At 63.2% G+C, this 94,743-nt stretch carries 83 protein-coding genes, 1 tRNA gene and 3 pseudogenes; 41 read left to right on the forward strand and 46 right to left on the reverse strand.

Going from position 1 to position 94,743, the window contains the following annotated elements; translation table 11 throughout:
* The 3 genes and pseudogenes from NKI22_RS25925 to NKI22_RS25935 all read left to right on the forward strand — a co-directional run.
* Positions 1 to 186: pseudogene (locus NKI22_RS25925) on the forward strand (NADP oxidoreductase coenzyme); the annotation flags it as partial.
* A 3-nt stretch (positions 187 to 189) separates the two neighbouring features.
* Entirely contained in the window at positions 190 to 693 is a 504-nt protein-coding gene (locus NKI22_RS25930) for an SRPBCC domain-containing protein (RefSeq protein ID WP_023716503.1), read from the forward strand.
* A gap of 164 nt (positions 694 to 857) precedes the next feature.
* Positions 858 to 1,670 carry an SDR family NAD(P)-dependent oxidoreductase gene (locus NKI22_RS25935; RefSeq protein ID WP_023716502.1) on the forward strand — a complete coding sequence of 271 codons (813 nt, stop codon included), beginning with the start codon at positions 858 to 860 and terminating at the stop codon, positions 1,668 to 1,670.
* Between the two features lie 106 nt (positions 1,671 to 1,776).
* On the opposite strand, the pseudogene NKI22_RS25940 reads toward NKI22_RS25935, so the two are convergent.
* From NKI22_RS25940 to NKI22_RS25950, 3 genes and pseudogenes are all read right to left on the reverse strand, one after another.
* Positions 1,777 to 1,902: pseudogene (locus tag NKI22_RS25940) on the reverse strand (LysR family transcriptional regulator); the annotation flags it as partial.
* 1,141 nt (positions 1,903 to 3,043) lie between these two features.
* Positions 3,044 to 3,556: an OmpA family protein gene (locus NKI22_RS25945; RefSeq protein ID WP_023716499.1), complete on the reverse strand. Its 513-nt coding sequence runs from the start codon at positions 3,554 to 3,556 to the stop codon at positions 3,044 to 3,046.
* A 10-nt stretch (positions 3,557 to 3,566) separates the two neighbouring features.
* Positions 3,567 to 4,226: a L,D-transpeptidase gene (locus NKI22_RS25950; RefSeq protein ID WP_352482339.1), complete on the reverse strand. Its 660-nt coding sequence runs from the start codon at positions 4,224 to 4,226 to the stop codon at positions 3,567 to 3,569.
* A gap of 272 nt (positions 4,227 to 4,498) precedes the next feature.
* Between NKI22_RS25950 and NKI22_RS25955 the strand changes: the two genes are divergently transcribed.
* Positions 4,499 to 5,629: an aminopeptidase gene (locus tag NKI22_RS25955; RefSeq protein ID WP_352817660.1), complete on the forward strand. Its 1,131-nt coding sequence runs from the start codon at positions 4,499 to 4,501 to the stop codon at positions 5,627 to 5,629.
* Between the two features lie 159 nt (positions 5,630 to 5,788).
* On the opposite strand, the gene NKI22_RS25960 is transcribed toward NKI22_RS25955, so the two are convergent.
* A complete protein-coding gene (locus NKI22_RS25960) occupies positions 5,789 to 6,022 on the reverse strand; it encodes a hypothetical protein (RefSeq protein WP_023716496.1) in 234 nt (77 codons plus the stop codon).
* 407 nt (positions 6,023 to 6,429) lie between these two features.
* Between NKI22_RS25960 and NKI22_RS25965 the strand changes: the two are divergent.
* Positions 6,430 to 7,002: pseudogene (locus NKI22_RS25965) on the forward strand (NADPH-dependent F420 reductase).
* 262 nt (positions 7,003 to 7,264) lie between these two features.
* Here the strand turns inward: NKI22_RS25965 and guaA are convergent.
* The 4 genes from guaA to NKI22_RS25985 all read right to left on the reverse strand — a co-directional run bounded on the left by guaA (position 7,265) and on the right by NKI22_RS25985 (position 11,485).
* Positions 7,265 to 8,827 (reverse strand): glutamine-hydrolyzing GMP synthase, encoded by a 1,563-nt coding sequence (guaA, locus tag NKI22_RS25970; RefSeq protein WP_352482341.1) that lies wholly within the window; start codon positions 8,825 to 8,827, stop codon positions 7,265 to 7,267.
* Positions 8,828 to 8,913: 86 nt separating this feature from the next.
* Positions 8,914 to 9,564, reverse strand: a complete 651-nt coding sequence (locus NKI22_RS25975) for a 5'-methylthioadenosine/S-adenosylhomocysteine nucleosidase (protein ID WP_352817659.1) — start codon at positions 9,562 to 9,564, stop codon at positions 8,914 to 8,916.
* Between the two features lie 27 nt (positions 9,565 to 9,591).
* On the reverse strand, positions 9,592 to 10,050 hold the full coding sequence (locus tag NKI22_RS25980; protein ID WP_292654248.1) for a PaaI family thioesterase: 459 nt from the start codon (positions 10,048 to 10,050) through the stop codon (positions 9,592 to 9,594).
* Between the two features lie 145 nt (positions 10,051 to 10,195).
* The gene (locus tag NKI22_RS25985) at positions 10,196 to 11,485 is read right to left on the reverse strand and encodes an RsmB/NOP family class I SAM-dependent RNA methyltransferase (protein WP_352817657.1); all 1,290 of its coding nucleotides are present in this window, start codon (positions 11,483 to 11,485) and stop codon (positions 10,196 to 10,198) included.
* Between the two features lie 347 nt (positions 11,486 to 11,832).
* On the opposite strand from NKI22_RS25985, the gene NKI22_RS25990 reads away from it, so the two are divergent.
* The gene (locus NKI22_RS25990; protein ID WP_352641539.1) at positions 11,833 to 12,510 is read left to right on the forward strand and encodes an MIP family channel protein; all 678 of its coding nucleotides are present in this window, start codon (positions 11,833 to 11,835) and stop codon (positions 12,508 to 12,510) included.
* Positions 12,511 to 12,587: 77 nt separating this feature from the next.
* Here NKI22_RS25990 and katG read toward each other — a convergent pair whose 3' ends face one another.
* On the reverse strand, positions 12,588 to 14,786 hold the full coding sequence (gene katG, locus NKI22_RS25995) for a catalase/peroxidase HPI (RefSeq protein WP_352817656.1): 2,199 nt from the start codon (positions 14,784 to 14,786) through the stop codon (positions 12,588 to 12,590).
* Between the two features lie 148 nt (positions 14,787 to 14,934).
* Between katG and NKI22_RS26000 the strand changes: the two genes are divergently transcribed.
* The 3 genes from NKI22_RS26000 to NKI22_RS26010 all read left to right on the forward strand — a co-directional run bounded on the left by NKI22_RS26000 (position 14,935) and on the right by NKI22_RS26010 (position 18,203).
* Positions 14,935 to 15,843, forward strand: a complete 909-nt coding sequence (locus NKI22_RS26000; RefSeq protein WP_352817653.1) for a hydrogen peroxide-inducible genes activator — start codon at positions 14,935 to 14,937, stop codon at positions 15,841 to 15,843.
* Positions 15,844 to 16,276: 433 nt separating this feature from the next.
* Positions 16,277 to 17,464 (forward strand): coiled-coil domain-containing protein, encoded by a 1,188-nt coding sequence (locus NKI22_RS26005; RefSeq protein ID WP_352817652.1) that lies wholly within the window; start codon positions 16,277 to 16,279, stop codon positions 17,462 to 17,464.
* A 34-nt stretch (positions 17,465 to 17,498) separates the two neighbouring features.
* Positions 17,499 to 18,203 (forward strand): hypothetical protein, encoded by a 705-nt coding sequence (locus NKI22_RS26010; RefSeq protein WP_352817649.1) that lies wholly within the window; start codon positions 17,499 to 17,501, stop codon positions 18,201 to 18,203.
* 159 nt (positions 18,204 to 18,362) lie between these two features.
* Here NKI22_RS26010 and NKI22_RS26015 read toward each other — a convergent pair whose 3' ends face one another.
* Together NKI22_RS26015 and NKI22_RS26020 are read right to left on the reverse strand one after the other, a co-directional pair.
* A complete protein-coding gene (locus NKI22_RS26015) occupies positions 18,363 to 18,965 on the reverse strand; it encodes a cupin domain-containing protein (RefSeq protein WP_352939274.1) in 603 nt (200 codons plus the stop codon).
* A gap of 321 nt (positions 18,966 to 19,286) precedes the next feature.
* Positions 19,287 to 19,934: a TetR/AcrR family transcriptional regulator gene (locus NKI22_RS26020; protein ID WP_352817646.1), complete on the reverse strand. Its 648-nt coding sequence runs from the start codon at positions 19,932 to 19,934 to the stop codon at positions 19,287 to 19,289.
* A 114-nt stretch (positions 19,935 to 20,048) separates the two neighbouring features.
* On the opposite strand from NKI22_RS26020, the gene NKI22_RS26025 reads away from it, so the two are divergent.
* Together NKI22_RS26025 and NKI22_RS26030 are read left to right on the forward strand one after the other, a co-directional pair.
* Positions 20,049 to 20,942, forward strand: a complete 894-nt coding sequence (locus NKI22_RS26025) for an NAD(P)/FAD-dependent oxidoreductase (RefSeq protein ID WP_352959162.1) — start codon at positions 20,049 to 20,051, stop codon at positions 20,940 to 20,942.
* A gap of 21 nt (positions 20,943 to 20,963) precedes the next feature.
* Positions 20,964 to 21,437: a methyltransferase family protein gene (locus tag NKI22_RS26030; RefSeq protein ID WP_352817643.1), complete on the forward strand. Its 474-nt coding sequence runs from the start codon at positions 20,964 to 20,966 to the stop codon at positions 21,435 to 21,437.
* A 475-nt stretch (positions 21,438 to 21,912) separates the two neighbouring features.
* On the opposite strand, the gene NKI22_RS26035 is transcribed toward NKI22_RS26030, so the two are convergent.
* The 5 genes from NKI22_RS26035 to hisS all read right to left on the reverse strand — a co-directional run bounded on the left by NKI22_RS26035 (position 21,913) and on the right by hisS (position 28,910).
* Entirely contained in the window at positions 21,913 to 23,016 is a 1,104-nt protein-coding gene (locus NKI22_RS26035) for a calcium:cation antiporter (protein ID WP_352817640.1), read from the reverse strand.
* A gap of 84 nt (positions 23,017 to 23,100) precedes the next feature.
* Positions 23,101 to 24,867 (reverse strand): AMP-binding protein, encoded by a 1,767-nt coding sequence (locus tag NKI22_RS26040; protein ID WP_352817637.1) that lies wholly within the window; start codon positions 24,865 to 24,867, stop codon positions 23,101 to 23,103.
* Between the two features lie 498 nt (positions 24,868 to 25,365).
* Complete coding sequence (gene hisG / locus NKI22_RS26045; RefSeq protein WP_352592594.1) at positions 25,366 to 26,067, reverse strand: ATP phosphoribosyltransferase; 702 nt, start codon at positions 26,065 to 26,067, stop codon at positions 25,366 to 25,368.
* On the reverse strand, positions 26,064 to 27,179 hold the full coding sequence (locus tag NKI22_RS26050) for an ATP phosphoribosyltransferase regulatory subunit (RefSeq protein ID WP_352817634.1): 1,116 nt from the start codon (positions 27,177 to 27,179) through the stop codon (positions 26,064 to 26,066). Before NKI22_RS26050 ends, hisG begins: the two co-directional genes overlap by 4 nt.
* Before the next feature lie 171 nt (positions 27,180 to 27,350).
* The gene (gene hisS / locus NKI22_RS26055; protein WP_352817632.1) at positions 27,351 to 28,910 is read right to left on the reverse strand and encodes a histidine--tRNA ligase; all 1,560 of its coding nucleotides are present in this window, start codon (positions 28,908 to 28,910) and stop codon (positions 27,351 to 27,353) included.
* Between the two features lie 210 nt (positions 28,911 to 29,120).
* Here hisS and NKI22_RS26060 point away from each other — a divergent pair, with 210 nt between their 5' ends.
* Positions 29,121 to 29,375, forward strand: a complete 255-nt coding sequence (locus NKI22_RS26060) for a hypothetical protein (protein WP_023716478.1) — start codon at positions 29,121 to 29,123, stop codon at positions 29,373 to 29,375.
* Between the two features lie 169 nt (positions 29,376 to 29,544).
* Here NKI22_RS26060 and NKI22_RS26065 read toward each other — a convergent pair whose 3' ends face one another.
* A complete protein-coding gene (locus NKI22_RS26065; protein WP_352959166.1) occupies positions 29,545 to 30,180 on the reverse strand; it encodes a DNA-3-methyladenine glycosylase I in 636 nt (211 codons plus the stop codon).
* A gap of 222 nt (positions 30,181 to 30,402) precedes the next feature.
* Here NKI22_RS26065 and NKI22_RS26070 point away from each other — a divergent pair, with 222 nt between their 5' ends.
* Both NKI22_RS26070 and NKI22_RS26075 read left to right on the forward strand, forming a co-directional pair.
* Positions 30,403 to 31,137 carry a L,D-transpeptidase gene (locus tag NKI22_RS26070; RefSeq protein ID WP_023716476.1) on the forward strand — a complete coding sequence of 245 codons (735 nt, stop codon included), beginning with the start codon at positions 30,403 to 30,405 and terminating at the stop codon, positions 31,135 to 31,137.
* Positions 31,138 to 31,411: 274 nt separating this feature from the next.
* Positions 31,412 to 32,332: a bifunctional 5,10-methylenetetrahydrofolate dehydrogenase/5,10-methenyltetrahydrofolate cyclohydrolase gene (locus tag NKI22_RS26075; RefSeq protein WP_023716475.1), complete on the forward strand. Its 921-nt coding sequence runs from the start codon at positions 31,412 to 31,414 to the stop codon at positions 32,330 to 32,332.
* Between the two features lie 12 nt (positions 32,333 to 32,344).
* On the opposite strand, the gene glcF is transcribed toward NKI22_RS26075, so the two are convergent.
* The 5 genes from glcF to NKI22_RS26100 all read right to left on the reverse strand — a co-directional run bounded on the left by glcF (position 32,345) and on the right by NKI22_RS26100 (position 38,522).
* Positions 32,345 to 33,676 (reverse strand): glycolate oxidase subunit GlcF, encoded by a 1,332-nt coding sequence (gene glcF, locus NKI22_RS26080; protein WP_023716474.1) that lies wholly within the window; start codon positions 33,674 to 33,676, stop codon positions 32,345 to 32,347.
* A gap of 68 nt (positions 33,677 to 33,744) precedes the next feature.
* Positions 33,745 to 34,128 carry a DUF4870 family protein gene (locus NKI22_RS26085; protein ID WP_023716473.1) on the reverse strand — a complete coding sequence of 128 codons (384 nt, stop codon included), beginning with the start codon at positions 34,126 to 34,128 and terminating at the stop codon, positions 33,745 to 33,747.
* A complete protein-coding gene (locus NKI22_RS26090) occupies positions 34,125 to 35,381 on the reverse strand; it encodes an FAD-binding protein (protein ID WP_023716472.1) in 1,257 nt (418 codons plus the stop codon). Before NKI22_RS26090 ends, NKI22_RS26085 begins: the two co-directional genes overlap by 4 nt.
* Positions 35,382 to 35,603: 222 nt before the next feature.
* On the reverse strand, positions 35,604 to 37,100 hold the full coding sequence (locus NKI22_RS26095; RefSeq protein WP_352493848.1) for an FAD-linked oxidase C-terminal domain-containing protein: 1,497 nt from the start codon (positions 37,098 to 37,100) through the stop codon (positions 35,604 to 35,606).
* A 138-nt stretch (positions 37,101 to 37,238) separates the two neighbouring features.
* The gene (locus NKI22_RS26100; protein WP_023716470.1) at positions 37,239 to 38,522 is read right to left on the reverse strand and encodes a DUF3422 family protein; all 1,284 of its coding nucleotides are present in this window, start codon (positions 38,520 to 38,522) and stop codon (positions 37,239 to 37,241) included.
* Positions 38,523 to 38,886: 364 nt separating this feature from the next.
* Between NKI22_RS26100 and NKI22_RS26105 the strand changes: the two genes are divergently transcribed.
* From NKI22_RS26105 to NKI22_RS26115, 3 genes are read left to right on the forward strand one after another with little or no spacing between them, the layout of a single operon-like run.
* Complete coding sequence (locus NKI22_RS26105; RefSeq protein ID WP_023716469.1) at positions 38,887 to 39,690, forward strand: FadR/GntR family transcriptional regulator; 804 nt, start codon at positions 38,887 to 38,889, stop codon at positions 39,688 to 39,690.
* Between the two features lie 55 nt (positions 39,691 to 39,745).
* Entirely contained in the window at positions 39,746 to 40,882 is a 1,137-nt protein-coding gene (locus NKI22_RS26110; RefSeq protein ID WP_023716468.1) for an alpha-hydroxy acid oxidase, read from the forward strand.
* A gap of 38 nt (positions 40,883 to 40,920) precedes the next feature.
* Positions 40,921 to 41,691: a metallophosphoesterase family protein gene (locus NKI22_RS26115; protein WP_023716467.1), complete on the forward strand. Its 771-nt coding sequence runs from the start codon at positions 40,921 to 40,923 to the stop codon at positions 41,689 to 41,691.
* A gap of 28 nt (positions 41,692 to 41,719) precedes the next feature.
* On the opposite strand, the gene NKI22_RS26120 is transcribed toward NKI22_RS26115, so the two are convergent.
* Both NKI22_RS26120 and NKI22_RS26125 read right to left on the reverse strand, forming a co-directional pair.
* On the reverse strand, positions 41,720 to 41,860 hold the full coding sequence (locus tag NKI22_RS26120) for a hypothetical protein (RefSeq protein ID WP_023716466.1): 141 nt from the start codon (positions 41,858 to 41,860) through the stop codon (positions 41,720 to 41,722).
* 291 nt (positions 41,861 to 42,151) lie between these two features.
* Complete coding sequence (locus tag NKI22_RS26125; protein WP_352959168.1) at positions 42,152 to 42,850, reverse strand: type 1 glutamine amidotransferase; 699 nt, start codon at positions 42,848 to 42,850, stop codon at positions 42,152 to 42,154.
* Positions 42,851 to 42,924: 74 nt separating this feature from the next.
* Between NKI22_RS26125 and NKI22_RS26130 the strand changes: the two genes are divergently transcribed.
* The 4 genes from NKI22_RS26130 to NKI22_RS26145 all read left to right on the forward strand — a co-directional run bounded on the left by NKI22_RS26130 (position 42,925) and on the right by NKI22_RS26145 (position 47,111).
* On the forward strand, positions 42,925 to 43,587 hold the full coding sequence (locus NKI22_RS26130; protein ID WP_023716463.1) for a hypothetical protein: 663 nt from the start codon (positions 42,925 to 42,927) through the stop codon (positions 43,585 to 43,587).
* Positions 43,588 to 43,618: 31 nt separating this feature from the next.
* A complete protein-coding gene (locus NKI22_RS26135; protein ID WP_023716462.1) occupies positions 43,619 to 44,353 on the forward strand; it encodes a 16S rRNA (uracil(1498)-N(3))-methyltransferase in 735 nt (244 codons plus the stop codon).
* A 204-nt stretch (positions 44,354 to 44,557) separates the two neighbouring features.
* Positions 44,558 to 45,931 (forward strand): glutamate--cysteine ligase, encoded by a 1,374-nt coding sequence (locus NKI22_RS26140; RefSeq protein WP_023716461.1) that lies wholly within the window; start codon positions 44,558 to 44,560, stop codon positions 45,929 to 45,931.
* Positions 45,932 to 46,034: 103 nt separating this feature from the next.
* Entirely contained in the window at positions 46,035 to 47,111 is a 1,077-nt protein-coding gene (locus NKI22_RS26145) for a DUF937 domain-containing protein (RefSeq protein WP_352493846.1), read from the forward strand.
* Positions 47,112 to 47,287: 176 nt separating this feature from the next.
* Here NKI22_RS26145 and NKI22_RS26150 read toward each other — a convergent pair whose 3' ends face one another.
* Positions 47,288 to 47,578, reverse strand: a complete 291-nt coding sequence (locus NKI22_RS26150; RefSeq protein ID WP_023716459.1) for a DUF1127 domain-containing protein — start codon at positions 47,576 to 47,578, stop codon at positions 47,288 to 47,290.
* A gap of 178 nt (positions 47,579 to 47,756) precedes the next feature.
* Between NKI22_RS26150 and NKI22_RS26155 the strand changes: the two genes are divergently transcribed.
* Entirely contained in the window at positions 47,757 to 48,713 is a 957-nt protein-coding gene (locus NKI22_RS26155) for a LysR substrate-binding domain-containing protein (RefSeq protein ID WP_023716458.1), read from the forward strand.
* Positions 48,714 to 48,772: 59 nt separating this feature from the next.
* Here the strand turns inward: NKI22_RS26155 and NKI22_RS26160 are convergent, their stop codons facing one another.
* Complete coding sequence (locus NKI22_RS26160) at positions 48,773 to 50,200, reverse strand: MFS transporter (protein ID WP_352939283.1); 1,428 nt, start codon at positions 50,198 to 50,200, stop codon at positions 48,773 to 48,775.
* A gap of 133 nt (positions 50,201 to 50,333) precedes the next feature.
* Between NKI22_RS26160 and NKI22_RS26165 the strand changes: the two genes are divergently transcribed.
* From NKI22_RS26165 to NKI22_RS26175, 3 genes are all read left to right on the forward strand, one after another.
* Positions 50,334 to 51,236 (forward strand): LysR substrate-binding domain-containing protein, encoded by a 903-nt coding sequence (locus NKI22_RS26165; protein WP_352939286.1) that lies wholly within the window; start codon positions 50,334 to 50,336, stop codon positions 51,234 to 51,236.
* A 73-nt stretch (positions 51,237 to 51,309) separates the two neighbouring features.
* Positions 51,310 to 52,875, forward strand: coding sequence for an exodeoxyribonuclease VII large subunit (xseA, locus tag NKI22_RS26170; protein ID WP_352939289.1), 1,566 nt, complete (start codon positions 51,310 to 51,312; stop codon positions 52,873 to 52,875).
* A gap of 7 nt (positions 52,876 to 52,882) precedes the next feature.
* Positions 52,883 to 54,010: a DmpA family aminopeptidase gene (locus NKI22_RS26175; protein WP_352939292.1), complete on the forward strand. Its 1,128-nt coding sequence runs from the start codon at positions 52,883 to 52,885 to the stop codon at positions 54,008 to 54,010.
* A gap of 61 nt (positions 54,011 to 54,071) precedes the next feature.
* On the opposite strand, the gene NKI22_RS26180 is transcribed toward NKI22_RS26175, so the two are convergent.
* The 4 genes from NKI22_RS26180 to NKI22_RS26195 form a co-directional block, all read right to left on the reverse strand.
* Positions 54,072 to 54,326, reverse strand: a complete 255-nt coding sequence (locus NKI22_RS26180; RefSeq protein WP_023719384.1) for a DUF768 domain-containing protein — start codon at positions 54,324 to 54,326, stop codon at positions 54,072 to 54,074.
* Between the two features lie 510 nt (positions 54,327 to 54,836).
* Positions 54,837 to 55,181, reverse strand: coding sequence for an Atu4866 domain-containing protein (locus NKI22_RS26185; protein ID WP_352939295.1), 345 nt, complete (start codon positions 55,179 to 55,181; stop codon positions 54,837 to 54,839).
* Entirely contained in the window at positions 55,181 to 55,909 is a 729-nt protein-coding gene (locus NKI22_RS26190) for an SDR family oxidoreductase (RefSeq protein WP_352939298.1), read from the reverse strand. Before NKI22_RS26190 ends, NKI22_RS26185 begins: the two co-directional genes overlap by 1 nt.
* Positions 55,910 to 55,991: 82 nt before the next feature.
* The gene (locus NKI22_RS26195; RefSeq protein ID WP_023719387.1) at positions 55,992 to 56,744 is read right to left on the reverse strand and encodes an SDR family NAD(P)-dependent oxidoreductase; all 753 of its coding nucleotides are present in this window, start codon (positions 56,742 to 56,744) and stop codon (positions 55,992 to 55,994) included.
* A 137-nt stretch (positions 56,745 to 56,881) separates the two neighbouring features.
* Here NKI22_RS26195 and NKI22_RS26200 point away from each other — a divergent pair, with 137 nt between their 5' ends.
* Positions 56,882 to 57,805 carry a LysR family transcriptional regulator gene (locus NKI22_RS26200; RefSeq protein ID WP_352547841.1) on the forward strand — a complete coding sequence of 308 codons (924 nt, stop codon included), beginning with the start codon at positions 56,882 to 56,884 and terminating at the stop codon, positions 57,803 to 57,805.
* Positions 57,806 to 57,849: 44 nt separating this feature from the next.
* Here the strand turns inward: NKI22_RS26200 and NKI22_RS26205 are convergent.
* A tRNA-His gene (locus NKI22_RS26205) sits at positions 57,850 to 57,926 on the reverse strand.
* A 345-nt stretch (positions 57,927 to 58,271) separates the two neighbouring features.
* A complete protein-coding gene (locus tag NKI22_RS26210) occupies positions 58,272 to 58,730 on the reverse strand; it encodes a phasin (RefSeq protein WP_352482378.1) in 459 nt (152 codons plus the stop codon).
* Between the two features lie 253 nt (positions 58,731 to 58,983).
* On the opposite strand from NKI22_RS26210, the gene NKI22_RS26215 reads away from it, so the two are divergent.
* A complete protein-coding gene (locus NKI22_RS26215; protein ID WP_352939301.1) occupies positions 58,984 to 62,787 on the forward strand; it encodes a PAS domain S-box protein in 3,804 nt (1,267 codons plus the stop codon).
* 272 nt (positions 62,788 to 63,059) lie between these two features.
* On the opposite strand, the gene NKI22_RS26220 is transcribed toward NKI22_RS26215, so the two are convergent.
* Positions 63,060 to 65,018 (reverse strand): acetoacetate--CoA ligase, encoded by a 1,959-nt coding sequence (locus NKI22_RS26220; RefSeq protein ID WP_023719391.1) that lies wholly within the window; start codon positions 65,016 to 65,018, stop codon positions 63,060 to 63,062.
* A gap of 182 nt (positions 65,019 to 65,200) precedes the next feature.
* On the opposite strand from NKI22_RS26220, the gene NKI22_RS26225 reads away from it, so the two are divergent.
* Positions 65,201 to 67,051: an AsmA family protein gene (locus tag NKI22_RS26225; protein WP_023719392.1), complete on the forward strand. Its 1,851-nt coding sequence runs from the start codon at positions 65,201 to 65,203 to the stop codon at positions 67,049 to 67,051.
* An 11-nt stretch (positions 67,052 to 67,062) separates the two neighbouring features.
* Here NKI22_RS26225 and NKI22_RS26230 read toward each other — a convergent pair whose 3' ends face one another.
* The 5 genes from NKI22_RS26230 to NKI22_RS26250 form a co-directional block, all read right to left on the reverse strand.
* Positions 67,063 to 67,881 (reverse strand): ABC transporter permease, encoded by an 819-nt coding sequence (locus tag NKI22_RS26230; RefSeq protein WP_352959173.1) that lies wholly within the window; start codon positions 67,879 to 67,881, stop codon positions 67,063 to 67,065.
* Complete coding sequence (locus NKI22_RS26235; protein WP_031194151.1) at positions 67,878 to 68,846, reverse strand: ABC transporter permease subunit; 969 nt, start codon at positions 68,844 to 68,846, stop codon at positions 67,878 to 67,880. The genes NKI22_RS26230 and NKI22_RS26235 overlap by 4 nt, the downstream gene beginning before the upstream one ends.
* A 9-nt stretch (positions 68,847 to 68,855) precedes the next feature.
* Positions 68,856 to 69,995, reverse strand: a complete 1,140-nt coding sequence (locus NKI22_RS26240) for an ABC transporter ATP-binding protein (protein WP_023719395.1) — start codon at positions 69,993 to 69,995, stop codon at positions 68,856 to 68,858.
* Between the two features lie 72 nt (positions 69,996 to 70,067).
* Positions 70,068 to 71,168: a polyamine ABC transporter substrate-binding protein gene (locus NKI22_RS26245; protein ID WP_023719396.1), complete on the reverse strand. Its 1,101-nt coding sequence runs from the start codon at positions 71,166 to 71,168 to the stop codon at positions 70,068 to 70,070.
* Positions 71,169 to 71,520: 352 nt separating this feature from the next.
* Entirely contained in the window at positions 71,521 to 72,468 is a 948-nt protein-coding gene (locus NKI22_RS26250; RefSeq protein ID WP_023719397.1) for a DMT family transporter, read from the reverse strand.
* 201 nt (positions 72,469 to 72,669) lie between these two features.
* On the opposite strand from NKI22_RS26250, the gene NKI22_RS26255 reads away from it, so the two are divergent.
* Entirely contained in the window at positions 72,670 to 72,996 is a 327-nt protein-coding gene (locus NKI22_RS26255) for a methyltransferase domain-containing protein (protein WP_023719398.1), read from the forward strand.
* Between the two features lie 9 nt (positions 72,997 to 73,005).
* A complete protein-coding gene (locus NKI22_RS26260; RefSeq protein ID WP_352817611.1) occupies positions 73,006 to 73,461 on the forward strand; it encodes a class I SAM-dependent methyltransferase in 456 nt (151 codons plus the stop codon).
* A 43-nt stretch (positions 73,462 to 73,504) separates the two neighbouring features.
* Here the strand turns inward: NKI22_RS26260 and NKI22_RS26265 are convergent, their stop codons facing one another.
* Complete coding sequence (locus NKI22_RS26265) at positions 73,505 to 74,956, reverse strand: helix-turn-helix domain-containing protein (protein WP_352959176.1); 1,452 nt, start codon at positions 74,954 to 74,956, stop codon at positions 73,505 to 73,507.
* A 238-nt stretch (positions 74,957 to 75,194) separates the two neighbouring features.
* Between NKI22_RS26265 and aceA the strand changes: the two genes are divergently transcribed.
* Both aceA and NKI22_RS26275 read left to right on the forward strand, forming a co-directional pair.
* On the forward strand, positions 75,195 to 76,484 hold the full coding sequence (gene aceA / locus NKI22_RS26270) for an isocitrate lyase (protein WP_023719401.1): 1,290 nt from the start codon (positions 75,195 to 75,197) through the stop codon (positions 76,482 to 76,484).
* A 61-nt stretch (positions 76,485 to 76,545) separates the two neighbouring features.
* Complete coding sequence (locus NKI22_RS26275; protein WP_023719402.1) at positions 76,546 to 76,788, forward strand: SMc00767 family acetate metabolism repressor; 243 nt, start codon at positions 76,546 to 76,548, stop codon at positions 76,786 to 76,788.
* Between the two features lie 64 nt (positions 76,789 to 76,852).
* On the opposite strand, the gene NKI22_RS26280 is transcribed toward NKI22_RS26275, so the two are convergent.
* Positions 76,853 to 77,314, reverse strand: a complete 462-nt coding sequence (locus tag NKI22_RS26280; protein WP_023719403.1) for a RidA family protein — start codon at positions 77,312 to 77,314, stop codon at positions 76,853 to 76,855.
* A gap of 431 nt (positions 77,315 to 77,745) precedes the next feature.
* Between NKI22_RS26280 and NKI22_RS26285 the strand changes: the two genes are divergently transcribed.
* The gene (locus NKI22_RS26285) at positions 77,746 to 78,135 is read left to right on the forward strand and encodes an ANTAR domain-containing protein (RefSeq protein WP_156948085.1); all 390 of its coding nucleotides are present in this window, start codon (positions 77,746 to 77,748) and stop codon (positions 78,133 to 78,135) included.
* A 32-nt stretch (positions 78,136 to 78,167) separates the two neighbouring features.
* On the opposite strand, the gene NKI22_RS26290 is transcribed toward NKI22_RS26285, so the two are convergent.
* Positions 78,168 to 78,884, reverse strand: a complete 717-nt coding sequence (locus tag NKI22_RS26290; RefSeq protein ID WP_023719405.1) for an HAD family hydrolase — start codon at positions 78,882 to 78,884, stop codon at positions 78,168 to 78,170.
* A gap of 168 nt (positions 78,885 to 79,052) precedes the next feature.
* On the opposite strand from NKI22_RS26290, the gene NKI22_RS26295 reads away from it, so the two are divergent.
* From NKI22_RS26295 to NKI22_RS26310, 4 genes are all read left to right on the forward strand, one after another.
* Positions 79,053 to 80,486: a glutamine synthetase family protein gene (locus tag NKI22_RS26295; protein WP_023719406.1), complete on the forward strand. Its 1,434-nt coding sequence runs from the start codon at positions 79,053 to 79,055 to the stop codon at positions 80,484 to 80,486.
* Between the two features lie 59 nt (positions 80,487 to 80,545).
* A complete protein-coding gene (locus NKI22_RS26300; protein ID WP_023719407.1) occupies positions 80,546 to 80,914 on the forward strand; it encodes a four helix bundle protein in 369 nt (122 codons plus the stop codon).
* Positions 80,915 to 80,979: 65 nt separating this feature from the next.
* Positions 80,980 to 82,266 carry an NAD(P)/FAD-dependent oxidoreductase gene (locus NKI22_RS26305; RefSeq protein ID WP_352493830.1) on the forward strand — a complete coding sequence of 429 codons (1,287 nt, stop codon included), beginning with the start codon at positions 80,980 to 80,982 and terminating at the stop codon, positions 82,264 to 82,266.
* A 259-nt stretch (positions 82,267 to 82,525) separates the two neighbouring features.
* Positions 82,526 to 83,326: an SH3 domain-containing protein gene (locus NKI22_RS26310; protein WP_245278604.1), complete on the forward strand. Its 801-nt coding sequence runs from the start codon at positions 82,526 to 82,528 to the stop codon at positions 83,324 to 83,326.
* Positions 83,327 to 83,393: 67 nt separating this feature from the next.
* On the opposite strand, the gene NKI22_RS26315 is transcribed toward NKI22_RS26310, so the two are convergent.
* Positions 83,394 to 84,140 (reverse strand): SDR family oxidoreductase, encoded by a 747-nt coding sequence (locus NKI22_RS26315; protein WP_023719410.1) that lies wholly within the window; start codon positions 84,138 to 84,140, stop codon positions 83,394 to 83,396.
* Between the two features lie 274 nt (positions 84,141 to 84,414).
* On the opposite strand from NKI22_RS26315, the gene zwf reads away from it, so the two are divergent.
* The 3 genes from zwf to edd all read left to right on the forward strand — a co-directional run bounded on the left by zwf (position 84,415) and on the right by edd (position 88,476).
* A complete protein-coding gene (gene zwf, locus NKI22_RS26320; RefSeq protein WP_352482393.1) occupies positions 84,415 to 85,884 on the forward strand; it encodes a glucose-6-phosphate dehydrogenase in 1,470 nt (489 codons plus the stop codon).
* Positions 85,866 to 86,579, forward strand: coding sequence for a 6-phosphogluconolactonase (gene pgl, locus NKI22_RS26325; RefSeq protein WP_352817607.1), 714 nt, complete (start codon positions 85,866 to 85,868; stop codon positions 86,577 to 86,579). Before zwf ends, pgl begins: the two co-directional genes overlap by 19 nt.
* A gap of 73 nt (positions 86,580 to 86,652) precedes the next feature.
* Positions 86,653 to 88,476, forward strand: a complete 1,824-nt coding sequence (edd, locus tag NKI22_RS26330) for a phosphogluconate dehydratase (RefSeq protein WP_352482395.1) — start codon at positions 86,653 to 86,655, stop codon at positions 88,474 to 88,476.
* A gap of 48 nt (positions 88,477 to 88,524) precedes the next feature.
* Here edd and NKI22_RS26335 read toward each other — a convergent pair whose 3' ends face one another.
* The 4 genes from NKI22_RS26335 to NKI22_RS26350 all read right to left on the reverse strand — a co-directional run bounded on the left by NKI22_RS26335 (position 88,525) and on the right by NKI22_RS26350 (position 93,078).
* Positions 88,525 to 90,192 (reverse strand): vWA domain-containing protein, encoded by a 1,668-nt coding sequence (locus NKI22_RS26335; protein WP_352791927.1) that lies wholly within the window; start codon positions 90,190 to 90,192, stop codon positions 88,525 to 88,527.
* Between the two features lie 112 nt (positions 90,193 to 90,304).
* Entirely contained in the window at positions 90,305 to 91,303 is a 999-nt protein-coding gene (locus tag NKI22_RS26340; protein WP_023719415.1) for a GlxA family transcriptional regulator, read from the reverse strand.
* Between the two features lie 16 nt (positions 91,304 to 91,319).
* Positions 91,320 to 92,219, reverse strand: a complete 900-nt coding sequence (gene folD / locus NKI22_RS26345) for a bifunctional methylenetetrahydrofolate dehydrogenase/methenyltetrahydrofolate cyclohydrolase FolD (protein WP_352817603.1) — start codon at positions 92,217 to 92,219, stop codon at positions 91,320 to 91,322.
* A 208-nt stretch (positions 92,220 to 92,427) separates the two neighbouring features.
* Positions 92,428 to 93,078 (reverse strand): hypothetical protein, encoded by a 651-nt coding sequence (locus NKI22_RS26350; protein WP_352592534.1) that lies wholly within the window; start codon positions 93,076 to 93,078, stop codon positions 92,428 to 92,430.
* A 761-nt stretch (positions 93,079 to 93,839) separates the two neighbouring features.
* Here NKI22_RS26350 and proC point away from each other — a divergent pair.
* Positions 93,840 to 94,655: a pyrroline-5-carboxylate reductase gene (proC, locus tag NKI22_RS26355; protein WP_352959179.1), complete on the forward strand. Its 816-nt coding sequence runs from the start codon at positions 93,840 to 93,842 to the stop codon at positions 94,653 to 94,655.
* Positions 94,656 to 94,743: the final 88 nt, after the last annotated feature.

A 94,743-nucleotide genomic window follows, 5' to 3' on the forward strand; every position in this document is an offset into this window, starting at 1 on the left:
CACCGGGTCGTCTTTCTGTCGAGCGACGACGAGGACGCGACCGCTCCGGTGGCGGCCTTGGCCAAACAACTCGGGTTCGCACCCGTCAAGCTGGGAAAGCTCAACGAGGGTGGCGCGCTGGTGCACGCACGCGGCCGCACTTGGGGCCAGCTCATCTTCCAGGATTTGTTCAAGAAGGAGCAGTAATCGATGTATGATCATGTGATTTGGCCCGAGCGATATGATCCGAAAACGTCGGCCATCTACGCACTCAACGACATTGACGTGAAGGCGCCGGCTGAAGTGGTCTGGAAGCTGCTCGTCGATGCCGAGAATTGGTCGAGCTACTTTCCCGCCGAAGATCAGGTCAAGATCTTGACCGGCAAGCCGGAACTGGCGCTTCAAACCAGATACAGCCGGGTGACGGTTGGCTTTCCGATGAGTCTGGTCGTGACGGAGTGTGAACCCTTCCGCAGGCTCGCGTGGGCGACGACGGTCGATGGCGACGAGACCGGCTCGAGCGCGTACCACGGCTGGGTCATCACTCCTACGGTCGATGGCTGCCATATGCTGACCGAAGAAACGCAGCAGGGCCCTTGGTTCCTTGAGGAACTCGGGCGCAAGCATCCCGGTGCACTCTACCGCTATCACCAGGAATGGGTCGAAAGCCTCGCCCGCGCTGCGGAGGCGGAAGTGGCAAGCAGGGCAAGTTGAATGGGCTTGTCTTGAGGCCTGGCCGGTTGCTTGGGCCGCAACGCTTTCGACCGAACAGTACTGGGCCTGCCTTCGTCCCGAATATTGTCGGTACTCAACAGACGACGGGCGCTTCCAGCCTGGATCGGCGGATGATCACCCACCTACCATTGGAGATAAATGACATGAATATTGAACTCAGGGGCCGCAAGGCGATTGTCACCGGATCCACCGCCGGAATCGGCCGCGCGACGGCGGAGGGGTTTGCCCGTGCCGGTGCATCGGTCGTCGTCAACGGCCGTGGGAATACCCGGGTCGACGAGGCGGTGAGGCAGATGCGGCAGGCCTTTCCCGGAAGCGACATCTCGGGCATCGCCGCCGATCTTGCGACAGCGGAGGGTGCCCAGGCCTTGATCGCGCAGGCGCCGGACGCCGATATCCTTGTGAACAATGTTGGTACGGCTCACATCCGGAGCTACAGTGGCGTCGAGGACATCGCGAAGATCCCCGACGAGGACTGGCTTGGCCTCTTCCAGTTGAACGTAATGAGTGGCGTGCGCGTGACCCGTCATTATCTGCCGCGGATGGTGGCGAAAGGCTGGGGCCGCGTCGTGTTTGTAAGTAGCGAGTCCGCAGTCAACATCCCTAAGGAAATGCTCGACTACGGCATGACCAAGACCGCTCAACTCGCGGTGTCGCGCGGGCTCGCCGAGGCGGTCGCGGGCACGGGTGTCACAATCAACGCCGTCCTGCCGGGACCTACCCGCTCTGAGATCCTGGGCGACTTCATGGCGAAGCAGGCTGACGCAAACGGAATCACGCAGCAGGAGGCCGAACAGGGCTTCTTGAAGGCGATGCGTCCGACCACCCTCATCCAACGCTTCGCGACCACCGATGAGGTGGCCAACATGATCATCTACGCATGCTCGGAGCAGGCTTCGGCGACAACCGGCGCGGCTTTGCGGGTGGATGGCGGCGTGGTCCGCTTCGTCGCGTAGCTGCCGAGACGGTTATGGCGCTAATGGCGCCGACCAGCGGACGGTCGACACCTGCGGCTGAGTTTCCCCTGCCCGGTGTCTTCAGGCCAAATGCTGGCCGTGACCTTCACCTGTTTCTCGACACACCCTGCAACAGGTCGAGGAAGGCGCGCACAGCGGGATTGGCGCGCCGGCTTTCCGGCCAGACCGCCGTGATATTGTGCCGCTCGACCGCATGGTTGGAAAGCACCGGCTCCGAAGCATCGACCAGGATCAGCGGCAGATTATAGTGCTGGCGAAACATCTCCACGAACTGATCGCGCGCTAACTTCTTCGAGCAGCGCGCGACCGAAGATTTGAAGGCCACAAAGTCGCGAAGGTTGAGGTAGGCCCGACGGGGTATGGGCGCCGTTCGAAGAGCGGGGAGACGCCCGACAGAGCGGCAGATCTGTCGGTCGCCTAGAATCTATCGACTGCTATCGATGGCCTAGGATTCGCTCGAGTGTCCTCTGCTATCCGATATTACTCCACAGCACTCCCCTCCGTTCGCGCAGCCAGAGTGGGCGTTTGTGTTCACTCCATCGCTTTCGTTCGCCGACATAGAGCTGCCCGCTTCCGCAGCGTCAGAGCCGATTCTCTACATGTAAAAGCTGTACCTTGGAGCGATCTCCTGCCCGTCTCCGAGGTACTTCAGCACCTGCCCCACCTGTCTTGCCGTCGCAATAGTAATCGGCATTCCGTTGTCGAACTGAGTGTTGTTCCAATTCATCTTGGTCAAAGCCAGGGTCTCGTACGCGATATGCTGCAGTGGTTGACCGAGGACCTGACATCGCAGTATCAGCGGCCGGCACATACATTCCGGGATATGTGCGGAAGAAGTCGACGCTGCCGCGCGTGTAAAGGTGTGGAAATCGACGCCTCAGTTCGACTTTCTTCTGACCGCTTACAATCTTGGTAGCGTACTCTGGCTTGACGCTCAGAACGAAGTCGTGGCGGAAAGGTCAAGGTTGTTCATTCAGTGACGATCGCAAAATTTCCCACGATCGGGCATTATCCTACGCGAAACAAATTGTGAACCGCTGATTGATCCAAATCGGCGACGGAGGTCACCGAGCGATCTGCTTCCGATATTGCGGTTCGCAAGCACGCAGGAAACGCCGAAGCAACAGGCGTCACACTCGCCTGTCTGTAACCCAAAGGCCGTAGTGTGGCAGAGCAATGGCTCTTGGGATCATCACAAAAGAAAGGACGCTTGGCTGCCGCTGTTGCAGTTGTGGGAACAACCGCTTTCAAGTCGAGGCAGAGTTTGGGTTAACGACTGAGATGAGGCGCAAAGCAGCCATGCCGCCGTCGCGTGTGAGACTCTGCTTCGGGTCACAAGCAAAACAGCAGCCCTATGGCTCGTCCCTCACATCGCGCAAATTAGACACAACCCGGCGGTTCTGCGACCTGCAGGCGTTGTCGGGGCACTCGCGGACGAGCCTGTCCTTGCCGTAGCCCTTGGCCCACATGCGGTTGCGGTCTATGCCGCCGGCGGCGAGGTAGTCCATCACCGCATCGGCGCGCTGCTGCGACAGCGCCGTTTCACTTGCGCCGGGATCGTCGGCGAAACCCTGCAGCTTGAGCAGCCAGCGCGGATGCTTTGCTAACCAGGCGATCTGGGTGTCGAGGGTGGCCTTGGCGACAGAATCGAGCGCGGCCGAACCTTGCGTGAAATAGGTGCGGCGGCCGACATTGAGGATAAAATCCTCGTCGCTGCCCGGCTGCACGTTCTGGAAGCCGGCAACCTCGGTGTTGGTGACGTCGGGCGTGGAAGGGGCCAGCGTGTTGCTGGTCGAGCAGGATGCGACCAGCACCAGCAGGCCGGCGGCGAGCAGCCGGCGCGTGTTTTCAATCGTGCGGTTCATGAGGCGCCAATCATTCGACAGTGGTGGAAGCGGGCGCCTGGTCGGCGATGTGCGGCAGGACCTGCACCGCGGTGCCGATCGGGCAGCGCTGGTAGAGGTCGATGATGTCTTCCGGGAACATACGGATGCAGCCGCTGGAAGCGTCGGTGCCGATGCTCCATGGCTCCAGCGTGCCATGCAGGCGGTAGCCGGTGTCGGCGCCGTCGCGGTGCAAATAGAGCGCGCGCGGCCCGAGCGGATTGTTGGACGCGCCGCCTGCGACCATGGGTGGTAGGTCCGGCTTGCGCTTACGCATTTCGGGGGGCGGGACCCATTGCGGCCACAGCGCGCGGCGGTCGATCGTCGCGCGGCCGTACCATTTGAAGCCGTCCTTGCCGACGCCGACGCCGTAGCGGATGGCGGTCTTGTTTTCCATGATGACGTAGAGGAAGTGGTGGCGGGTATCGACCACGACGGTGCCGACCGGCTCGCTGCTGAAATACTTGACGATCTGGCGATGCCATCTCTTGTCGATCTTGGCGAAGTTGGTCTTGCGATAGACAAAATTGTTGTCGCTGGCGGTACCGGCGAAAAAGGATTTTGCCGCCGCGGCTTGAGCAATATTGCTGGTTGCACCCACCGCGACCAGCGCCAGGCCACCGAGCACGACACCCCTGCGTGATAAAACCATCGGCAATATTCCCCCATGCCTAAAGCCTGGCGGACCATAGTTGAGAATTATTTCGCCTCAAAGTGGAAAATGCTGCGTTGCTTAAGTCGGCCGTGTCCGGACATTCGGCAATTTGGCGGCGAGTGACCGAATTGTGACTATCTTGCCGAGGACGAACGTCTAACCTAAACCCCCTCCAGGACCTTACCAAATTGGCGCGACTGTTTGGGACCGGGCGTAGTTGCGACATTTGCCCTATCCGGAAGTGTGAGCGATGCCGTGGGCAAACCGTGATGCATGTATTTTTTCGTTCGGTTGCTGCGATGATCGTGATGTCCGGCGTGGCAGGTTGCACCAGCATTTCCTACTACGCACAATCCTTGAAGGGTCACGCGGAGATCATGGCGGCGCGCCAGGATGTCGGAGAGCTGATCGACGATCCTTCGATCCCTCGGGCATTGCGCGCTCGAATGGCATCGGCGAGCGCCATCCGACAGTTTGCTACAGATGAAATGGCGCTACCCGACAACAACAGCTACCGCAGCTATGTTGACGTTGGTCGAGACGCGGTGACATGGGCCATCTTTGCCGCGCCGGAATTCTCGCTGACGCCACGAACATGGTGCTTTCCGGTTTTCGGATGCGTACCGTACCGAGGGTACTTCTCCAAAAGGTCTGCGATTGAAACCGCTGTCGAACTTCAGAGACAGGGCCTGGACATCTATGTGACGGGCATCACTGCATATTCCACGCTCGGCTGGTCAAGTGACCCGCTGCTAAGCACCATGCTCAGCCAAGATGAAACGTATCTTGCAGGGCTGGTATTCCACGAACTCGCTCACCAGCGCGTCTACGTGCATGACGATTCCTCGTTCAACGAGGCGTTCGCTGTCGCTGTCGAAACAACCGGTGTGAGAAAATGGCTGCGCGCGACCGGCGATACTGCCGGATTGCGCCGTTACGAAGCCGACCGGAGGCGCAGAGCTGAGTTTCTTGTGCTGGTGTCGCAGACCCGGGACGAGCTAAGGCATGTCTATGACGACGATGTTACTTCTGAGCAGAAGCGGGCCGCGAAGAAGGCCGCGATCGAACGGCTGAGGACGCGATACCGACAGATGCGCGACAGGCGCTGGGGTGGATACCGTGGATATGACGCCTGGTTCGATGCTCCGATCAACAACGCAAAGCTCGCCGCGACTTCCGTCTACAGCGATCGGGTGACTGCGTTTCTCCGCTTATTCGATTTGTGTTCGGGCGACTATCCACGGTTCTTCGCGTCGGTTCGACGGATAGGAGCGTTAGACAAATCTGACCGCGCCGAAGCGCTCGAGGCGGCAGATACATGCGATTGGGCCGGTCAAATCCGAAGGCCAGAAGCGGCGAATCGGTCGCTGATGTACTCGGCAGCCAGCGCAGGTGATTGAATTGACCATTTGTCGGCCGATTTCCTAGGTACTTTGACGTCGGCGGGGCCAGAAGACGCATGTCGGCCTACAGAAGCCAAAAGCGGACTTGCCTGAACTCCCCGAGGGGTCCTGGACCACAATGATTGCCGGCGGGCTGTGGCGCCTCAGTGTGCGCCCCTACGAGGCCGAAAACCTCACGCTCACGCCGCGCTGCCGAAAATAAGCCTGCATCAGCTTGCGGCCCGAACGGTTGTTCTGTGCCAGCCTTGCCGGATCAAACACCGCCTGTTCTATCCCCTCTCGCGTCAGCGCTGCTTTGAGCGCCGCGATATGTGCGTCGATGTCGGCATTGTTCGCCCGGAGCGATGCATAGATGCTGTCGGTCGCCTCGGCCACGGTCGGCTCGCTCACGGGTGTACTCCTTTGGCTATTCGGGCGGCGGCTTAGCACAGATCAGCGGCTTCGCCGATACCGATAAGACGGCTAGATGGGCGGCAACAGTGTTCCTTGGGGTCGGTTGTGAGTCATAGGTTCCGCCTGAGTCGGAGATCGCAAGCCATGTCGACATGAACGAGTGAGGAGGATTGGACGCACACGTTCGAGTATCCGGGCTTGCCTGCCGCGCGGCTGACCGTCCGGCCGCGCGGAAGTCGTTCACGGCAGGACGTCTACGCGTCAATTCAGGAATTCGAACCGATGACGCGCATCGCTTGGGGTGGCAGTCCGAAGATCTCGCGAAGGTCGCCATGCAGCGAAACGGATAACCCAGCGCCGTTGAGGGCCGGGGAATCAAGACCAACACGGATCGGAGAAGTATTATGAGCTATGCGATTGTAGGATTCGGTGCGGTAGGCCAGGCCCTCGCCCACGCCTTCGCCCGTAAAAACATCGACGTGACCGTCGCGAGCCGCCGGCCACCCGAGGCGCTGGCGCCATAGGCTCGGGCGATTGGACCCACGGTCGTCGCCAAGTCGCTGCGGGATGCACTCGAGGCCGACACAATCATCTTGGCGGTCCCGTTCGGGGAGCATCGCGAGGTTGCGAAGGTCCTGCCGAGTTGGAAAGGCAAGACGGTCATCGACGCGATGAACGCGTTTCCAGTCCCTGAAGAGCTGGACGGTCTCCCGTCCTCCGCCTTCGTCGCGAAGGCGTTCACCGGCGCCAAGCTCGTGAAAGGGTTCAATCACCTGGTCGTCGAGGGCGGCCACCGGGTCGTCTTTCTGTCGAGCGACGACGAGGACGCGACCGCTCCGGTGGCGGCCTTGGCCAAACAACTCGGGTTCGCACCCGTCAAGCTGGGAAAGCTCAGCGAGGGTGGCGCGCTGGTTCACGCACGCGGCCGCACGTGGGGCCAGCTCATCTTCCAGGACCTGTTCAAGAAGGAGCAGTAATCGATCTACGACCGTGTGGTCGACGCCGAGAACTGGTCGCGCGCTAACTTCTTCGAGCAGCGCGCGACCGAATATTTGAAGGCCACAAAGTCGCGAAGGTTGGGGTGGGCCCGACGGGGTATGGGCGCCGTTCGAAGAGCGGGGAGACGCCCGACACAGCGGCAGATCTGCCGGTCGCCTAGAACCTATCGGCTGCTATCGATGGCCTAGGATTCGCTCGAGTGTCCTCTGCTATCCGATACTACTCCACCGCACTCCCTCCTCACTCCCACTCGATCGTGCCTGGCGGTTTGCTCGTCACGTCGTAGACGACGCGGTTAATGCCGCGCACCTCGTTGATGATGCGGGTGGCGGCGGCGCCCAGGAATGCCATGTCGTAGTGGTAGAAATCCGCAGTCATGCCATCTACCGAGGTGACGGCGCGCAGCGCGCAGACGAATTCGTAGGTGCGGCCGTCACCCATCACGCCGACGGTCTGCACCGGCAGCAGCACGGCGAAGGCCTGCCAGATGGCGTCGTAGAGGCCGGCCTTGCGGATCTCATCCAGATAGATGGCATCGGCCTCACGCAGGATCTCCAGCTTTTCGCGGGTGATGCCGCCCGGGCAGCGGATGGCGAGACCGGGGCCGGGGAACGGATGCCGGCCGATGAAGCTGTCGGGCAGGCCGAGCTCCTTGCCGAGCGCCCTCACCTCGTCCTTGAACAATTCGCGCAGCGGCTCGACCAGCTGCATGTTCATGCGCGCGGGTAGGCCTCCGACATTGTGGTGCGACTTGATCGTCACCGACGGTCCGCCGGTGAAAGAGACGCTTTCGATGACGTCGGGATAGAGCGTGCCTTGCGCCAGGAAATCGGCGCCGCCGAGCTTCTCGGCCTCCTCCTCGAACACTTCAATGAACAGCCGGCCGATGGTCTTGCGCTTCTTCTCCGGATCCGACTCGCCCTCGAGCGCGCCGATAAAACGGTCCGAAGCATCGACCAGGATCAGCGGCAGATTGTAGTGCTGGCGAAACATCTCCACCACGCCGGCCGCCTCGTCCTTGCGCATCAGCCCGTGGTCGACGAGGATGCAGGTCAGCTGATCGCCGACCGCCTCGTGGATCAGCAGGGCCGCGACCGAGGAATCGACGCCGCCCGAAAGCGCGCAGATCACCTTGCCCTTGCCGACCTGCTTGCGGATCGTCTCGACCGCGTGCTCACGGTAGGCCCGCATCGTCCAGTCGCCTTCGATGCCGGCGATGTTGTGGACGAAGTTTTGGAGCAGCCTGGCGCCGTCCGGCGTGTGCACCACTTCGGGGTGGAACATGAGGCCGTACATCTTGCGCTCAACATTGCCGAAGATGGCGAAGGGCGAGCCCTCCGATTTTCCGAGCACCTCGAATCCCTTCGGCAGGGAGATGACACGGTCGCCATGGCTCATCCACACCTGGTGGCGCTGGCCGGGCGCCCACAGGCCCTCGAACAACGGGCTGTCCTTGGCGATCTCGACGAAGGCGCGGCCGAACTCGCGATGGTCGGAGCTTTCGGCGACGCCGCCCATCTGCACGCACATCGCCATCTGGCCATAGCAGATGCCGAGCACCGGCACGCCGGCGTCGAAGACGATCTGTGGCGCGCGCGGACTGCCGATGTCGCTGGTCGAGGCCGGACCGCCGGACAGGATCACCGCCTTTGGATTGATGCGCTTGAACGCCGCCTCAGCCGACTGGAAGGGCACGATCTCGGAAAAGACGCCGGCCTCGCGAATGCGGCGGGCAATCAGCTGAGTGAACTGGCTGCCGAAATCGACAATCAGGACGGTGTCGGGATGATTGGCTGTTTTCATGGCGAGCGTTTAAAGAAAGAAACGAGTCGGCGCAATGGGTTGCGGGGCGTCTCTCTCACTCCGAATCCGCATCTTCATGGGACAGGTCAAAACTGCAGCGTGTCAGACGCGATCGCCTGTTCCAGCAGTTGCACCGCCGCGGCCAGCTTCTCGTCGATGACATGCAGGTATTCCGTCCAGTCGCCGACGTGTCTTAGATCGGCCGCCCCGTCGGAAATGCCGCGCAGGCCGATAAGCGGCACGTCGAACAGCTGACAGGCGCGCAGGCAGGCGAAGGTCTCCATGTCGACCATATCGGCCGCGATCGCCTCGTAGGTGGCGCCGGAGACGATTGCCGCGCCGGTGGACAGCGTCGCCGGCCTGATGCCTGGTATCCTGAACGGCAGGGGCACGCTCACCGGCAGGTCGAGAAACGGCGTGGCGCCCTTCTCGAATCCCAAGGGCGAGGCGTCCATGTCGCGGTAGCCAACCGAAACGGTCTGGTAGATTTCCGTTTGCTCAAGCGTCCGGCTGCCCGCCGACCCGAGCGACACGACGAGATCCGGCAGCGCCTTCCCGGCGTGCAGCCGGGACAGTTCGGCGCTGAGCCCGACACCGGCCTCGACCGGCCCGACGCCGGTCAGCAGCGGCGTGAACAGCCGCTGCAAGTGTGGGCCGTATTCGGCCTCGGCCGCCATGACGAAGAGAACGGACTTGCCGGAGATCAGGGTGAGCTCACCAGGTGTCTTGCCGGCCATGATCGTCCATCCTCCCCTGCCCGTTCCTCAGCCCTCGATACCGTCGCGGCCGAGCACCGTCATCATCGTTCCGGTCATTGTGGCGATCAGCTTGGCCTCGCCGTCGGTGGCGAAGGCATAGGCCTGGCCATCGGCGACGATGATGGTGCGGCCGGGCTTGGTCACCGAGCCGCGGAACAGAAAACGCTCGCCCCGGCCGGGCGCCAGCAGATTGACCTTGAACTCGATGGTCAGCACGCCGGAATTTTCCGGCATCAGCGAGAATGCCGCATAGCCGCAGGCCGAATCGAGAGCCGTCGAAATGACGCCGGCATGAAGAAAGCCGTGTTGCTGGGTCAGTGCCGCCGAATAGGGCATTTCGATCTCGATGATGCCGGGCGTCACCAGCGTCAGCTCGGCGCCAATGGTCATCATCGCGTTCTGGCGCGCGAAGGACGTCCTGACGCGGTCCTCATAATCGGGAGCAGGAACGATCTTTGCTGCCATGGCCGTCGCCCTTCGTTTCTCGACAAATCTTATTGCAGAAGCATTTATCGCAGAGGGGTGGGCGGCAGGCAATCGCAAATGCTGCACTGCAGCAATTGGCTAAACCTGCTGATAAGAGGCGAGATCGGCGACATCCGGCAACCGTTCAGCCGGCCCGCCGCAGCGCGCAGAAATAAAAGCCGTCGGTGCCGCTCAGCAACGGCGACAGCGAAATGCCGCCCGCAGCGCCAATACGCACTGCCGCCTCGTGGCCCTCAAAACGGCTGTCCCAAAGCTGGCGGTGATCGACCGGGACAAAGCCGGGATGGCGGTCCCGGAAGGCCGAAACCTGGTCGCCGTTTTCCTCGTCGAACACCGAACAGGTGATGTAGACCAGCAGACCGCCGGGTTTGACGAAGTCCCTGGCGGCATCGAGTATCATCTCCTGCTCGCCCTTGCGGGCGTCGAGCTGCCTCTGCGTCAGCCGCCATTTGGCATCCGGCCGGCGCCGCCAGGTGCCGCTACCGGTGCAAGGCGCATCGATCAGCACGATATCCATATGCTTGCCGAGCGGCGCGAGCTCGGCCGGCTTGGTGACGATCTGCACATTACGGTTTTCCGAGCGGCGGATGCGGTCGAAGATCGGTGCCAACCTTGCCTTTTCGGCGTCGTGGGCGAAGATCTGGCCGCGATTGTCCATCGCCGCAGACAGCGCCAGCGTCTTGCCGCCGGCGCCGGCGCAAAAGTCGAGCACCTGCATGCCAGGCTCGGCGCCGGCCAGTTCGGCTGCAATCTGCGAACCTTCGTCCTGAACCTCGAACCAGCCTTTCTGGAAGGCCGGTTCGGCCTGCACGTTCGGGTGCCTGCCGTCGCCGTCGATCGGCGGGATGCGGATGCCGTGCGGCGCGATCCGCGCAGGCTTGGCGCCGGTCTCCGCCAATTCCGCCAGCACCTTGCCACGATCGGCCTTGAGCGTGTTGACCCTGAGGTCGAGCGGCGGGCGAGTGCCAAGCGCGGCACCCTCTTCCACCCAGGCCGTGCCGAACGCCCGCTCGAACAGCGGCATGCACCAGTCGGGGATGTCTGCCCTGACAGCCGGCGGCGCATCGGCAAGCCGGCGAGCTGCAAGCGTTGTCAGTTCGTCGGCGTTCAGCAGCGGCGGCGCGAACTTGTCGCCCTCGAGCGCCTCGTTCAGCGACTGCGCCGTCTGGCCCCATTCGAGCAGCAGCGCGCCGAAGCCGATGGCGCGCGGCGTGTCTTCGCCCAACAGCCAGCCGGCCGAGCGCTTGCGGCGCAGCGCGTCATAGACGATGTTGCCGATCGCGGCGCGGTCGCCGCCACCGGCGAAGCGGTGCGACAGGCCCCAGTCCTTCAGCGCATCGGCCACCGGCCGGTGGCGCCGGCCAATGTCGTCAAGCACTTCGATGGCTGCCGCCAGCCGCCCGCCCAGTCTCATTGTCGTCTTCCATTACTCAGCAAAATAAAATCCGGCCCTGCTCTTAGAGCTTTTCGTGTCCTGATTGAAACAGTCTGTTTCCCCGACGGCGAGACAATCCATGCAAGGCGGGTGACGAATGTGGGTTGGTGCATCGCGAGCCGCCGCCACCAAGCGGGCGTCGGCATGCGGGACCAAATAATTCGATCAATATATTATAAGCCTCTAATGTTCTTGTCTGGCGAGCACAAGCACGCCGGCAGGTGCAACTGCGCTGCTTTGCAACTTTTGCGGTTGCGAATACGCTTTGCGCGGTGATTCGCGTCGCAGAAAAAAGCGGAGCCGCGGGTCGATACGAGGAGAGGGCAATGAAAACTTATCTGGCGGAAGTTCTAGGCACGTTTCTATTGGTGTTCATCGGCACGGCTTCGGTGGTGACGGGCGGCTTCGGCGGCGCGCTGCCGCTTGGCCAGGAAGGTATCGGTCTGGCATTCGGCATCGGCCTGATCGCGGCGGCCTATGCGATCGGCCCGATCTCGGGCGCGCATCTCAATCCGGCGGTGACGCTCGGCGTGTTCCTTGCCGGGCGGATGCCGGCCAGGGACGTCATTCCCTACTGGATCGCGCAGATCATCGGTGCCATCATCGCATCGCTGGCACTGTGGATCATCGTCTCCGGACAGGTCGGCGGCCACACCGGCGGCTTCGGCGCCAATGGCTGGGACGTGACGAAATGGGGCGTCAGCTCGGCCTTCCTGTGGGAGCTGATCGGCACCTTCACCTTCGTCACGGTGATCCTCGGCGTCACCAACGCCAAGCACACCACGGCGTTCGCCGGCCTCGTAATCGGCCTGACGCTGGCCGGCCTGCATTTCGCCATCATCCCGGTGACCGGCACATCGCTCAACCCGGCCCGTTCGATCGGACCGGCGCTGTTTTCGGGAACTGCGGCGATCGGCCAGCTGTGGCTGTTCATCGTCGCGCCGCTGATCGGCGGCGCCATTGCCGGCGTGGTTGCCAAGGCCGGTATCTTCGAGAAGGACTGACTTTTCGGAGGCCCAACGAAAAGGCGCGGGTCGAGGCCCGCGCCTTTTTTGTTGCGTCGAGAACTTCGTGTGCTGGATCAGGCCGCGAGGTCAAAACGGTCGGCGTTCATCACCTTGGTCCAGGCCGCGGCGAAATCCCTGACGAACTTCTGCCCGGCGTCGGCCGAGCCGTAAACCTCGGCAAGTGCACGCAACTGCGCGTGCGAGCCGAAGATCAGGTCGGCGCGGGTGCCGGTCCACTTGACCGCCTTGGTCTTGCGGTCGCGCGCTTGGTAGACTTCATCGGAGCCGGCGGCCGGATCCCAGACCGTATTCATGCTGAGCAGGTTGACGAAGAAATCATTGGTCAACGTGCCCGGCCTGTCGGTGAACACCCCGTGCTTCGACTGGCCGGTGTTGGCGCCGAGCACCCGCAGCCCGCCGACGAGCACAGTCATCTCCGGCGCCGTCAAGGTCAGCAGCTGCGCCCGGTCGACCAGCATCGCTTCGACCGACATCGGCGGCTTGCCCCTGACGTAGTTGCGGAAGCCATCGACTTTCGGCTCGAGCGCGGCGAAGGACTGGACGTCGGTCTGTTCCTGCGAGGCGTCCATGCGGCCTGGCGTGAACGGCACCTTGACGTCATGGCCGCCGTCCTTGGCCGCCTTCTCGACCGCGGCGACGCCGCCGAGAACGATGAGGTCGGCAAGCGAGACTTTCTTGTCGCCGGACTGCCCGGCGTTAAACTCGCTCTGGATGCCTTCGAGCTTTTCGAGCACGTTGGCCAGCTGCGCCGGCTGGTTGACCTCCCAGTCCTTCTGCGGCGCCAGGCGGATGCGGGCGCCGTTGGCGCCGCCGCGCTTGTCGGAGCCGCGGAAAGTCGAGGCCGAGGCCCAGGCGGTCGAGACCAACTCGGACACGGACAGGCCGGAGGCCAGGATCTTCGCCTTCAGCGAGGCGATATCCTGTTCGCCGACCAGTTCGTGGTCGACTGCCGGTATCGGATCCTGCCAGATCAGCTCTTCCTTCGGCACGAGCGGGCCGAGATAGCGGACGACGGGACCCATGTCGCGATGGGTCAGCTTGAACCAGGCGCGCGCGAAGGCATCGGCGAACTGATCCGGATTCTGGTGGAACCGCCGCGAGATCTTCTCGTAGGCCGGGTCGACGCGTAGCGCGAGGTCGGTGGTCAGCATCGCCGGGGCGCGGCGCTTCGAGGCATCGTGCGCATCCGGCACGGTGCCTGCACCGGCGCCGCCCTTCGGTGTCCACTGATGGGCGCCGGCCGGGCTCTTGGTCAGTTCCCATTCATAGTTGAACAGATTGTCGAAGAAGTTGTTGCTCCATTTGGTCGGCGTCGTGGTCCACGTCACCTCGAGGCCCGAGGTGATGGCATCGCCGGCAATGCCGGTGGCATGCTTGCTCGACCACCCGAGGCCCTGCGCTTCGATGCCTGCGCCTTCCGGCTCCGCCCCGACCAGCGACGCATCGCCGGCGCCGTGGGTCTTGCCGAAGGTGTGACCGCCGGCGATGAGCGCCACGGTTTCCTCATCGTTCATGGCCATGCGGGCGAAGGTTTCGCGGATGTCGCGTGCCGAGGCCAATGGATCGGGCGTGCCGTTCGGCCCTTCCGGGTTGACGTAGATCAGGCCCATCTGCACGGCGCCGAGATGGCCGTGAAGTTCGCGGTCGCCGGAATAGCGCTCGTCGTCGAGCCACTTGGTTTCCGACCCCCAGTCCACGTCCTGCTCGGGCTCCCAGACATCGGCGCGCCCGCCGGCAAAGCCGAAGGTCTTGAAGCCCATCGATTCCAGCGCGACGTTGCCGGTGAGGATCAACAGGTCGGCCCAGGAGATCTTCCTGCCGTATTTCTGCTTTATCGGCCACAGCAGCCGGCGCGCCTTGTCGAGATTGGCGTTGTCCGGCCAACTGTTGAGCGGCGCGAAACGCTGCTGGCCGGCGCCGGCGCCGCCACGTCCGTCGCCGATGCGATAGGTGCCGGCGCTGTGCCAGGCCATGCGGATGAAGAGCGGGCCGTAATGGCCGAAATCGGCCGGCCACCAATCCTGCGAATCGATCATCACCTGATGCAGATCCCTGATCACTGCATCGAGATCGAGGCTCTTGAATTCCGTGGCGTAGTCGAAGTCCTCGTCCATCGGGTCCGAGAGGCTGGACTGCTGGTGGAGGACGGCAAGGTCAAGCTGGTTCGGCCACCAGTCACGATTGCTCCTCCTGGCCGACCCATGTGGGACCGGGCATTTGCCGGCGCTGTTGTCGTCGGTTTTCGCGTCCATCTTTGCCTCCGATTTTGTTGATTTTCCGGGATTTTGTTGATTTTCCGGGCAGGGCCAGCGGCCACGCCATTCTGGAATGGTTCCAGATTAGCCTGCCCAGCCGATAAAGACAAATTGCCTTTGCTGTTTATTCTGATAGGTTTTCCTTATGATTGGCTTGACCGTCCGGCAGATGCATTATTTCGAAGCGCTGGCGCAAACGCTGCATTTCGGCCGCGCCGCCAAACTCGCCGGCGTCAGCCAGCCGGCGCTTTCTTCGCAGATCGCCGAGATGGAGCTGCGGCTCAATTGCCGGTTGTTCGAGCGCGGCGGCAAATCGGTGCGGATGACCGACGAGGCGCAGGCCCTGCTGCCGCGCATCGAGCGCATTCTTGCCGACGTCCGCGACGTCGAGGCGACGGCCCGGCGCGGCCGCCCGGCGCTAGAGGGCCGCTTCCGGCTCGGCATCATCCCGACGGTGGCGCCCTATCTCTTGCCGCATGTGCTGCCGAAGCTGAAACGGCATTTCCCGGCATTGCAGCTCGAATTGCGCGAGGCGGTGACCGCCTCTCTGGTCGAGGACACGGCTTCGGGAAAGCTCGACGCCTTCGTCGCGGCGCTGCCTCTCGATTACCCAGGCCTGGTCACCGAGGCGCTGTTCTCCGACCGGTTCTTCCTGGCCGTGCCGGCCGGCGATCCCGCCTTCGCCTCACCGCCGGTGGCGCCGGAAAGCCCGGCGCTGGAGCGGCTGATGCTGCTGGAGGAAGGCCACTGCCTGCGCGAACAGGCGCTCGCCGTCTGCGGCAGCGTGCGGCCGGTGGCAATGGCAAGCTACGGCGCGACCAGCCTGACGACGCTGCTGCAAATGGTGGCGCACGGGCTCGGCGTCACGCTCATCCCGGAAATGGCGGCAGGACCGGCCAGCACTATCCCCGATCTGAAGATCGTGCCGTTCCAGGAACCGATGCCGCAACGCACGATCTGCCTCGCCTGGCGGCGCAACAAGGTCCGCCACGACGAATGCGTCGAACTGGCCAAGATCATCCGCGGGCTGGATGCGGCGGTGCTGGCGGCTTGAGCGGCGGGGGGTGTCGGTCAATGGTCTGGTTTAGGCCGAAGCGGACCGCAAGCCCCTTCTAAAGGAACGACTTCAACCTTTTTAGTCTGGTGTTGACCCGAAGTCGACCTTCGCACCTGAATGGCTGCTTTGCGCCGCATCACACAGCCGTTGGGTAGGGAAGATGGTCATCCCGAAAGCCGAAAGTCCCGTTTGTTCGAATGATGACAACTAAGGAAATAGGAAACAGCCTTTGCGCGCAATTCCGTGCTTTGGCGGTGCCGAGGGTGCTTGACTAGCACTGATCTTTTTGGTGCGGCATCCGCGGCGTGCAGTAAGTGGAGAATACAATAGCGGTGAGGGCCGCGATCGGTGAGGTTCAGTGATGAATCATGCGCAGAGTACCAGGTCAAAATGTCTCCGCTGTGACTTCACCTTTATTAAACGACGGTCCTTGATTTTACTTCACGAGATACGCGGCAGGGGGTGCAACGCCATACCATCCCTCATTCCGTTATGCCTCGTTCTGCTGTTGGCATCTCCGGCAAATGGTCAGTTGGCGCCCGAAGCGTCAGCGGTTGCCACAGCTAACGACAGCTCGTCGGTCGTGGTTTCCGAACACACCGAGGTCGGCAAAGAACCCGGCAAGCCACAACCGAGCGCGCTCGGATCCCCTATATCTAGAGAGCTGGTGGTCAGCGGAACACAGGCACTCAAAACACGGGCACTCAAGGAGGGCGCGCAAACGCCGCTCGGCGAGCATGAGGAGGCTTTACGCCGCGAATTGGCCGCGGCACGAGTGGAGCTAGAGGTTATGCAGCGCGGCGCACGTGAGCTAAGCGCCCAGGCACACGTGCTGGCAGACACGGTGGCTCAGCAAGCACAAGCCCTAAATGAGCAGCAGCGAACAGACGAAGCGCTCGCGCTCGATCTGGAGGCCGCGCAGCGCGTTATCGAAAGCTACAGGGCCGAAGCCAGTCTCTGGAACAGCGAGAAGGCTGCCGCGCTTGGAGCGCACCCCTCTATGGAAGCCTCCCAGCTTGCTGCGAAGCGAACGCTTGATGACGAGCGGCACAAGGTTGAGCTCTTGGAACAAGAACTTACCACGGCTCGCCAAACTATCGATGCTCTTAAGAAAGGCGCAAATCTGGCAACCGTCGAGCAGGCCAACGCCATAAGGGACCGACAGGTGGCCGAGGCCGCGCTAAAGCAGGCTCGAGAAACACTCGAACGGGGACGCGAACGAGCAGATTCAGCTGTACGTGACCTCGATATTGTTCGCCGGGAACGCGATGTTTTAAAGCAGAACTCGGTAGATTTGAGTGCCGCGCTGGACCAGGAGCGTGAAAAGGCTATCGGTCTAGCCCGCAGCCTCAGTACCGCGCGCGAGGCAATTGATATTGTCAAGGGTAAGCGTCGCACTGCGGCTGTGGAGCGCGCGCCGAAAGCACGTACCCCCGCGAGTGCACTTGCAAGTAGGTTATCGCGTTCGGGCGCCCAACCAGCCCGTAAACCGGACTTGCCGAAAAAACAGAAAGTGAAGGTCCAAAAGTCGCCGCAAACTGCTCTGCTGGCAACCATACCTCTTCCCGCAGCATTGCTTCCAACACGGCCATCCAAAAACGGCGAGCCGCGCCAGTGAAGACTAGGGAGCGAAAGCCGCAGGGGAGATGACAATGAAGAAGTATGTCGCAGCCGCGTTGACGATCGGGATCACAATTGGGCCTGCCTCCGCTCTTGAAGCAGGTGTGGGCGGTAGGGCCGGCGGTGTCGGGGTCAGTGCTGGAGTGAGCGCCGGTTCGCAAGGCGTATCTGTGGGGGCGGGCACGAGCGTCGACGGCGTAGGCGGAGCAAATGTTGGAGCTTCGGTCGGTGCAGATGACGGATCAGTCGACGCAGGCGTTAGTGCCAGCGGCAACGTTGGTGATACAAGCACAAGTGCCAGTGTGGGCGACGATCCGTCCGCCGAAAACGAAGCGGCTACCGCACCCGACAGTTCGACTGCAGCGACAGCCCCTGCCTCTGCCAAAACCGCCAGGCAATCCATCGTCCTGCCACCCGTCCTCAGGCCTTCCAAAGCCGGTGGGGGTGATTCCACCAAGGGGTATCCCTTTGGATCTCTGGGACCACTGACAGCGAAACCCGGTACGCCGGTTGCGGTGGTGCGAGCCTGCCGCGCGGCGATCATAACCGCTGCGACGCCGCTTGGCGCCGTCCGTGTCCACACGGTAAGCGCAGGCGCCTTGCGTCAACTTCGGGGTGCACTCACGGCGCCGATCGAGGTGCGAATAGACTACGCAAGAAAGGGTGGCATCGAAGTCCGGCAGGCGCAAGTCGATTGTCGCCTCGATGCGTCGGGAAGGGTCACTGCAATAACATAGCACCAAGCCTGATTGCCAGCCCTGCCGCACGCCGACAGCGGCACGATCCGCTTCGCCATCTACAAGGCGGCCTTCTTCGTCGGTGGCGCCGTAGGTGTTGGTCAAAGGTTCGGTTTGTGCCACGAAGCCAACCCGCAAGCCCCTTCGAAAAGAACGGCTTCAGTCCCTTTCCCAGGCGGCGAGCAACGGGCCTTTGTTTCCATAGACAGGGTCCTTGCGCGGCCGGCCAACCTTGGGGATCGTTACGACCGCCTTGGCATGGTAGGCGGCAGTCGTGCACAGGTCATAGGTGCCGGATTGAGGATAGGCGCCGACGACTAGAAAATCGTCGGATGCGGAAAGACGCTGGTGCCCGGTGCCGGCCGGAAGCACCGCGACGTCGCCGGCCTTCAGCGACAGCGTTCGTCCCTTGCTGCCGCCAAACCGGACTTTCGCCGTGCCGCGCGCGACGCCCAGCACCTCGTGTATCCGCGAATGGTAATGAACATAGTCATAGATGCCGTTGCGCCAGCTATCGCCCCAGCCATTAGCTTCGAAAAGCGCCTCCATGACGGCCGCCGGATCGAATTCCTCGGGCAGCTTCACCGCGCCGCGATAGACGACAAGCGGCCAGGACGGATGGTTGGGCACCAGGCCATCGCCCGTGAAGCGAAACTCGTTCGGTTTGCGCGGCCTCAGGAGATCGGCGACCTCTCGCCTACCCGGCCTGGCGATGCCGGTGACCTGCTCGACGGCTTTCTTCGTGGTTTGCAGGATGCTCATGGTGTGGCCCTTGGGTGGTTTGGAGCTCCATGCCGGTTAATCGGCTGCGTGGCGGTTGGTTCCGCTAGGGTTAGAGTTCCGCGATCTGCACCATGGCGGCTCCGCAACAAGGTCCGGCAAATCCTGAATGGCTGCTTTGCGCCGCATTTTTGCCGTTCAGACCACCATTGCAGCTTCCCGAAAGCTGACGGTCTGCTAAGCCGGCACTAAGGCCTCGAATGGGGTGGTAGCGGTTACTCCGCCGGTCAGCCCGCTGCCCAACGATAATAGTCGCGTTGATGTCAATGCGAGCATCCCAAATATCATGCAAGTACTCCTAGGCTATCCGCCCGGGTGGTCGTTGCCACCGTGCGCGGCGATGAACATGGCGACGGCCGACCGGCAATAGGATTCGATTTCGTTGTCGTCCTCTGCTCTCGCCTCATCGAAGCGTGCGATAATCAGGAGATCGGATCCTTTGATAAGCGCGGCAAACAAGCGGGCGGACCGGAGAGGATCGGGCACGTTCAGAACCGCCTTCGCGTGCAACTGACGCAACAGGGCCTCGATTTGGGCGATGACATGGGCAGGGCCGGCTTCGTAATGGAGCTTGCTTAACGACTTTTGATTCGTCTTGTCGGCCATGATCATGGCTTCGACACTGCGGACGTCCGGGTTCAACAGCGTGCGAAGCAGGGATGATCCCACCGCCATGAGCTGATCTTCGGCCGAACCGTCGACGCCTTCAAAAAGGGCCTGTGGTGCAAACTGATGGCAGCGGGCCGCGATGGCCGCGCTGAACAGCGCCTCCTTGTTCTCGAAGTGGCGATAGATGCTGAGCTTGGATATCTTCGCTCGCTGGGCGACCTTGTCCAATGTCGTCGCATGAAAACCCAATTCCTCAAAGAGTTCGCACGCGGCGTCGACTATCGTTTGGCCAAGCGCCTCATTGGCGGGCCGGCCGCGCCGGCCCTGGCTGTTTTCGGTCACGACAATTCCAGTCCTTGACAGTATCATAATTCTTGAATTACGATACCACGCAGTGTCAAAAATGTGCAAGCCAGGCCCAAGCCAACCCCCCATCCACATACGGAGCCCATCACCATGGATGACGCCATCATCATCGGCGGCAGCTTTGCCGGTCTCGCCGCCGCCCTGCAGCTCGGCCGTGCCCGCCGCAAGGTCACCGTTCTCGATACCGGCCTGCCGCGCAACCGCTTCGCCGGCCACTCGCATGGTCTGCTCGGCCACGATCACAAGCCACCGCTGGACATCCTGGCCGAAGCGCGGCAGCAGCTGGCGCGCTATCCCACGATCAGGCTGGTCAATGCCCGGGCCGACAGGGTCTCCGGCGCCATCGACGATTTCTCTGTCCTCACTGGCGCTGGCGAAAGCCTTGGGGCGCTGCGACTGATCCTGAGCTATGGCGTTGCCGACCAGATGCCTGATGTTCCGGGCTTTGCCGAAGGCTGGGGCACGTCCATCGTACCCTGCCCCTATTGCGATGGCTTTGAAGTCGCCGGCCAGCATTGGGGCCTCGTCTGGTCCGGCCCGCCGTCGCACAATTATGTCAGGCTGTACCACGACTGGACCGACACGTTGACGGTCTTCGCCGATGGTCACGACATTGCACCCGATATCCGGGCCGATCTGGCGCGCCGCAACATACCTGTCGTTGATGGCCGGATCACCGAAATCGCCCGCCACAGGGGCCACAATGCCACCGTCAAGCTCGATACCGCCCCCGATGTCGCAGTCGGTATCTTGTTCGCGCATCCGCGCAACAAGCCGTCCGCAAGCCTGCATGAATCACTGGGACTCGCCACGGTCAATACGCCCCTCGGCATCGCCCTGAAGGCCGACGAGCGCCGCGAAACCAGCATACCCGGCATGTACGCCGCCGGCGATCTTGCAAACCCAGCCATGGCTTCGGTCACCACAGCAATATCGCAGGGCGCGACGGCGGGTATCTCAGCCCAGCAGTCGATGCTTGTTTGAGAGCACAGATTGGAGATGAGCATGGCCGTCGAACCGGACAGCGCGGGTGTGCGCTTCCCTCCGCCCTTCGTCTATCTAGGAGCGCTGCTGGTGGGGCTGGCGGCGGAGCGGTTCGTCACCCTGCGCTCTTTCGGCATCGACTGGCGGTTGCTGGTCGCGACGGGCGCGCTGCTGTTCGTTGCCGGCGCGGCGATGATGCTTGCGGCGGCGGGGCTGTTCCGGCGGCTGGGCACCAACGTTCCGCCGTCGCAGCCAACGACCCTCATCGCAACGACCGGTCCTTATCGGTGGACCCGCAATCCCATGTATCTCGGCATGGCGCTTATCTATTCCGGCCTTGCGATCGGCTTCGACGGGCCGATCGCCTTCGCCTTGCTCCCGTTGGTGCTGATCGCGACCCAGACGCAGGTGATCGCCCGCGAGGAGCGCTATCTCGAAGCGAAGTTCGGCGACGACTACCGCCGCTACAAGGCCGAGGTTCGCCGCTGGCTCTGACTATTCCGCCGCTGCCGCCTGCGGGGCCTTCTGATAAACCAGCACCGGCTTCCTTGCCGCGAGCTATCATATTCTGAAGGTTGCGGGCCGGTGTCACGGAAACCGACTGCCGGCTGACGCAGTACACCCGGCGCCTGAGGAGACGCACATGTCCAAAACCAGAGACACCGAGGCCAGCATCAGGATCGCTCGTCCGACCGCTCTTGGAGAAGCCTGACACACATGGAGTTCGAACACGTCACCTTCGACCTGCCACACTGCACCTTTCACGCGCTGCAGGGTGGTGATCCCGATGGTCAACCGACGCTCGTCTTGCACGGCTTGCCGCCACAAATGAGCCGTCGACGCACCGCACACCGATGTCTGCTTTCGAGAAGCGGTGACCAAGAGCGGACAGACCGCCATCGGCCCATATTGAGACGTTCAAGCAGTTTTCCTAACCTATCCGCCTCTGACCGCCCACCTCCCCCCACCCTCACGGCACAAATATCAAAAACACATACGTGCAAAACACCACCAGATGCACCAGCCCGGTCAGGAACGTCGTCCTCTCGGTGCTAAAGCTCACATTGCAGATGAAGAGCGCCAGGACCAAAAGCACCACGTCGGTCGCCGGCAGGCCCAGGGTCAGCCCTCTTCCGGTCAGCAGGCTGGCGGCGGCGATGCCCGGTATTGTCAGGCCGATCGTCGCGCAGGCCGAACCCATGGCGACGTTCAAGCCGCGCTGCAGCTCGTTGTTGAGGGCAGCGCGAACCGCCGAGATGGCTTCCGGCATCAAGACCAGCCCGGCGATCATTGCGCCGACAATGGCGTCGGCCTGGGGCACCTGATAGGCGACGAGCGCATCTTCGACGCTGGCGGCGACCTGTTCGGCCAGCATGACGATGCCGATCAGCCCGATCAGCAGGAGCACAGCGCTAGCGGCAATGCTTTCGTGGGCCTCGGTTTGCGCCGCGGCGCCATGTGCTTGTCCGTCGATAAAATCGTCGCGGTGGCGGACAGTCTGCGCGAACAGAAAACCGCCATAAAGCAGCACTGAAAGCACGCTGACGAAGCCAAGTTGCGCCGCCGAAAACGTGCCGGGATCGGTGGTTCGCGTGTAGGTCGGCAGGATAAGCGTCATGACGCTCAGCGCGACCAGCACCGCCAGATAGGCGCTGGTCCCTTGGCGGACGATCGCCTGCTTGCGATGGCGCCAGCCGCCAAACGTCAGACACATGCCGACAACGCCGGTCGAGGTGATCATCACCGTCGAGAAGACGGACTCGCGTGCCAGCGTCGGGTTGTTGGCTCCATGCAGCATGATGGAAACGATGATCGACACTTCGATTGCCGTTACGGCGATGGTCAGCACCAACGTGCCGTACGGCTCGCCTACCCGCCTGGCCACCGCCTCGGCGTGGTCGAGCACGACGAAAATGGTGATGAACATGATCGCGCTCGAAAGCGCGCCGATAAATATCCTGGTGCCAAGCGACCCTTCGTCCACGGACACCCCGCTGGCCCTGACCGCGACAGCCATCGCCAAGGCGGCCAGCGGCATGCCGTAAGAAACCGCCGATCTTGCGAAACCACTCATTCCAAGCCCCTTCCGCAAGCCGTGTTGCAGGTCCCTTCTGGGCAAGCCCCTTCTGCGAACCCTGCGAAAGCCTGAAGCGCGCGCTCAAGCCGTCTTCTGCGTCACCAATCCCAGTTCGTCGATCATCGCCTGGCGCATCAGGTATTTCTGCGGCTTGCCGGTCACCGTCATCGGCAATTCGGTGCGGAAGCGGATGTAGCGCGGGATCTTGAAATGGGCGATCTGCCCGGCGCAGAAGGCCTTGATCTCCTGCTCCGTTGTGATCTGGCCGGGCTTCAGCACGATCCAGGCGCACAGCTCCTCGCCATATTTCGGGTCGGGAATGCCGAACACCTGCACCTCCTTGATCTTGGGGTGGCGATAGAGGAACTCCTCGACCTCGCGCGGATAGACGTTCTCGCCGCCGCGGATGACCATGTCCTTGACCCGGCCGACGATGTTGCAATAGCCCTCGGCATCGATGGTGGCGAGGTCGCCGGTGTGCATCCAGCCGTCGACGTCGATGGCCTCACGGGTCTTCTGATCGTCGTCCCAATAGCCCTTCATCACGGAATAACCGCGCGTGCAGAGCTCGCCCGGCGCACCGACGGCGACGGTGGCGCCTTCGGCGTCGATGGCCTTGACCTCGACATGCGGATGGACGCGGCCGACGGTCGAGACGCGCTTTTCCAGGGGATCGTCGACGCTGCTCTGGAACGACACCGGGCTGGTCTCGGTCATGCCATAGGCGATGGTCACCTCGGCCATATGCATCAGCGACACCACTTTCTTCATCACCTCGATCGGGCATGGCGAGCCGGCCATGATGCCGGTGCGCAGGCTGGTGAGATCGAAGGAGGCGAACTCCGGATGATCGAGCAGGCCGACAAACATGGTCGGCACGCCGTAGAGAGCTGTGCAGCGTTCCGTTGCCACCGCCTTCAGCGTGGCGCCGGCATCGAACCCCTCGCTCGGGAAAACCATGGTCGCGCCCTTGGTGACGCAGCCCATCGTGCCCATCGACATGCCGAAGCAGTGGTAGAGAGGCACCGGAATGCACAGCAGGTCGTCGACGGTAAGCCGGATTGCCGCGGTGACGAAATTGCCGTTGTTGACGATGTTGTTGTGGGTCAGCGTCGCGCCCTTGGGCGCACCGGTCGTGCCGCTGGTGAACTGGATGTTGATGGCGTCGTCCGGTTTCAGCCCGTCGGAGATGCGGTCCAGCTTGTCATGCTCGTCGCGCCCGGCCATTGCCAGCACGTCGGCGAAATTGAACATGCCCGGCGAATTCTCCTCGTCCATGCGGATGACGGTCTTCAGCGCCGGCAGTCTGTTGGCGTCGAGCTTGCCCGGCGCCGCCTTGGCGATCTCCGGCGCCAGCGTCTCGATCATGCCGAGATAGTCGGAGCTCTTGAACTTGGCGGCGGTGACCAGCGCTCGGCAACCGACCTTGTTCAAGGCATATTCCAGCTCGACCAGCCGGTAGGCCGGGTTGATGTTGACCAGGATCAGGCCGATGCGGGCGGTGGCGAATTGCGTCACCAGCCATTCCCAGCGGTTCGGCGACCAGATGCCGACGCGGTCGCCTTTCTCGAGGCCGAGCACCAGGAAGCCGGCGGCGAGCGCATCGACGGTGTCCGACAGTTCCTCCCAGGTAAAGCGCTTGTCCTGCTCGACGAAGACGGCGGCATCGAGCGTGCCGTATCTGCCGACCGTATCGGCAAACAGCGCCGGGATGGTCAGGTTGAGCAACGGCACGCTGCGGTCACCGGAGACATGCGCCGTGCCGTCAACCGGCGCAATGAACGAACCGCCATCGCGCTTGCCGCGCAGGTTGGTTGCATTCTTCAACTCGTCGAGATTGATCGGCATCGCCGTGTCCTCCGCAGACAGAACGAGCCTATCAGCCCGGCGGGGTGGTGGAAATCCCGTCGATGGTAGGGCTGGGGTTGGAACTCGCCCTGTCAGGGCCGAAAACAAAAAAACCCGCCACGGCGGGCGGGTGTTCGGGGCCAATTGGCACCATAGCGAGATTAGTAGCATAGCTGCCGGCACAAAGCAAGAACAAAATTGCTGTACATCAGGAAAATCGCTTCGGGTCGGTGCCGCGGCTAGACCGCTGGATCCAACGTTAGTGGTTGGCAAAGGCCGAGGCGATATCCGATCTCCCCCCTTGCGGGTGAGATGCCCGGCAGGGCAGAGGGGGGGCGAAGGATCGCCAAGTTCGACTTCAGCACCCCCAACCGGGAACGGATGAGGCTCTGATTGGCTGACAGGTCGGCGGGACAGCACCCCCCTCTGGCCTGCCGGCCATCTCCCCCGCAAGGAGGGAGATTGGCAGCTTGGCCGACGGCGCCTGCTCCGCAATCGTCAACTCGAGTTCACCAACGCCATCCTGGCCGCAATATCGCGCAAGATCGCCTCGTCGGCCGGAGCGCGCATCTTCCGCGACGCCACGAGACAGGCCTGCGAGCGCAGGATCACGCCGTCGGCGAGCACCTTGAGATGGTTGGCGCGCAGCGTCGCGCCTGACGTGGTGATGTCGACGACGATGTCGGCCAATCCGGCCGCCGGCGCGCCTTCGGTGGCGCCGAGGCTTTCGACGATGCGGTAGACCTGGATGCCGTGCTTTTGCGAAAAGAATTGCTGGGTCAGGCGCCAGTATTTGGTGGCGATCCTGAGCCGCCGGCCATGGCGCTGGCGAAAATCGGCGGCGACGTCGTCGAGGTCGGCCATGGTGTCGACGTCGAGCCAGATGTCGGGCACGGCGACGACGACGTCGGCATTGCCGAAACCGAGGCGGGCGATGATTTCGGCGCGTGCCTCGCAGTCGGCGAGGTTTTCGCGCAGCAGGTCCTCGCCGGTGATGCCGAGATCGACCGAGCCCTGGCCGATTTCGCCTGCGATCTCGGAAGCCGACAGGAAGGCTATCTCGACGCTGTCCAGGCCATCGATGCGGGCGCGGTATTTGCGCTCGTCGCCGGGCAGGCTGACGGCAAGCCCGGCCTTGGCCAGCACCTCCAGCGCCTGCTCCTTGAGCCGGCCCTTCGATGGGATCGCCAGCGTGATCATGGCGCTGTCTCCCGCAGCGCCTCGATGCGGTCGAGCCAGACAGAAAAACCGACGCCGGGGATCGGCGTCTTGGCGCCGAGCAGCGTCAGCAGCCGGTCGTAGCGGCCACCACCGGCCAGCGGCCGGTCGCCGCCTTGCGCCGCGACCTCGAAGACGAGGCCAGTGTAATAATCGAGCGGGCGGCCGAAGGCGGCATCGTAGCTGATTTCAGACATCGGCAGACCGAGGCTTTCGATTGCCGCGGCGCGGGCGGCAAAATTCTCCAGCGCAGTTCCCAGCGAAAGCCCGGCATCGGCGGCAAAACTTGCGAGCGCCCCGGCGGCGCTATCTAGCGGCACGTCGATCGCCAGGAAACCCTTCAAAGCCGCAAATGCCTCGTTCGACAGCCGGACGCTGCGCAGTTCGGCTTTCTCGATCAGCCGCCGCGCAATCTCGGACGGCGAACGCCCGGCCGTTGCCGACAGGCCGGCCTCTTCCATGCCGCCGGCGATATGCGCCGAAAGAGCCTCCAGATCGCCGTCGAGGACAAGCGCTGCCACCGCGCCGGCGATCTGGCTGTTGCGCGGCGGATTGGCGAGGTCGGCAAGCGCCGCTTCCAGCATTGGCGCCGAGCCGAAGGCGCGGGCCAGCCGCATGCGCCAGCCGCGCGGCAGGCCAAGCGCTGCCAGCACCGCCTCGAAAATGGTCTGGTCGCCAAGCGTCACCGCCAGGTCCCGGCCGGGCAGCACCAGCGAAAGCAGCGCATGCGCGTCGGCCAGCGAACGCGCGTCGGCGGCGGCCGTGTCGCGGTCGCCGAGGTCCTCGATGCCGGCCTGGAAGAATTCGTTGCCGCCCTCGCGGCGCTGGCGAAACACCTCGCCGAGATAGGAATAGCGGCGCGGCGTGCCGGCCTGGCTGGCAATGTGGTCGAGGCAGACCGGAATGGTGAATTCCGGCCGCAGGCAAAGCGTCTGCCCGGTCTCGCTTTCGGTGAGAAAAATCCGCCGGCGCAAATCCTCGCCCGCCATGTCGAGGAACGGATCGGCCGGCTGAAGCACGGCGACCTCGACCGCATGGGTGTTGCGCGCGGCGAAGAGCGTCGCGATATCGGATGCGATGGCGGGGGAGGTCATGGCAGGCGCCCTTCCCTTCTCCTCTTGTGGGAGAAGGTGGATTGGCGCGGAGCGCCAAGACGGATGAGGGGTGCCGGAAGAAATGAGGCGTCGGCGTTCCCTGGAACACCCCTCATCCGTCCGAGCTTCGCTCGGCCACCTTCTCCCACAAGGGGAGAAGGGAGCGGCGCCCTACTTGCCACGCGCCCGCTCCTCGGCCTGCGCCGCCAGTATCTTCTTCACCTCGGCGACCAGATCGCCTTCCGCCACGGTCACCTGCGCCGGCCGTGCGGCGCGCCATTCGGCGTTGTCGGCGATCTCGGCCGACATCTTGGCGCCTTCGATCAGGTCCTTGATCTGCAGCTCGCCCTTGGCGCGCTCGTCGCCGCCCTGAATGATGGCGACCGGGCTGCCGCGGCGGTCGGCATATTTCAGCTGCGCCTTCATGCCGGCGCCGCCGAGATACATTTCGGAGCGGATGCCGGCGGCGCGCAGCTCGGCGACCATCTTCTGGTAGCGGCCGAGGCTTTCCGTATCCTTGTCCATGGTCAGCACGACGACCGGCGCGATCACATCCGAAATGTCGAGCTTGCCGAGGTTCTTCAGCGCCGTCATCAAGCGGGAGACGCCGATCGAAAAACCGGTCGCCGGCACCGGCTCGCCGCGGAAACGCGAGACCAGACCGTCATAACGGCCGCCGCCGCCGACCGAGCCGAAGCGCACGATCTGGCCGTCCTCATTGGGGATCTCGGCCAGCAGCTCAGCCTCGTAGACCGGGCCGGTGTAATATTCGAGGCCACGCACGACGGAGGGGTCGATGCGGATGCGGTCTTCACCGTAGCCGCTTTGTGCGACCATGGTTCTTATCTGCTCCAGCTCTGCAAGGCCCTCGACAAACGGCGCATTCGTTATGCCCAGATGTTCGAGTTTCCTTTCCTCGACAAGATTGCTGAGTCCGGGGTTGATGGATCCCAGTGTCTGGACAATTTTTTCGGGATCGTGCTGCGCCATGACTGTGAAATAGCTGATCACAACGTCGATTTGCGCATTATCCAGCCCGGCACCTTTGGTGAAATCACCGCTCTCGTCCTTGCGCCCTGCACCCAAAAGCAGGCGCACGCCCTCGACGCCCAACTTGTCCAGCTTGTCGATCGCGCGCAGCACCTGCAGCCGGCGGCCGGCATTCTCCTCGCCGCCAAGGCCGATCGCCTCCAGCACGCCGTCGAGCACCTTGCGATTGTTGACGCGGATGACGTAGTCGCCGCGCTTGATGCCGAGCGCCTCCATCACATCGGCCATCATCATCGCCATCTCGGCGTCGGCGGCGACGCCCGGCGTGCCGACCGTGTCGGCATCGAACTGCATGAACTGGCGAAAACGGCCGGGACCGGGCTTCTCGTTGCGGAACACCCAGCCGGAGCGATAGCTGCGATAGGGCTTCGGCAGGCGCTCGAAATTTTCGGCGACAAAGCGCGCCATTGGCGCGGTCAGGTCGTAGCGCAGCGACAGCCACTGGTCGTCGTCGTCCTGGAACGAGAACACGCCCTCGTTCGGCCGGTCCTGGTCGGGCAGGAATTTGCCGAGCGCATCGGTGTATTCGATCAGCGGCTGGTCGACCGGCTCGAAACCGTAAAGCTCAAAGACCGAGCGGATCGTCGCCATCATCTTCTCGACGGCGCGCAGATCGTCGGCGCCGCGGTCGACAAAGCCGCGCGGCAGCCGCGCTTTCATCTTTTCGGATTTGTCGGCCATGGGATGGGTACTTTGCTAAGCAATTGGTGACTTATTTCGGGTCGGCGTGTCCTACCGATGCAGCCCGGAGAAGGCAAGGGTTTGCGCTTCTCCTTGCTCCCCCTGCGCGAGAAGGCAAGAAAAAGAAGCTGAAACAATTGCGCCATGCGCGCGGCATCGTGCCGACACAATCCGGGCCGATAAGCGCGCCGAAACAAGGGGTTCGGGGCCATGGCCACGCTACAGAAGTTCGACATCATCGATAGCGGCGCAGGCGACGCCCCGGTCCGGCTGCGGCCGGCCGACAACCATGCGCCAAAAACGACGAAGCAAATCGCGGGACCGTTCGAGATCGCGGCGCAACAGCGCAGCGGGCCGACCATGCGCGACGTGCTGATGACCGGCCTGCTGGTGATCTATCCGGTGTTCGCCGCGCTGGCGGCCATCCTGGCCGGGTTTTTCCTCGCCGGCGCCGGCGGCGCCTGAGCGGCTCTTCCTTCTCCCCCTGTGGGAGAAGGTGGCCGAGCGAAGCTCGATCGGATGAGGGGTGTTCCAGGGAACGCGACGCCTCATTTCTTCCAACACCCCTCAACCGTCTCGGCGCTGCGCGCCGATCCACCTTCTCCCACAACAAGGGGAGAAGGCAAAAGGTCGCTCACTTCGGCCGTTTGAACGCTTTCCGCTCCGCCTCGACCGGTTCCCGGCAGACGCAGCCCTCGAGATGGTCGTTGACCAGCCCCATCGCCTGCATGAAAGCGTAGACGGTGGTCGGGCCGACAAAGCTCCAGCCGCGCTTCTTCAGCTCCTTCGAAATGCGAACCGAAACTGCCGTCGTCGGATTGGCGCGCAGATGGGCGAGGTCGACGATCTCGGGGCGCTCGTCCGGGCCGGGCTCGAACTTCCAGAACCAGGCGGCCAGCGAGCCGGCCTCGTCGATGAGTTCGCGGGCGCGTTTGGCGTTGTTGATGGTCGAAACGATCTTGCCGCGGTGACGGATGATGCCGGCATTGCCGAGCAGGCGCTCGACATCGGCGTCGGTGAAGGCGGCGATCTTGTCGACATCGAAGCCGGCGAAGGCCTCGCGGAAATTGTCGCGCTTGCGCAATATGGTCAGCCAGGACAGGCCCGACTGAAAGCTTTCGAGGCAGATCTTTTCGAACAGCCGGCGATCGTCGGCGACCGGCCGGCCCCATTCGTGGTCGTGGTAGTGCAGATAATCCGGCAGGTTGCCGTGCCAGAAGCAGCGGGCGATGCCGTCGGGACCAGCAATCAGACCTGTCTTTTCGTCCATGGCGGAATTCCGTTCGTGTCTTGGCGTTAACGCGTTTTGAAGCGGCCTTTACCGCGGCTTTACCAGATTCCTGAACCGGGCGGTAACCACACCAAAAGGTTTACTGACAGACAGGCATTTTACGCATTCCGATTCATGTTTCGGTTGCCGCTTCGCGCCCAATGTCGCGGAAATCGGGGAAGCTTTGCGCCCCGGCATGTTCGACGATCAAGGTGCGATCCGATGAAGATATTCTTGTTCCCACTGTTCGGCGCCGCGGCCGTGCTTGCCGTCGGCGCCGCCAATGCCAACGACCGCTATGCCGAGAGGCCGCCGGTGGTAGTCAGCCCCGACCTTTCGGCGCCCTGGGTGCTGCAGCTCGGCCATGCGCCGGGCATCGTGCGGCAGAGCCGGCAGGAAGCGCAGTCGCTACGGCGCTACCGGCGGCAAGCTGAACCCGATCAGTTGCGCACCGCAGCGGTGCAGGCGCCGGCCAAACGCATGGTGATGCGGCCGCAGATCGATCCCGTCTATTTGCCGCAGGAAGTCGCCTATGACGGCCCGCAGAAGCCGGGCACGATCGTCATCGATACGAGAGAGAATTTCCTCTATCTGGTCGAGAAGAACGGCAAGGCGCGGCGCTACGGCGTCGGCACCGGCAAGCCGGGCTTCGAATGGTCCGGCACTCACAAGATCACCAACAAGCGGGTCTGGCCGGACTGGCGGCCGCCGGCGGTGATGATCGCCCGCGAAGCCGCAAAGGGCCGTTATCTGCCAACCTATCTCGCCGGCGGCATGGAAAACCCGCTCGGCGCACGCGCGCTCTATCTCGGCTCGACCGAATACCGCATCCACGGCACCAACCAGCCCTGGACCATCGGCGGCGCGGTGTCGTCGGGCTGCATCCGCATGCGCAACGAGGATGTGGTCGATCTTTACGAACGCGTGAATATCGGAACAACGGTGGTGGTGATATAGTTGCCGCGACGAATCATCTGGTCTAGAAAGACATTAGCTTTGGCTTTCTGAGGCCAGATGAATAAACAACGGGGGACGGGCCGTGTGGGGATGCGGCCAGTCACGAAAGGGCAGCGCGGCAAGCCGTGCTGCCCTTTTTGTTTCCGCCAGCGAGAATTGACGAAGATTTCGCCGGCACGTCGCGCGACAGGCATAGCGGTTCGCTTTTCGCGCTGCCTTTTCGCCGTCCCTTTGCTATGTGGCAGCCAAAATTCCAGACAAAGGCCCTATCTCGATGTCCCTCTCCGATGACAGCCGCTATCTCAAGGGCGGCCCGGTTGCCCAACGCATCATCGCCAGCGTGCGCGAGGACGCGGCGATCGCCACCGCCGAAGGCTTTCCGCCCAAGCTGGTGTCGATCACCGTCGGCGACACAGCGGCGGTCGACATCTATGTCCGCAACCAGCGCGCCAAGGCGGGGCTGGCCGGAATCGGCTTCGAGGAGAGGCGCTTTCGCGCCGACATCACTGCCGGCGAACTCGAAGCTGCGATCCACGGCCTCAACGCCGACCCGCGCGTCACCGGCATCATCATCCAGCGACCGGTGCCGGTGCATATCCCGATCAAGACGCTGCAGGCGGCGGTGCATCCACTCAAGGACGTCGAGGGCATGCATCCGGCGTCGATCGGCAACATCGTCTACAACCAGCTCGACCTGGCGCCCTGCACTGCCGCTGCCTCGGTCGAACTGCTCAGGGAAACCGGCCTCGACCTCAAGGGGCTCGAAGTGGTGGTCGTCGGCCACTCCGAGATTGTCGGCAAGCCGATCGCCTTCCTTTTGATGAGCGAAGGCGCGACGGTAACCGTCTGCCATCACATGACACGCTCGGTGGCGGCACACGCACGCCGCGCCGACGCGCTGTTCGTGGCCGTCGGCAAGCCGCGGCTGATCAAGGCCGACATGGTCAAGCCGGGCGCCGCCGTGATTGATATCGGCATCAATTCGGAAATCGGACCGGACGGCGAAAGCCGCATCGTCGGCGACGTCGATGCCGAGAGCGTCAGGCACGTCGCGTCGTGGATCACGCCGGTGCCGGGCGGCGTCGGCCCGATCACCGTGGCGATCCTGCTGCGCAACACCATGGTGGCGCTCAGCCGCCAGCGCGCCCGCTACCAGGCAACCTACGGCACGGCGGACAGACTGGCGGCGGAGTAAACCACCGCTGCATCACTCGGCCGCGATGACCGCCCTCTCTTCGCGAACGCCTTCGGGCTTCGGCCCGCCATAGGCCCAGTCGAGCAGCTTTATCGTGTGCACCACCGGCAGCTTGGCGGCGGAGGCGATCTGGGTGATGCAGCCGATATTGCCGGTGGCGACGATTTCAGCGCCGGTCGCCTCGATATTCCTGACCTTGCGGTCGCGCAGCGTCGCCGAAATGCCGGGCTGCAGGATATTGTAGGTGCCGGCCGAACCGCAGCAGAGATGCCCTTCGCGCGGCTCGCGCACGACGAAGCCGGCACGGACCAGAAGCTCCTTCGGCTGGCGGGTGATCTTCTGGCCGTGCTGCATCGAGCAGGCCGAGTGATAGGCGACGATGATGCCCGGTCTACGCACCGGCTGAGGCAGGTCGAGGCTTGCCAGATATTCGGTGATGTCCCTGGCCAGCGCCGAGACGCGCGCGGCCTTGTCGGCGTAGGCAGGATCGAGGCGCAGCATGAAGCCATAATCCTTGATGGTGGTGCCGCAGCCGGATGCGGTGATGATGATGGCGTCGAGTCCGCCTTGCTCGATGGCGCGCGTCCAGGCGTCGACATTCCGTTGGGCCGACGCCAGGGCAGCGTCCTCGCGTCCCATATGATGCACCAATGCGCCGCAGCAGCCCTCGCCCTGCGGGACGACGACCTCGACACCAAGCCGGGTCAGCAGCGAAATCGCCGAGTCGTTGATGCCGGGATCGAGCACCGATTGCGCGCAGCCGGCGAGGATGGCGACGCGGCCATTTTTCTTTGCGCCCTGCCCCGCATGGATGCCCGGCGAAGCCATCGGCGATGCAGCGGGGATGTGCGTTGGAGCGAGCTTCAGCATCGCCGCCAGCGGCTTCAATGCCGAGATTTTCTCGAACAGGCCGGCGAATGGCTGGCCGAGCTTCGCCAGCTTGAGCGCCGCGCGAAAGCGCGAGGGATAAGGCAGCACAAACGCCAGCATGGCGCGCGTCAGGCGATCGGCCAGCGGCCGCCTGTAGGTCTCCTCGATATGGGCGCGGGCGTGGTCGACCAGATGCATGTAGTTGACGCCCGACGGGCAGGTGGTCATGCAGGCGAGGCAGGACAGGCAGCGGTCGATATGGGTGACGATCTCCTTGTCGGCCGGCCGTCCGTTCTCCAGCATGTCCTTGATCAGGTAGATCCGGCCGCGCGGCGAATCCAGCTCGTTGCCGAGCGTCACATAGGTCGGGCAGGTGGCCGTGCAGAAGCCGCAATGCACGCATTTGCGCAGGATCTTCTCCGATTCCGCGACATGCGGATCGGCAAGCTGGGCAAGCGAGAAGGAAGTCTGCACGCAAAAGAATCCTTACCGTTTGAACATGATCTTTTCCCAAAACCGGTACCCACTTTTGGGGATCATGCTCATAATCCCAGGAACCAGCTTTCCGGGTTCTTGACCGCCTCGCCGCGCTGCAGCGCCTGCAGGCCGAGAATGCAGCGGGCGATGAACCAGACCGCGACGGCGACCATCAGCACGACGCCGACGACCACGACCATCAGCAGCGCCGAGATCAGTGCATAGAGCAGGCCGATCCAGAAGGTGCGGATCAGGAATGCGTAATGGCTTTCAACGAAGCCGCCGGCCTTGCCGCGGTTGATATAGGCCAGGACGATGCCGACAATGCCGCTGACGCCGATAACGAGGCCGGCGAGATAGAGGATATAGATGACCAGCGCGTTGGTCGGACCGGGCTCCAGCCAGCGGTCGGTCTGGCGTGACGTACCGTTTTGGCCTGCATCGCTCATTGCGCTCCTCCCTCGGTTGCTGGGGCGAGAGTAGCAGAGCCTGCGCCCGGCGCCATACGCCCGGGATTGAGGATATTCTTCGGGTCGAATTCGGCCTTCAGCCGCGCCGACAGTGCTGCAAGAGGCGGCGCTTGCGGTTCGAACACGGGTATCGCCGCGCGATGCGCAGGGGTTGCGCGAGCCAGCGTGGCATGGCCGCCGCCATGCTTTCTGATCAGCCCGCGCAACAGGCCGGCCTCTGGATCGTCCTGCTGCATGCGCAGCCAGATCAGCCCGCCCTGCCAATCGTAGAAGGCATCGACCGCGGCCTGCATGCGCAGCGCCAGCACCATAAGGTGGCCCTGCGACGGCGCCATCGAGACGCGCCACACCGGCCTTTCGCTGCCATCGGCGAACGGCGCGCAATCGCGGATGTCACGCCAGACAGAATACGAGACCGAACCGGAAATCTCCTGCAGCGGACCGGCGTTTTTCAGCAGGTCTTTCAGCGCCGCGATGCGGTAGGCGACCGACGGGCCGAAACCCTCGATGCGCAGCAGCGTCGCCGCATCGCTGCCGAGACTGCCGCCGGCGACCCGCGCGGCGACCCGTTCAGGAAGATGGGCCGCACTCGACACCTCCGCGCTGGAACCCAGTGCCAGCGCCATGGCGGCGGTGGCATGATCGTCGAGCAGGCCACGGATGGCGAGCGTGACTTCGGTCTCGGCAGCGGGAAGCACCTTGAAGGTGACGTCGGTGAACACCGCCAGCGTGCCCCAGCTGTTGGCCATCAGCTTGGACAGATCATAGCCGGTGACATTCTTGACCACACGGCCGCCCGACTTGAAGGCCTCGCCACGGCCGGAAACGGCCGCGATGCCAAGGATGTGATCGCGCGCAGCCCCGGCCTTCAGCCGCCGCGGGCCGGAAAGGTTCGCGGCCAGCACGCCGCCGATCGTGCCTCGTCCTGGTTCACCGCCGAGCAGCGGGCCGTAGTCCATCGGCTCGAAGGCCAGTTGCTGGCCGTTTTCGGCAAGCAGGCTTTCGATCGCGGCCAGCGGCGTGCCGGCTTTCGCCGACAGCACCAGTTCGGCCGGCTCATAGAGCGTGACGCCGGACAGGTTCGACAGGTCGAGCGTATGCTCGCTCTGCTGCGGCCGGCCGATGCCGCGCTTGGAACCATGGCCGAGGATCTCGAGCGGCGAGTCTTCCGCTGCGGCCCAGGCGATGGTGGAGAGGGTTTCCGCTGATGTGGTCGGGGTGAAGGTGGTCATGCGGCAGAACCACCAGTCGTAAATGACGAGAAGCCGCGATCCTTCCCACCCCCCTCTGTCCTGCCGGACATCTCCCCCGCAAGGGGGGAGATCGGATGTCGCTTAGGCTTTCGCCAACCATCAACGCTTGAAGGCGAGCAGGACGTTGAAGCAGCCAATCTCCCCCCTCGCGGGGGAGATGTCCGGCAGGACAGAGGGGGGTGTCCAAGCGCCAACATACCCTCAAAACCTCGGAATGTCCGGAAATGCCAGCTGCCCGCGATGCACGTGCATCCGCCCGAGCTCCGCGCATCGCCTCAGCTGCGGAAATACCTTGCCCGGGTTGAGCAGGTGATTGGGGTCGAAGGCGCATTTGACGCGCATCTGCTGGTCGAGATCGATCTGGTTGAACATTTCCGGCATCAGGTCGCGCTTCTCGACGCCGACCCCGTGCTCACCGGTCAGCACGCCGCCGACCTTGACGCAGAGCCGCAATATGTCGGCGCCGAAACTCTCCGCCTTGTCGAGCTCGCCCGGCACGTTGGCGTCGTAGAGGATCAGCGGATGCAGATTGCCGTCGCCGGCGTGGAAGACATTTGCGACGCCGAGCCCGTATTTCTCCGACAGTTCGCGCATGCCGGCGAGGACGCGCGGCAATTCCTTGCGCGGGATGGTGCCGTCCATGCAGTAATAGTCGGGCGAGATGCGGCCGACCGCCGGGAAGGCTGCCTTGCGGCCGGCCCAGAAACTCAGCCGCTCCTGCTCCGATTGCGAAATGCGGCATGTGGTCGAGCCGTTCCTATAGGCAATGGCTTCGACCAGGCCGATCAGATGGTCGACCTCGACACCCGGCCCGTCCAGCTCGACGATCAGCAGCGCCTCGACATCCAGGGGATAGCCGGCCTGGACGAAATCCTCGGCGGCGTGGATGGCCGGGCGGTCCATCATCTCCATGCCGCCCGGGATGATGCCGGCGCCGATGATGTCGGCGACACATTGGCCGGCTTGCTCGCTGGTCGGGAAGCCGATCAGCAGGGCACGCGCCGTCTCGGGCTTCTTCAAAATGCGGACGGTGACCTCGGTGACGACACCGAGCAATCCTTCGGAGCCGGTCATCACGCCGAGCAGGTCGTAGCCTTCCGCGTCGAGATGGCTGCCGCCGAGGCGCACCACCTCGCCATTCATCAGCACCATCTCGATACCAAGCACATTATTGGCGGTGAGACCGTATTTTAGGCAGTGCACGCCGCCGGAATTTTCCGCGACATTGCCGCCGATCGAGCAGGCGATCTGGGAGGATGGATCGGGGGCGTAATAGAAGCCCTCCTGCTCGACGGCGGTGGTGATGCCGAGATTGGTGACGCCGGGCTGAGCGACGACGATGCGGTTCTGGAAATCGATCTCGAGGATGCGGTTGAAGCGGCTCATCACCAGCAGCACCGCGTCTTCCAGCGGCAGCGCGCCGCCGGAGAGCGAGGTGCCGGAGCCGCGCGGCACGACGCGGATATTGCGGTCACTGCAATATTTCAGCACGCGCGAGACCTGCGCCACGGTTTGCGGCAGCACCACGACCAGCGGCAATTGCCGGTAGGCGGTGAGCCCATCGCTCTCGAAGGCGCGCATCGCATTGGCTGCGTCGACGACGCCCTCGCCCGGCACGATGATGCGCATATCGGCGACGATCTCATCGCGCCGGCGCAGCGTGGCGTCGTCTGGTTTCGGCATCGCAAGACCGGACATCGACAGCCTCCTTCGACCGACTGGTAAAAATCTTTTACCAGCGACGGCTATCGGTTGCAAATGCCGCTTTGGCCGGGATCGCGGGCCTATGGCCGGGACAGCCTTTCGCAGCGGCAATCTGCCGCTGCGCGCCCCACACTACTCGCCCGGCTGCTTGCCCGGTTCGGAGTGCATGCGGCGGACACGGCGCACGCCCCACCAGACGAGCAGGACGGCGAGCGGCACCGAGGCGGCGGTGACCATTTCCGGCGCAAAGGCATGGCCGAAGATCGAGGCGCCCTTGGCGACGTAGCCGATGAGGCCGACGACATAGTAGGAAACGGCGGCGACCGACAGCCCTTCCACCGTCTGCTGCAGGCGCAATTGCAGGCGGGCGCGATTGTTCATCGATGCCAAGAGATCGCGGTTCTGCTTCTCGACCTCGACGTCGACCCAGGTGCGCAGCAGCGTGGTGGCACGGGTCAGCTTGCGCGACAGATTGGCCTGGCGCTCCTCGACCGAACGGCAGGTGCGCATGGCCGGCGCGACGCGCCGCTGCAGGAACCCGCCCCAGGTGTCGTAGCCGGGCACGGCTTCTTCCTCGAGCGCCTCCAGCCGCTCGCCGACGATGCCGTCATAGGCACGGCTGGCGCCGAACCGGTAGAGGCTGGAGGCGGCATCCGCCTCCAGTTCGGCGGCAAGTTCGGTCAGGTCGGCCAGCAAGGTCTGGCTGTCGCGGGTTTCGGCGACCTTCATTTCCAGCGTGGTCTGGGCCAGCCTGTCCTCGATGCGGCGGGCACGCCCCGAAAGCATCAGCGCCAGCGGCAGCCCAAGCATGGCCAGCGTGCGGTAGGTCTCGATATCGATCAGCCGCTGCGACAGCGCCCCGGTGCGCGCCGGTGTCAGCCCGCGATCGAGCACCAGCATGCGGGTCAAGCCGTCGCCATCCTGGCGGAAATCGGTGACGATGGCCGCGTTGCCGCGCTCGACCAGCGAATAGCACAGGCTGGTCGGGTCGAAGCCGGCGATCAGCCGCTCGTTCGCCGGTGTCCATTTGCGGATTTCGAGCCTGATGCCGGAAATCACCGTGCCCGGCGGCGAAAACCCGTTGCCGAAGGGGGTATCTTCTTGCCCCCTGCCGTTTTCGGCGAGCGGCCCTTCCCAGAGATAGGTCGAGAACTCCGTGTGCCGTTCCCAGCGCAGCGAGCCCTTGCCCCACTTCATCGCGTGATGGCGGGCATGGCGGTCGGGCGCGGCAATACCAAGGCGCTGCGACAGTTCCGAAAGCACTGCCAGATCGACGCTCGAGCCGCCTTCGGTCATGAAGGAAAGCTGCACCAGCACGCGCGGCTTTTCGACCAGCGGATGCGGTCGGGCGTGGACCTCGCCGAGCGCGCCGGGCCGACCTTCATGCGCCGGAAAGCCCATGACGCTGCCGCCCATGGCTTTGGCGCGCAGCTGGAATTCGAGATTGGACGGGTCGGCGTCTGGCACGGCTGGTCCCCCGGGCTTCTCTGAGCCCTTTGGCAATGATGTCCCTCTAGAGCGGTTTTATCGTTTCACGGAAACGCCGAACCGCTCTATCCCTTTGATTCTGCGCAATTCCGGACGGAAAACCGTTTCACACTTTTCCTGGAATTGCTCTAGAGGCAATCGCCAGGGGACGCAAACAGCCAGTTTAGCAGAAGGTGATATGAAGCCGCGGCTGTGAAACCGACCCGGCCGGGCGAATTGGATAAATAATTTGACCAGTTGGCGACGCTGGCTTTATCTTGCGCGACATCGGTTCAACCCCCAGGCACCCCGTTTGAGCGACATTTTCTCCCGGATCGAGCATTCGCGCACTGCCGACGAGGTGGTGCAGCAGATCGAGAGCCTGATCCTCGAAGGCGTGCTGCGCACCAGCGACCGGCTGCCGGGCGAGCGCGAGCTGGCGCGCCAGTTCGAGGTGTCGCGGCCGATCCTGCGCGATGCCTTGAAAGCCTTGGAAGGGCGCGGGCTATTGACGACACGGCCAGGCGGCGGCACCCATGTCGCCGACGTCATCGGCCAGCTGTTCACGAAGCCGGTGGCCGACCTGATCTCGATGCATCGCAAGGCGGTGACCGACTATCTGGAGTACCGCCGCGAGATCGAGGCGGTGGCGGCGGAATATGCGGCGCGGCGCGCCACATCGGACGATCTGGCGCTGCTCGACCGCATCATGGCACGGATGGACGAGGCGCACCGGACCGGCAATTTCGACGACGAGGCGGAAATCGACGTTGAGTTCCATCACGCGATCTGCGAATGCGCGCACAACATCATCCTGCTGCACACGCTGCGCGCCTGTTACCGGCTGCTGTCGGAAGGCGTGTTCCAGAACCGGCGGCTGGTGTTCAGCGTGCCGGGTGCGCGCGAGGCGCTGCTTTCGCAGCACCGGGCAATCTACACCGCGGTCAAGGCCGGCGATCCGGCCGCGGCGCGGCAGGCGGCGATGGACCACATCTCCTATGTCGAACGGTCGATGGCCGAGGCCGAGCGCAGCGGCGACTGGCAGCGCGTGTCGCGGCTGAGGCTCAGGCAGCGCTCCGAGCCCGGTGATGGCGAGCCGGCAAGAAAACAGCCGTAGGCCGCGGCCAGAAAATTCAACGACGAACCAGCGAAGAACCAGCGGAAAAAGATCCATGAGCAGCATCCTCACCATCGCCGACCTCAAGGACCTGGCGCGCCGCCGTGTGCCGAAGATGTTCTTCGACTACGCCGATTCCGGCGCCTGGACCGAAAGCACCTACCGAGCCAACGAAGAGGATTTCCAAAAGATCAAGTTCCGCCAGCGCGTGCTGGTCGACATGGACAACCGCTCGCTGGAATCGACCATGATCGGCGAGAAGGTGGCGATGCCGGTGGCGCTGGCGCCGACCGGCATGACCGGCATGCAGCATCCGGACGGCGAGATGCTGGCGGCGCAGGCGGCGGAAGAATTCGGCGTGCCGTTCACGCTGTCGACGATGAGCATCTGCTCGATCGAGGATGTCGCGTCGGTGACCAGGAAGCCGTTCTGGTTCCAGCTCTATGTGCTGCGCGACAAGGATTTCGTCTTCGATTTGATCGACCGGGCAAAGGCGGCGAAATGTTCGGCGCTGGTGCTGACGCTCGACCTGCAGATCCTGGGCCAGCGCCACAAGGATATCCGCAACGGGCTTTCGGCGCCGCCGCGGATGACGCCGAAGCACCTCTGGCAGATGGCGACAAGGCCGCGCTGGTGCGTCGGCATGGCCGGGACCAAGCGCCGGAGCTTCCGCAACATCGTCGGCCATGCCAAGGGCGTCGGCGACCTCGCCTCGCTTTCGTCGTGGACGAAGGAGCAGTTCGATCCGCATCTGTCGTGGAAGGACGTCGCCTGGATCAAGGAGCGCTGGGGCGGCAAGCTGATCCTGAAAGGCATTCTCGACAAGGAAGATGCGATGATGGCGGCCAGGTCGGGTGCCGATGCGATCATCGTTTCCAACCATGGCGGCCGCCAGCTCGACGGCGCCTCGTCATCGATCATGGCGCTCGAAGAGATCGCCGATGCCGTCGGCGACACGATCGAGGTGCATATGGACGGCGGCATCCGTTCCGGCCAGGACGTGCTCAAAGCACTGTGCCTCGGCGCCAAGGGCACCTATATCGGCCGGCCTTTCTTGTACGGCCTCGGCGCACTCGGCAAGGAAGGGGTTACCAAGGCGCTGGAAATCATCCGCAAAGAGATGGACATAACGCTGGCACTGTGCGGAAAGCGTCTGGTCACCGACATGGGCAAGGATCAGCTTCGGCGCTAAAGTCCCGTGACAGCATGATCACGGAGGCGACGCAGGCATTGACGGAGCCCGGCATCAATTTTTACGAGGCGCGCGGACCGCAAGGCATGCGCCTTTATGCGATCGGCGATGTGCACGGCCGGCTCGACCTGCTGGCCGCCATGCACCGGCGGATCGAGGCGGAGCTCGGTCAAAGGCCGTCGGCCGATTGGCGCGTGATCCATCTCGGCGACTATGTCGACCGCGGCCCGGACTCCAAAGGCGTCATCGATTTCCTGATCGACGCGCAAAAACGCGATCCGCGTCACCTGATGCTGGCCGGGAATCATGATCTCGGCTTTCTCGATTTTCTCGATGTCCCCGATCAGGACGGGCTGTTCATGCGCTATGGCGGCATCCAGACGGCGCTGTCGTATGGTGTGTCACTCGGTGGGAGCAGCGCCTGGTTTGGCCGCGCCGATGCGGCATTGCGGCAAGGGCACGCCGCACTGGTCGAGGCGGTGCCGCAGAACCATGTCGAATTCCTGCGCTCGCTGCCCTTTTCAGTGACGTTCGGCGATTTCTTCTTCTGCCATGCCGGCATCCGGCCCGGCATTGCGCTGGAAAGCCAGAGCCCGCAGGACCTGATCTGGATCCGCGAGGTCTTCCACGATCACACCGGTCTTCATCCCAAGATCGTGGTGCACGGCCATACGCCGGTGCCCAAGCCCGAGATCACAGGCAACCGCGTCAATGTCGACACCCTCGCCTGGCAGTCGGGAAACCTCACCGCGCTCGTCGTGGACGGCGCGGACAAGCATATCCTGACAGTCACGGGTGAGCGGGCTTAGGGAAGGCGTGGGGTTATGAGCAGAGGGTCTAGCGAAGCGCGGCGGTGACGCCGTAGCCGTCGACGGCATTGTGGTTGTTGGCTGCGTCGGCGGAATAAATGCCGAGGCCGCACAAGACAATGGCCGACAACATGGCAAAGGACAAAAAGGCTGCTTTCACGGACGTCATCTCTTGTTGAGCTTCCTGCATCTATGCACGAGCGGGTTACCAATGCGTTGAAACGCAAAATTCGTCGCAAATGTCTGACGGTTTCGCGCTTCTAGGCATGTTCTGTATCGGCGGTGTGTCGCGCGGGTCACAGGATAGGTTCATCGCGGTTGCACGGAAGATGCAGAGCGGCGCCTTTTAGGCTAGCGGATTGACACAGGCCAAGGATGAAACGCGTTATCCCCGGCGGATTTGGCGCCGCGTGCCAAATATGCAACGTCGCCAAATAGGCAACGTTGGCTGTATGAGTCGTCAGATCGTCGCCACCCAGGCGCGGGCGATGGCCAGGCCGGCGGCATCGGCTTGCGGTCCGTTGCGGGCCATTTCATCGTCGAGCCGACCTGCCCATTCAGGATGCCGCTCGGCAATCAGCGGTGCGAAGGAGGTGCTCCAGTCGCGAACCATCGGCCGGTCGGCCTCGAAATGGAACTGGAAGCCATAGACGGCGCGGCCGATGCGGAACGCCTGGTTCTCGGCGACGGCGTTGCCGGCCAGCCGCACGGCCCTCTCAGGCAAGACAAAGGTGTCGTCGTGCCATTCGAAGATCGGGAATTTTTCGGGCAAGGCGGCGAGCACCGGATCGGCGTTCGCGGCCGCGGTGAGCGCTACCTCGTGCCAGCCGAACTCCGAGGCACCGCCGATCTGGTTCTCGCCGCCAAAGGCGCGCGCGACCAACTGGCCGCCAAGGCAGATGCCGAGCACCGCGCGATCCCTCTCGGCAAAATCGCGCGTCAGGTCGAGCAGGCCCGGAAAATAAGGACAGAGCTCGTCGTCCAGTGCATTCTGGGCGCCGCCGAGCACCACCATGGCGTCATGCCCGCCGCTATCTTGCGGCAGCGCGTCGCCGCGATAGGGCCGGCGCAGATCGATATCGGCGCCGGCCTCGACAAGCGCCGCGCCGATCTGGCCAAGGCCCTCATTGTCGAAGTTCTGGACGATCAAGACCCGCATCGAAACCTGCTGACATGAAATTGATGCGGCGAGGGATATCATGGCGCCAGCATTGCAGCCAACAGGGAACGCCTATGCCACTGCAAAACCGGGTCGATCCGTTCGGCGCCATCCATGCCGTGCCGGAGCGCGGCCTGTTCATGGGCAATCGCGGCATCATTCACGACGCCGAGACGAGAACGCTGTTGAAGAAGCGCTGGGCGCTGCAAGCCTGGATCATCTGCGTCTGCGAATTCCGCAATGTGCGGCGCGAGCCGATGGGTCGCAACCGGCAAAGCGACGACCAATTGGGCGGCAAGGCCGGCTGGACCGAACTGTTTTTCCTCGACGAGGTGACGGCGCTGGCGGCCGGGCACCGGCCGTGCTTTTTCTGCCGGCGCGAGCGAGCCAGGGATTTTGTCCAGCGCTTCGGCGACGCCTTCGGCATTGCCGAGCCGCGCGCGCCGCAACTCGACAAGCGCCTGCACAAGGAGCGCCTGGCATCGGGCGGACCGGCGCCGAGACTGGAACCGGAGGCGCTTGCGGACTTGCCGGACGGCACGATGATCTCGTCAGGAAACAGGGCGTACGCCCTGTTTGACGGCGCCGCGCTGCCCTGGAGTTTCGGCGGCTATCGCGAACCGGTGGGGTTCGGCGGTTTTTCCGACGGTCCAATCCGCATGCTCACGCCGGCGACAACTGTTTCGGTGCTGCAGCAAGGCTACGAGCCTGTCTGGCATCCTTCCGCCGAGGCTTGACGCCGAGGGTGACGTTGCGCATTCCTCGGCGATGCGCGCCAATTACAAGATGCAGCGGCTGTTCGTGCCGGACGAGCTTGGACCGGATACCGAGTTCGACGTCGGCCCGCAGCAGAGCCATTATCTCTCGCGTGTGCTGCGGCTCGGCGAAGGCGCCGAGGTTCTGGTGTTCAACGGCCGCGACGGCGAATGGTCGGCGGCGATCGCCGCGAAATCGAAGAAGGCGTTGCGCCTGAAGGTGATGGCGCTGCAGCGGCCGCAGCCGCCACTGCCCGATCTCGTCTATTGCTTCGCGCCGCTGAAGCAAGGACGGCTCGATTATCTGGTGCAGAAGGCGGTGGAGATGGGCGCTGGCACCCTGCAGCCGGTCATCACCCAGCATACGCAAGTGGCAAAACCCGGCATCGAGCGCCTCCGCGCCAATGTCGTCGAGGCGGCCGAACAATGCGGCATATTGGCGGTACCTGATGTGCGCGAAGCGGAGAAATTCGAGCGTCTGCTGGCAGGCTGGGACAAGGAGCGGCGGCTGATCTTCTGCGACGAGGATGCCGCCACCAACAATCCCCTGCCGGCATTGCAGGCGGTGCGGGAGAACAAGCTCGCGCTGCTGGTCGGGCCGGAGGGCGGCTTTTCCGACGAGGAACGCGGGATGCTGAGAGCGCTGCCCTTCGTTACCGCCATTCCGCTCGGGCCGCGCATCCTGCGAGCGGATACGGCGGCGGTGGCGGCACTGGCGCTGATCCAGGCGACAATCGGCGATTGGTGATCAATTCCCGTTACCCTCTGGCTCAGGATTTTTCGCTTGATCGGCTACTGACATTTCGTCCATCTAGCGCCGGCGGTCGTCCGGCCGCTCTGCAGCGCAGCGCGTCCTTTCGGGCGCGCAAAGGACGCTGTAGCATATTGATTGGGCACATGATCCTTTCCGAAAATCGAAGCCGATTTTCGGGGTCATGTGCGGAGGGCTGTTATGGCGCGCGATACTACCGATTTCCGGCCGATAGAAAGCGTCGACGAACTCGTCGAGCATCTGGCCGAAGGCAACAAGCCGCGCGACAAATGGCGGATCGGCACCGAGCACGAGAAATTCCCGTTCTATATCGACGGCAATGCGCCGGTGCCCTATGGCGGCGAGCGCGGTATCCGCGCCATCCTCGAAGGCATGCAGGACAAACTCGGCTGGGACCCGATCATGGATGCCGGCCGCATCATCGGCCTGGTCGAGCCGACCGGCCAGGGCGCGATCTCGCTGGAACCCGGCGGCCAGTTCGAACTTTCCGGCGCGCCGCTGGAGACGATCCACCAGACCTGCCGGGAAGGCAATGCGCATCTGGCGCAGGTACGCGAGATCGCCGAACCCATGGGCATTCGTTTTCTCGGCCTTGGCGGCAGCCCGAAATGGTCGCTGGCCGAGACGCCGAAAATGCCGAAGTCGCGCTACGAGATCATGACCCGCTACATGCCCAAGGTCGGCACCAAGGGTCTCGACATGATGTATCGGACCTGCACCATCCAGGTGAACCTCGACTTCGAGAGCGAAGCCGACATGCGCCGCAAGATGCAGGTGTCGCTGAAGCTGCAGCCACTGTCGACGGCGCTGTTTGCCAACTCGCCCTTCACCGAAAGCCGGCCGAACGGCTTGCAGAGCTGGCGCGGTGAGATCTGGCGAGACACCGACAACCAGCGCTCCGGCCTGCTCGAATTCTGTTTCTCTCCCGATTTCGGCTTTGCCGATTACGTCGAATGGGCGCTCGACGTGCCGATGTATTTCGTCATCCGCGACGGCCAGTACCATGACATGACGCACATCACCTTCCGCCAGTTCATGGCAGGTGCTGCCCGTAACGAACTGCCGGACGGGCTGCCGACGATGGGCGACTGGGCGAACCATCTGTCGACGCTGTTCCCCGACGTGCGGCTGAAGCGCTTTCTTGAAATGCGCGGCGCCGATGGCGGGCCGTGGCGGCGCATCTGCGCGCTGCCGGCCTTCTGGGTCGGGCTGCTCTACGATGCGGCTGCGCTCGACGCGGCCGAGGCGCTGACCTCGAGCTGGAGCTATGACGAAGTGCTGGCAATGCGCAACGCAGTGCCGGAACAGGGCATTTCGGCGCCCTTCCGTAACACGACGTTGCGCGAGATCGCCCGCGACGTGCTCGTCATCTCGCGCATGGGACTGAAGAACCGCGACCGCAAGAACCGCGACGGCTATGACGAGACCTCGTTCCTCAACACGCTGGACGAGGTCGTCGCGCGCGGCACGACCAGCGCCGAAGAGATGCTGTCGGCCTACCACACACGCTGGGGCGGCTCGATCGAGCCGGTGTTCATGGAATACGCGTATTAACGCTTCGCTATCCGCATGAGCCACGGTCCGGCAAATTCGCTTCAATCAGTGATGGAAACGAACTAGGCTTCTCCAAACGAGGATTTTCCCGGAGGAGAAAACAATGCCTTCCTTGTTCGATATTCTGGCACAGGCCCAGAACGGCAACGGCATGCAGGCGCTGGCCCAGCAGTTCGGGCTTTCGCAGCAGCAGACGCAGGCGGCGGTCGCGGCGCTGCTGCCGGCCTTTTCGCAGGGGCTGAAGCGCAACACAGCGGACCCTTACGGGCTCGGCTCCTTCATGACGGCGATGGCCAGCGGCCAGCACGCCAAATATTTCGAGGATGCAAGCCGGGCCTTCTCACCGCAGGGTCTCGATGAAGGCAACGGAATTCTGGGGCATTTGTTCGGCTCGAAGGATCTGTCACGCGCCGTCGCCAGCCAGGCCGCGCAAGCGAGCGGTGTCAGCCAGCAGGTCCTGCAGCAGATGCTGCCGGCAATCGCCTCGATGATGATGGGCGGGCTGTTCAAGCAGACCACCAACCAGTTAGGCGGGCAGATGCATGCGGCAGGGGGTGGGCCCGGCGGCGGCAATCCGCTCGGCGAGCTCATCGAGCAGATGATGCGGCAGGCGGGCGGCGGCAGCCAGGCGCCGGCCCCTCAGCCTGCAGGCCCGGCGGACAATCCGCTCGGCAAGGTCCTGCAGGATATGTTCGGCGGCGCACAGCAGCCGCAACAGACGCAGAGCCCTTACGGCGACAACCCGCTCGGCAAGCTGTTGCAGGACATGTTCGGCGGCGGGCAGCAGCCGCAAACCCAGCCGCAGCAGACACAGAACCCTTATGGCGACAATCCACTCGGCAAGGTGCTGCAGGACATGTTCGGCGGCGGCGCGCAACAGCCGCAGCAGCCGCAGAACCAGCCCCAGCAGACACAGAACCCTTATGGTGACAATCCGCTCGGCAAAGTACTGCAGGACATGTTCGGCGGTGGTGCGCAACAACCGCAGCCGCAGGCGCGTCAGGCCCCCCAGCAGCCCCAGGCGCCGCAGCCGCAGGCCAATCCGAGCGGCAGGCCGAGAAATCCGTTCGACGACCTGTTCGGCAAGATGTTCGAGACGGGTGCCCAGCAGCGCGACGACTACCAGAAAGGCATGGAGTCGATCTTCGACCAGTTCAAGCAGGGTATGGGCCGGCGGTAGACTAGACACCGGCATCCAATCATCAGTGCCGCCCAAAAAAGAAAGCCCGGTCCTGGGAGGACCGGGCAGCGCGCAGGCTGGCCGGGGGGATCCGGCAGGGAGTGGGGAGCCTGCGTAACTTGGTGGCTTCGTGCCTCAAAAAGGTTCAATGCGACCAAAATCGCGAATTTGTGCGATCAGGCCACCTTGCGGGCAATATCCTCGATCGTTTCGGCGCGCTCGACCGCGATGACGCGAAGCCTCTCGGTCGGATCGCGGCCAAAGGGCACACCGACAGCGACGTGCAGGTCGGCGCGGGTCAGACCGATGTCGGCGAGCTCGGCATCCGACATCTCGCCGAGGCGATAAAAGGCGCGACGGTTTTTCCAGGCGCGGTAAACATTGGCAGCGGCATTGGCCACGCGCGTCGCAACGGCCGGACGCGAGGTGATGCGCGAGGTCTCGGTAGCGAAATCAAACGTAGCCATGTCGGTCTCCTTCACATTCGAACGAGCGAAACCAGTCGATCGGGCGCTGGCGACAGCGGCCGTTCCGGCTTCGATTCACATGCCTTCATGTGGACAGTCGGAATTTGCCACGGCGCGATTGATTAATCCAACGAATGTTTCTAATCTTTAGCATCAACATCAATGATGGATTAGACCGATGAAAGCGCCGCTCGATCTCGATCAGTTGCAGACCTTCATCTCGATTGTCGACACCGGCAGCTTTACCCGCGCGGCGGAAGCCGTGCATCGCACCCAGTCTGCGGTGTCGATGCAGATGCGGCGGCTCGAAGAGCGGATCGGCAAGCCGCTGTTCGAAAAAGACGGCCGCACCAACCGGCTGACCGAGGAAGGCGACAGACTGCTCTCCTACGCAAGGCGGCTGCTCTATCTCAACAAGGAAACACTGGCCGCCTTCGACGACCGCCGGCTCGAAGGCACCATCCGCATCGGCACGCCGGACGACTATGCCGATCGCTTCCTGCCCGAGATCATGGCGCGGTTTGCCCGTTCCAACCCGCATGTCGAACTGACCGTTATCTGCGAACCGACGCCGGGACTGGTCGAACACATCAAGCGCGGCAATCTCGACCTGGCGCTGGTGACGCACAATGACGCGCGCGGCCAATCGGAAGTGGTGCGGCGCGAACCGCTGCTGTGGGTTACCTCGGCCAATCATGCGACGCATGAGCAGCCGATCCTGCCGATGGCCTTCGGCCGGCCGAACTGCATCTGGCGGCGGGCCGCCGCCGACGTGCTCGACCAGCAGAACCGCGACTACCGCATCCTGTTCACCAGCTTCTCGGCCACCGTTATCGCCGCGGCGGTGCTTTCCGGCCTGGCGATCTCGGTGCTGCCGGAATGCGCGCTGCGGCCCGGCATGCGGGTGCTGGGCGAGGCCGACGGTTTCGGCGCCCTGCCCGATTGCCGCATCGGCATCATGCGCGGCCAGACCTCGCGGCCGGAGATCGTCGACGCGCTCGCCCGCCATATTTCGGAAAGCCTCGACAATATTTCCGTGCCGCTCGGCGAGGAGACCGGCACGTTCGATTTCGCCGCCCTCGCCTTCGCGAAGATGAAGCGGACCAAGCCGAACCAGATCCTGCCGGGCTGGTAGGGCTTCGTGTCTCATAGCGCCATGGGGCCTGCCACCGCGGAGCCGATGCAAGTTAGGGCTCAATGACGACGGAAATTCAGTGCGACGAGGATCATCGCCGCGGTACCGGCAGCGGCGAGATAGACGGCCATCCGCACACCCTCAGCGGTAGCGACGCGCAGCGCTTCTCCTGTCAAACCGCCGGTGCCGGCGTTTGCAACGGCTACCAGGACAGCCAGCCCCACCGCGCTACCGACCTGCTGACCCGTGGATGCAATGCCTGAGGCGATGCCTTGCTCATGCGCGGCCACGCCCTTGGCTGCGGCTGCGAACATTGTTGGAAAGGTGATGCCGCCGCCGAGGCTGAAGACAATCAGTCCGGGGACCAGGTCGGCATAAGTGCTGTCCGCCGACATGGCCATGCCCAGGCCCGCCGTACCAATCGCGCCGATCGCAAGGCTGACGACGAGTGTGTTTCGTGTACCCAGACGGGTCGCCATCCGACCGCTCAGCGCATTGCCCGACAAGACGGCCAACATCGGGACCATGAAGGCGAAACCAGTCTGCAGAACGCCCAAGCCCTGCACTGTCTGGAAGTAGAAAGACAGGAAATAGAGCAAAGAACCGAACGTGGCGGTGAACAGGAATGTGGTGACGACGCCGGTGCTGAGGTTGCGGTTTGCCAGCAGCCGCAGCGGCAGCAACGGGTCGCGGCTATGCGCCTCTATGGCCACGAAGAGCGCCAGCAACAGGATCCCCACGGCAGCGCTGACCAGAATACCCTGTGAGGCCCAGCCGTACTCTGGACCCTGGACGAGCGTGAAAACGAGCAGGGTGGTACCGACCGTCGCCGTCAATGCGCCCGGCAGATCGAACTTGCCGCCTGACTGGTACCCGCTGTCTCCTAGAATCACCGGAAAGGCCGCCACGATCGCGATGCCGGCCAAAGGCACGTTGACGAAGAACACCGCCTCCCAGCCGAATGCCTGGGTCAGCACGCCGCCAAGCAACGAGCCCAGAACCATGCCCCCGGCACCAGAGCCGGCCCATACGGACAAAGCGATATTGCGTTCGCGACCTTCGCTGAAGGTGGTGTTGACCAGCGACAGGGTGGCCGGGAAAAGAAAAGCGCCGCCCAAGCCCTGCACGGCGCGCGCGGCAATCAGGATCTGAGGCGTCGTGGCGAAACCGCCGACCAGCGAAGACACTGCGTAGAGGACAAGCCCGAAAACGAACATTCGCCGACGCCCAAGCAGGTCGGATGCCCTGCCTCCAAGCAAGAGGAAGCCGCCAAACGCAACCGCATACGCACTCACGACCCATTGCAGGGTCTGCGCCGAGAAGCCGAGGCCCAGGCCGATCTCGGGCAAAGCGACAAAAACGATATTGTAGTCGATCGAAATAATAAGCTGGGCAAAAGCCAGCAATGTCAAAACCAGACCAAACCGTGGTCGGGCCGATACGTCAGCCACGCTCGAGTGGTGGCTCATATTCAACTGGTCGGTCATGCCGATTCCTTTTTCCAAATGGAGCCCAGCACCCGCTGATCAGCGCGGCAATTGGCAAGGTAGTATCTGGACGAAACAGCCAAAATGGCATAGAACTGGAAGCATCGTCCTCTATTGGCAACGATGTGCGACTGTGCTGGATCTGAACGATCTTTATTATTTTGCGAAGGTGGTCGAGAAACAGAGCTTCACTGCCGCAAGCCACGCGCTTGGACGATCAAAGTCCAACATCAGCCGGCGCATCATCGAGCTCGAGAAACAGCTGGGCGTCTGTCTTATCCAGCGAACCTCCCGCAGCTTCGCCGTCACTGATATCGGCCAGGAGGTCTATCAGTTTGCTGTGGGAATGCTGGTCGAGGCGGAATCGGCCGAAGGCGCCGCGGCGCGACGACTGGCCGAGCCCAGCGGTACGGTCCGCTTCACCTGCTCGATCGGCATGGCGCAGTCGTTCCTGGCGGAATTGCTACCCCGGTTCCTTTTAAAGTTTCCCAAGGTAAACATCATCCAGCACGCGACCAACAGGTATGTGGATCTTGTCGACGAGGGGTTTGACCTTGCGCTTCGCGGCCATGTCGAGCCGCTGCCCGATTCCAGCCTGATCCAGCGTCGGTTCGCGCCGACGCCCTGGCATCTTTTCGCCGCACCCATCTATCTTGCCGGCGCAGGCACACCGACAAGCCCACAGGACCTTGCCGACCATGGCGGCCTCGCACTGAACGGGCTGACCGGCGGGGCGGTCTGGAATCTGCGCAGTATCGGCGGCGAGACTGTCCTGATGCCGCTCACGGCGCGCTTGCGCAGCGACGATCTGGGAACACTGAAACAGGCTGCCATTGCGGGCCTGGGGATCGTGGCGCTGCCGGCCTATTTCTGCCAGGCCGAAACAGGCAATGGCATATTGCAACGCATCCTGCCGCAATGGACGGCGGGAGAAGCTGGGATCACTTTGCTGTCGCCTTCGGGGCGCAGCCTGTTGCCGGCAGTTCGAGCGTTCAGCGATTATCTGGCTGCCGAATTTTTGGCCGTAGCGAGATGATGGGATCGCGTTATGACACGCGGCCGGATACAGGCGCCTTGACGGCGGCCAACAACCGTCCCCCAATCGGCCGATGAGCGACACAGCATCCGAATCACGCACCAACGCCACCGAGTATACGGTGAGCGAGATTTCCGGCGCGCTGAAGCGCACGGTCGAGGACGTCTTCGGCAATGTACGGGTGCGCGGCGAGATTTCCGGCTATCGCGGGCCGCATTCCTCCGGCCATGCCTATTTCTGCCTGAAGGACGATCGCGCGCGGCTCGACGCCGTGGTGTGGAAGACCACGATGAGCCGGCTGAAATTCCGTCCAGAGGAAGGCATGGAGGTGATCGCCACCGGCAGGCTGACCACCTATCCCGGAAAGTCCAACTACCAGATCGTCATCGACAATCTTGAGCCGGCCGGTGCCGGCGCGCTGATGGCGCTGCTGGAAGAGCGCAAGCGCCGGCTGCAGGCAGAAGGCCTGTTCGACGCCGGCCGCAAGCGCCTGCTGCCCTTCATGCCGCGCGTCATCGGCGTCGTCACCTCGCCGACAGGCGCCGTCATCCGCGACATCATCCACCGCATCAAGGACCGCTTTCCGCTGCATGTGCTCGTCTGGCCGGTGCGGGTGCAGGGCGAAATGGCGGGAGCGGAGGTGACCGCTGCCGTCAACGGCTTCAACGCACTGCCATGGGACGGCGCCATCCCGCGGCCCGACCTGTTGATCGTGGCACGCGGCGGCGGCAGCCTGGAGGATCTGTGGGGCTTCAACGACGAAGCGCTCGCCCGGGCCGTCGCCGCTTCGGCCATTCCGTTGATTTCCGCGGTCGGCCACGAGACCGACTGGACGCTGGTCGATCTGGCGGCGGATGTGCGGGCGCCGACGCCGACGGGCGCCGCCGAAATCGCCGTGCCGGTCAAGGTCGACCTCGAAGCGACGCTTGCCGGTCTCAGCGCACGGTTGAAGACCGCGGTGTCGCGCAATTTCGAACGCAAGCGGCAAGCGGCGCGCGCGGCCGCCCGTGCGCTGCCCTCGCCCGACCAGTTGCTGGCGCTGCCGCGGCGGCGCTTCGACGAGGTGACGAGCCGGCTTGGCCGGGCGCTGTCGGTCAGCGTCGAGCGCAAGCGGGCCAGGCTTCTGGGGCAGCGGCTGACGCCGGCTACCTTGTCGCGGCGCATGAACGAAGCCCGCACGCTGATCCGCCGCGACCTCGCCCGTGCGCAAGCGGCGTTCCTTGCCATCGTGCGCGAGCGTCGGGCGCGGTTTTCGCGCACGGCGGCCAGACTGTCACCGGCGCCGATCGCGAGGCGGCAGAAACTGCAAGGCGATGCCCTGCTGGCCCTGACGCGACGGCAGGACCACGCGATTTCGAGACGACTGGACCGTCTGCGTGGAAAACTGACGCAGGCCGATCGGTTGCTGGCGACGCTCTCGCACAAGGCCGTGCTGGCGCGGGGCTTCGCACTGGTCAAGGATGTGGACGGCGCGGTGGTCAAGCATGCGGCGGACGTGGTGTCGGGAATGGCGCTTTCGCTGGAGTTCGCCGACGGCACCGCGGATGCAGTCGCCATCAGTGGCACGGCGCGGCCGAAGACGGTTGCCAAGCCCGCGGCCAAGCTCAAGGCGCCGGGCGGCCAAGGTTCGCTTTTCTGAGGAAGAAATGACCGACCCTCATCTTGCGACGCCCTCGGGCAAACCGCGCGCCCGCGCCTTCGCGATCCCATTCGATGGCACGCCGGGCCGCTTCAACGCCATCACCGATGTGCCTGGCGTGACGGTCGGCTATACCACGCTGATCTCAGGGGACGGGCCGCTCGTTGTCGGCAAGGGTCCGGTACGCACCGGCGTGACCGCGATCCTGCCACGGCCCAGGGGCGAACTGGCCGTACCGGCGTTCGCCGGCGTGTTCAGCGCCAATGGCAATGGCGAACTGACCGGCTCGCATCTGATAGAGGAACTCGGAGCGTTCAATCTTCCCATCACCATCACCAACACGCATTCCTGCGGCGTCAGCCGCGACGCAACGCTGCGCTGGATGCAGAAGGTGCTGCCGCAATCGCTCGACAGCGCCTGGGCACTGCCGGTAGCGGGCGAGACTTATGACGGCTTTCTAAACGACATCAACGGCCACCATGTGAGCTTCGAGCATGTATTTTCGGCGCTCGAGATGGCTGAAAGCGGGCCGATCGAAGAGGGCAGCGTCGGCGGCGGCACCGGCATGATCACCTTTGGCTTCAAGGCGGGATCGGGCACATCCTCGCGCAGCGTCGACTGGAACGGAGAGCGTTTCACGATCGGCTGCTTCGTCCAGTCGAATTTCGGTGCGCGGCGGAACCTTGTCGTGCGTGGCGTCAGGGCCGGAGCGGAACTCGCCGAACCGGCGATCCGGGACAACACGCCGCGAGCGGAAAAGAGCTCGATCATCGCGATCGTCGCCACCGATGCGCCATTCATGCCGCATCAGTTGAAAAGACTGGCGAAACGCGTGCCGCTCGGCGTCGCGCTGACCGGCGGCTATGGATACAATTCATCCGGCGATATTTTTCTCGCCGTCAGCACGGCCAATGCCGATGCGGCGCGCGCCGCCGCCGGCAAGCTGGTCAGCGCCGGCTACATACCGGATGCCGACATCAACCCGTTCTTCGACGCCGTCGTTCAGAGCGTGGAGGAAGCCATCCTCAACGCGCTGGTCGCCAATGATGACATGACCGGGCGCGACGGCAATTTCGTGCCGGCGTTGCCGAAAGCATGGCTCGAGGAGAGATTTGGCAAGGCTGCGCGGCGATAAGACCGCGCAACTGCATCAGACAGGCAATAATCGCCCGGCAGGTTTTGCCGGGGGCGATCCGTCAGCCGGCAGGCTTGTTGGAATTCTGCTCGTCCTGATCGGCCTCGGCCGCCTCTTCGAGCCTCGAAGCAATGAGCTCCTGAATGTCGCCGACCTCTTCCTGGATATCCTCCAGGGGTATGCCGGCTTCGGCAGCTTTGGCCGCACATTCCCTGGCGAGGGTCTCGGCCTGCTTCTCGATTCTGGCTGGCGAGGGCTGGCAATGGACTTTTTCGCCAATCCACCCGCGCAAGAACTCGATCGCGTGTTCACTCATACTGCTGTTTCCCTAGCGGCTATGCCGATTGGTAATCATAAACGTCGGCATCTTCGAAAAGATGCGTGCTGCCATTCGAGCCGAGTCGGCTTCGCCCGGCAAGCCGAACTTGTCCGAGGTCCACAGAGCTGAAGGGAATGGAGGGTTCAAGGAGCACGTTCTAATTCTTGAGGACTGATTCTCTCGACGAAACTCGTTCGACCCGCGCTATTGTTTCTATTTGCTTTTTTTCGGTTTTCAAGCCGTTTTAGATCACAATAGATGTCGCAATGACTAGCACATTTACCGCGCTCTCGCTGGCACGAGGTAAAAGGCGAGCCGTCAAAGCCGCCGCTATATAGTGACAACCATTTGCAATGTCGACTCTGCTCGCGGTCCTGCTTCTTTCCGCCGCGCTTGCGTGAAGATATGTGGTGTGACCGGCCTTGCAGTGCAAGCTGCCGAGCGTCTCATGCAAGGCATGCAATAGCGTCTTGTGGAACCCTGAAGTGCTTGTCTCAGGGTGGCTCTCTACCGCCGGCGGTAAAGGATCATGCCGGCATGATAGAGAACGCCTTCGACGAACTCACCGTCCGCGGTGAAGCCCGCATCGTCCCAGTATTCTATGTGGTTGCCCTGCACTTCATAGCGTCCCCGATAGGCGCTCTCGCGGTCACCGCGCGCTTCGTCATAACGGCCGTTCGGCAGGAGTTCGTGCCTGATATGGCGATCCTCGGTGACCCACATTCCGACATAGGGGTGATCTTGGCGCGTCATTGATTCCTCCGCAAGGATTGGAGTTGAAGGAAGGGTCAGGCCGGTTGGGGCTACAGCAACGGCAATACCCGTAAGCACTGCGGCCAAAGTGGATCGCATCAATGCGCCGCCTTCGTCGGACGCACGACGATCTCGTTGACGTCGACATCGTCGGGCTGTTCGATGGCGTAGCGCACGGCCCTGGCGATCGCATCGGGCTGTAGCGCAATTGCGCGCCATGTTTTCATGGCGGCGGCAGCGGCTTCGTCCGTGATCGTGTTCGCCAGTTCGCTTTCCACCACACCGGGATGAATGCAGGTTACGCGGATGGCGTCACACTCCTGGCGGAGCCCATCGAAAATCGCTCGGACGGCGTATTTCGTTGCGCAATAAACGGCAGCCGTGGGCGCGACGGCCAGTGCGCCGATGGAACCGATATTGATGATATGCCCGGAGCCGCGTGCCGTCATCTCCGGCAGCACCGCCGCGACGCCGTACAGAACACCTTTGATGTTGACGTCCACCATCAGCTCCCACTCGTCGACCTTCATGGCTGCCATGGCCGAGAGCGGCATGACGCCCGCATTGTTGACGATGACGTCGACCTGGCCCCATTCGGCCCGCGCAGCATCGGCGAATGCTGCGACATCCGCCCTTTTGGTGACGTCGAGCGCTCGTACGCGAACGATTCCACCAGCTGCCTCGATTTCGGCTGCGAGGACTTCAAGGCGGTCGGTGCGCCGTGCGCCAAGCATCAGCTTTGCACCTGCCGCGCCAAGTTCGCGGGCGATGCCAGCACCGATGCCGCTGGAGGCACCGGTGATCAGAACAACTTTGTTCATGGTCATCGAGATGATCCTTTTGGTTCTTTTCACGATGTGAAGGGATGGCGTGCGGGTGAGCTCCCGCGGGGCGCCAGCCTTATTTGGGTCACTGGGCGGTGTAGCCGCCATCAACCAGAAGCAGGGCCCCGGTGATGAAGCTGGACGCAGGCGAGGCTAGGAAGGCGATGGCCTCGGCAACTTCTTGCGGCTGGCCGATCCGGCCGATCGGATGCGCATCGCCAAAGCTGCGCAGCATCTCCCGGCCATTCTCCACCACACCTTCCATGATGTCGGTTTCGATCACGCCAGGGGCAACGGCGTTGCAGCGAATGCCCATGCGCCCGTATTCGATCGCGATCACCTTGGTCAGCTGTGCGACAGCCGCCTTGGAGGAGGCATAGGCCGCCTGCGTCTCGAAGGCCGCGACGGCCGAGATCGACGAGACGTTGACGATCGCGCCGCCACCGCCGGCGGCCATCAATTCCACCGCGGCACGGGCGGTGACGAAGCTGCCGCGCGCATTGATCTGCAGGATGCGGTCATAGTCGTCGACCGAGGTCTCCGTCAGACGTTTGTTGAGCGTGCGACCGGCATTGTTCACAACGATGTCCAGTCGTCCGAAGCGCTTCGCCGCGAGTTCGACCGAGCGTCTGGCCAGAGCCTCGTCAGCGACATCACCGACCAGGGTTGCCACATCCTCGGCTTCCAATTCACGTACAGTGTCGCTGAGATCGCTTGCCACGATCCGGGCACCCCTGGCACGCAGCAGCTCCGCCGTGCAGCGGCCGATGCCGCGTGCCGCGCCCGTCACGAGGGCGACTTTTCCATCCAGGTTCCAGGAGGAAGGCAGTGATGTCATGGGTTATCTCCTTGGTCATCCGGCATCGGCTTGATCGGGAGGATCAAGCCTTTCTTGCCATTGCGACAGAGATAGAGCCATGGCATTGTCGCGATAACCCGCCCGCTGGTAACCTCGATGGTAAGTTTAGCTAACCAATGGACATCGATCTCAATGCAATTGCCGTCTTCGTCACAGTGGCCGAGGAACGCAATTTCCGCGCTGCGGCAGACCGGCTGGGCGTGACGCGCTCGGCGGTCAGCCAGAGCGTCCTCAGGCTTGAACAGCGCCTTGGCATCGCATTGCTGCAGCGCACGACACGTAGCGTAAATCTGACCGAGGCGGGCGAGCGCCTGCTGGCGAGCGTCGCACCGGCGATCGCCGACGTGAACGCGGCAATCGAAGCCACCACGGAGTTTCTGGACCGCCCACGCGGCCGGCTGCGGATCGCGGTTTCGTCGATCGCGGAGACGTTTCTGTCAGGGCCGTTGCTGGCGTCCTTTGCAGAAAGATTTCCCGAGGTGCATCTGGATATCGTGGTCACCGACGAGGAATTCGACATCGTTGCCGAAGGTTATGATGCGGGCGTGAGGCTCGGCGAAGTGATCGAGCAGGACATGATTGCCGTGCCGGTATCGGGCGATCAGCGACAGATGGCCGTCTGCGCCCCGCGCTATCTCGAAAAGTTCGGAGCACCCGCCCATCCGCGCGAGCTTGTGGCTCATCGTTGTATCGGCTGGCGGCCGGCGCCGGGAGTTTCGCCCTATCGGTGGGAGTTTGGCGAGGACGGGCGCGAGTTCGACGTGGCGGTTGCGCCCGAGATCACCACTAACGACATGTGGCTGATGATCCGGCTGGCCGTTGCAGGCGCCGGAATCACGTTCGGCATGGCGGACACATTCCGCCCCTGGATCGACCGCGGCGAGCTTGTGCCAATCCTCGACGACTATTTTCCGCCGTTTGCGGGCTTCTATCTTTATTTTCCCAGCCGACGGAATATCGCGCCGAAGCTGAGAGCCCTTGTGGATCACCTGCGCGGTGCGCGTCAGGCGGGATCGCAGGTGACCGCGCCAGGGTCGTAGAGATCGCTTGGCGCTATTGGTCAGAAACCTGGCTGAAAGCTGAATGGTACCGTTGGCTGGGATCGAACCAGCGACCTCCGGATCCACAATCCGGCGCTCTAACCATCTGAGCTACAACGGCACGCTTGCCCGAGCGATATCCAGACGGAACGTTCATTCTCCGGGACCCGCTCTGTCGTTCGGCGATGCGTCCATACGGGCTATCGGAGTTTAATTCAAGGCTTTTGGCAAAGCAAAAGATCGCTCCGGCATCGCGTCATTTTTCGCCGGACAAAGAAAAGGCCGGCGGGAGGAGGTGCCGGCCTTTTCCTGTTACGAGCCAGCGGGAGGAGGTGCTGGCTGGTCACCCCGGTAGGCAGAGGGAGGAGGTTCCACCCGCCGGGTATTCACTTAAACCACTATATCGCACATCTATTTGTCTGACGAAATGCGACCTTTTGATGCATCGCCAAATTGTGTTCAAATATTAGGCGATCTTAATTTCTTTCACGGCCTTCTCGAAGGCGGTTTTGATCGGCTTGGATACGTCCTCGGCCGCCTTGGCAGCAACCGCCTGGAAGTCCTTGGCCTGCTCAACGGTCATTTCGACGCGCTTGCGCAGGAACGCAGTCTGCAGCTCGACGACTTCCGACAGCGACTTGGCGCCAATCAGGGCTTCGAAATGCGAGAAGCCGGCCTCGGCATTGGCGCGCAGGGCGGCGATGGTCTTGAGCGACAGGTCGCTGGAAACGGTCTTGGCGGTCTCGTAGGTCGACTCCAGAGCCTTCTGGGTCTCCTCGGCGCCGGTCTTCAGCTTGGCATAGGCCTCTTTCGACTGCTCGACGCCCTTTTCGGCGAAGGCGCGGATCTGATCGGTGGCCTTGGAAGCGTCGAAGCTTGGGAATTCAACGTTTTCGATCGTGTCGGCGGTCTTGGTCCTGGACATTTTCCATCCTTTTCAGCGGCAGCGGCTTTGACAGAAAGCCGTCTCGTTCATCTATCGTGGCAATATAAAGGCAAATTTTGTGCATTGCAACATGTTTGTTGCATCGCACCATTGATTATTTGTTTCGCGACGTTAACCACGCGCCTAGAGATTCCGCTGGTTGCACGCTATGACTTGTGGACCTTCGCGCCGTCGGCTTTTATTAACAAAGCGTTAACCGCAAATTGCCCGCTCTGTGAGGGTCGCCAAGCGCATGCCGGCTGAAAACTACTCCTTCCTCGATGTTGCCGTGCTCGACGCGGTCCGCCTGCGGTTCGCCGCCGGCGACGCGATCGCCATTCTGTCGGCAGATCTCGAGCAGGTGATATGGGCCAACGGCCCCGGCGCGGCGGTATTCGGCTATCCGGACATCGGAGCCATCATCGGCGCTTCGGCAGGATTGCCGCTGATCGCCAGGCGCCAGATCATGGCAACCAGCGGTTTTCCGCGGATCGGCCGCGACCGTGCCATCACGGTCCGCCTGGCTACCGGGCTGACCAGCCGCGCGGTTGGTTTCCTGGCCAGCGCGGTGACCATGCCCGATGGCGAGGAAGCAATCATGCTGGCGTTGCCGGCGGCGCAGACCGGCTCGCGCAGCGCGGCCGAGATCGCCGATCGCGCCATCAGCGGCTTTACCGAAGACGGCCACTACATCGCCTTTGTCGATGCCAAGGGCAATATCGACGCCGCGTCGGACGGCTTTTCGTCGCTCGGCATCCGGCCTGAGACGCTGGCCGCGCTTGTCGCCGACGTGGCGAACGACAGCGACCGCATCGTCAAGCGCCTGGTTCCCGGCGGATCCAGCTCCTATCCGGCAGGCCTTGCCCGTCTGACAGACGAGCGGCACCTGCTGGTGGTGATCGACGAGGACCGGCTTGACGGCGGGGCCCCTGTTGGCGAGCGCGCCGTCGCGGAACCCGGCAGCGAGGCAGCAGCGGCGCCGAGCGGTCTTCCCCAGCCAACGGACCAGGACAACAAGCAGCCAATCGCCGAGCCGCCAATCACCAACACCGGCGCGGCGGAGATCGACCTTGCCGCGATCGAAGGCAGCTCCGCATCGACGGAGCACGAGCCTGCCGACACAGCCAAGCAGGTTTCGGGGGCCGACAATCAGCACACGGCTGGCGAAACGCCGACGCAGCATGACCATTGGTACTTCAATGCGGGCGACGACACGCAGGTCCCGCCCGGGGCAGGTGTGCCCGGCGAAGTCGAGACACCAGCCAGCCCCGCCGCTTCGCAGGCCGGTCTGGACGCCCCGCAGGAAAGCGCCACACAAGCGATCAAAGCCGCTTCCCCGCCCCAGGGCCGCGGCCGCGTGATCGATCGTACGGCCGCGCCCATGCGTTTCGTCTGGCGTACCGACGCAGAGGGCCGGTTCAGTGCCCTGTCGCCGGAATTTGCCGAACTCGTCGGCAAGCCCGCCGCCGACGTGATCGGCCGCCGCTTCGGCGACGTTTCGGCCGCCTACGGCCTCGATGCTTCAGGCGAGATCGCCGGCCTGCTCGAACGGCGCGACACCTGGTCCGGCCGCTCCGTGCTGTGGCCGGTCGCCGGCACCGATCTGAAGATACCCGTCGATCTGGCGGCGCTCCCGGTTTACAGCCGCAGCCGCGTTTTCGAAGGTTTTCGCGGTTTCGGCGTCGCCCGCAGCAGCGATGCGGTGATCGATCCCGACGCGGCCGGCATGGCCCTTGTCGCCGAGGAGAAGCCTGCCGCGGTCGGGCCCGAAGCCGTTGAACCTGCCCCCGAGACACCGAAAGCCGCCGATCCGTTCCGGGGCGAAGTGCCGGCGTTGACCATCGTGCCAAAGCCCGAGCGGCGCTTTGCCGACAAGGTGATCCGGCTGGCCGAGCACCGGCAGCCGGCCAACGACAAGGGCCTGTCGACGCTGGAACGCAGCGCGTTTCGCGAGATTGGCGAGCGTCTCAAGAAGGACAGCACCCCGGCCGAAAAGCCGGTAGACGAACAGCCCAGCGCCGAGAAGCCAAAGCCGGCTGCGGAGACCGCGACCAAAGTTGAGGCAGCCGGCAAGGCCGACGAACCAAAGCTGAAAAAAGCCGGTCCGACGGACAAGGGTGAAATGCCGGCGCCAGGTCCGGAAAGCGAGGCGGCCGAACCGCCCGAGGCCGATGCCGAGGACCAGAAGGACCTCGCCCGGCTCGACGGCGAGCAGCGCGACGAGACGGCAGAAGAGACGCAAGCCGGCGAACCCGTCGCACGCCCTGCCTCCGGGTCGCTGCTCGACTATGCCGACCGCGAACCCAGCGACGAAGCCCAGGAAGGCATCGAGCCCAGCACGAACCGTCGAACGATCGGCGCCGAAGCGCCGCGGGATGGCGAAGACGACGACAGCATGACAGCGGAGGATTTCCGCGACGCCGAGGACAGCGAAGATTGGTCCGATGACAGCGAAGCCGCAGCCGGCGATGCCGGCTCGGCGCCGCCCATCGGGCGGCCGCAGGCACCACCGCTCAAACTAAACGGCTTCGTGCCGTCGGCGTTTGCCGGAGAGGGCAACAAGGGTCCGGACACCTCGATCCTCGGCAAGCTGCCAGTGCCGGTGCTTATCCATTCCGGCGACCAGCTGCACTACGCGAACGAGGAATTCCTCGGCCTGACCGGTTATGCGACGCTCGACGCGCTGGACGAGGCCGGCGGGCTCGGCGCGCTGTTTGCCGATCCTTACGCCGACGACGGCAGTTCGGACGGCAGCGATCGTGCATTGCGGCTGAAGACGCGCGACGGTCAGGAATTTCCGATCGACGCGATTTTACGCTCCGTCCCCTGGGGGAACGGCAAGACGCTGATGCTGGTCGTACGCCGTTCCGGCGACGACGAAGCAACAGCCATTCCACATGGCGCCGCCGACGATCAAACGCGGCCGGATGTTTCCGAGCTCAAGGCGCGCATCGCCGAAATGCGCACCATCATCGATACCGCCACCGACGGCGTCGTGCTGATCGGCCGTAACGGAACGATCCGTTCAATTAGCCGTCCGGCGGAAGCGCTCTTCGGCTTCGACAGCGACGAGGTGACCGGCAAACCGTTCATCTCGCTGTTTGCGATCGAAAGCCAGCGCGCGGCGCGTGACTATCTCGAGGGGCTGTCGGAGCCTGGCGTTGCAAGCGTGATGAACGATGGCCGCGAGGTGATCGGACGCGAGGCGCAGGGGCGCTTCATCCCACTGTTCATGACCATCGGCAGACTGCCCAACGACAGCGGCTTCTGCGCGGTGGTGCGCGACATTACCCAGTGGAAGCGCGCCGAAGAGGACCTGACCCAGGCGCGCGCGGTCGCCGAACGCGCCTCGTCGCAGAAGACGGATTTCCTGGCCCGCATCAGCCACGAGATCCGCACGCCGCTCAACGCCATCATCGGCTTTTCCGAGCTGATGGTGGACGAGAAATTCGGGCCGGTGGCCAATGACCGCTATCGCGACTATCTGCGCGACATCAACCGTTCGGGCAACCACGTGCTCGATCTGGTCAACGACCTGCTCGACATTTCGAAAATCGAGGCCGGTCAGCAGGAGATGGCTTATGAGGCGGTGTCGCTGAACGACACGCTGGCCGAGACCGTGGCGATGATGCAGCCGCAAGCCAACCGGGAACGCGTCATCATCCGCTCCAGCTTCGCCTCGCGACTGCCGGAAGTGGTGGCCGATCTGCGCAGCGTGCGGCAGATCGCGCTCAACATCTTGTCGAACGCCGTCCGCTACACGCAGGCCGGCGGCCAGGTGATCGTGTCGACCGCCTATGAGCTCTCCGGCGACGTCGTCATGCGCGTGCGCGATACCGGCATCGGCATGAGCCAGTCCGAGATCGAGCAGGCGCTGAAGCCGTTCAAGCAGATCAACGCGCTGAAGCGCGGCCGCGGCGACGGCACCGGTCTCGGGCTGCCGCTGACGAAGGCGATGGTCGAAGCGAACCGTGCCCGGTTCACCATCAACTCGACGCCCGGCGAGGGAACCCTGGTCGAAGTCGCCTTCCCCTCGACCCGCGTGCTGGCCGGTTAGGTCTATGGCTGCGCAAAGAAAAAAGGCGTCCAATGGGACGCCTTGAATGATAGAATTGCTGTCACAACGGGGGCTTGAGCGAATCAGATCCTCTGGGGGCTAAGAGGAACGGGATTTCTCCCTCAAGTTACGCACGACTATCGATGCCGGGCCTTAACAAATCCTTACCGGCACGCCGGAAAATTTACCAATGTGTACCACTCATGAAATCTAGGTAAATTCCGCGGAGACATTTCGTTAACCATGACCCGGTTCCAGCCCGGGCTTCATGCTCAGTCGGCAAGCTGCGGCAGATTGCGGAACAGCTCGAGCGCTTCGGGATTGGCGAGCGCTTCCTTGTTCTTGATGGCGCGGCCATGCACCATGTCGCGGACCGCGAGCTCGGTGATCTTGCCCGATTTGGTGCGCGGAATATCGCTGACGGCGACGATCTTGGCCGGCACATGGCGCGGGCTCGCCCCGGTGCGGATTTTCGCGCGGATGCGTTTTTCCAGCTCGGCATCGAGCTCGACGCCGGCAGCCAGCCGCACGAACAGCACGACACGCACGTCATTGTCGAAATCCTGGCCGATGCATAGCGCTTCGAGGATTTCCGGCATCTGCTCGACCTGATTGTAGATTTCCGCCGTGCCGATCCTAACACCGCCCGGATTGAGCGTGGCGTCGGAACGGCCATGGATGATCAGCCCGCCATGGGCGGTCCATTCGGCGAAATCGCCGTGGCACCAGACATTGTCGAAGCGCTCGAAATAGGCGGCCTCGTATTTCTTGCCGTCAGGGTCGTTCCAGAAGCCGATCGGCATTGCCGGAAACGGCTTGGTGCAGACGAGCTCCCCCTTCTCCTTGCGAAGCGGACGGCCATCATCGTCCCAGACGTCGACGGCAAGGCCGAGGCCGGGTCCCTGGATCTCGCCGGGCCATACCGGTTCGATCGGCACGCCGAGCACGAAGCAGGAGACGATATCGGTGCCGCCGGAGATCGAGGCGAGATGCACGTCCTTCTTGATGCCTTCATAGACGAAACGGAAATCTTCCGGCGACAGCGGCGAGCCGGTCGAGGAGATGGTGCGCACACTGGAAAGATCATGCGTGTGGATCGGCTTGAGGCCGGCCTTGCGCACGGAATCGATGAATTTGGCCGAGGTGCCGAAATAGGTCATCTTCTCGGCATCGGCGAAGTCGAACAGCGCATTGCCGTCCGGGTAGAAAGGCGAGCCGTCATAGAGCAGCAAGGTGGCGCCCGACGCCAGGCCCGACACCAGCCAGTTCCACATCATCCAGCCGCAGGTGGTGAAATAGAAGAAGCGATCGCCGTCGAGCAGGCCGGCATGCAGCCGCTCTTCCTTGACGTGCTGGATCAGCGTTCCGCCGGCTGAATGGACGATGCATTTGGGGATGCCGGTCGTGCCTGACGAAAACAGGATGTAGAGCGGATGCGAAAACGGCAGCCTTTCGTAACTGACAGGCCTGGCGGCAAAGGGTGACAGCGCCTCCTCCAGCGCAGCCGCCTTGCCGATGGTTGCCGCGACGTCGGTCGACGTGCCGAGATAATCGACGATCAGGACTTTGCGCACGGTGGCGAGCTTCGCCACCACAGCCGCGATCTTGTCGGCGACTTCGATCGCCTTGCCATTGTACCAGTAGCCGTCCGGCGCGATGAAGACGACAGGCTCGATCTGGCCGAACCGGTCGAGAACACCCTGCTCGCCGAAATCTGGGGAGCAGGACGACCAGACGGCGCCGATCGAGGCGGCAGCCAGCATCGCCGCAACGGTCTCCGGCATGTTCGGCATCATCGCGGCGATGCGGTCGCCCTTCTTCACCTTGAGCGACAGGAAGAGCTGTTGCAGGCGCGAGGTCAGCGCATGCAGCTCGTTCCAGGACAGCCGCCGCTCGACCTTGTCCTCGCCGCGAAAGACGACTGCGTCGCCAAGCCCGGTTTTCTTCAGAAGATTCTCGGCGAAGTTCAGCTTCGCGTCAGGGAAGAAGGTCGCGCCGGGCATCTTGTCGCCATCGACCAGCACGCGTTCGCCCTTGTCGCCGACGATGCCGCAAAAGTCCCAGACCAGGCTCCAGAAGGTCTCGCGGTCATCGATCGACCAGCGATGCAGGTCGGCATAGGAGGAGAAAGCCTTGCCGGCCCTGCTCGCCGCGGCGTTCATGAAGGCGGTCATCGGCGCTGCGTCGATCTGCTCTTGCGTCGGCATCCAGAGCGGTGCGTCGTCGGCCATCATTGTTCCTCCGCAGGCTGCATCGCTTATGCATATCGCGATGCAGCAGAGCAAGATTTTGTTGGACCGCGCCGGTCAGGGTGTGCGCAAATGCCATCGCCGGGCCATAAAGACTTGAAATGCGTCAGCCGTCGGTTACACCCGTCGGGCGATTTTGTCGGAATGGAAGCATACGGGGCGATATGCCATCACCTTTGATCCGACGCGGAATATGGGCGATCGGCGCAGCCGTCACCGTCGTCGCGCTGGTCGTTGCAGCCTTGCCGTTGATCGCCTCGACCCGTATCGTGCGTGACCGCATCGCGTGGGAAATGAGCGCCTGGAGCGGTTTCAGGGTCACCATCGACGGCGCGCCGCGCATCGAGGTCTGGCCGAATTTCCGGGCGATCCTGAGCGACGTGACGCTGTCGCAATGGACAGAGACGGATGCACCGCCTGTGATCGAGGCCGAACGGGTCGAGGTCGACCTCTCGGCCATGGCGGCGCTGCGTGGCGACGTGGTGTTTTCGACGGCGCGGCTGGTGCGACCGACGATCAGGGTTCAGCGTACCGCGAGCGGGTTTTTCCTGCCTGCGATTCCGAGCGGCGGGCGCATTACGCGTTCGATCGATGCTGCCCGCGCGGTGATCAACACAAATCCCGCCAAGCCGGATCTCGGCAAGCTGCCGGCAGATCCGTTCGGCACAGTCGAGTTCAGGGATGGCCGCGTGGTCGCCGCCATCGGCGGCAAGGACCAGGAGATATTGAGCAGCCTGAGCGGCCAGGCGAATTGGGCCGCGATGAACAGCAATGCGACGCTGTCGGCGACCGGGATATGGCGCGGCGAAAGCGTTTCCGTCGACGCCGCATCGCCGAACCCGCTTGTGCTGTTTGGCGGCGGCGCAGCACCGGTCACGCTTTCCTTCAAGGCGGCGCCGGCCAGCTTTTCCTTCGACGGGCTGGCCAGCATGTCGGAGAACGGCTATTTCGACGGCCAGGCAAAATTTGCCGCACCTTCGCTGCGACGCGTGCTCGAATGGTCGCAGGCCGGCATCGCGCCCGGTGCGGCAATCGGCTCGATCTCGGTTTCAAGCAAGATCACGGCGACGGCCGGGCGCATCAAATTCGAAAATACGGCCCTGACCCTCGACAACAACCCCGGAATGGGCGCGCTGGACTTCACCTACGGCGAGGCACTGCCGGTGATCTCCGGCACACTTGCCTTCGATACGCTCGACCTCAGATCGTTTCTCTCCGCCTTTACCCCCGTACCATCCGCCGGCGCCGCCGGCCCGGGCGAGATCGACACAAGCTTCGCCGACCGGATCAATCTCGATCTCAGGCTGTCCGCCGCGCATGCCACGGCAGGTGCAATCCAGCTTGCCGACGTCGCCGCCACCGCCCAGGTCAAGAACGGCCTCGCCGTCTTCGACATCTCCGATGCGTCCGCCTTTGGCGGCAACGTCCAAAGCAGCGTCCGTTTCGACCGCAAGCCCGCCGGCACGGAAGTCGAGATCCGGCTGCTTGCTTCCGACATCGACGGCGGCGCTTTCGGCACCGCGGCCGGGATGACGCGGCTGGTGCCGATCGGCACCGGAACCGTTTCGGTCATCCTCAAGGGGCCGGGCAGAACCTGGGACTCCATTTTCGAAAACGCCAATGGCTCGCTGTCCGCGACCTTCGGCGCGGGTGCGCTGAGCCGGCTTAACCTGCCGGCGTTCCTCAAGCACACCGAACAGGGTGGATTCTTTGCGCTTGACGACGTCTCGGACGGAACGCTGCCGATCGACGGGGCCGAGCTCAAGGCGAGCGTTTCGAACGGCGTGGCGCGCATCGACAAGGCCGAGGTGAATTCCGCGCAATACAAGATCTGGCTTTCCGGCATCGCATCCTATGCCGGACGCGGGCTGGCGCTGTCCGGCGGCATCGTCCAGCCGAGCCAGGCTGCCACGCAGACGAACGGCCAAGCGCCCAAGCAGTCGTCGTTCTTCGTCGGCGGCACCTGGAGCACGCCGTTCATCTCGCCGATAAGTCGCGGTGTTTCAGGCGAGTAAGCAGCAGGAACTCAACCTCGCTGCGCCGCCTGCTCGTCGCGCTGGCGCTGCACCTCGCGGCGTTTGTTTGCGAGCGAAGCGATGATCACGCCAACTGCGACGATCGCGATCAGAATGGTGCACGCCGCGTTGATTTCCGGCGTCACGCCAAGGCGGACCTGGCTGTAGATCTTCATCGGCAGCGTCGTGGCGCCGGGCCCCGAGGTGAAGCTGGCAATAACCAGGTCGTCGAGCGAGAGCGTGAAGGCCAGCATCCAGCCAGAGACGATCGCCGGCATGATGACCGGCAGCGTGATCTGGAAGAAGGTCCTTACCGGCGGCGCACCGAGATCCATCGCGGCTTCTTCCAGCGAACGATCGAACGTGATCAGGCGCGATTGGACCACCACAGCGACGAAGCACATGGTCAGCGTGGTGTGGGCAAGCGTCACCGTGAGAAAGCCGCGGTCGAAGCCGACAACGACGAAGAGCAGCAATAGCGACAGGCCGGTGATGACTTCCGGCATGACCAGCGGCGCAAACACCATGCCGGAAAACAGCAGCCGGCCGCGAAAGCGCGTGTAGCGCGTCAGGGTGAGCGCCGCCAGAGTGCCGAGCACGGTCGCCACGGTGGCCGAGATGACGCCGACGCGCGCCGTCACCCAGGTGGCGTCCATCAGACCCTGATTGTGGAACAGCGACACGTACCATTTCGTCGAGAAGCCGCCCCAGACGGTGACCAGCTTCGACTCGTTGAAAGAGAACACGACGAGCAGGACGATCGGCAGGTAGAGAAAGGCAAAGCCGAGCACGATCGAAACGATGTTGAAGCGGCTCCAGGTAGCGTTCATAGGTCCTGCTCCTGGGCACGCGCCTGGGCTCGCTGGAAGAGCATGATCGGCACGATCAGCAGCAGCAGCAAGATGACGGCAACGGCAGACGACACCGGCCAGTCGCGGTTGCCGAAGAATTCGCTCCACAGCGTCCTGCCGATCATCAGTGTCTGCGAGCCGCCGAGCAGATCGGGGATGACGAACTCGCCGACGGCGGGAATGAACACCAGCAGGCAGCCGGCGATGACGCCGGGCAGCGACAGCGGGAAGGTGATCTTCCAGAAGGCGCTGGTCGGCGGGCAGCCGAGATCCTTGGCGGCCTCGATCAGCGAATTGTCCATCTTCTCCAATGCCGAATAGAGCGGCAGGACCATGAACGGCAGATAGGAGTAGACGATGCCAATGAAGATCGCCGTGTAGGTGTTGAGGATGATCAGCCGATGGCTGATGATGCCAGTGGCGAGCAGCAACTCGTTGAGCAGGCCCTCGGGCTTGAGAATGCCTATCCAGGCGTAGACACGGATCAGGAACGAGGTCCAGAACGGCAGGATCACCAGCATCAGCAAGGTCGGGCGGATCGTCGCCGGAGCGCGTGCCATGCCATAGGCGATGGGATAGCCGATCACCAACGTCAGGACCGTCGAGATGGCGGCGACGATGACGCTCGTCACATAGGCGTTGAAGTAGAGCGCGTCCTGCGTCAGCCAGATGTAGTTGTCAAAATTGAGCGCGCCAAACCACGCGACAACCCCGGAAACGCCGTCGCGGAAATCGAGCACCGGCGTGTAGGGCGGCATGGCTATCGCGGTCTGCGACAGCGAAATCTTAAAGACGATGATAAAGGGGACGAGAAAGAAGAACAGCAGCCAAAGGTAGGGGATGATGATGACGAGACGGCTAACCAAAGCCGCTCCCAGCCTGGCCAAGGCGGATTTGCCGGCAGCGCTTGCCGAGGAGCTTGTTGCGGCGGTGACAGCGGACATGATCAGTCCCTACCGTGTCAGCACGACGCCGGCGTCGGGTCGGAAGGAAACCCAGGCGCGGTCGTTCCAGGTCAGCGGATCCTCGGTGATGCGTGCCGCGTTCATGGTACTCGCCCGCACCACCTGACCGTCATCCAGCCTGACGTGATAGATGGTCATGTCACCGAGATAGGCGATGTCGTAGACCTCGCCCTCGATGGCGTTGACGGCACCAGCCGGTTTCGTGGAGGAAACCTTGATCTTCTCCGGCCTGATAGCAAAGGTAACGGACGTTCCGGCGGCGGCACGGCCGGCATTTTCGGTGCGGATGGTGATGCCGTTGCCGGCGTCGATGCTTGCGCTGCCGGCCTCGCCAGCCGCGATCTTGCCGTCGAACATATTCACATTGCCGACGAAGCCGGCGACGAAGCGGGAACCCGGCGCCTCGTAGACCTCGGCCGGCGTCGCCACCTGCATCACCTCGCCCTTGTCGATGATGGCGATGCGGTCGGCCATCGTCATCGCCTCTTCCTGGTCATGGGTGACGACGACGAAGGTGAGGCCAAGGTTCTGCTGCAGGTCCATCAGCTCGAACTGCGTTTCCTCGCGCAGCTTCTTGTCCAGCGCGCCAAGCGGCTCATCGAGCAGCAGGACTTTCGGCCGCTTGGCCACCGAGCGGGCCAGTGCGACACGCTGGCGCTGGCCGCCCGACAATTGGTGCGGCTTGCGTTTGGCGAACTGCTCGAGCTTGACCAGCTTCAGCATGTCGGCGACGCGCTTGTCGATATCGGCCTTGGCCATGCCTTCCTGCTTGAGGCCGAACGCGATGTTGTTCTCGACCGTCATGTGCGGAAACAAGGCGTAGGACTGGAACATCATGTTGACCGGCCGCCGATATGGCGGGATGCCGCGCAGATCCTGGCCATCGAGCAGGATACGGCCGGCGGTCGGTTCCTCAAAGCCGGCAAGCATCCTGAGCAGCGTCGATTTCCCGCAGCCCGAGGCCCCGAGCAGGGCAAAGAATTCGCGTTCGAAGATGGTCAGCGACAGATTGTTGACGGCAGTGAAGTCGCCGAACTTCTTGGTGACGTTGTCGAACTGGATGTATGGCTTGGCATTCGGATCGTTCCATGGCGCGAAATCCCTGCGGATGCTGCCAAGCGATTTCATGTCCCACTCCGTGCCTGATTCTGCCCCTGAAAAACGACCCCGGCAGTCAGCCACCGGGGTCGCGTCAGATCACTATTGTCCCGTGATGACCTTGGTCCACGATCTGGTGACGAGACGTTGCGTCTTGGGGTCATATGGACCGACAGTGAACAGCTTGGCCAGCGTCGAGTCATCCGGATAAATGCCCGGGTCATCAAGGATCTCCTTGCTGACGAGCGGCTGAGAGGCCTTGTTGCCATTGGCGTAGAAGACAAAGTTGGTGGATTTGGCAATAACTTCTGGTCTCATCATGTAGTTCAGAAATTCGTGTGCCTCGGCGACATGCGGTGCATCGGCCGGGATCGCCATTTCGTCGAACCACATTTCCGCACCTTCCTTTGGAATCGTGTAGGCGATGTCGACCCCCTTTTTCGCTTCCGCCGCACGGTCGCGGGCCTGGAAGAGATCCCCCGAAAATCCGACAGCCACGCAGATGTCGCCATTGGCGAGCGCGTTGATGTATTCCGACGAATGGAATTTGCGGATAGAAGGCCGGATGCTCAGCATGAGTTCTGTGGCCTTGGCAAGGTCGTCAGGAGAGGTCGAGTCAGGCTTGAGGCCAAGATAGTTCAGCACAGTCGGAAAAATGTCTGTAGGCGAATCCAGGAAGTACACGCCACAATTGGCGAGCTTGGCGATATTCTCCGGCTTCAGGACCGCATCCCAGCTGTCGATCTTGTCGACGCCGAGGGCTTCCTTCACTTTCTCGGTGTTGTAGCCAATGCCTGTGGTCCCCCACATGTAGTTGACCGAGTATTCGTTGCCGGGGTCGAACTTCGCAACCCGCTCCATCACCACGTTCCACATATTGGAAAGGTTGGGCAGCTTCGACTTGTCCAGCTTCTGATATACCCCGGCCTGGATTTGACGGGCCAGGAACGGGCTTGCCGTCGGCACCACGACATCGTAGCCGCTACCACCGGCAAGCAGCTTGGTTTCGAGAATTTCGTTGGAATCATAGGTGTCGTAGACGACCTTGATGCCGGTTTCCTTGGTGAAGTCGTCGATGATCGAACTGTCGATATAGTCCGACCAGTTGAAGACATTGACGACACGGTCCTCGGCATGCGCGCCCAAGGTAAAAACTGCCAGAAACGCCGAAGTCGCCGAAAGCCAGAGCGCTTTGCGGGTCATGCTATTCTCCTTTGATGAGTGTTCCGTCGCCAGCTCGTCGCGGCGTGCGCCCGGCTGGGCATTTGCTTCAGGGTATTGAGCTTGCAGGCAGGCGACAAGCGCGAATTGCCGGCGCCATTATGGTTCGGCGACGAGGCGACAGTGAAGACTTGGCGTGGCGCTGGTGGTGTTGCGGCGCCGTCAGAAGCTTTCGCTACGGCGCGCGCAGGGAGACGACGATGTTGTCCGGCCTCGATGCAGCCGGCATGGAGACTTGGCAAGATACGCCTGTCTTGTTGTTGCCGTGATCGCAGCCTGCCCGCGCGGCTGCGACATTGTCAATGGTCCATCTCGCTTTGGCGCGCGCGCTGCATCAATTAGGCGAAGGCACACCGGTGACGCCCGCCCGCTGCGGCCGCGTCTGGCGCTTGAATTCGAGCCCGATATGGACGAGGAGCGCCGTGATGACGACCGCACCGCCGACGATGGTGCGCGCCGACGGCACCTCGGAATGAATGAGCCAAACCCAGATCGGGCCTAGGATCGGCTCGAACGTGCCGAGTAGCGCCGCCACGGCGGCCGGAACAAGCCGGGCGCCGGTGGCGAAGAAGGCGAGGCCGAGCCCCAGATTGACCACGCCGAAGGCAAAAAGGAAGCCCATGTCGTGGCTGGAAACGCCCAGTGCCGACGCCTGCGATGCCGCAAAGGCGGCCGCCAGCATCGTGCCGAGGCAGGTCGCCGGGGTCATACGCACATGGGCAAAGCGGCGCGTGATGACGGTGGCGATCGAGAACATGACGGCAATGAGCAGCGCCAGCCCGTCGCCGATCGGCGATACGGCGCCATCGAGCGATTCCGAGACCATGATGGCGACGCCAGCAATGACGGCGGCGATCGCCAGCCAGGTCGCCACGGCCACCCGCTCGCGAAACAGCGCCCAGGCAAACAACGCCGCCAGAAGCGGCACACCGGCCTGCATCAACAGGATGTTGGCGACGGTGGTATAGGCAAGCGCCACGACGAAAGAGGTCGACGCCGTGGCGAAACAAAACGCCACCGCAAGGCCGGCCAGGCCCATGCCGCGAAACAGCTTCAGCGTGCCACGCCAGCCGTCGCGCCAGACCATGAAGCAGAGCAGGAAGGCGGCGGCCCAGACCGAGCGCCAGAACACCACCGTCCAGCTGTCGCCGGCATCGATGAAACGGGCAATGGTACCGCCGAGGCTCCACATCAGCGCCGACAGGAACACCAGCAGGAAACCGATACGCTCCTCATTTCGCGGAGGCGAAACAGCGATCTGCGGTGATGATATGTCGGTCATGAGTCGGACTGTCGGCGATTTCGAGGCGGCACGATGCACAGCGGACGACAGAAACGTGCCTTAATCGCGTAACGCAAAGACGGGGATGGGGAGTGATCCAGCATCGTGTTCCATTTGGCGCACCGACAGGTGCACAGAGATGCCCGATCATCGACAGACGCCCCATGCTCGACGTACGGTGCAAATGTATAGGGCGCCCCCATGGATGAGCCATTCTACAAAACGGCGGCGATTGGCTATGACGAGTTGTTCGCCCGTGCGACGAACTCGTTTATCCCGTCCTTGCTGAAGGCAGCACGGATTGCGCCTGGCCATCGCGTGCTCGACGTCGCAACGGGCACCGGAGCGGCAGCGCAAGCCGCTGCCATCATTGTAGGCCCTTCCGGCGCCGTGATTGGCGGCGACATCTCGCCGGCCATGCTCGAATCCGCCAAACGCAATTTGAAAGACCAGCCAATCACCCTCGCTACGTTCGACGCTCACGCGCTTCCTTATGAGGACCGTCGGTTCGACGCAGTGACCTGTTAGCTTGGGCTCATGTTCTTCTCGGACCAGCTTGGAGCGCTTTCGGAATTTCGCCGGGTTCTGCGCCCCAACGGCTGGACTGCAGTTAGCGTGACGACGACGCCAGAGCGTTCTTTGTTCGCCAGAATAGGTGCGGTAATCGCCCGCTATGCCCCTGAGAAAGCTGAAAAGCTAAATCGCTTCTTTTCCATCCCTGACGCGACGTGCTTGCACAGCTTGCTCCATCGCGCCGGGTTTCGAAAGATTGACGTCCAGCTCGAAACGTGGCCCATCAAGTTCTCGTCCTTCGACGACTATTTCAGAGGCATCGCCAAGGGCGCAACATTGAGCGGTCAGGAGTATGTCCAGCTTCCTCCGGATATGAAGCACATCGTGCGCGAGGAGGTCTGGCGCGGGCTAGCTTCGCCGAGCCCTGGAGAGCCGCTGACGATTGAAATGGACGTTCTGATAGGCAGCGGTAGCCGATAGAAGAATGCGCCCGCGGCACGATCCCCGGCAACTCTGTTTGCCGTCACTGAAAATCGAACGCCGACAGTCCCGTCACCATTTCGTCGAGGCCGAGCGGGCGTGTCACCGGTGGCTCGGCGCGGGCGAGGCAGCCGATGCGTTCACACAGCCGGCAGGCAGCGCCGACCGGCGTAGCCGACACAGCGGCGTTCTGTCCGGCCTTGCCGATGGCGGCCGGCCCCGGCAACGCTGCTCCATAGACGATCTCATCGCGAAAACCGATGTCGCAGCCGAGCAGCAGCGCTGTGCGGCGCGGTCGCTCGGCAAACGAGCCCTGCGGGCCTTCGAGCGTGCGGGCGATGCAGAGGAACGCCGCACCATCTGGCATTTCCACGGCCTCGACCAGGATCTGGCCGGGTTGGCCGAAGGTGGTATGGACCGGCAGCTTCGGACAGCCGCCGCCGAAGCGGCTTTGCGGAAAGCCGTGGCTGCCCGCCTTGCGGAAGCGATTGCCGGCACTGTCGACCTCGAGCATGAAGAATGGCACGCCCGACGCACCCGGCCGCTGCAGCGTGGTCAGCCGGTTCGCCGCTTGCCCGAAGGAAACGCCGAAGCGCGACCGCAACATGTCGATGTCATAGCGGGCGCGGACCGCAGCGGCGTGAAAAGGCTGATAGGGCATCATCAGCGCGTGCGCGGCATAGCGGCCGAGCTCGAAACGGGCGAGCCGGCGGGCTTCGTCCGTGGCCAGCTTCAGCGCCTGGATCTCGACAGCGACAGCAACGCTCATGCGGATCAGGCAGGCCTCCATAGCCACCTCGCGCAGCTGATCGAATGGCGACAGGCGCTCGGACAGGAACAGGCGCTGCGAGTGACGGTCATAGCGACGGCGCCAGTTGGGCATGGTGGCGACCGGCAGTACTTTGACGACGACGCCGAATTCACGCCGCAGCCAAGCCTTCAACGCACTGAACAGATCGTCGCCGGGATCGAGCACCGACGTGAATGCCTCGGCTTCCTCTTCGAGCGCGGTAAAATGGTTCGGCCGGCGTTCGAAAATCTCATGCACCTCGTCGATCGGCAGCCGGGCGCCGGAGAGTGCGGTGGCTTTGCCCTCACGCGCGAGCAGCTCGTTGAGATCGGATAGCCGCGCGGCCTGCTCGCGATAGGCGCGAAACAGCTTTATCACAGCGGCGGAAGCGTTGGGCGCCGCCTCGGCAAGCTCGATGAGTTCCTGGTCGCCTGGCAGTTCGCCGGCCAGCAACGGATCTGAAAACACTTCCTTCAAATCGGCGACCGAACCCCTCGCCTCGCCCTGCAATTCATGTGGGTCGACCTTGTAGACGGACGCCAGTCTCAGGATCAGTTGCACCGTCAACGGCCGTTGGTTGCGCTCGATGAGATTGAGATAGGACGGCGAGATGCCGAGCCCTTCGGCCATCGCCGTCTGGGTCAGGCCCTTGGCGTTGCGGATGCGACGAATGCGCGGCCCGGCAAAGATTTTATGGTCGGCCAATCGACTGTCCTTGACAAGAATTTACATCCGCTGATGGCATGGCGGCGTTTACAATCATGACAAATTTACAGCTCTCATCAGTCAAACACAACACAGGTTTTCTCTTATTTTATGGCCAATTTCGGAGTTTGTCTCGCTTGCCTAGTGCCGACATGTAAATGATGTCACGCACACGGCGCACATATTCCTTCTGTACGGCGTTTCCGAAACCGGCATTAAAGCCAGCCTGGAGTGACCAATGACCGATTTTTACAACCTTGTCCCGTCGGCGCCCCAAGGGCGCTTCGATGGCATCGAACGGCCGTATTCGCCAGAGGACGTGAGACGGCTGCGCGGCTCGGTGCAGATTCGGCAGAGCCTCGCCGAAATGGGGGCAAACCGGCTGTGGCAGCTCATCCATGAAGAGGATTTCGTCAACGCGCTCGGTGCCATGTCGGGCAACCAGGCAATGCAGCAGGTGCGGGCCGGGCTGAAAGCGATCTATCTGTCGGGATGGCAGGTCGCCGCCGATGCCAACACCGCTTCCGCCATGTACCCGGACCAGTCGCTTTATCCCGCAAATGCGGCGCCCGAACTGGTCAAGCGCATAAACCGCACCTTGCAGCGCGCCGACCAGATCGAGACTTCCGAAGGCAAGGGGCTGTCGGTCGACACCTGGTTCGCGCCGATCGTCGCCGATGCCGAAGCCGGCTTCGGCGGGCCGCTCAACGCCTTCGAGATCATGAAGGCATTCATCGAGGCGGGTGCGGCCGGCGTCCATTACGAGGACCAGCTGGCTTCGGAGAAGAAATGCGGCCACCTCGGCGGCAAGGTGCTGATCCCGACCGCTGCACACATCCGCAACCTCAACGCTGCGCGGCTTGCCGCCGACGTCATGGGCACGCCGACGCTGGTCGTGGCCCGCACCGATGCGGAAGCGGCACAGCTCTTGACCTCCGACATCGATGAGCGCGACCAGCCCTTCGTCGATTATGGCGCCGGCCGCACCGCGGAGGGCTTCTATCGTGTCAGCAATGGCATCGAGCCCTGCATCGCCCGCGCCGTCGCCTACGCGCCCTATGCGGACCTGATCTGGTGCGAGACTTCCAAGCCCGATCTGGCGCAGGCCAGGACGTTTGCCGAGGGTGTGCGCAAGCACCATCCCGGCAAGCTGCTTGCCTATAATTGCTCGCCGTCTTTCAACTGGAAGAAGAATCTCGACGACGCGACGATTGCGAAGTTCCAGAAGGAACTCGGCGCCATGGGTTACAAGTTCCAGTTCATTACGCTGGCCGGTTTCCACCAGCTCAACTTCGGCATGTTCGAGCTCGCCCGCGGCTACAAGGAGCGGCAGATGGCTGCCTATTCGGAACTGCAGCAGGCGGAATTCGCCGCGGAAGCCAATGGCTACACTGCCACCAAGCACCAACGCGAGGTCGGCACCGGCTATTTCGACGCCGTCTCGATGGCGATCACCGGTGGCCAGTCTTCGACCACGGCCATGCATGGATCGACCGAGCACGCCCAATTCAGGCCGGCAGCGGAATAGCGGAATAGCAGACAAACAGAGGGAACGCCCAAACGGGCATGACAACACAAGGAGAAGACCAATGGCATCGATAAGCCGCGTCAAGGAACGGGCCGAAGAGCAAGCCACCAGCATGAATGTCGACCAGCAGGCGACCATTCGCATGTTGGCGAACGATCTGCACAGGCTCAATCAGTCGGTGATGAAGGCGGTCGAGGCCGGCGTCTCGGTCGAACTGGTGCGCTCGGCACGTCACCATGGCGGCGATGGCAACTGGGGCGATCTGCTGATCCCGGTCATCGTCACACAGCGGAGCCACGACTAATGAATTCTACCGCACCGCGCCTTTTTGAACGCATGCTATCGCACCTCGCAGGCTGCGGCTCTGCCTAGTCCGGCAGAGCTGCTAATGCAACGATTTCAATGACAAGATCAGACTGAGCAAGCGCTGCAACTCCAATAACTTCCGAGGGCGGCGGGTTGTTGTAGCTGCAGTGCTTCGGGCAGTGCACCGCAAAGAATTCGTCCAAGACGTCCAAGCGGAAATTGGGGGAGCTCAGAACGCCGCCATCGGGAAATGGCCCCTTAACAAAGAAGGTCAGCCGGATGAGATGCTCGAGCGCGCTGCCAAGCTCCTCCAGATCTGATTTGATGTTGGTGAGAACTGCGCGCCACTGTGCTGCCGCGTCGCCAATGGCGCCGCCGCCGCTTTTGCCGATCGGATCGTAGTCCTCGGCCGTCGCGGTATTTCCGGAAAGGTAGACAAACCCCTTTGCGCCGGTAACGACCGTACCCTTTCCCCATGGCATCAACCGGCCGTTTTTAAATTTCTTATGAGTCACGAGTTCCATTGTCATCTCCCGTCGCTCAAAGAGACGTGCTTAGCCAACGAGGAAGGATAGTCCAGCGAGGCGATGCGACAAGCTCGCGACAGACTTGCCTCGCCTTCATCCAACCTGCTTCAATCCGGCTACGGCTGCGAGTTGATGCGTTCGCGCTGCACAGCCAAACTTCGCTGAAGCCTGCCCAGTTGTAATGGCGACTTCTCCTTTCGAGCGGCGGCAAAGAAAAGCACTTAATTTTAATTTTAATGTTTCTTGCGATATTCTCCTGATATGCCATTTCAGCTTGACATGAGCAGCGATCTCACGCCAATTACCTCTCAAGTTTCAACCCTGCATTGAAACACTGAACAACGGCCTGCCCCGCCATGTGCCCAGCGAATCGCGAAATCGAGACTGCAAAGCAGGCGGCGTTCGTTAGCCGGGGCGTGGAGACGCGGATGCTCCCAGATTTCTCGCGGGTGCTGGTGGTCGGAAAATCACCGATCAACCGGGTCGTGGTTTCAAAGATCGTTGAGCGGTCCGGCCTCAAACCGATCTCGGAAACTCCCGAAACCGCGGCAAAGGCCTTGCACGCGCTGATTCCCGGCACTGTCGTTCTCGACGGCGGAGCGGAGAACGGTGACTGCGACGCCTTGCTGTCGGGCATCGATGCGCTGCGAAGGGCGTCAGGCAAATCGCTTCCGTTGGTGATCCTGCTCTCAGTCAAGACCGGCACTCCGGAGACCCTGGGCCTGTCGAGCGTCATCGATGCGGTGGTCGTCAAGCCGATCACCACCGAACGGCTGCAGCCGGTGATCGACCGGCTGGTCGGGCTCGGCCGCAACTGACCTCTACCGCGACGCGTCGACTGCAGACCTGATCAATCAATCTCGCCGATACGCTCGATCAGGCCCGGCAGTTCACCGAGATTGGCTATCTGGCGAAAGCGCGGTGCTGAGACCGGCGGCTCGACATGCTCCAGCACCCAGGTCAGTTCATGCGGCACGTGGATGCCCCAACTGCCGGCTTCGATTGCCGGCACGACGTCCGATTTGAGCGAGTTGCCGACCATCATGCCCTTTTCCGGGCCATCGCCGTAGCGGCTGAAGATCCGGCTATAGGTGGCAGCGCTCTTGTCGCTGACGATTTCGACCGCATGGAACAGCTCGCCCAGTCCGGATTGCGCGAGCTTGCGTTCCTGGTCGAAGAGGTCGCCCTTGGTGATCAGCACCAGGCGGTAGGCGCCGGCCAGCTTTTCCACGGTCTCGCGCGCATAGGGAAGCGGCTCGATCGGATGGCTGAGCATCTCGCGGCCCGCGGCGAGAATTTCGGCAATGGTTGAGGCAGGCACGTGGCCTTCGGTGACCTCGATCGCCGTCTCGATCATTGACAGCGTAAATCCCTTGATGCCGAAGCCGTAGACCGCGAGGTTGCGCTTCTCGACCTCCAGCAATCTTGCCGAAATCCAGTCCTCCTCGGCGTGGTCGGCGAGCAGCGCGGCAAAGCGCTTCTCGGTCATGCGGAAGAACTGTTCGTTCTGCCACAGCGTGTCGTCGGCGTCGAAGCCGATCGTCGTCAGTTTGCAGCTGTGTTGCATTCGGCGTCTTCAATTGCGGCGTTGCGGGACGCCGACCCTAGACCAGGATGTTTTTATCCGGAAGTCGTTGTGTTCCCCCGGTAATCGAGGCGCACGCCAGCCGGCTCCCCTTCCCTTTGGTCGCCGGCAACGGCTATACTCCACAATCTGCAACAAATCTGGTGATTGATGCCGCCTGCAAAAAAGGAAGTCCGTCCGTCGAGCCGCGGAGGACGCGCCCGCACGCCTGCCTTCGTGAAAAACCAACGTGGCGTCAAGAACTGGAAGGAAGTCAGCGCCTGGCTGGAATGGCGCGGCATCGAAGACATCGAATGCATCACGCCCGACCAGGCCGGGGTTGCGCGCGGCAAAATGATGCCGTCGAAGAAGTTCACCTCCAACACCTCGCTTGCCCTGCCTTCGGCGGTGTTCATGACGACGATCTCGGGTGGTTATCCGGAGGACGGCAACGGCTTCCACTATCCGGAGGACGATGGCGACCTCAAGCTGATGCCTGACCTCTCGACGCTGACGGTGGTGCCGTGGGAGGAGGACCCGACGGCGGCGGTCATCTGCGACCTCGTCCACCAGGACGGCCGCTCGGTCGAGTTCACACCGCGCAACGTTCTGAAGCGCGTGCTTGCCGCCTATGACAGACGCGGGCTGAGACCTGTGGTGGCGCCCGAGATCGAGTTCTACCTGGTGCGCAAGAACCCCGATCCGGACTACCCGCTGACCCCGCCAGTCGGGCGCTCCGGACGGCCGATCGGCGGCGGCGCCGGCTATTCGATCGCCGGGGTCAACGAATTCGACGAACTGATCGACGACATCTATCATTTCTCCGAAAGCCAGGGCCTGGAGATCGACACGCTGATCCACGAAGAGGGCGCCGGCCAACTCGAAATCAATCTGCGTCACGGCGATCCAATCGAGCTCGCCGACCAGGTGTTCATGTTCAAGCGAACCATCCGCGAGGCGGCGCTGAAGCACGAGATCTATGCCACGTTCATGGCCAAGCCGATCCAGGGGCAGCCCGGTTCGGCCATGCATATCCATCAGTCAATCATCGACAAGAAGACCGGCAAGAACGTCTTTTCCGCGGAGGACGGCTCGGAGACCGAGGCCTTCTTCCACTTCATCGGCGGCATGCAGAAACATGTGCCGAACGCGCTGGTGATGTTTGCGCCCTACGTCAATTCCTACCGGCGGCTGACGCAGGCGGCCTCGGCGCCGGTCAACAACAAATGGGGCTACGACAACCGCACCACGGCCTTTCGCGTGCCACGCTCCGACCCGGCAGCGCGGCGCGTCGAAAACCGCATTCCTTCCTCCGACGCCAATCCCTATCTGGCGCTGGCCGCATCGCTCGCCTGCGGGCTGATCGGCATGACCAATAAGATCAAGGCCGATCCGCCGGTACTGACGACCGCCAATGAGGATGAGATCGACCTGCCGCGCGGCCTGCTCGAAGCCGTCGACCTGTTCGAGGCCGACGAGGAACTCTGCGCCCTACTCGGCAAATCCTTCGCAGCGACTTATGCGGCGATCAAGCGGGCGGAATTCGAGACCTTCATGGAAGTGATCAGCCCATGGGAGCGGGAGTATTTGCTGCTGAATGTGTAGTAGGAGAGTAGGGCAATATGGCAGTAGGGCAGTTAGGGCAGTAGGGCAGTAGGGCAAGGATGACGGACAAGATCGCATCGTACAGGGATCTGATCGTCTGGCAGCAAGCCATGGACCTAACGGTTGCAATCTCCCAAGTCACAAGGACCTGGCCGAAGGACGAGCTCTACGGGCTGACGGGTCAGGTGCGTCGGGCAGCAACGTCTGTGCCAGCCAACATCGCCGAGGGTTACGGCCGAGAAAGCCGAGCTTCCTACCAGCAGTTTCTCAGGATCGCCCAGGGATCACTCAAGGAACTGGAGACACACCTTCTAATCGCGCAACGGGTTGGAATTACCTCTCGCGAGGCAGTCGAATCATTGATGCCTCACAGCGAGAGCGTAGGAAAGCTCTTGCGGCTTCTCATCCGCAAGCTGTCGGCTGAATAGACACCTACTGCCCTACTGCCCTACTGCCCTACTGCCCTACTCCCCTACTCCCCTAGCCGAGCATCATGACTTACCAATCCCCAATCTCCCCCGGCCGCTCCTGGTACGAGGACACGGCCGGACCAAGGCCCGAATATCCGGCGCTCGACGGCGACCGGACATGCGACGTGGTGATCGTCGGCGGCGGCTTTACCGGCCTGTCGGCTGCGGCTCATCTCGCCAAGTCAGGCGCGGATGTCGTGCTTATCGAAACGCATCGTTTCGGTGACGGCGCATCGGGCCGCAATGGCGGCCAGCTCGGCACCGGACAGCGGGCCTGGGCAGAGGAGCTGGAAGCGGAATACGGCTTTTCCTGCGCCAAGGCGCTGTTCGACCTGGCCGAAGAGGCCAAGGCGCATCTCCTCGACTTCGCCGCGGTGCACCAGATCGAGATCGACTATATGCCCGGCCAAATGTCGGTGGCGCACAAAAAGCGCTATGTCGACGACTACAAGGCGCATGCCGAGATCATGGCAAGCCGGTTCGGCTATCCGCACATCTCATTCATGGATGCCGCGGAGACAGCCGAGCGGCTCGGCTCGACGCATTATTTCGGCGGCACCCGCGACACGGGCACCGGCCACATCCATCCGCTGAAGCTGGTGATCGGCACCGCAAAAGTCGCGGCACAGGCCGGCGCAAAGCTTTTCGAGCAGACACCGTCGACCGGCATCACCTCCGGCGGCGGCAAAGTGAGGGTGACGACGCCGAAGGGCACGATCATCGCCGGGAAGTGCTTGATCGGGGTCAACGCCTATGGCGGCACGCTCGAGCCGGTGAGTGCTTCGCATATCATGCCGATCGGCTCATTCATCGGCGCAACGGTACCGCTGGGCGCCGATTCCAAAGTGTTGCCGGGTGGCGAGGCGGTCGACGATTCGCGCTTCGTCGTGCGCTATTTCCGCAAATCGAAGGATGGGCGGCTGCTGTTTGGCGGGCGCGAGATCTACGCAGTCAACGATCCCAAGGACATTCACATCCACATCCGCCGGCAGATCGCCGAGATCTATCCGGCACTGAAGGACATTGAGATCACCCATGGCTGGGGCGGCTATGTCGGCATCACCGTACCGAGAAAGCCGTTCGTGCGCGAAGTCATGCCCAATGTGATCTCGGTCGGTGGTTATTCCGGCCACGGCGTCATGCTGTCCAATTTTTTCGGCAAGCTTTATGCCGAGACGGTCGCCGGCAACCGCGACCGGCTGAAGCTGATCGAGGATCTGAAGATTCCGCCTTTCCCCGGCGGCCGGCGTTTCCGCGCGCCACTGCTCTTTCTTGCGCTCAACTGGTACGCGTTGCGGGACAGGATTTAACCAGGCGTTGCAGAATCCTTAACCAGGGCGCAGAATCCCCGCCAAGGGCGCAGTGATGCCACAATCGCGGGCGAAAGATGATGCTCGTGGGCAGCTGAACGGGGAATTTTTGCGGGCCTGCCCGCTTTTGGTTTGGGAACGATGCCGATCGAAATGCCGGCTCTCCGGCATCGGTCGTCAGAACATCGGCCCGCAAATGGAGGTGGCAAGTGTGAGAGAGCCCTTCAGTTTCGGTGCGCCGGAACGACGGCGCCTTGCGATGCAATTCGGTTACGATATGCGGCCGACGTTCTGGCACGGGGTCCGGTCGAACGCGCATCTCGTGATCGCTGCGCTTGGCACGGCAGCACTGCTCGGCGTTGCCGCAGTGGCGCTGTGGCTGGCCTTGCCGGCCAATGAACGACAGGCGGCGGCGAGCCCTGAGCAGACCGTTCCGACCATTCCGGTCAAGACGACGAAGATCATGCCTTCCAAGGTCGCTGCGGCGCCGCGGACGACGGGCAAGGCCGACGCGGTTTCCCCGGCGGTGGCCGCGGCGGAAGCCGACATACCGGCGCTGGCTCCCAACGATCCCCGCTGGACGGGACCAAAGACGGCATCGGCCGCCGCCACAGCAGCATCCGACCAACTGGCAAGCCAGACCGATCAGGCGGCCGATAAATCGTCTGCTTCGGTGGCATTCGCCGATCCGGCAGCGAAACCCGACGCTGCGGCATTGTTTGCCAAGGTGGCGGCTCCCGGCAGCTCGACGAAAAACACAGGGCCCGACGGTGCGCAGACCGCTGCCATCCCCACACCCAAGCCGCAACTGCCGACGCAGTCCGCGAGCGAAGACGACAACAGCACCAAGGCAAAATCCGGAAAAACCAATACTGCCGGTACCGGACGCATCCTGAGATCCGTCACCATGCGCACCGGCCCAAAGAAGAATGCGGCCGCCATTCTCACCGTGCCGGCCAAGACCTCGGTGCAAGTGATGAGTTGCAAGCAGTGGTGCCAGATCGTCTACAACGGCAAGCGCGGCTGGGTCTACAAGAGCTACGTCAAAACCGGGGCGTAGGACAGACAGAGCGATCGCGGCTCGGATCGCTCGGCATCAGCCGCCTGTCGCCGGATGGCCTAGGGGTTCAAATGCAACGGCCGCCGTCGACTTCCAGCGCCACGCCGGTGATGAAAGCTGCTTCATCCGATGCGAGCCAAAGCGCGGCATTGGCCACGTCAAGCGGCGTCGAAAGCCGGCCGAGCGGGATCGATGCGCGGAACTTCTCGCGGATCTCGGGTGTGTCGGCGCCCATGAATTTCTCAAGCATGCCGGTCTCGCCGGCGACCGGGCACAGGCAGTTGACACGGATGTTCTTTGGCGCGAGTTCCACCGCCATCGATTTGGTCGCGGTGATCGCCCAGCCCTTCGATGCGTTGTACCAGGTGAGACCAGGCCGCGGCCTGATACCGGCCGTGGAAGCCGTCGTCAGGATGACGCCGCCGCCTTGCCGCTCCATGGCCGGCACCACGGCAAGTGCTGCGTTGTAGATTGCCTTCATGTTGACTGACGTGATCAGGTCGAAGGTCGCTTCGTCGACTTCCAGCATGTCACCGTTGCGATGGGTGTAACCGGCATTGTTGACCATGATGTCGATGCGACCGAAAGCACTCATTGCAGCATGGACCATGTCGTCGAATTCGGACCGCAGCGAGACGTCGGTCTGGGTCCAGATCGCCTTTTCGCCGATCTCGCCGGCGACGCGCTCTGCGTCCTTGGCGTTCAGATCGGCGACAACGACCCGCGCGCCCTCCTCGGCAAAGCGCCTGGCCATGCCCTCGCCAAAGCCCGAGGCAGCGCCGGTGATGATGGCGACCTTGTTTTGGAGGCGCATGCCTTTCTCACTCATCGTTGAAGACGATCGACGACGCGTTTGGCCATGGCCATCGAAAGATGTGTGTCCATTGCCGATTTCTCCTTTGGCTTTCGCCTTGATCCCGCTCTATGCTGCACCTGCGAACGCTCCCGGAAGCATCGCTTGCCGACAAGCCTCCGGCCAGAGCCGGTGTCAAGAGCACACGCGGATGTGACGCAATGACACTGGCAAGTTTAAATCGATTAGATTATATCAGCCGCGTTATCGCGACCGGCGTCAGAGCGGACAGACCATGACCAGCCAGATCATCCCCGTCGACCCTTTCGACTTTATCATTTTCGGCGGCACCGGCGATCTGTCGGAACGCAAGCTTCTGCCGTCACTGTACCACCGGCAGCGCGACCACCAGTTTTCCGAGCCGACGCGCATAATCGGCACATCACGTTCGAAGATGACCGATGAGGAATTCCAGTCTTTCGCCAGGCAGGCGATTGCCGATCATGTGAAACCGGAAGATATCGACGCCACGGAACTGAAAACGTTCCTCGCACGGCTCTCCTATGTCCCGGCCGACGCAACCACAGGTGCCGGCTTCGACAGGCTGAAGAAGGCGATCGGCGACAGCGAACACATCCGCGCTTTCTATCTGGCGGTGGCGCCGGCGCTGTTCGGCGACATCTCGCACAAGCTGAAGGAGCACGGGCTGATCACGCCGAATTCGCGGATCGTGCTGGAAAAGCCGATCGGCCGCGATCTCGCTTCGGCGCGCGCGCTCAACGACCTGGTCGGCGACGATTTCCATGAAAGCCAGATTTTCCGCATCGACCACTATCTCGGCAAGGAGACGGTGCAGAATTTGATGGCGCTGCGCTTCGCCAACGCGCTCTACGAGCCGTTGTGGAATTCCGCCAATGTCGATCATGTGCAGATCACCGTGGCCGAGACGGTCGGCCTGGAAGACCGCGTCACCTATTACGACAAGGCTGGCGCGTTGCGCGACATGGTACAGAACCACATGCTGCAGCTGCTCTGCCTCGTCGCCATGGAGGCGCCGTCGTCGATGGACGCCGATGCCGTCCGTGACGAAAAACTGAAAGTGCTGCGGGCGCTGAAACGCATCAACGGCAACGAAGCGCCCAAGCACACGGTGCGTGGGCAATACCGTGCCGGCGCCTCGGCCGGCGGGCCGGTGAAGGGCTATGTCGAGGAACTCGGCAAGAACAGCAACACCGAGACCTTCGTTGCGCTCAAGGCCGAGATCGGCAACTGGCGCTGGGCCAGCGTGCCGTTCTACCTCCGCACCGGCAAGCGGCTGGCGACCCGCGTTTCGGAGATCGTTATCGAATTCAAGCCAATCCCGCATTCGATCTTCGGCGAGAGCGCCGGGCCGATCTCCGCCAACCAACTGGTCATCAGGCTGCAGCCCGACGAAGGCGTCAAGCAGTTCATCATGATCAAGGATCCGGGCCCGGGCGGCATGCGGCTGCGCCAGATCCCGCTCGACATGAGTTTTGCGCAATCCTTCGACGGCCGCGCGCCCGATGCCTATGAGCGGCTGATCATGGACGTCATCCGTGGCAACCAGACGCTGTTCATGCGCCGCGACGAGGTCGAGGCTGCGTGGAAATGGATCGACCCGATCCAGGACGCCTGGGAAAGCGGAAGGCAAGAGGCGCAAGGCTACACCGCAGGCACATGGGGCCCCTCGGCCTCGATTGCGCTGATCGAACGCGATGGGCGGACATGGCACGAGAGCAATTAGGCGGCGCCTACAACTGGCACGAATTTGCCGGACGCCAGGAGTTGGCGACAGCGCTTGCCGGCCACGTCGCCGGCCGCCTGTCAAAGGCGATCGCCGAGCGCGGCACGGCACTGCTTGCAGTCTCGGGCGGCACGACGCCGGCGAAATTCTTCGCGGCGCTTTCGACCGTTCCTATCGCCTGGGAAAAGGTGACGATAACATTGGTCGACGAGCGCTTCGTGCCGCCCTCGTCGCCGCGCTCCAATGCCGGTCTGGTTGCCGCCAACCTGCTGCAGAACGCGGCCGCCGCCGCGAATTTCGTGCCGCTCTACCACGCTGCGGCAACTATCGCGGGCGCAGCGGTCTCCGACAGTGAGACGCTGCAAGTGCTGCCCTGGCCCCTCGATGTTGTTGTGCTCGGCATGGGAACTGATGGCCACACCGCCTCGTTCTTTCCGGATGCCGACAACCTGGCAAGATTGCTCGATCCGTCGTCGCAAAGGATCGTGCTTCCGGTTCACGCGGCAAGCGCCGGCGAGCCGCGGCTGACGCTGTCACTGGCGCGGATCATCAATGCCGGCTTCATCGCGCTGCATATCGAGGGCGCGGAAAAACGCACCGCATTCGAGGCCGCGCTTGGAGTTGGAACACGAAAGCCCATTCGCGCCGTGCTCGATGCAACTCAAAAGCCCGTAGAGGTTTTCTGGGCACCCTGATCTCAACTTGGCTGCAGGTCCCGGCAACAGCCGGAAGGTGTTTGCGGGACCTCGCCTGAAAGGACCGACCGCCATGACCGCAAGACGCGACATCGAAGCCATCACCCAGCGCATCCGTGAGCGCTCCAGGCCCGGTCGCGAGGCTTATCTCGGCCGCATCGCCGAAGCCTCGAACCGCACCGCCAACCGGGCCGTGCTGTCCTGCGGCAACCTGGCCCATGGCTTTGCCGTGTGCAGTCCTTCCGAAAAGGTGGCGCTTGGCGGCGACCGGGTGCCGAACCTCGGCATTATCACCTCCTATAACGACATGCTGTCGGCGCATCAGCCTTTCGAGACGTTTCCGGCACTGATCAAGGACGCGGCCCGCGAGGCCGGCGGCATCGCCCAGGTGGCCGGCGGCGTGCCCGCGATGTGCGACGGCGTAACCCAGGGCCAGCCCGGAATGGAGCTGTCGCTGTTCTCGCGCGACGTGATCGCCATGGCCGCGGCGATCGGCCTGTCGCACAACATGTTCGATGCCGCCGTCTATCTCGGCGTCTGCGACAAGATCGTGCCGGGGCTGGTGATCGCGGCGCTGACCTTCGGTCATCTGCCGGCGGTCTTCATCCCGGCCGGGCCGATGACGACCGGCATTCCGAACGACGAAAAGGCCAAGATCCGCCAGCTCTATGCCGAGGGCAAGGCGGGGCGGGCCGAACTGCTCGAAGCCGAATCCAAATCCTATCACGGGCCGGGAACCTGCACTTTCTACGGCACCGCCAATTCCAACCAGATGCTGATGGAGATCATGGGCCTGCACACGCCTGGCGCCTCGTTCGTCAATCCGGGCACGCCGCTGCGCGACGCGCTGACCAGGGAAGCGACCAAGCGGGCGCTGGCGATCACAGCGCTCGGCAACGCCTACACGCCAGCCGGGCGGATGATCGATGAGCGCTCGATCGTCAACGGTATCGTCGGCCTGCACGCCACCGGCGGTTCGACCAACCACACCATCCATTTGATCGCCATGGCGGCGGCGGCCGGCATCGCCATTACCTGGCAGGATATTTCCGACATCTCGGAAGCGGTGCCGCTGCTGGCGCGGGTCTATCCGAACGGCCTTGCCGATGTGAACCACTTCCACGCCGCCGGCGGGCTCGGCTTCCTGATCCGCGAACTGCTCGACGCAGGCATTTTACATGAGGATGTGCAGACGGTGTGGGGCGAAGGGCTGCGCCCCTACGCGGTCGAGGCCAAGCTCGGCGCCGATGGCGGCGTCGTGCGCGAGGCCTCGCCGCGCCAGAGCGGCGACGAGAAGGTGCTGGCGCCGTTCAAGAAGGCGTTCCAGCCGAGCGGCGGGCTGAAAGTGCTTTCAGGCAATCTCGGCCACGCCGTCATCAAGACATCGGCGGTCAAGCCGGAGCGGCGCATCATCGAGGCACCGGCCAAGGTGTTCGACAGCCAGCAAGGGCTGAACGAGGCGTTCAAGGCGGGGTCGCTGACCGGCGACTTCATCGCCGTCATTCGGTTCCAGGGCCCGAAGGCCAACGGCATGCCGGAATTGCACCGGCTGACCACCGTGCTCGGCATCCTGCAGGACCGCGGCCAGCATGTGGCGCTGGTTACCGACGGGCGCATGTCGGGTGCCTCCGGCAAGGTGCCGGCGGCGATCCACGTGACGCCGGAAGCGGCGGAGGACGGGCCGATCGCCAGGATTCATGACGGCGATATTATCAGGCTCGACGCCGAGGCCGGAACGCTCGAGGTGCTGGTGCCGGCCGGCGATTTCGCACTGCGCCGGCCCGCGGACAGCGACCTCATAGGCAATGAATTCGGCTTCGGCCGGGAGCTCTTCGCCGGGTTCCGGCAGATGGTGGGCCGCGCCGACCATGGCGCGAGCGCCTTCGGCGTGGCGTGACTTTTTCGGCCATGAGGAAGAGCGGCTGGTGGCCGCTCTCCCTTGGATCTATTGAACCGTCAGCTCGGCTCGCGCGCCGGCCCTGACCGTTACCGCGCCTTCCTTCGAGCTGCTGTCCGACTTCTCCGAAACCACCGCGTAGTCGCCAACCGACAAGGTGGCCTGATACTTCTGGTCATAGGCGTAGCCGACCGACTTGCGGGTTCCATCGATGTTCTTCTTGGCCTCGAATATCTCGATCTTCGAGGCCCCTGGCGCGGTGATCGCCAGCACGCCGGCGTTCATGGCGATCTTCAGATCCTGATGTTCGCCAATTTTGACACTGAACGGCTGCTCGGCCACCGCGAGATCGACGGTCGCGACCATTACATAATCGTCGGGCGGCAGATCGAACTTGCTGTCGGGGCCGTAGGCATAGGTCACCTCCTGCCTGGTCCCGCCGATGTCCTTTTTCGCCTGGAACACCTTGAAGCCGACGCCAGAACCCTCGGCCTTGTCGCCACCGGCAGCATAGTAGGCGTTGGCGACGACATGCCCGACGCCGACGATGATATCCTTGTCGATGACCCTGCCGGCGGCAAGCGGGACCGTCTCGGTAACCACGCCCTGGCCGATCGTGACGGTCACCTTCTCGTCGCCGGCCGGCAGCACGACTTTCGTGTCGCCATAGTAGGTCGGCAGGGTGTCGACGCCTGGATAGGCGATCACGACCGCCGCGCCGCCGTCAACGTCCGCCCCTTCGCTTGGCCGCGGGTGGATAACCAGCGTGCCGGCATTCAACGTGAAGAGCGGCTTGGCGACCTGGCCAGGCTCGATCTTGATTTTCTGTTCGGCTTTGGCCTCGCCGGCGCGCGCGACGACGATATAGTCGCCCGCCTCCAGATTGCCCTTGTAGGCACCGTACTCAGTGGCGACGGGATCGCCGCGCGTGCCGTCGGAATTCGCCTTATAGATCTCCCAGGCATTGCCGTCGGTGACGGGATCGCCACCTTCGGCAAGCACGACGGTGGGCACGAAATTGGACTCCGCCGGCTGGGCAGGCGCCGGCTGGGGAGCAGGCTCCGGGGCGGCAGCCGGTTCAGGAGCGGATGGCGGCGGCGCAACGGTCTCGACGAGGGCGTCCTGCAATGCCTTTTCATCCGATGCTTCGATATATTTGCCGCCGGTGTTATCGGCCAGGCAGGCGACCTGCTTGCCTTCGGCAGCCGTCAGGCCAAAGCCGACGACATCGACGGTGAAGTCGATGCCGGCAGCCTCAAGCTCCTTGCCGAGCGCACAGGGATCGCCGCTGCATGTCTCGATGCCATCGGTGATGAGAACGACCGTCGCCTTGTCCTCGGTGTATTTCAATGCTTCCGCCGCTTGCTTGACAGCGGCGGTCAGCGGCGTCTTGCCCTGAAATTTCAAGCTGTCGGCCGCGGCTGAGATCGCACTTGCCGAGCCTGCCTGCGGCGGCACGATGAGTTCGATGTCGTCGCAACTGGCCTTCTCGCGATGGCCATAGGCCATGAGGCCGATTTCCTCATCGGCCGGGACCGATTGCAGCACGTTCCGCAGCGATTGACGGGCGATTTCGAGCTTGGGCTTGCCGTCGATCTGCGCCCACATCGAGCCGGAGGCATCGAGAATGACGATGACGCGATCGGCGGCGAAACCGAACCCCGTCGTCCAGAGCAACAGGGCCGCCGCAGCGACGCTCCGCACAAATCCCGCCATCAAAAATCTCCCCCGTCAGTCGCCGCCGCTCGGCGCCGGAACGCTATTTGACGCCGCGTCGCGACACAAGCCCGGACGGAGTACGAAGCTGCGTCGCCTCTCTGCCAAACCCTCAATAGGTCGTGCGGCGTTCCTCGGAAGGCGGCCGGCCGAATTGCAGCCGGTAGCTCTGGGCAAAATAGGAATGCGAGGTGAAGCCGGTGGCGATTGCCACGTCGAGGATCGGCATGTTGGTCTGGCGCAGCAATTCGCGCGCCCGCTCGAGCCTGAGCCGCATGTAATAGCGCCCGGGCGTCACACTGAGATGGCGCAGGAACAGGCGCTCGACCTGGCGCACCGACAGGCCCGCCGACTTGGCGAGCTGCACCGCCGACAGCGGCTCGTCGAGATGATCGGCCATCAGCTCGACGATGCGGCGAAGCTTCTCCGACTTGCCGGTCAGGTCGCGTTCCGGGCCGACGCGCTGGCGGTCCCCGGCCGAGCGAATGCGCTCATGCTGGAACTGGTTGGCGACGCCGTTGGCGAGGCTCGAGCCGAAATCACCGCGCACGATCTCCAGCATCAGGTCGATCGAGGTGGTGCCGCCGGCGCAGGTGTAGCGCTTGCGGTCGATCTCGAAGACGTTGCCGGTGCAGTTGATGTCCGGAAAGCGTTCGAGGAACCCGGCGCGGTTTTCCCAATGGATAGTGCAGCGATAGCCATCGAGCTGGCCTGCCTCGGCAAGCAGATAGGAGCCGACCGAAAGCGCGCCGAGCGCATTGCCGCGCCGACCCCAGCTGCGCAGCGCAGCCAGCACCTTGCTCTTGCCGGGAAATTCCGTCGTCAGCCCGACCGAGACGAAAAGGATATCGACCGGCGGCAGATCGACAACGGCGTAGTCGATCTTGAGCGGCAGGCCGTTGGAAGCCATGACGGCATCGCCGTCGGCCGACACCGTCGTCCAGCCATAGAAATCGCGGCCGAGCAGCCGGTTCGCCGACCGGAACGTGTCGATTGCCGCGGCCAGCGAGAACATGGAGAACTTGTCGACCAGCAGAAACCCGAACTGCCGGCCGCCCTGAACGGGATCATTGGTGACCGGCCGTTCTAAGGGAACAGTGAGGTTCGGCAAGGACGCTGCTCTCTGGTCAGAAGGAAGGCCGTTTCAACCCGGCTGCGAGGTAGGCGGAAGCTAGCGTGTTGGCCATCAGCATGGCAATGGTCATCGGCCCGACGCCGCCAGGCACCGGCGTGATGGCGCCGGCCGCCTTCGCTGCTTCGGCAAACTCGACATCGCCGACGAGGCGGGCCTTGCCTTCACTCTTTTCAGGTGCGGCGATGCGGTTAATGCCGACGTCGATGACGGTGGCGCCAGGCTTGACCCAGTCGCCGCGGACCATTTCAGGCCGGCCGACGGCTGCGACCAGAATATCGGCGGTGCGGGCAAGCGCCGGCAGGTCCCTGGTGCGGCTGTGTGCGATGGTGACCGTGCAGTTGGCGGCAAGCAGTAGATTCGCCATCGGTTTGCCGACGATGTTCGAGCGCCCGACGACGACCGCATTGAGGCCGGACAGATCCTTGCCGCGCACCCGTTCGATCAGCAGCATCGAGCCGGCCGGCGTGCAAGGCACGAAGGCGGTCTCGAGCTCGCCGGTGCCGAGCTTGCCGACATTGATGAAGTGGAAGCCGTCGACATCCTTCTCCGGCGCGATGGTCTGGATGACTTTGCCGGCATCGATATGGCCGGGAAGCGGAAGCTGCACCAGGATGCCGTTGATGGCCGGATCGGCGTTGAGCTGGCCGATGATCTTCAACAGGTCCGGCTCGGAGGTCTCGGCCGGCAGCGTGTGCTGAACCGAATGGAAGCCGCATTCCTTGGCGGTGCGGGATTTGGAGGCGACATAGACCTGGCTCGCCGGATCCTCGCCGACGATGACCACCGCGAGGCCGGGCTGCCGTCCGCCCTTTTCCGCCAGTTCGGCGACCAGGGCCTTGACCCGCCGCACCACGTCTTCGGCGACGCTTTTTCCGTCAATCAACTCAGCCATGAACCACCCTCGACGCCGATCGCCTAAGCCTGCCGCGTTAAAGCATCCCGCGGCGTACTCCAGATACCTTTTATGCATGTCGTTGCCCAGAACCATGCGCAGCCGGGCGGACATGCAGCGCGGCATTTTCACGAAAATCGAGCCGGGCAATCCCGTCAATGCGCCGTCCCATGCCGCTAACTCGAAACCGGCATGTTTTATTCGACGCTTAGAAATAGCGGCGCGTGCGGTTTTCGGTGAGCTCGCGAACCGCTTCGCGGAATTCACGCAGGCTGGCACGGATTTCCTCGATCTGGCTTTGCTGATCGGCGGCTTCCGAAACCTGATTTGCCTCCTTCGACCAGGCCTGAGTATAGGCTGAATGCTGCGGCGTGGGTTGCTGCGGATAAGGTGGCTGTCCGGCATAGAGCGGCTGTAGATCGAAGGCAGGCGGCATCGCTGCGCCGGAATTTGTCGCGGCGGAAGTCTCGCCGGACGCCATCTCCTCCGGCGCTCTGCCGGGCATGAGCCTGCGCAGCGCTGACAACACGGTACCGATCGGACCCCGACGCGCTGCCCGGTACGCTTTGTCCTCAGCGGGACCGGCATCGCGGCCGCCAACGGAGCCAGCGGGGTCGAACAATACATCGGCAGCTGCAGGCTCTTCCGTCAGTATGGTGGCGGCCTCCGGCCCATCAGGATGGAGCTGGCTTGTGCCGGCGGCTGCCAACAGGATCGGACTGGCACGCGCCTCGCGGCGCGACCGGGCGAGACGATGCCGTGTGGCGGCATCCTCGCGCCATGACGCGCCTGCACGGTCCTCTAGCGAAACCAGCGATGCTTCGTCCTCGTCGCGCACTGCCTCGACGAGCGACAGCAAGGACAGCTCGTTCCTCCGGTGTTGACGATTATCCCTGTAAGCCATGGTTCCTGGAGCTTTCCCCTAGGGCTGGGACGTAGCGACCGCCCACTGGTTAAGCGATGCTAAACAGGCATAGGAAATAAAAGGTTAATTTGGTCGGCTGAGAGACCTCGTTTCCCGCCTTAAGACAATGCCATCGAGTTCGTCGCCCGCGATTGGTCGATCACTCGAAAAATGGCGGGATGTCGGTTAGGGTTGGAGGCAGACGTTCCATTGTTCATGAAGTCGCCATCTTGAACACCGTCAGAATTCGGGGGAGGCTATCCGTATGATAACGCCAGACACTCCGTTTGCGCTGATGCTGGAGATGCACGCTGTGCTCTTCGGAGTTCCGGTGCTTAGTCTGCTGGCAGGGACCGCAATCCTTGCTTTGATACGCCCATGGCGCTTTTCTTCAGGGGCCGTGGCGGCTTGCAAGATGGCTATGGGAGTCGGCGTCGTTGCCGTGGCAGTTGTGCTTGGTTGGGGAGGATTTCTTGTCGGCTTTGGTGCGCTGTTGGAGAATCCAGGCTATCGCTCCCACCTCGTCTGCAATCCCTGTTTTTAGTCTGGGATGGGCCGAACCTGGCCGTCCAGAGTGATCGGGTCAGGACCGACCGAGCCCGATCAGGCGGCGAAAGCGGCGACATAACCCGGCCCCTGATCAAGGTCCGAGAGGGGCTTCCCCGTCCGCCCATGAACGTCTATGGCAAAGCCAACCTTTCGAATGGAGAGCTTCGATGACGATCAGGCTTGTTCTCGCCGGTTGCGGCAATATGGGCTACGCCATGCTCTCGGGCTGGCTGAAAGCCGGCAAGCTCGCTCCGGCTGCGGTGTTCGTGGTCGAGCCCAATGCCGAGTTGCGCAAGCGTGCCGAAGCACTGGGCTGCGCTGCTGCCGCGGATGCCGGCGTCGTCCCGGCGGACGCCGTGCCGGCCCTCGTCGTCCTTGCGGTCAAGCCACAGGTGATCCGCGACGTGACGGCTGGCTACATCCGCTTCAACGATGGCCGAACCACTTTCCTCAGCATCGCCGCCGGGACGCCGGTCGCCACGTTCGAAGGCATTCTCGGCGACCGCGCGCCGATCGTGCGCTGCATGCCCAACACGCCGGCGGCTATCGGCAAGGGCATGATGGTGGTGTTTTCCAACAGGCTGGTTTCCGAGGACACCAAACGCCTTGTCGCCGACCTGCTTTCGGCAAGCGGGCAAGTGGCCGGTATCGATGACGAGGGCCTGATGGATGCGGTGACGGCAGTCTCCGGATCCGGTCCAGCCTATATCTTCCATTTCATCGAAGCGCTGACCGTGGCCGCCGAGAAGGCTGGCCTGCCGACCAGGACTGCCAAGCTCTTGGCCATGCAGACGGTCTACGGCGCCGCATCGCTGGCCGCCGAAAGCGGCGAGGAGCCCGGCGTGCTCAGGCAGCAGGTGACCAGCCCCAACGGCACCACGGCTGCGGCCCTTGCAGTACTGATGGGCGAGGACCGGCTGACACGCCTGCTCACCGAGGCGGTGGAAGCGGCGCGGCTGCGGTCGGTAGAGCTGGGGAAGTAACAGCTGTCGAGGCGTGGGTCGGCCGTGCGTTTCAGGGGCAATAGCAAACGCTCTGTAGCGATCCTTCGCGCCCCCCTCTGTCCTGCCG

Origin of the sequence: Mesorhizobium sp. M0778 (assembly GCF_040320105.1) — a bacterium.
Taxonomy (GTDB): Bacteria; Pseudomonadota; Alphaproteobacteria; order Rhizobiales; family Rhizobiaceae; genus Mesorhizobium.

Excerpts from the sequence above, each read along its gene's own strand:
- NKI22_RS26130 (WP_023716463.1), top strand. The coding sequence starts at position 42,925 with ATGCCACTGCAAAACCGGGTCGATCCGTTCGGCGCCATCCATGCCGTG.
- NKI22_RS26140 (WP_023716461.1), top strand. The coding sequence starts at position 44,558 with ATGGCGCGCGATACTACCGATTTCCGGCCGATAGAAAGCGTCGACGAA.
- NKI22_RS26285 (WP_156948085.1), top strand. The coding sequence starts at position 77,746 with ATGCTCCCAGATTTCTCGCGGGTGCTGGTGGTCGGAAAATCACCGATC.
- katG (WP_352817656.1), bottom strand. The coding sequence starts at position 14,786 with ATGGACGCGAAAACCGACGACAACAGCGCCGGCAAATGCCCGGTCCCA.
- NKI22_RS26030 (WP_352817643.1), top strand. The coding sequence starts at position 20,964 with ATGGCCGTCGAACCGGACAGCGCGGGTGTGCGCTTCCCTCCGCCCTTC.
- NKI22_RS26010 (WP_352817649.1), top strand. The coding sequence starts at position 17,499 with ATGAAGAAGTATGTCGCAGCCGCGTTGACGATCGGGATCACAATTGGG.
- NKI22_RS26160 (WP_352939283.1), bottom strand. The coding sequence starts at position 50,200 with ATGACCGACCAGTTGAATATGAGCCACCACTCGAGCGTGGCTGACGTA.
- NKI22_RS26035 (WP_352817640.1), bottom strand. The coding sequence starts at position 23,016 with ATGAGTGGTTTCGCAAGATCGGCGGTTTCTTACGGCATGCCGCTGGCC.
- NKI22_RS26300 (WP_023719407.1), top strand. The coding sequence starts at position 80,546 with ATGACGGACAAGATCGCATCGTACAGGGATCTGATCGTCTGGCAGCAA.
- xseA (WP_352939289.1), top strand. The coding sequence starts at position 51,310 with ATGAGCGACACAGCATCCGAATCACGCACCAACGCCACCGAGTATACG.
- NKI22_RS26240 (WP_023719395.1), bottom strand. The coding sequence starts at position 69,995 with ATGAAATCGCTTGGCAGCATCCGCAGGGATTTCGCGCCATGGAACGAT.
- hisG (WP_352592594.1), bottom strand. The coding sequence starts at position 26,067 with ATGATCACGCTGGCGATCCCATCGAAGGGCCGGCTCAAGGAGCAGGCG.
- folD (WP_352817603.1), bottom strand. The coding sequence starts at position 92,219 with ATGGCTGAGTTGATTGACGGAAAAAGCGTCGCCGAAGACGTGGTGCGG.
- NKI22_RS26310 (WP_245278604.1), top strand. The coding sequence starts at position 82,526 with ATGCAATTCGGTTACGATATGCGGCCGACGTTCTGGCACGGGGTCCGG.
- NKI22_RS26000 (WP_352817653.1), top strand. The coding sequence starts at position 14,935 with ATGATTGGCTTGACCGTCCGGCAGATGCATTATTTCGAAGCGCTGGCG.
- NKI22_RS26085 (WP_023716473.1), bottom strand. The coding sequence starts at position 34,128 with ATGAGCGATGCAGGCCAAAACGGTACGTCACGCCAGACCGACCGCTGG.
- NKI22_RS25935 (WP_023716502.1), top strand. The coding sequence starts at position 858 with ATGAATATTGAACTCAGGGGCCGCAAGGCGATTGTCACCGGATCCACC.
- NKI22_RS26015 (WP_352939274.1), bottom strand. The coding sequence starts at position 18,965 with ATGAGCATCCTGCAAACCACGAAGAAAGCCGTCGAGCAGGTCACCGGC.
- NKI22_RS25990 (WP_352641539.1), top strand. The coding sequence starts at position 11,833 with ATGAAAACTTATCTGGCGGAAGTTCTAGGCACGTTTCTATTGGTGTTC.
- NKI22_RS26110 (WP_023716468.1), top strand. The coding sequence starts at position 39,746 with ATGAGCAGCATCCTCACCATCGCCGACCTCAAGGACCTGGCGCGCCGC.
- NKI22_RS25975 (WP_352817659.1), bottom strand. The coding sequence starts at position 9,564 with ATGGCCGGCAAGACACCTGGTGAGCTCACCCTGATCTCCGGCAAGTCC.
- NKI22_RS25950 (WP_352482339.1), bottom strand. The coding sequence starts at position 4,226 with ATGGTTTTATCACGCAGGGGTGTCGTGCTCGGTGGCCTGGCGCTGGTC.
- NKI22_RS26210 (WP_352482378.1), bottom strand. The coding sequence starts at position 58,730 with ATGTCCAGGACCAAGACCGCCGACACGATCGAAAACGTTGAATTCCCA.
- NKI22_RS26185 (WP_352939295.1), bottom strand. The coding sequence starts at position 55,181 with ATGCGATCCACTTTGGCCGCAGTGCTTACGGGTATTGCCGTTGCTGTA.
- NKI22_RS26070 (WP_023716476.1), top strand. The coding sequence starts at position 30,403 with ATGAAGATATTCTTGTTCCCACTGTTCGGCGCCGCGGCCGTGCTTGCC.
- NKI22_RS26195 (WP_023719387.1), bottom strand. The coding sequence starts at position 56,744 with ATGACATCACTGCCTTCCTCCTGGAACCTGGATGGAAAAGTCGCCCTC.
- NKI22_RS26190 (WP_352939298.1), bottom strand. The coding sequence starts at position 55,909 with ATGACCATGAACAAAGTTGTTCTGATCACCGGTGCCTCCAGCGGCATC.
- NKI22_RS26335 (WP_352791927.1), bottom strand. The coding sequence starts at position 90,192 with ATGGCGGGATTTGTGCGGAGCGTCGCTGCGGCGGCCCTGTTGCTCTGG.
- edd (WP_352482395.1), top strand. The coding sequence starts at position 86,653 with ATGACCGCAAGACGCGACATCGAAGCCATCACCCAGCGCATCCGTGAG.
- NKI22_RS26040 (WP_352817637.1), bottom strand. The coding sequence starts at position 24,867 with ATGCCGATCAATCTCGACGAGTTGAAGAATGCAACCAACCTGCGCGGC.
- NKI22_RS26250 (WP_023719397.1), bottom strand. The coding sequence starts at position 72,468 with ATGACCGACATATCATCACCGCAGATCGCTGTTTCGCCTCCGCGAAAT.
- NKI22_RS26095 (WP_352493848.1), bottom strand. The coding sequence starts at position 37,100 with ATGTCCGGTCTTGCGATGCCGAAACCAGACGACGCCACGCTGCGCCGG.
- NKI22_RS26100 (WP_023716470.1), bottom strand. The coding sequence starts at position 38,522 with ATGGGCGGCAGCGTCATGGGCTTTCCGGCGCATGAAGGTCGGCCCGGC.
- NKI22_RS26060 (WP_023716478.1), top strand. The coding sequence starts at position 29,121 with ATGGCCACGCTACAGAAGTTCGACATCATCGATAGCGGCGCAGGCGAC.
- NKI22_RS25985 (WP_352817657.1), bottom strand. The coding sequence starts at position 11,485 with ATGAGACTGGGCGGGCGGCTGGCGGCAGCCATCGAAGTGCTTGACGAC.
- NKI22_RS26145 (WP_352493846.1), top strand. The coding sequence starts at position 46,035 with ATGCCTTCCTTGTTCGATATTCTGGCACAGGCCCAGAACGGCAACGGC.
- NKI22_RS26065 (WP_352959166.1), bottom strand. The coding sequence starts at position 30,180 with ATGGACGAAAAGACAGGTCTGATTGCTGGTCCCGACGGCATCGCCCGC.
- hisS (WP_352817632.1), bottom strand. The coding sequence starts at position 28,910 with ATGGCCGACAAATCCGAAAAGATGAAAGCGCGGCTGCCGCGCGGCTTT.
- NKI22_RS26225 (WP_023719392.1), top strand. The coding sequence starts at position 65,201 with ATGCCATCACCTTTGATCCGACGCGGAATATGGGCGATCGGCGCAGCC.
- NKI22_RS26230 (WP_352959173.1), bottom strand. The coding sequence starts at position 67,881 with ATGAACGCTACCTGGAGCCGCTTCAACATCGTTTCGATCGTGCTCGGC.
- NKI22_RS26305 (WP_352493830.1), top strand. The coding sequence starts at position 80,980 with ATGACTTACCAATCCCCAATCTCCCCCGGCCGCTCCTGGTACGAGGAC.
- NKI22_RS25980 (WP_292654248.1), bottom strand. The coding sequence starts at position 10,050 with ATGGCAGCAAAGATCGTTCCTGCTCCCGATTATGAGGACCGCGTCAGG.
- NKI22_RS26050 (WP_352817634.1), bottom strand. The coding sequence starts at position 27,179 with ATGACCTCCCCCGCCATCGCATCCGATATCGCGACGCTCTTCGCCGCG.
- NKI22_RS25945 (WP_023716499.1), bottom strand. The coding sequence starts at position 3,556 with ATGAACCGCACGATTGAAAACACGCGCCGGCTGCTCGCCGCCGGCCTG.
- NKI22_RS26255 (WP_023719398.1), top strand. The coding sequence starts at position 72,670 with ATGGATGAGCCATTCTACAAAACGGCGGCGATTGGCTATGACGAGTTG.
- NKI22_RS26090 (WP_023716472.1), bottom strand. The coding sequence starts at position 35,381 with ATGACCACCTTCACCCCGACCACATCAGCGGAAACCCTCTCCACCATC.
- aceA (WP_023719401.1), top strand. The coding sequence starts at position 75,195 with ATGACCGATTTTTACAACCTTGTCCCGTCGGCGCCCCAAGGGCGCTTC.
- zwf (WP_352482393.1), top strand. The coding sequence starts at position 84,415 with ATGACCAGCCAGATCATCCCCGTCGACCCTTTCGACTTTATCATTTTC.
- NKI22_RS26180 (WP_023719384.1), bottom strand. The coding sequence starts at position 54,326 with ATGAGTGAACACGCGATCGAGTTCTTGCGCGGGTGGATTGGCGAAAAA.
- NKI22_RS26275 (WP_023719402.1), top strand. The coding sequence starts at position 76,546 with ATGGCATCGATAAGCCGCGTCAAGGAACGGGCCGAAGAGCAAGCCACC.
- NKI22_RS26280 (WP_023719403.1), bottom strand. The coding sequence starts at position 77,314 with ATGGAACTCGTGACTCATAAGAAATTTAAAAACGGCCGGTTGATGCCA.
- NKI22_RS26245 (WP_023719396.1), bottom strand. The coding sequence starts at position 71,168 with ATGACCCGCAAAGCGCTCTGGCTTTCGGCGACTTCGGCGTTTCTGGCA.
- NKI22_RS26175 (WP_352939292.1), top strand. The coding sequence starts at position 52,883 with ATGACCGACCCTCATCTTGCGACGCCCTCGGGCAAACCGCGCGCCCGC.
- NKI22_RS26260 (WP_352817611.1), top strand. The coding sequence starts at position 73,006 with ATGTTCTTCTCGGACCAGCTTGGAGCGCTTTCGGAATTTCGCCGGGTT.
- NKI22_RS26155 (WP_023716458.1), top strand. The coding sequence starts at position 47,757 with ATGAAAGCGCCGCTCGATCTCGATCAGTTGCAGACCTTCATCTCGATT.
- NKI22_RS26215 (WP_352939301.1), top strand. The coding sequence starts at position 58,984 with ATGCCGGCTGAAAACTACTCCTTCCTCGATGTTGCCGTGCTCGACGCG.
- NKI22_RS26290 (WP_023719405.1), bottom strand. The coding sequence starts at position 78,884 with ATGCAACACAGCTGCAAACTGACGACGATCGGCTTCGACGCCGACGAC.
- NKI22_RS26120 (WP_023716466.1), bottom strand. The coding sequence starts at position 41,860 with ATGACGTCCGTGAAAGCAGCCTTTTTGTCCTTTGCCATGTTGTCGGCC.
- NKI22_RS26125 (WP_352959168.1), bottom strand. The coding sequence starts at position 42,850 with ATGCGGGTCTTGATCGTCCAGAACTTCGACAATGAGGGCCTTGGCCAG.
- NKI22_RS26315 (WP_023719410.1), bottom strand. The coding sequence starts at position 84,140 with ATGCGCCTCCAAAACAAGGTCGCCATCATCACCGGCGCTGCCTCGGGC.
- NKI22_RS26220 (WP_023719391.1), bottom strand. The coding sequence starts at position 65,018 with ATGGCCGACGACGCACCGCTCTGGATGCCGACGCAAGAGCAGATCGAC.
- NKI22_RS26025 (WP_352959162.1), top strand. The coding sequence starts at position 20,049 with ATGGATGACGCCATCATCATCGGCGGCAGCTTTGCCGGTCTCGCCGCC.
- NKI22_RS26150 (WP_023716459.1), bottom strand. The coding sequence starts at position 47,578 with ATGGCTACGTTTGATTTCGCTACCGAGACCTCGCGCATCACCTCGCGT.
- NKI22_RS25955 (WP_352817660.1), top strand. The coding sequence starts at position 4,499 with ATGCATGTATTTTTTCGTTCGGTTGCTGCGATGATCGTGATGTCCGGC.
- NKI22_RS25930 (WP_023716503.1), top strand. The coding sequence starts at position 190 with ATGTATGATCATGTGATTTGGCCCGAGCGATATGATCCGAAAACGTCG.
- NKI22_RS26135 (WP_023716462.1), top strand. The coding sequence starts at position 43,619 with ATGCGCGCCAATTACAAGATGCAGCGGCTGTTCGTGCCGGACGAGCTT.
- NKI22_RS26075 (WP_023716475.1), top strand. The coding sequence starts at position 31,412 with ATGTCCCTCTCCGATGACAGCCGCTATCTCAAGGGCGGCCCGGTTGCC.
- NKI22_RS26200 (WP_352547841.1), top strand. The coding sequence starts at position 56,882 with ATGGACATCGATCTCAATGCAATTGCCGTCTTCGTCACAGTGGCCGAG.
- guaA (WP_352482341.1), bottom strand. The coding sequence starts at position 8,827 with ATGAAAACAGCCAATCATCCCGACACCGTCCTGATTGTCGATTTCGGC.
- pgl (WP_352817607.1), top strand. The coding sequence starts at position 85,866 with ATGGCACGAGAGCAATTAGGCGGCGCCTACAACTGGCACGAATTTGCC.
- NKI22_RS26235 (WP_031194151.1), bottom strand. The coding sequence starts at position 68,846 with ATGTCCGCTGTCACCGCCGCAACAAGCTCCTCGGCAAGCGCTGCCGGC.
- proC (WP_352959179.1), top strand. The coding sequence starts at position 93,840 with ATGACGATCAGGCTTGTTCTCGCCGGTTGCGGCAATATGGGCTACGCC.
- NKI22_RS26295 (WP_023719406.1), top strand. The coding sequence starts at position 79,053 with ATGCCGCCTGCAAAAAAGGAAGTCCGTCCGTCGAGCCGCGGAGGACGC.